This is a genomic window from Streptomyces achromogenes (genome assembly GCF_030816715.1).
In the GTDB taxonomy this organism is placed as follows: Bacteria; Actinomycetota; Actinomycetes; order Streptomycetales; family Streptomycetaceae; genus Streptomyces; species Streptomyces achromogenes_A.
The window spans coordinates 5604317-5718460 of the sequence record NZ_JAUSYH010000001.1 but is presented as its reverse complement, the minus strand read 5'-3'; the positions used below and the strand labels follow the sequence as shown (position 1 = coordinate 5718460).

101 protein-coding genes and 4 pseudogenes (2 of these 105 only partly in view) are annotated in these 114144 nt (G+C 71.4%); 36 read left to right on the top strand and 69 right to left on the bottom strand.

Annotated features, from left to right (window positions below; genetic code table 11):
- Both QF032_RS25865 and QF032_RS25860 read right to left on the bottom strand, forming a co-directional pair.
- A protein-coding gene (locus tag QF032_RS25865; RefSeq protein WP_307045725.1) for a DUF3152 domain-containing protein crosses the window boundary here: on the bottom strand, positions 1 to 719 show its 5' portion. 586 nt of this gene lie to the left of the window's left edge; the window shows 719 of its 1305 coding nt (coding positions 1-719); its start codon is at positions 717 to 719; its stop codon lies off the left edge, out of view.
- A 109-nt stretch (positions 720 to 828) separates the two neighbouring features.
- Positions 829 to 1806, bottom strand: coding sequence for an alpha/beta fold hydrolase (locus QF032_RS25860; RefSeq protein ID WP_307045722.1), 978 nt, complete (start codon positions 1804 to 1806; stop codon positions 829 to 831).
- A 287-nt stretch (positions 1807 to 2093) separates the two neighbouring features.
- Here QF032_RS25860 and QF032_RS25855 point away from each other — a divergent pair, with 287 nt between their 5' ends.
- From QF032_RS25855 to QF032_RS25840, 4 genes are all read left to right on the top strand, one after another.
- Complete coding sequence (locus tag QF032_RS25855; protein WP_307045720.1) at positions 2094 to 2312, top strand: hypothetical protein; 219 nt, start codon at positions 2094 to 2096, stop codon at positions 2310 to 2312.
- Between the two features lie 181 nt (positions 2313 to 2493).
- A complete protein-coding gene (locus QF032_RS25850; protein WP_306949409.1) occupies positions 2494 to 3135 on the top strand; it encodes a TetR/AcrR family transcriptional regulator in 642 nt (213 codons plus the stop codon).
- A gap of 143 nt (positions 3136 to 3278) precedes the next feature.
- The gene (locus tag QF032_RS25845) at positions 3279 to 3506 is read left to right on the top strand and encodes a DUF3107 domain-containing protein (RefSeq protein ID WP_020130831.1); all 228 of its coding nucleotides are present in this window, start codon (positions 3279 to 3281) and stop codon (positions 3504 to 3506) included.
- A 301-nt stretch (positions 3507 to 3807) separates the two neighbouring features.
- Entirely contained in the window at positions 3808 to 4077 is a 270-nt protein-coding gene (locus QF032_RS25840) for a hypothetical protein (RefSeq protein ID WP_307045719.1), read from the top strand.
- A 130-nt stretch (positions 4078 to 4207) separates the two neighbouring features.
- Here the strand turns inward: QF032_RS25840 and QF032_RS25835 are convergent, their stop codons facing one another.
- Positions 4208 to 4945, bottom strand: a complete 738-nt coding sequence (locus QF032_RS25835; RefSeq protein WP_306949411.1) for a ferritin-like fold-containing protein — start codon at positions 4943 to 4945, stop codon at positions 4208 to 4210.
- A 507-nt stretch (positions 4946 to 5452) separates the two neighbouring features.
- Here QF032_RS25835 and QF032_RS25830 point away from each other — a divergent pair.
- The gene (locus QF032_RS25830; protein ID WP_307057660.1) at positions 5453 to 7897 is read left to right on the top strand and encodes a DEAD/DEAH box helicase; all 2445 of its coding nucleotides are present in this window, start codon (positions 5453 to 5455) and stop codon (positions 7895 to 7897) included.
- Between the two features lie 190 nt (positions 7898 to 8087).
- The gene (locus QF032_RS25825; protein ID WP_307050306.1) at positions 8088 to 8963 is read left to right on the top strand and encodes an alpha/beta fold hydrolase; all 876 of its coding nucleotides are present in this window, start codon (positions 8088 to 8090) and stop codon (positions 8961 to 8963) included.
- 64 nt (positions 8964 to 9027) lie between these two features.
- Here QF032_RS25825 and QF032_RS25820 read toward each other — a convergent pair whose 3' ends face one another.
- On the bottom strand, positions 9028 to 9924 hold the full coding sequence (locus QF032_RS25820) for an NYN domain-containing protein (RefSeq protein ID WP_307045716.1): 897 nt from the start codon (positions 9922 to 9924) through the stop codon (positions 9028 to 9030).
- 195 nt (positions 9925 to 10119) lie between these two features.
- On the opposite strand from QF032_RS25820, the gene QF032_RS25815 reads away from it, so the two are divergent.
- Positions 10120 to 10272: a hypothetical protein gene (locus QF032_RS25815; protein ID WP_107105381.1), complete on the top strand. Its 153-nt coding sequence runs from the start codon at positions 10120 to 10122 to the stop codon at positions 10270 to 10272.
- Between the two features lie 78 nt (positions 10273 to 10350).
- Here the strand turns inward: QF032_RS25815 and QF032_RS25810 are convergent, their stop codons facing one another.
- The 3 genes from QF032_RS25810 to QF032_RS25800 all read right to left on the bottom strand — a co-directional run bounded on the left by QF032_RS25810 (position 10351) and on the right by QF032_RS25800 (position 12764).
- Positions 10351 to 10956 (bottom strand): MarC family protein, encoded by a 606-nt coding sequence (locus QF032_RS25810; RefSeq protein WP_307045714.1) that lies wholly within the window; start codon positions 10954 to 10956, stop codon positions 10351 to 10353.
- A 131-nt stretch (positions 10957 to 11087) separates the two neighbouring features.
- Positions 11088 to 11945, bottom strand: a complete 858-nt coding sequence (locus QF032_RS25805; RefSeq protein ID WP_307057658.1) for a PHP domain-containing protein — start codon at positions 11943 to 11945, stop codon at positions 11088 to 11090.
- Between the two features lie 177 nt (positions 11946 to 12122).
- Complete coding sequence (locus tag QF032_RS25800) at positions 12123 to 12764, bottom strand: DUF6758 family protein (protein WP_307045710.1); 642 nt, start codon at positions 12762 to 12764, stop codon at positions 12123 to 12125.
- 170 nt (positions 12765 to 12934) lie between these two features.
- On the opposite strand from QF032_RS25800, the gene QF032_RS25795 reads away from it, so the two are divergent.
- Positions 12935 to 14158, top strand: coding sequence for an MFS transporter (locus QF032_RS25795; RefSeq protein ID WP_307045708.1), 1224 nt, complete (start codon positions 12935 to 12937; stop codon positions 14156 to 14158).
- A 67-nt stretch (positions 14159 to 14225) separates the two neighbouring features.
- On the opposite strand, the gene QF032_RS25790 is transcribed toward QF032_RS25795, so the two are convergent.
- A complete protein-coding gene (locus tag QF032_RS25790) occupies positions 14226 to 14810 on the bottom strand; it encodes a suppressor of fused domain protein (RefSeq protein WP_307045706.1) in 585 nt (194 codons plus the stop codon).
- A gap of 490 nt (positions 14811 to 15300) precedes the next feature.
- On the opposite strand from QF032_RS25790, the gene QF032_RS25785 reads away from it, so the two are divergent.
- Both QF032_RS25785 and QF032_RS25780 read left to right on the top strand, forming a co-directional pair.
- Positions 15301 to 16431: a magnesium and cobalt transport protein CorA gene (locus QF032_RS25785; RefSeq protein WP_307045704.1), complete on the top strand. Its 1131-nt coding sequence runs from the start codon at positions 15301 to 15303 to the stop codon at positions 16429 to 16431.
- Positions 16432 to 16454: 23 nt separating this feature from the next.
- The gene (locus QF032_RS25780) at positions 16455 to 17015 is read left to right on the top strand and encodes a hypothetical protein (RefSeq protein ID WP_307045702.1); all 561 of its coding nucleotides are present in this window, start codon (positions 16455 to 16457) and stop codon (positions 17013 to 17015) included.
- A 36-nt stretch (positions 17016 to 17051) separates the two neighbouring features.
- Here QF032_RS25780 and QF032_RS25775 read toward each other — a convergent pair whose 3' ends face one another.
- Complete coding sequence (locus tag QF032_RS25775; protein WP_306949424.1) at positions 17052 to 17801, bottom strand: hypothetical protein; 750 nt, start codon at positions 17799 to 17801, stop codon at positions 17052 to 17054.
- Positions 17802 to 18062: 261 nt separating this feature from the next.
- On the opposite strand from QF032_RS25775, the gene QF032_RS25770 reads away from it, so the two are divergent.
- From QF032_RS25770 to QF032_RS25760, 3 genes are read left to right on the top strand one after another with little or no spacing between them, the layout of a single operon-like run.
- Positions 18063 to 19358, top strand: coding sequence for a magnesium transporter MgtE N-terminal domain-containing protein (locus QF032_RS25770; protein ID WP_306949425.1), 1296 nt, complete (start codon positions 18063 to 18065; stop codon positions 19356 to 19358).
- Positions 19348 to 19947: a DUF1003 domain-containing protein gene (locus QF032_RS25765; RefSeq protein ID WP_307045699.1), complete on the top strand. Its 600-nt coding sequence runs from the start codon at positions 19348 to 19350 to the stop codon at positions 19945 to 19947. The genes QF032_RS25770 and QF032_RS25765 overlap by 11 nt, the downstream gene beginning before the upstream one ends.
- Positions 19948 to 19990: 43 nt before the next feature.
- Entirely contained in the window at positions 19991 to 21124 is a 1134-nt protein-coding gene (locus QF032_RS25760) for an Mrp/NBP35 family ATP-binding protein (protein ID WP_107442045.1), read from the top strand.
- Positions 21125 to 21191: 67 nt separating this feature from the next.
- Here the strand turns inward: QF032_RS25760 and QF032_RS25755 are convergent, their stop codons facing one another.
- From QF032_RS25755 to sigE, 5 genes are all read right to left on the bottom strand, one after another.
- A complete protein-coding gene (locus tag QF032_RS25755; protein ID WP_306949427.1) occupies positions 21192 to 21851 on the bottom strand; it encodes a hypothetical protein in 660 nt (219 codons plus the stop codon).
- A 171-nt stretch (positions 21852 to 22022) separates the two neighbouring features.
- Positions 22023 to 22484, bottom strand: coding sequence for a sec-independent translocase (locus QF032_RS25750; RefSeq protein ID WP_307045697.1), 462 nt, complete (start codon positions 22482 to 22484; stop codon positions 22023 to 22025).
- A 262-nt stretch (positions 22485 to 22746) separates the two neighbouring features.
- Positions 22747 to 25137, bottom strand: a complete 2391-nt coding sequence (locus tag QF032_RS25745; RefSeq protein ID WP_307057656.1) for a trypsin-like peptidase domain-containing protein — start codon at positions 25135 to 25137, stop codon at positions 22747 to 22749.
- Between the two features lie 102 nt (positions 25138 to 25239).
- Entirely contained in the window at positions 25240 to 26220 is a 981-nt protein-coding gene (locus QF032_RS25740; RefSeq protein ID WP_307045693.1) for an anti-sigma factor family protein, read from the bottom strand.
- The gene (gene sigE, locus QF032_RS25735) at positions 26217 to 26927 is read right to left on the bottom strand and encodes an RNA polymerase sigma factor SigE (protein ID WP_306949431.1); all 711 of its coding nucleotides are present in this window, start codon (positions 26925 to 26927) and stop codon (positions 26217 to 26219) included. The genes QF032_RS25740 and sigE overlap by 4 nt, the downstream gene beginning before the upstream one ends.
- Positions 26928 to 27162: 235 nt before the next feature.
- Between sigE and QF032_RS25730 the strand changes: the two genes are divergently transcribed.
- Entirely contained in the window at positions 27163 to 27861 is a 699-nt protein-coding gene (locus tag QF032_RS25730; protein ID WP_306955947.1) for an O-methyltransferase, read from the top strand.
- Between the two features lie 234 nt (positions 27862 to 28095).
- On the opposite strand, the gene QF032_RS25725 is transcribed toward QF032_RS25730, so the two are convergent.
- Positions 28096 to 28263 carry a DUF3117 domain-containing protein gene (locus QF032_RS25725; RefSeq protein ID WP_003966491.1) on the bottom strand — a complete coding sequence of 56 codons (168 nt, stop codon included), beginning with the start codon at positions 28261 to 28263 and terminating at the stop codon, positions 28096 to 28098.
- A gap of 146 nt (positions 28264 to 28409) precedes the next feature.
- The gene (locus QF032_RS25720; protein ID WP_307045691.1) at positions 28410 to 28655 is read right to left on the bottom strand and encodes a hypothetical protein; all 246 of its coding nucleotides are present in this window, start codon (positions 28653 to 28655) and stop codon (positions 28410 to 28412) included.
- Between QF032_RS25720 and QF032_RS25715 the strand changes: the two genes are divergently transcribed.
- Positions 28654 to 29445, top strand: coding sequence for an enoyl-CoA hydratase/isomerase family protein (locus tag QF032_RS25715; protein ID WP_307045689.1), 792 nt, complete (start codon positions 28654 to 28656; stop codon positions 29443 to 29445). The genes QF032_RS25720 and QF032_RS25715 overlap by 2 nt on opposite strands.
- 24 nt (positions 29446 to 29469) lie before the next feature.
- Here the strand turns inward: QF032_RS25715 and QF032_RS25710 are convergent, their stop codons facing one another.
- Complete coding sequence (locus tag QF032_RS25710; protein WP_306949434.1) at positions 29470 to 30054, bottom strand: DNA-3-methyladenine glycosylase I; 585 nt, start codon at positions 30052 to 30054, stop codon at positions 29470 to 29472.
- A complete protein-coding gene (locus tag QF032_RS25705) occupies positions 30051 to 30404 on the bottom strand; it encodes a DivIVA domain-containing protein (protein ID WP_307050303.1) in 354 nt (117 codons plus the stop codon). Before QF032_RS25705 ends, QF032_RS25710 begins: the two co-directional genes overlap by 4 nt.
- Before the next feature lie 128 nt (positions 30405 to 30532).
- Here QF032_RS25705 and folP point away from each other — a divergent pair, with 128 nt between their 5' ends.
- Positions 30533 to 31393, top strand: coding sequence for a dihydropteroate synthase (folP, locus tag QF032_RS25700; protein WP_307045686.1), 861 nt, complete (start codon positions 30533 to 30535; stop codon positions 31391 to 31393).
- 58 nt (positions 31394 to 31451) lie between these two features.
- Here the strand turns inward: folP and QF032_RS25695 are convergent, their stop codons facing one another.
- Both QF032_RS25695 and dapE read right to left on the bottom strand, forming a co-directional pair.
- Positions 31452 to 32210, bottom strand: a complete 759-nt coding sequence (locus tag QF032_RS25695; RefSeq protein WP_306949436.1) for an LOG family protein — start codon at positions 32208 to 32210, stop codon at positions 31452 to 31454.
- Between the two features lie 110 nt (positions 32211 to 32320).
- Positions 32321 to 33400: a succinyl-diaminopimelate desuccinylase gene (dapE, locus tag QF032_RS25690; RefSeq protein WP_307045684.1), complete on the bottom strand. Its 1080-nt coding sequence runs from the start codon at positions 33398 to 33400 to the stop codon at positions 32321 to 32323.
- A gap of 95 nt (positions 33401 to 33495) precedes the next feature.
- Between dapE and QF032_RS25685 the strand changes: the two genes are divergently transcribed.
- Together QF032_RS25685 and QF032_RS25680 are read left to right on the top strand one after the other, a co-directional pair.
- Positions 33496 to 34530, top strand: a complete 1035-nt coding sequence (locus tag QF032_RS25685) for a heavy metal transporter (RefSeq protein WP_307045682.1) — start codon at positions 33496 to 33498, stop codon at positions 34528 to 34530.
- Between the two features lie 284 nt (positions 34531 to 34814).
- On the top strand, positions 34815 to 35219 hold the full coding sequence (locus tag QF032_RS25680; RefSeq protein WP_307057654.1) for an ATP-binding protein: 405 nt from the start codon (positions 34815 to 34817) through the stop codon (positions 35217 to 35219).
- Between the two features lie 179 nt (positions 35220 to 35398).
- On the opposite strand, the gene QF032_RS25675 is transcribed toward QF032_RS25680, so the two are convergent.
- Both QF032_RS25675 and fdxA read right to left on the bottom strand, forming a co-directional pair.
- Positions 35399 to 36493, bottom strand: coding sequence for a bifunctional succinyldiaminopimelate transaminase/glutamate-prephenate aminotransferase (locus QF032_RS25675; RefSeq protein WP_306949440.1), 1095 nt, complete (start codon positions 36491 to 36493; stop codon positions 35399 to 35401).
- Positions 36494 to 36602: 109 nt separating this feature from the next.
- Positions 36603 to 36923 carry a ferredoxin gene (gene fdxA / locus QF032_RS25670; RefSeq protein ID WP_007495984.1) on the bottom strand — a complete coding sequence of 107 codons (321 nt, stop codon included), beginning with the start codon at positions 36921 to 36923 and terminating at the stop codon, positions 36603 to 36605.
- A gap of 141 nt (positions 36924 to 37064) precedes the next feature.
- Between fdxA and QF032_RS25665 the strand changes: the two genes are divergently transcribed.
- Both QF032_RS25665 and QF032_RS25660 read left to right on the top strand, forming a co-directional pair.
- Positions 37065 to 38144 (top strand): GNAT family N-acetyltransferase, encoded by a 1080-nt coding sequence (locus QF032_RS25665; RefSeq protein ID WP_307060370.1) that lies wholly within the window; start codon positions 37065 to 37067, stop codon positions 38142 to 38144.
- Entirely contained in the window at positions 38141 to 38983 is an 843-nt protein-coding gene (locus QF032_RS25660; RefSeq protein WP_307045679.1) for a transglutaminase-like domain-containing protein, read from the top strand. The genes QF032_RS25665 and QF032_RS25660 overlap by 4 nt, the downstream gene beginning before the upstream one ends.
- Before the next feature lie 317 nt (positions 38984 to 39300).
- Here the strand turns inward: QF032_RS25660 and QF032_RS25655 are convergent, their stop codons facing one another.
- The 10 genes and pseudogenes from QF032_RS25655 to QF032_RS25610 all read right to left on the bottom strand — a co-directional run bounded on the left by QF032_RS25655 (position 39301) and on the right by QF032_RS25610 (position 49031).
- Positions 39301 to 39915, bottom strand: coding sequence for a response regulator transcription factor (locus tag QF032_RS25655; RefSeq protein ID WP_307045677.1), 615 nt, complete (start codon positions 39913 to 39915; stop codon positions 39301 to 39303).
- Entirely contained in the window at positions 39912 to 41129 is a 1218-nt protein-coding gene (locus tag QF032_RS25650) for a sensor histidine kinase (RefSeq protein ID WP_373430380.1), read from the bottom strand. Before QF032_RS25650 ends, QF032_RS25655 begins: the two co-directional genes overlap by 4 nt.
- Positions 41126 to 41866, bottom strand: coding sequence for an ABC transporter permease (locus tag QF032_RS25645; RefSeq protein ID WP_307045674.1), 741 nt, complete (start codon positions 41864 to 41866; stop codon positions 41126 to 41128). Before QF032_RS25645 ends, QF032_RS25650 begins: the two co-directional genes overlap by 4 nt.
- Positions 41863 to 42801, bottom strand: coding sequence for an ABC transporter ATP-binding protein (locus QF032_RS25640; protein ID WP_307045673.1), 939 nt, complete (start codon positions 42799 to 42801; stop codon positions 41863 to 41865). Before QF032_RS25640 ends, QF032_RS25645 begins: the two co-directional genes overlap by 4 nt.
- 115 nt (positions 42802 to 42916) lie before the next feature.
- Positions 42917 to 45367 (bottom strand): hypothetical protein, encoded by a 2451-nt coding sequence (locus tag QF032_RS25635; RefSeq protein WP_307045672.1) that lies wholly within the window; start codon positions 45365 to 45367, stop codon positions 42917 to 42919.
- 153 nt (positions 45368 to 45520) lie between these two features.
- On the bottom strand, positions 45521 to 45931 hold the full coding sequence (locus QF032_RS25630; RefSeq protein ID WP_306949446.1) for a DUF6113 family protein: 411 nt from the start codon (positions 45929 to 45931) through the stop codon (positions 45521 to 45523).
- Entirely contained in the window at positions 45931 to 46815 is an 885-nt protein-coding gene (gene mshB / locus QF032_RS25625; protein ID WP_307045670.1) for an N-acetyl-1-D-myo-inositol-2-amino-2-deoxy-alpha-D-glucopyranoside deacetylase, read from the bottom strand. Before mshB ends, QF032_RS25630 begins: the two co-directional genes overlap by 1 nt.
- Before the next feature lie 54 nt (positions 46816 to 46869).
- Positions 46870 to 47377 (bottom strand): annotated as a pseudogene (locus QF032_RS25620) (hypothetical protein); the annotation flags it as partial.
- Positions 47376 to 48245, bottom strand: a complete 870-nt coding sequence (locus tag QF032_RS25615; RefSeq protein WP_307057652.1) for a helix-turn-helix domain-containing protein — start codon at positions 48243 to 48245, stop codon at positions 47376 to 47378. The pseudogene QF032_RS25620 and the gene QF032_RS25615, both read right to left, overlap by 2 nt.
- Positions 48246 to 48572: 327 nt before the next feature.
- Positions 48573 to 49031, bottom strand: coding sequence for an ATP-binding protein (locus QF032_RS25610; protein ID WP_307045668.1), 459 nt, complete (start codon positions 49029 to 49031; stop codon positions 48573 to 48575).
- Positions 49032 to 49151: 120 nt separating this feature from the next.
- Between QF032_RS25610 and QF032_RS25605 the strand changes: the two genes are divergently transcribed.
- Positions 49152 to 50129 (top strand): Scr1 family TA system antitoxin-like transcriptional regulator, encoded by a 978-nt coding sequence (locus tag QF032_RS25605; RefSeq protein ID WP_307057650.1) that lies wholly within the window; start codon positions 49152 to 49154, stop codon positions 50127 to 50129.
- Between the two features lie 5 nt (positions 50130 to 50134).
- Here the strand turns inward: QF032_RS25605 and QF032_RS25600 are convergent, their stop codons facing one another.
- Positions 50135 to 50329, bottom strand: coding sequence for a hypothetical protein (locus QF032_RS25600; RefSeq protein ID WP_057584374.1), 195 nt, complete (start codon positions 50327 to 50329; stop codon positions 50135 to 50137).
- Positions 50330 to 50509: 180 nt separating this feature from the next.
- Here QF032_RS25600 and QF032_RS25595 point away from each other — a divergent pair, with 180 nt between their 5' ends.
- A complete protein-coding gene (locus tag QF032_RS25595; RefSeq protein ID WP_307057648.1) occupies positions 50510 to 52654 on the top strand; it encodes a S9 family peptidase in 2145 nt (714 codons plus the stop codon).
- A gap of 234 nt (positions 52655 to 52888) precedes the next feature.
- Here the strand turns inward: QF032_RS25595 and QF032_RS25590 are convergent, their stop codons facing one another.
- The 11 genes from QF032_RS25590 to QF032_RS25540 form a co-directional block, all read right to left on the bottom strand.
- The gene (locus QF032_RS25590; RefSeq protein WP_307045662.1) at positions 52889 to 53929 is read right to left on the bottom strand and encodes an ABC transporter ATP-binding protein; all 1041 of its coding nucleotides are present in this window, start codon (positions 53927 to 53929) and stop codon (positions 52889 to 52891) included.
- The gene (locus tag QF032_RS25585; RefSeq protein ID WP_307045660.1) at positions 53922 to 54905 is read right to left on the bottom strand and encodes an ABC transporter ATP-binding protein; all 984 of its coding nucleotides are present in this window, start codon (positions 54903 to 54905) and stop codon (positions 53922 to 53924) included. The genes QF032_RS25590 and QF032_RS25585 overlap by 8 nt, the downstream gene beginning before the upstream one ends.
- Positions 54906 to 54912: 7 nt before the next feature.
- Positions 54913 to 55923, bottom strand: a complete 1011-nt coding sequence (locus tag QF032_RS25580) for an ABC transporter permease (protein ID WP_307045658.1) — start codon at positions 55921 to 55923, stop codon at positions 54913 to 54915.
- A complete protein-coding gene (locus QF032_RS25575; protein WP_306949457.1) occupies positions 55916 to 56839 on the bottom strand; it encodes an ABC transporter permease in 924 nt (307 codons plus the stop codon). Before QF032_RS25575 ends, QF032_RS25580 begins: the two co-directional genes overlap by 8 nt.
- 6 nt (positions 56840 to 56845) lie before the next feature.
- Positions 56846 to 58486: a peptide ABC transporter substrate-binding protein gene (locus tag QF032_RS25570; protein ID WP_306949458.1), complete on the bottom strand. Its 1641-nt coding sequence runs from the start codon at positions 58484 to 58486 to the stop codon at positions 56846 to 56848.
- A gap of 350 nt (positions 58487 to 58836) precedes the next feature.
- Positions 58837 to 59262: a VOC family protein gene (locus QF032_RS25565; RefSeq protein WP_307045656.1), complete on the bottom strand. Its 426-nt coding sequence runs from the start codon at positions 59260 to 59262 to the stop codon at positions 58837 to 58839.
- 152 nt (positions 59263 to 59414) lie between these two features.
- Complete coding sequence (locus tag QF032_RS25560) at positions 59415 to 60563, bottom strand: ABC transporter ATP-binding protein (protein ID WP_307057646.1); 1149 nt, start codon at positions 60561 to 60563, stop codon at positions 59415 to 59417.
- Positions 60556 to 61602 carry an ABC transporter ATP-binding protein gene (locus tag QF032_RS25555; RefSeq protein WP_057584381.1) on the bottom strand — a complete coding sequence of 349 codons (1047 nt, stop codon included), beginning with the start codon at positions 61600 to 61602 and terminating at the stop codon, positions 60556 to 60558. The genes QF032_RS25560 and QF032_RS25555 overlap by 8 nt, the downstream gene beginning before the upstream one ends.
- Before the next feature lie 51 nt (positions 61603 to 61653).
- Positions 61654 to 62577 carry an ABC transporter permease gene (locus QF032_RS25550; RefSeq protein ID WP_307045652.1) on the bottom strand — a complete coding sequence of 308 codons (924 nt, stop codon included), beginning with the start codon at positions 62575 to 62577 and terminating at the stop codon, positions 61654 to 61656.
- A gap of 33 nt (positions 62578 to 62610) precedes the next feature.
- A complete protein-coding gene (locus tag QF032_RS25545) occupies positions 62611 to 63537 on the bottom strand; it encodes an ABC transporter permease (RefSeq protein ID WP_307045650.1) in 927 nt (308 codons plus the stop codon).
- 188 nt (positions 63538 to 63725) lie between these two features.
- Complete coding sequence (locus tag QF032_RS25540; RefSeq protein WP_307045648.1) at positions 63726 to 65378, bottom strand: peptide ABC transporter substrate-binding protein; 1653 nt, start codon at positions 65376 to 65378, stop codon at positions 63726 to 63728.
- A 589-nt stretch (positions 65379 to 65967) separates the two neighbouring features.
- Between QF032_RS25540 and QF032_RS25535 the strand changes: the two genes are divergently transcribed.
- On the top strand, positions 65968 to 66348 hold the full coding sequence (locus QF032_RS25535; RefSeq protein ID WP_307057644.1) for a hypothetical protein: 381 nt from the start codon (positions 65968 to 65970) through the stop codon (positions 66346 to 66348).
- 260 nt (positions 66349 to 66608) lie between these two features.
- Here the strand turns inward: QF032_RS25535 and typA are convergent, their stop codons facing one another.
- Positions 66609 to 68516, bottom strand: a complete 1908-nt coding sequence (gene typA / locus QF032_RS25530; protein WP_057584386.1) for a translational GTPase TypA — start codon at positions 68514 to 68516, stop codon at positions 66609 to 66611.
- Positions 68517 to 68677: 161 nt separating this feature from the next.
- Complete coding sequence (locus tag QF032_RS25525) at positions 68678 to 71116, bottom strand: ABC transporter family substrate-binding protein (RefSeq protein WP_307057642.1); 2439 nt, start codon at positions 71114 to 71116, stop codon at positions 68678 to 68680.
- A gap of 335 nt (positions 71117 to 71451) precedes the next feature.
- On the opposite strand from QF032_RS25525, the gene QF032_RS25520 reads away from it, so the two are divergent.
- The 4 genes from QF032_RS25520 (at position 71452) to QF032_RS25505 (ending at position 75429) form a co-directional block, all read left to right on the top strand.
- Positions 71452 to 71742, top strand: coding sequence for a hypothetical protein (locus QF032_RS25520; protein WP_306949466.1), 291 nt, complete (start codon positions 71452 to 71454; stop codon positions 71740 to 71742).
- A gap of 74 nt (positions 71743 to 71816) precedes the next feature.
- A complete protein-coding gene (locus QF032_RS25515; RefSeq protein WP_307045644.1) occupies positions 71817 to 72650 on the top strand; it encodes a hypothetical protein in 834 nt (277 codons plus the stop codon).
- 32 nt (positions 72651 to 72682) lie between these two features.
- Positions 72683 to 74662 (top strand): fumarate reductase/succinate dehydrogenase flavoprotein subunit, encoded by a 1980-nt coding sequence (locus QF032_RS25510; RefSeq protein ID WP_307057640.1) that lies wholly within the window; start codon positions 72683 to 72685, stop codon positions 74660 to 74662.
- Positions 74659 to 75429 (top strand): succinate dehydrogenase/fumarate reductase iron-sulfur subunit, encoded by a 771-nt coding sequence (locus tag QF032_RS25505; RefSeq protein ID WP_307045642.1) that lies wholly within the window; start codon positions 74659 to 74661, stop codon positions 75427 to 75429. Before QF032_RS25510 ends, QF032_RS25505 begins: the two co-directional genes overlap by 4 nt.
- Here QF032_RS25505 and QF032_RS25500 read toward each other — a convergent pair.
- Entirely contained in the window at positions 75410 to 75751 is a 342-nt protein-coding gene (locus QF032_RS25500; RefSeq protein WP_307045641.1) for a hypothetical protein, read from the bottom strand. The two genes, QF032_RS25505 and QF032_RS25500, sit on opposite strands and share 20 nt — an antisense overlap.
- A gap of 91 nt (positions 75752 to 75842) precedes the next feature.
- Positions 75843 to 76853 (bottom strand): annotated as a pseudogene (locus QF032_RS25495) (hypothetical protein); the annotation flags it as partial.
- 682 nt (positions 76854 to 77535) lie between these two features.
- Between QF032_RS25495 and QF032_RS25490 the strand changes: the two are divergent.
- Positions 77536 to 79107, top strand: coding sequence for a hypothetical protein (locus tag QF032_RS25490; RefSeq protein ID WP_307057638.1), 1572 nt, complete (start codon positions 77536 to 77538; stop codon positions 79105 to 79107).
- Between the two features lie 464 nt (positions 79108 to 79571).
- Here the strand turns inward: QF032_RS25490 and QF032_RS25485 are convergent, their stop codons facing one another.
- The 7 genes and pseudogenes from QF032_RS25485 to QF032_RS25455 all read right to left on the bottom strand — a co-directional run bounded on the left by QF032_RS25485 (position 79572) and on the right by QF032_RS25455 (position 88805).
- Complete coding sequence (locus QF032_RS25485) at positions 79572 to 82190, bottom strand: SpoIIE family protein phosphatase (RefSeq protein WP_307057637.1); 2619 nt, start codon at positions 82188 to 82190, stop codon at positions 79572 to 79574.
- 269 nt (positions 82191 to 82459) lie between these two features.
- Complete coding sequence (locus QF032_RS25480; RefSeq protein ID WP_307057635.1) at positions 82460 to 82867, bottom strand: ATP-binding protein; 408 nt, start codon at positions 82865 to 82867, stop codon at positions 82460 to 82462.
- A 134-nt stretch (positions 82868 to 83001) separates the two neighbouring features.
- Positions 83002 to 83409, bottom strand: a complete 408-nt coding sequence (locus QF032_RS25475; protein ID WP_307045634.1) for a (deoxy)nucleoside triphosphate pyrophosphohydrolase — start codon at positions 83407 to 83409, stop codon at positions 83002 to 83004.
- Between the two features lie 226 nt (positions 83410 to 83635).
- A pseudogene (locus tag QF032_RS25470) lies at positions 83636 to 83824 on the bottom strand (SPOR domain-containing protein); the annotation flags it as partial.
- Positions 83825 to 84207: 383 nt separating this feature from the next.
- A complete protein-coding gene (locus tag QF032_RS25465; RefSeq protein WP_307045632.1) occupies positions 84208 to 84960 on the bottom strand; it encodes a GntR family transcriptional regulator in 753 nt (250 codons plus the stop codon).
- 147 nt (positions 84961 to 85107) lie between these two features.
- The gene (locus tag QF032_RS25460; protein WP_307057633.1) at positions 85108 to 86406 is read right to left on the bottom strand and encodes a DUF4190 domain-containing protein; all 1299 of its coding nucleotides are present in this window, start codon (positions 86404 to 86406) and stop codon (positions 85108 to 85110) included.
- Between the two features lie 245 nt (positions 86407 to 86651).
- Positions 86652 to 88805, bottom strand: a complete 2154-nt coding sequence (locus QF032_RS25455) for a DEAD/DEAH box helicase (protein ID WP_373430379.1) — start codon at positions 88803 to 88805, stop codon at positions 86652 to 86654.
- Between the two features lie 147 nt (positions 88806 to 88952).
- Between QF032_RS25455 and QF032_RS25450 the strand changes: the two genes are divergently transcribed.
- Positions 88953 to 89534, top strand: a complete 582-nt coding sequence (locus tag QF032_RS25450; protein WP_307057632.1) for a Uma2 family endonuclease — start codon at positions 88953 to 88955, stop codon at positions 89532 to 89534.
- Here QF032_RS25450 and QF032_RS25445 read toward each other — a convergent pair whose 3' ends face one another.
- The 6 genes from QF032_RS25445 to QF032_RS25420 form a co-directional block, all read right to left on the bottom strand.
- Positions 89535 to 90017 carry a S26 family signal peptidase gene (locus tag QF032_RS25445; protein WP_307057630.1) on the bottom strand — a complete coding sequence of 161 codons (483 nt, stop codon included), beginning with the start codon at positions 90015 to 90017 and terminating at the stop codon, positions 89535 to 89537.
- Complete coding sequence (locus QF032_RS25440) at positions 90014 to 91846, bottom strand: ABC transporter ATP-binding protein (RefSeq protein WP_307057628.1); 1833 nt, start codon at positions 91844 to 91846, stop codon at positions 90014 to 90016. Before QF032_RS25440 ends, QF032_RS25445 begins: the two co-directional genes overlap by 4 nt.
- Entirely contained in the window at positions 91843 to 92394 is a 552-nt protein-coding gene (locus tag QF032_RS25435) for a TlpA family protein disulfide reductase (protein ID WP_307045623.1), read from the bottom strand. The genes QF032_RS25440 and QF032_RS25435 overlap by 4 nt, the downstream gene beginning before the upstream one ends.
- Before the next feature lie 15 nt (positions 92395 to 92409).
- The gene (locus tag QF032_RS25430) at positions 92410 to 92943 is read right to left on the bottom strand and encodes a MauE/DoxX family redox-associated membrane protein (protein ID WP_306949482.1); all 534 of its coding nucleotides are present in this window, start codon (positions 92941 to 92943) and stop codon (positions 92410 to 92412) included.
- Positions 92944 to 93063: 120 nt separating this feature from the next.
- Positions 93064 to 93243, bottom strand: a complete 180-nt coding sequence (locus QF032_RS25425; RefSeq protein WP_057584405.1) for a hypothetical protein — start codon at positions 93241 to 93243, stop codon at positions 93064 to 93066.
- A gap of 73 nt (positions 93244 to 93316) precedes the next feature.
- Positions 93317 to 93850, bottom strand: coding sequence for a redoxin domain-containing protein (locus QF032_RS25420; RefSeq protein WP_306949483.1), 534 nt, complete (start codon positions 93848 to 93850; stop codon positions 93317 to 93319).
- A gap of 137 nt (positions 93851 to 93987) precedes the next feature.
- Here QF032_RS25420 and QF032_RS25415 point away from each other — a divergent pair, with 137 nt between their 5' ends.
- The 3 genes from QF032_RS25415 to QF032_RS25405 all read left to right on the top strand — a co-directional run bounded on the left by QF032_RS25415 (position 93988) and on the right by QF032_RS25405 (position 96754).
- Entirely contained in the window at positions 93988 to 94758 is a 771-nt protein-coding gene (locus QF032_RS25415; RefSeq protein WP_307057626.1) for an AfsR/SARP family transcriptional regulator, read from the top strand.
- Between the two features lie 269 nt (positions 94759 to 95027).
- The gene (locus tag QF032_RS25410; protein ID WP_307045619.1) at positions 95028 to 96050 is read left to right on the top strand and encodes a DNA-directed RNA polymerase subunit alpha; all 1023 of its coding nucleotides are present in this window, start codon (positions 95028 to 95030) and stop codon (positions 96048 to 96050) included.
- Between the two features lie 455 nt (positions 96051 to 96505).
- Positions 96506 to 96754 carry a hypothetical protein gene (locus tag QF032_RS25405; RefSeq protein WP_307057624.1) on the top strand — a complete coding sequence of 83 codons (249 nt, stop codon included), beginning with the start codon at positions 96506 to 96508 and terminating at the stop codon, positions 96752 to 96754.
- Between the two features lie 162 nt (positions 96755 to 96916).
- On the opposite strand, the gene QF032_RS25400 is transcribed toward QF032_RS25405, so the two are convergent.
- From QF032_RS25400 to QF032_RS25375, 6 genes are all read right to left on the bottom strand, one after another.
- Positions 96917 to 97330 carry a DNA-binding protein gene (locus QF032_RS25400; RefSeq protein WP_306949487.1) on the bottom strand — a complete coding sequence of 138 codons (414 nt, stop codon included), beginning with the start codon at positions 97328 to 97330 and terminating at the stop codon, positions 96917 to 96919.
- Positions 97312 to 97596, bottom strand: coding sequence for a hypothetical protein (locus tag QF032_RS25395; RefSeq protein ID WP_306949488.1), 285 nt, complete (start codon positions 97594 to 97596; stop codon positions 97312 to 97314). Before QF032_RS25395 ends, QF032_RS25400 begins: the two co-directional genes overlap by 19 nt.
- A gap of 437 nt (positions 97597 to 98033) precedes the next feature.
- Positions 98034 to 100178 (bottom strand): DEAD/DEAH box helicase, encoded by a 2145-nt coding sequence (locus QF032_RS25390; protein ID WP_307057623.1) that lies wholly within the window; start codon positions 100176 to 100178, stop codon positions 98034 to 98036.
- Positions 100175 to 101506, bottom strand: a complete 1332-nt coding sequence (gene brxD, locus QF032_RS25385; protein WP_307057620.1) for a BREX system ATP-binding protein BrxD — start codon at positions 101504 to 101506, stop codon at positions 100175 to 100177. Before brxD ends, QF032_RS25390 begins: the two co-directional genes overlap by 4 nt.
- Before the next feature lie 4 nt (positions 101507 to 101510).
- Positions 101511 to 104288, bottom strand: a complete 2778-nt coding sequence (gene pglZ, locus QF032_RS25380) for a BREX-2 system phosphatase PglZ (protein WP_307057618.1) — start codon at positions 104286 to 104288, stop codon at positions 101511 to 101513.
- Positions 104288 to 108217, bottom strand: coding sequence for a PglY protein (locus QF032_RS25375; protein ID WP_307057616.1), 3930 nt, complete (start codon positions 108215 to 108217; stop codon positions 104288 to 104290). Before QF032_RS25375 ends, pglZ begins: the two co-directional genes overlap by 1 nt.
- 420 nt (positions 108218 to 108637) lie before the next feature.
- On the opposite strand from QF032_RS25375, the gene QF032_RS25370 reads away from it, so the two are divergent.
- Together QF032_RS25370 and QF032_RS25365 are read left to right on the top strand one after the other, a co-directional pair.
- On the top strand, positions 108638 to 109360 hold the full coding sequence (locus QF032_RS25370) for a hypothetical protein (RefSeq protein WP_307057614.1): 723 nt from the start codon (positions 108638 to 108640) through the stop codon (positions 109358 to 109360).
- Positions 109357 to 110691, top strand: a complete 1335-nt coding sequence (locus QF032_RS25365; RefSeq protein ID WP_307057612.1) for a 7-cyano-7-deazaguanine synthase — start codon at positions 109357 to 109359, stop codon at positions 110689 to 110691. Before QF032_RS25370 ends, QF032_RS25365 begins: the two co-directional genes overlap by 4 nt.
- Before the next feature lie 24 nt (positions 110692 to 110715).
- On the opposite strand, the pseudogene QF032_RS25360 reads toward QF032_RS25365, so the two are convergent.
- Positions 110716 to 111166: pseudogene (locus tag QF032_RS25360) on the bottom strand (ATP-binding protein).
- Between the two features lie 143 nt (positions 111167 to 111309).
- Between QF032_RS25360 and QF032_RS25355 the strand changes: the two are divergent.
- Together QF032_RS25355 and QF032_RS25350 are read left to right on the top strand one after the other, a co-directional pair.
- Positions 111310 to 112161, top strand: coding sequence for a helix-turn-helix domain-containing protein (locus tag QF032_RS25355; RefSeq protein ID WP_307057610.1), 852 nt, complete (start codon positions 111310 to 111312; stop codon positions 112159 to 112161).
- The gene (locus QF032_RS25350; RefSeq protein WP_307057608.1) at positions 112158 to 112346 is read left to right on the top strand and encodes a DUF397 domain-containing protein; all 189 of its coding nucleotides are present in this window, start codon (positions 112158 to 112160) and stop codon (positions 112344 to 112346) included. Before QF032_RS25355 ends, QF032_RS25350 begins: the two co-directional genes overlap by 4 nt.
- 54 nt (positions 112347 to 112400) lie before the next feature.
- Here QF032_RS25350 and pglX read toward each other — a convergent pair whose 3' ends face one another.
- A protein-coding gene (gene pglX / locus QF032_RS25345) for a BREX-2 system adenine-specific DNA-methyltransferase PglX (protein WP_307057605.1) crosses the window boundary here: on the bottom strand, positions 112401 to 114144 show its final stretch. It continues 2060 nt past the right edge of the window; only the last 1744 of its 3804 coding nucleotides appear in the window; the start codon falls outside the window, past its right edge; its stop codon occupies positions 112401 to 112403.

Here is a 114144-nt window from a genome sequence, read left to right as displayed (position 1 = left end):
TGCGTGTACGTCAGAGCGACGACGCCGGGCGACACCGAGGGGCTCGGCCGGTCGTCCCCGCGTGTGGCGTCGTCGGCGGAGCCCCGTTCGGCCCGCTCGGTCGCGGCCTGCGACCGGACGGCTTCGTCGCCCCGCCCCTCGGCGACCTGTCCGGCCACCACGACGGCCAGCACCGTGGTGACGGCGGCGGCCGCGATGCCGGTGAACGCCCGGCCCTTGCCTCCCTTGGCGGCGGATGCGGACTCGCCGGCGGGCGGCACGCCGTCGCCCCGGTCCGTGGCGGCCGGGGCGCTCTCGCGGGAGACGGCGTCGGCGTCGGGCGCGGGAGCGTGCGGGACGCGCTCCCGGGGGCGCGGCGGCGCGTAGATCGGTCTCGCGCGCGTGAAGACGTCGTCTTCCTCGTCGGCGCCGAAGGCGTCGAGGTAGTCCTGGCGTGGTCCCTGGCGTGTCCCGCGGCCGGAAGGGCGGGGGCCCTGGCCGGGGCCGTTCGGAGGCATGGGTCGCTGACGCGGTATCACGGGCTGCCCGGTACCCGGCTGACGCGCTCTCAAGTCACCCCAGCCGCCTCCGGTCTCACGCTGCTCCGGGTGACCGCCGCGGGCCTGCGGGAACCCATGGGCGGGCGTCCCGTCGGCGAAGTGGGGCACGCCGTGCGCCGGCGTGCCGTCGGGGCCCAGCGGCGGGGCCTGGGTGCGGCCACCGCGTACGTCTCCTTGCACGGGCCCCGCGGGACTCCCCTGAGGGGCCTCCTGTGACGCGCCCCGGGGGGCGGCGTCCCCCGCGCGCTTGGGCGCGGGTCCACGCCGGCTGTGGCGTCCCACGACGGCCTCAGCCTCCCGGGGTCTCGGTCGCGGCCGTGGTGTCGGCCAGGAGTTCCCGGAAGGCTCTCGCCACGGTCTCGGGGTACTCCATCATCGCCACGTGACCGGCGTCCGGCAGCGTCAGCAGACGGGAGCCGCGGAAGGCGCGGGCGGAGCGCTGCGCCATGCGGTAGCCGACGAGCTGGTCGCGGCCACCGTAGACGAGAAGTGTCGGGGCGAGGACGCGCTCGGCCTGGCGCCACAGCCCGTGCTGCCCGCCCAGCGTGTAGGCGCTCAGTAGTCCGCGCGTCGAGCGCGTCAACGCGTCCCAGAAGTACGGCAGTTGCAGTCGGCGCTCCAGCTCGTGCACCGCGTCCCGGAACGCGTCCGGGCTGACCCGCCCGGGATCGCCGTAACAGAGGCCCATGACGCCGCGGACGCGCTGCTCGGCCGTCCACTCACGGGTGAACCGGCTGAAGAGCGCGGCCACGCCGGGCAGGCCGACCAGGCCCGTGGGGACCGCCGTGCGCTGCACCCGCAGCTCCGGGAGGGCGGGCGAGACCAGCGTCAGGGTGCGCACGAGGTCCGGGCGGACCGCGGCGACCCGCGTGGACACCGCGCCGCCGAGGGAGTTGCCGAGGAGATGGACGGGCCCGCGCCCGGCGGCGTCGAGATAACGGATCACGGCACGCGCGTGTGCCGTGACGGAGTAGTCGCCGTCGTCAGGTGGCGGGGAGTCGCCGAAGCCGGGGAGATCGACGGCCTCGCTGGCCACCGACCCGTCGAGCGCGGCCATCAGCGCGGACCAGTTCTGCGAGGAACCACCGAGGCCGTGCACGTACAGCGCCGGCGGGAGTCCCGCGCGCGCGGGGGGCCGGGACCGGACCGTCATCGTGACGCCGGGCAGCCCCACGGACCGCAGCCGCTCGCCCTCCGCGACCCTTACGGCGGCCGCCTTCGGCAGCACGCTGGTGGGCGGCACGGAGGGGAGCTCGGTCGAAGACATGCGGGCAATGTTACGAGACGATCACGCGCGGCCTTGTGTGTTCGCCGTCACACGCATGGACGGTGGGACCGACGAGGCGGTCCGAGAGCCGCCCGCGAGCCGTCAGCGCACGGCTGGCGGGCCGAGGACGGGCAGATCCGCTCCCAGGGGTCATACCTGCGGGAATCAGGGGCACTCCGCACAGCGATCGCATAGCGTCCGAAACGGGTGTCTCCTAGGCTCATATCGAGGGCACCCGCTGGTGGCCCCCGCAGTTAGCAGGGGCGTTCGTAGGAAGGGAGCCCGCCATGACCGTTGACCCCACCGACCCGGAGGCGTTCGACGAGGACGTCGACCTCGAGGAGATCGACGTGGAGGCGCCCGAGGCCGACGCGGCCGAGCAGTACACGGACGTCACACAGGAGCGCGACGACCCCCTGGAGGACGTCGATCCCGCCCGGGCCAACGAGGCCGATCTCGCCGAACAGGCGCGCGTCGTCTCGATCGACGAGGACGACTACCGCTGAAGGGCGCTGAGCCGGCACGGCGGCCGAGTATGCCCGGAACCTACCGTTTCAAAACCATCTCGACCACTTCTGTCCTCGTCCAGTCCGTGAAATTCTGCGCTCGCACCGCGCGCACCTGGGTTACCGAAAAGTACGATGGCGAAGCGGCGCTCACCGCAAGAGGACGACTTTGGGAGGCGGCGTGACAGCCATCGAGCAGACAGAGGCGGCGCGCCCGCGGGGCACACGCCTGCCGCGCCGTGCCCGGCGGAACCAGCTGCTGGGCGCCGCCCAGGAAGTCTTCGTCGCACAGGGCTACCACGCGGCCGCGATGGACGACATCGCCGAGCGGGCCGGCGTCAGCAAGCCGGTGCTCTACCAGCACTTCCCGGGCAAGCTCGACCTCTATCTCGCCCTGCTGGACCAGCACTGCGAGTCGCTGATCCAGGCCGTGCGCGGCGCGCTCGCGTCGACGACCGACAACAAGCAGCGCGTCCGGGCCACCATGGACGCGTACTTCGCGTACGTCGAGGACGAGGGCGGCGCCTTCCGCCTGGTCTTCGAGTCGGACCTGACCAACGAGCCCGCGGTGCGTGAGCGCGTCGACAAGGTGACGGGCGAGTGCGCCGAGGCCATCTGCGAGGTCATCGCCGAGGACACCGGCCTCTCCCGCGCGGAGTCGATGCTGCTCGCCTCCGGCCTCGGCGGCCTTGCTCAGGTGGTGGCCCGGTCCTGGCTGCACAGCGACCGCAGCGTGCCGCGCGACCAGGCGGTACAGCTGCTGGCCTCGCTGGCCTGGCGGGGCATCGCGGGGTTCCCGCTGCACGGCATCGATCAGCACTGAGGGGGCAGGGCGGGCGTTTGTTCCCGCCCGCTGTTCGCTCCTGGCGTGGACGGGCGCGCCGTGTACGTCCCCTCACCGGGCTAATGTGTGCAGCGTACGGCGCGGACGCCCGCGCATCTCATGACCGTCGGAGGGACATAGCCGTGGAGGTCAAGATCGGCGTGCTGCACGCGCCTCGCGAGATCGTTCTGGAGAGCGGTCAGACTCCCGAGGAGGTCGAGCGCGTGGTGGCCGAGGCTCTGGCCGGGAAGTCGCAGCTGCTCAGCCTCGTGGACCAGCACGGCCGCAAGGTCCTGGTCCCGGCCGACCGTCTGGCCTACGTCGAGCTGGGCGAGCCCGCCCCGCGCAAGGTGGGCTTCGGCGCACTGTAGTAGGCGCAGCGATCCGCGGGAGGGGCCCGGCGACCGACACGGCCGCCGGGCCCCTCCCCCTTTGCGCGCCCCTCCCCCTTTGCGCGCCCCTCCCCCTTGCGCGCTCCTCCCCCTGTCGCGCGCCGCCCCGCCCCCGCCGCGGCTCTCCCCCGCCGCTGGATTCTTCCGCCCCGTGGCCGCCGTCCGCCTCTCTCCAGGGGCGGGGCACGACGCGGGCCGCGGGGAGGATTGCATTCCGCAGGTCACGGGTATGACGCGCTACGACGTTGGTGCACAGCCCCGCCGCCTGGGAGGGACCCAAATGATCTTGGAAGCGCTCGGCTCCGCTGTGCTCGGTCTCGTGCTCGCGTGGACGGCGGTCACCCGCCTCTCCCACCGCCTGCCGGTCCGCACGCTGGTCTTCGCGACGGGGATCGCCGGAGCCCTGTTCGGAGACTTCGTCACCCGCAGCGCGCTGGGCCCCGGCAGCTTCCTGGCGAGCCTCCTCGGTGCGGCGATCATCTCCGCCGCCTCGCTCTCCCTGCTGCTGCGCCCCGCCGGCCGACTGCGCCGCCGATCGGCGCCTGCGTAACGCCCCTCGGGGCCGGCGTGACCCGGCACCGGCGAGGCCGCCGAGGAGCGGGGGCAGCGACCCACCGGACGCCGCCGCCCTGCCCGACCCCCCGGCCCGCGCCGACGCCCGGCCCGTCGGCGGCTCCTGGCTAGGCCGCGAGGCCCAGAGCGGCCATCCGCTTGGTGTGCGCCTCGGTGATCCGGGAGAACATCCGGCCCACCTCGGCGAGGTCGAAGCCGTCCGCGACCCCGCCCACCAGCATCGTCGACAGCGCGTCGCGGTCCGCGACCACCCGCTGGGACTGCGACAGGGCCTCGCCCATCAGCCGCCGCGCCCACAGCGCGAGCCGGCCGCCCACCCGCGGCTCCGCGTCGATCGCCGAGCGCACCCGGTCCACGGCGAAACCCGCGTGGCCGGTGTCGTCGAGCACCGCCAGCACCAGAGCGCGGCTGTCGGTGTCCAGCCGCACCGCGACCTCACGGTAGAAGTCGCTCGCGATCGAGTCGCCGACGTACGCCTTGACCAGGCCCTCCAGCCAGTCCGAGGGGGCCGTCTGCCGGTGGAATCCGTCGAGTGCGGCCACGAACGGCTCCATGGCCAGCGTCGGCTCCTCGCCGATCTCCGTGAGCCGGTCCCGCAGCCTCTCGAAGTGGTGGAACTCCGCCGACGCCATCTTCGCCAGCTCCGCCTTGTCCGCCAGGGTGGGCGCCAGCTTGGCGTCCTCCGCGAGCCGCTCGAACGCCGCAAGCTCGCCGTACGCCAACGCGCCCAACAGGTCCACGACCGCGGCACGGTACTGCGGATCGGCGGAGGCCGTCGCCCAGTCCTGGGCCGCGATTCCGGTGGCGGTGATCTCGGGCTTGTCAGAGGTCGTCATGCAGCGCACAATAGCCCGCTCGTCGCGGGGTGGAAGTCCCTGGTCAGTCAGTGTGACGACGAAGACGCAACGGATCGGTCCAGGCACTGTGACAGCCACAACGTGACCGAATCGGCCATCGCATGTGCGCGATTCCAGGGTATGGTGGTAATGCGCCTGCCGAATATTCGACGGGCCGCACGTATGAGGATGCCCGGTCGGTGGCCCGATCGGCTCCGACCCGACAGCCCTCATGGCTCGTACGGCACATCGCGTACGCCGGCCAGAGGGACACCCTCAGCGGTACGAGCGCTAGAGCGTCGGCAGAGGTCCCGTGCCATACGGCTTGCCGTGAGCGGTTCGCCCGTAAGGCATCCGACGTCCCCGGCACGGTCCGTCACGACCCCCGCGCTCGCCTCGCACCGCGTACACAGAAGAGGCAGCACCCTGACTACGTTCCGAGAGCTCGGAATCCTTTCCGAGACCGCCGAAGCCCTCGAGGCCGTCGGCATCACCACCCCCTTCCCCATCCAGGAGATGACGCTCCCGGTCGCCCTGACGGGCACGGACGTCATCGGACAGGCCAAGACGGGTACCGGCAAGACGCTCGGCTTCGGCCTCCCGCTCCTCGAGCGCGTGACCGTCCCCGCCGACGTCGAGGCCGGCCGCGCCCGCCCCGAGGACCTCACCGACGCCCCGCAGGCGCTCATCGTCGTCCCCACACGTGAGCTGTGCACGCAGGTCACCAACGACCTGCTGACCGCGGGCAAGGTGCGCAACGTCCGCGTCCTCGCCATCTACGGCGGCCGCGCCTACGAGCCCCAGGTCGAGGCCCTGAAGAAGGGCGTCGACGTCGTCGTCGGCACGCCGGGCCGTCTGCTGGACCTCGCGGGCCAGAAGAAGCTCGACCTCAAGCACATCCGCTCGCTCGTCCTCGACGAGGCCGACGAGATGCTCGACCTGGGCTTCCTGCCCGACGTCGAGAAGATCATCAACATGCTTCCGGCGAAGCGCCAGACCATGCTGTTCTCGGCGACCATGCCGGGCGCGGTCATCGGCCTCGCACGCCGCTACATGTCGCAGCCCACGCACATCAACGCCACCTCGCCGGACGACGCGGGCCGCACCGTCGCGAACACCAAGCAGCACGTGTACCGCGCGCACAACATGGACAAGCCCGAGATGGTCGCCCGCATCCTGCAGGCCGACGGCCGCGGCCTGGTCATGGTGTTCTGCCGTACCAAGCGCACGGCGGCCGACCTGGCCGACCAGCTCCAGCAGCGCGGTTTCGCCTCCGGCGCGGTCCACGGCGACCTCGGTCAGGGCGCCCGCGAGCAGGCGCTGCGCGCCTTCCGCAACGGCAAGGTCGACGTGCTCGTCTGCACCGACGTCGCCGCCCGCGGCATCGACGTCGAGGGCGTCACGCACGTCATCAACTACCAGTCCCCCGAGGACGAGAAGACGTACCTGCACCGCATCGGCCGTACCGGCCGCGCGGGCGCCAAGGGCATCGCGATCACGCTCGTCGACTGGGACGACATCCCGCGCTGGCAGCTCATCAACAAGGCGCTGGAGCTCGAGTTCAGCGACCCGCCGGAGACGTACTCCACCTCTCCGCACTTCTTCGAGGAACTCGGCATTCCCGCGGGCACCAAGGGCGTCCTGCCGCGCTCGGAGCGCACCCGCGCCGGGCTCGACGCGGAGGAGCTCGAGGACCTGGGCGAGCCGGGCGGCCGCAACGCGCGCGGTCGCGGTGACCGCGGCGGCCGGGGCGGGCGGGGCGAATCCCGTTCCGGTGGACGTTCCTCCGAGCGCTCCGCGGACCGTTCCGACGACCGCGAGGAGGCGGCCCGTACGCCGCGTCGCCGTCGTCGTACCCGCAACGGCTCACCCATCGACGCGGCTGCGGCACCCGCCGGGACCGCACTGGAGCAGGGTCCCGCCGCCGAGCGGACGCCCGTCGCCGAGGAGGCCGCCGGCCCGCGCACCCCGCGCCGTCGCCGCCGTACCCGCAACGGGTCCGCGCCGGAGGCCGTCGCCCCGGTGACAGCCGTCGAGCCCGTCGCGGAGACGGCCGCGGCGACGGCGGAGGGTCCCACCCTCGACACGCCGGAGACCCCGACCGCGACCGAGGCGTCGAAGCCGCGCCGCCGCCGCACCCGCAAGACGGCCGCCGCCGCCGAGACCGCGGTCGACACCGCCGAGGCGACCGAGGCCAAGCCGCGCACCCGCACCGCCCGCAAGGCCACGGCCGACATCCCGGCCCAGGCCACGCAGGAGACGGAAGCCGTCAAGCCGCGCCGCACCCGCAAGACCGCCGCGTCCGCCCCGGTCGAGGCCGAGGCGAGCGCCGCGGTCGACACGGCCGAGGCCACCGAGGCCAAGCCGCGCCGCACCCGCAAGACGGCCGCCAAGTCCACGGCGACGGCCCCGGTCGCGGCGGAGGCCGTCGTGGAAACGGCCGAGGCCACCGAGGCCAAGCCGCGCCGCACCCGCAAGACGGCCGCCAAGTCCACGGCGACGGCCCCGGCCGCGGCGGAGGCCGTCGTGGAGACGGTCGAGGCCACCGAGGCCAAGCCCCGCCGGACGCGCAAGACGGCGGCCGCCAAGACCGCCGCTGCCGCCACCGCCGTCGAGGCCCCGGAGGCTCCCGAGGCCGACGCCAAGCCGCGCCGCACCCGCAAGACGGCGGCCGCCAAGACCGCCGAGGTCGTTGAGGTCGCCGCCGTGGCGGAGCCGGTCGCGGAGGCCGCCGTCGCGAAGCCGCGGCGCACCCGCAAGGTGGCTGCCGCCGCCGCGGCCCCCGTCGAGGTAGCCGTCGAGACGGCCGAAGGCGCGGAGCCCAAGCCCCGCCGCCGTACGACCCGCAAGGCCACGGCCGACATCCCGGCCCAGGCCACGCAGGAGACGGAAGCCGTCAAGCCGCGCCGCACCCGCAAGACGGCGGCCGCCAAGGCCGTCGCGGAGCCGACGGACGGCTGAGCCGACGAGCTCACACGCGAGGGCCCGGTCCACACCCTGTGGACCGGGCCCTCGGCGTTTCCCGGCCCGGCGGTACTCTCCCCCCGTGACCGACCCCAGCGAGCCCGCCCTCTCCGCCGAGCCCCCCGTCAGCCCCGCCGGGCCCGACACCGTCGTGCCCACCCGAGCCGCCGTGTCCGACGGGTCCGCCGTGCCCTCTGTGTTCCCACCGCCCCCCGGGGCCCGCGCGTACCCGCTGCGGACCGCGCGCGGGGCGTTCGCCGTGGTCGACGCGCCCGTGCCCGCCGGTGTGGAGCAGCGAGGTGTCGTGCTGCTGCTGCCGGGGTTCACCGGCAGCAAGGAGGACTTCCACCGGCTGCACGGGCCGCTGGCCGCCCGCGGCTACCGGACCGTCGCCGTGGACGGCCGGGGGCAGAACGAGTCCGACGGCCCCGCGGACGACGAATCGCCCTACGCCCAGGAGGAGTTGGCCCGTGACGTGCTCGCGCAGGCGTCCGCTCTCGGCGCGCCCGTGCATCTCGTCGGCCACTCCCTGGGCGGGCAGATCGCCCGTGCCGCCGTCCTTCTGGACCACTCGCCCTTCGTCTCGCTGACGCTCGTCTCCTCCGGCCCGGCGGAGATCTCGGAGTCCCAGAAGCAGCGCGTGAAGCTGCTGCACGACGCGCTCGCGGTGATGACGATGGCCGAGGTCTGGCAGGCCATCCTGGCGATGGGGGCGCCGGAGGAGGTGGGCGGCCCGGCCCGGGGCTTCGGCAAACCCGCCCAGATGCGGCAGCGCTGGCTGAACCACAAGCCGGCCCAACTCCTGGTCACCGGACGCCGGTTGTGCGTCGAACCGAACCGGGTCGCCGAGCTCGCCGCCGTCCCGCTGCCGTTCCACGTGCTGTCGGGCGCGTCGGACGACACCTGGCCGATCCCCCTCCTCGACGCGATGGCCGGGGAACTGCGGGCGCGCCGGACGATCGTGCCGGACGCCGACCACTCCCCCAACCAGGACCAGCCGCTGCCGACGGCCCACGGTCTCGCCGACTTCTGGGACGGCCTCGCGAACACCCGCCGGAACTAGCCGGGAGCCGGACCGGAGCCGGTCGAGAGCCGGTCCGAAGCCGGCGGCGCTGCCGGTCGAGCGGCTAGTACTGCGTCTGTACGTGCTCCCAGAAGCCGTCCCGCAGCGCGCGTCGCAGGTCCGCCTGGCCGCGCAGCGAGTACTGCAGGATGCCCTCGGCTTCCACGAGGAGGTCCTGGTCGACGGAGCCGGGGAGGTAGGGATGGCCCGGCAGCAGCTCGGCCAGGTTCTCCCTGCCCCGCGCCGCCAGCCACTTCGCCGCGATCTGCGCGCCGGCGAAGCGGACGGCCTCACGGGTGGGCCGGCTCGCGCCGGCCGCCTCGTAGGCCGCGGCGGCGCGCCGGGCGACGTAGGGCTTGAAGAAGTCGAGGTCGAGGGTGCGCTGGCTGTCGACCTCCCAGAGCAGCGGCTCGGCCTGGTTGCGGCCTTCCGGCGCCTCGATGCCCCACAGGTGGACGCGGGCGCCGTACCCCTGCGCGGCCTCCACCGCCGAGACCAGGTCCTCGTCACCGCCCAGCAGGGCCGCGTCGCTGATGGCCCGGTGCCGGGCCAGTGACTCCAGGTCGGTGCGGATCAGCGAATCGACGCCCTTCTGCTGGTTGTTGGCGTTGAGGTTTCCCAACCGCACCTTTACGTCCGGCAGTTCGGCGATGGACTGCTGCTCGGAGGTGTGGATGCGCCGCCGGGCGCCGTCGTACCAGTAGACCCGCAGAAGTCGGCTGTCGGCGAAGATCGAGCGGGCACGGTCGATGAGCGCCTCGATCAGACCCTCGGCGTCGAGGTCGAAGGCCCGGCGGTCCTCCGTCCCGGCCACCAGACGTCCCGCCGCCGCGTACAGGTACCCCGCGTCGACGAAGATCGCGTGGGTCGAGGGCGTCTTGGCCACCTCGACGAGCATGCGGATCAACAGCTCGTTCGTGCGGTCGATGCGGGCGGCGAGTGCCGGGAGGTCGTCGTTCATCGCCTCCATTGTCCCGGTGGTCACGCTGCGAACACAACCGGTCCCGTTCAGTCGACGCAAGCTCCCTTACTCGCTAGTAATTAGTCGTTCGAAAAATTTCTTTAGCGTAGGGAATGTTTGTAACACGCATGCCGTTGACTCCCTACGTAACCAAGTAGTTCTCCTCAGGAGGATGACCAGACGAAGGGAGAAGCCATGCGCTTCGAAATCATGCGACTCGACGACGTCGACGGGACCCCCGTGGACAGCACCGTCGTGGACGCCGCCTCCGTCAACCGGATCGTTCAGCAGGCCGCCGCCATCGGGCAGCGGCTGTGGATCCGTCCGGCCGACCCCACGGCCTCGTAACAGCGCGGGTCCCCCTACAGGTTTGCGAGCCCCCTACGGCACCGCCGTAGGGGGCTCTGCTGTCCGCGTGTGCGCAGGTCAGCTCGACCGGACGACCTCGGTGATCCCGTTGATGATCTGCTGCACCGCGATCGCGGAGAGCATCATGCCCGCCAGCCGGGTCACGAGGACCACGCCGCCGTCCTTGATGACCCGGATGATCAGCAGCGAGTACCGCATCACCAGCCACAGCACGACGTGGATGGCGAGGATGGCCGCCCAGACCGAGGCCTGTGCCGCCGCCCCGTCCGCCTTCTGCACGGCGAGGATGACCGACACGATGGCGCCCGGGCCGGCCAGCAGCGGCATGCCCAGTGGGACGAGCGCGACGTTGACGTCCTTGGTCTGCTTCGGCTCGTCGGTCTTGCCGGTGAGCAGGTCGAGCGCGATCAGCAGGAGCAGCAGCCCGCCCGCGATCATCAGCGCGGGCACGGAGACGTGCAGGTAGTCGAGGATCTGATGCCCGAGGAGCCCGAAGACGGCGATCACTCCGCCCGCCACGCAGACGGCCTGGAAGGCCATCCGCTTCTGCACCTTGCCGGGCCGTCCGGCGGTGAGCGCGAGGAAGATCGGGGTGATCCCGGGAGGATCCATGATGACGAAAAGGGTGAGGAAGAGGGAGCCGAAGACGGTGACGTCGAACATGGTTGGGCCTTGCGGAGAATGGCTACCGCTGTGGGCGGTCGTTCCGTCGGGGCCCCGCTGCCCTATAGGCACTGGGGGAGGAACGGATGGGCACAGCTGCAGCACGGGGGACGTGGAAACGGGGCCGGAACTCAGACTCCGCCGGTCCCCGGGACGGGGAACGCACCCGTCGCCCGCCGGGTGATCTCCCCGTAGACCTCGGGGTCGGTGGTGTACTCGCCGAGCACGCACGTCTTGCGGCTGCCGTGGTAGTCCGAGGAGCCGGTGACCAGCAGCCCCAGGTCACGGGCCAGTCCGCGCAGCCGCGCGCGGGTGTCCGCGTCGTGGTCCATGTGGTCGACCTCGATGCCGTCGAGGCCGGCGGCGGCCAGCTCGGCGATCACGGTCTCCGGCACGGTGTGCCCCCGCTTGCTCGCGCCGGGGTGGGCGAAGACGGTGACTCCGCCCGCGCCCTTGACCAGCCGGATCGCCTCGAAGGGGTCGGTCTCGTGCTTCCCGACGTGGGCCCGGCCGCCGTCGGCCAGCCAGTCCCCGGTGAAGGCGTCGTTCACGGTCGGCACGACGCCGAGCTCGACCAGGGCGGTGGCGACATGCGGCCGCCCCACGGATCCCTCCCCCGCGATCCGGGCCACCTGCTCCCAGGTCACGGGCACGTCGAGGTCGTTCAGCCGGGCGACCATCGCGCGCGCCCGGGGCACCCGGTCGTCCCGCACCAGCTCGCGTTCGGCGAGCAGAGCGGGCTCCTCGGGGTCGAAGAGGTAGGCCAGCATGTGCATGCTGACCCCGTCGACGCGGCAGGACAGCTCCGCGCCGGTGACGAGGGTGAGCCCGGCGGGCAGTGCGGCGACGGCCTCGGCGTGTCCGCGGGTGGTGTCGTGGTCGGTCAGCGCGACGACGTCCAGTCCGGCGGCGGCGGCGCCTCGCACCAGCTCGGCCGGGGTGTCCGTACCGTCCGAGGCCGTGGAGTGGCAGTGCAGATCGATGCGCACGACGCGGACTCCAGTCGGGGACGGGCGGAAGGGGACGCTCCAGCATAGCTGGAAATCAGACCGCCCCTGTCACACCCGAAACCCCCTGGCGCCCCCTACAGGCACCGGCCCCGGCAGAGCGCCCTGCCGTGCGGCGGCCGGACCCCGACCCCGAGGAGCGTCACGAAACGCGGAGCGCTACGGCTCGAGGAGGCGCGGCGACAGCGCCCCGCAGGGCACCAGCTCCACCTCCGCCCCCGCGTCCCGCAGATCCGTCAGCACCAGCTCGTCGTACATCAGCAGTCCGGACTGCTCGGGCCACACCACCGCCCACAGCCACATCCCCCGCGCCTCGCCCGCGAAGACCGCGCGGTCGTCGGGGGTGGCCGAGACATGCCACAGCGGGGTGGGCCGGCCGGCGGCGAGCAGCTTGGCCTGCGGAGGTTTCTCGACGCTCATGTACGGCCCCGGGTCCGGCCCGTCCACGCCGGCGTAGCGCGCGCCCAGACCGACGCCCAGCTCCTCGGCGACCAGGATCAGCTCGCCCATGCCGCCCAGCGGTCCGGGCCCGGAGCACGCCACCGCGGTGGCGCGGCCGCCGCTGCGGTCGTCGCCCGCGTAGGTCACGCCGGTGAAGAGCCAGCCGACCGGCAGCGGCCAGGGCATCCACACCGGCACCTGGGTGCGGTGCACGACAACACTGAGCGCCTCGACGCTGGGCGGGATCACAGGCTGCAGCGGATGGACCGTCCCGTGCACATCGCACTGCCAGGAATCGGCGAAGAGTCCGGGAGCCCTGACCCGGCCACCACACTTCGGGCAACTGGGTTCGCCCCTCATAGAGCCCCACGGTCCTACCCGAGCACGTCCACGTCAAGGACGATCACCCGTCCGGACGGAACCGATTGTGGAACCGGTCACCCTCGAGGGTCTACATGTAACTTGCATTAATTAGCTGCGCTAACTTACTGTGTGTATATACCAACTACCTGCGAGGGGTGAGACACACCATGGACCCGTTCGACGAGGGAGCCGAAAGCATCCTGCGGCAGCCGAAGGCGGTGTGGGCGACGGCCGGCGCGTCCGTCGTCGCCTTCATGGGCATCGGCCTGGTCGACCCGATCCTGCCGTCCATCGCCCAGGGGCTGGACGCCACGGCCGGGCAGGTCTCCCTGCTCTTCACCTCGTACTTCCTGATCACCGCGCTCGCGATGCTGGTCACCGGCTTCGTCTCCAGCCGCATCGGCGGCCGCCGGACGCTGCTCGCCGGCCTCGCCCTGGTCGTCGTCTTCGCGGGCCTCGCCGGCACCTCGGACTCGGTCGCGCAACTGGTCGGCTACCGCGCCGGCTGGGGACTGGGCAACGCCCTCTTCGTCTCCACCGCGCTCGCCGTGATCGTCGGCGCGGCGGCCGGCGGCAGCGCGGCGGCCATCCTGCTGTACGAGTCCGCCCTCGGCCTCGGCATGGCCTGCGGACCGCTGCTCGGCGCACTGCTCGGCGACGCCAGCTGGCGCTACCCGTTCTTCGGCACCGCGTTCCTCATGGCGATCGGCTTCCTGTGCATCACGGTGTTCCTGAGGGAACAGCCGAAGCCGGCCCGCAAGACCTCGCTGCTCGACCCGCTCAAGGCGCTCGGTCACGGCGGTCTCGCCTCCGCCGCCGCCTCGGCCTTCTTCTACAACTACACGTTCTTCACCGTGCTGGCCTTCACACCCTTCGTGCTGAACATGACCCCCTACAAGTCGGGAGCGGTGTTCTTCGCCTGGGGCGTGCTGCTCGCGGTGTCCTCGGTGCTCGTGGCCCCGCGACTGCAGAAGCGGTTCGGCTCGCTGAGGGTGCTCGGCGGCTCGCTGCTGCTGCTCGCCGCCGACGTGCTCCTCCTCGGCTACGGCGACCACACCACGGCGGTCGTGTGCACGATCCTGTCGGGTGCGTTCATCGGCGTGAACAACACCGTCTACACCGAGTTGGCGCTCGGCGTGTCGGACGCCCCGCGCCCGGTGGCGAGCGCCGGGTACAACTTCGTGCGGTGGTTCGCGGCCGCGGCGGCGCCCTACTTCGCGCCGAAGATCGAGGAGTGGACCGACGTCCACGTGCCGTTCGTGGTGGCGGCGGTGACGGCGGTGCTCGGCGCGGCCGTGGTCGTCGTCCGGCGCGGGGCGCTCACCGCGGAGGCACGTGAACTCGAGCCGCGGCACGCGACGGAGGACGGGGTCACGGTCTTCGCCGGCTGATCCCCGCGCTCCCCTGTCGCCAACCGGCTGCCGACGACGCCGCGTTGGTGACGTTCCTCACGAAGCGTCAGTCGAGCGGGACGGACCCGCGGGACGGATCCCGCAGGTCCGTCCCGTTCGTCAGCCAGCGCTCCTGAAGGGCCTGGGCGCCGTGCACGCGCTTCCAGGCGGCCTCGTTCGGGGTCATGGGCAGCAGCGGCAGGAAGCGGACCGGGTCGAGGGGCTCGTCGAGCTCGAGGTCTTCGACCAGACCGCCCGGCTCGGCGACCAGGACCGAGGTGAACGGAGCGCCGGGCCACAGGGGCCCGCCCACGTCGAGGGAGGCCCCCGGCGCCACCACCACACCCTCGACCTGCGGGGACGCGGCGAGCACGGCGAGCGGACGGAGCACCTTGTCCGTGTCGGCGTCACCCGGTCGGACGGACAGGAGCAGTTCGGCTCGCGGGCCCTTCACCGGGTCCGCGAGCACCGCCGTGGGGTCGCTCATCGGCTGCGCGGACATGCCGAGCGTGGCGTAGCGGACGATGTCCCCCTCGCGGAAACGCAGCACCTCGACGCGGTCCGCACCGAGGAAGGTGACCGCCGCGCGGGCGTCCGGCTCGCCCAGCGCCGTGCACAGACGGGCCTCGACCAGAGGAAGAACATCAGCCATGCGGCGAGCATAGAACTCGTCAGTGCGCGGCAAAGCAGCACCTTGACACTTCGGTCGACTGCTACTCTGGCCCGGTGGTTCGGGGCAGCACGCTGAAGCGTCGCGATCTTGCCCCGACGCAGACGAGACTCCCTCACGAGGGACCGGCTGGAGGAGGTGGGGCTGTCATGGATCGAAGTCACCCGTGCAGTACCACTCGCTCTTCCAACCACTGACGCAACTGCTCTGGCCTCTTCGCCTCCGGCTGGTCGCCGACTCTCGCGCTCATCTTCATGCGGAAGAGCACTTCGTTTCGTTTTGCCTGATCTGTCTCAGCTGAATCAGTAGCGAAGCTCGCCACCGCGACGGAGCGGTGCTCCCCGCTTTGTGGACGTGCCAAACCTCTTTCCCCGCCTCGATGGTCGGGGAGACGCCAAGTCAGGACGTCCCCATTCCGGGCAGTTCCACCCGTCGTGGCGGTCTTTCTTTGCTCGTCGCGAAGGAGCCTGCCATGTCGATGATCCGCGACCTCCGTGCCGTCGTCCGCCCCGCCCGCCCCTCCCTGCGCAAGGGGGGCGGGCGTACGGACAACGGCGCCTACGACACCACCCGCGACCCGGCCACGCCGTCGGCCGTCGTCGACTGCGCCGTCTACCGCGACGGCGCCCGTGTCGCGTTCGCCCAGGCGCCGACCCCGCAGGAGGCCATGCGCCAGGTGCGGCGTGACGGGGGCTTCGTGTGGATCGGGCTGCACGAGCCGACCGAGGCCGAATTCGCCGGTATCGCCGCCGAGTTCGGGCTGCACCCGCTGGCCGTGGAGGACGCGGTGCAGGCCCACCAGCGGCCCAAGCTGGAGCGCTACGACGACTCCCTCTTCACCGTCTTCAAGACCATCCACTACATCGAGCACGACCGGCTCACGGCCAACAGCGAGGTCGTCGAGACCGGTGAGGTCATGTGCTTCACCGGCAAGGACTTCTTCATCACCGTCCGGCACGGCGGCCAGGGCTCGCTGCGGGCACTGCGCCACCGCCTCCAGGACGACCCCGAGCTGCTCGCCAAGGGCCCCTCGGCGGTGCTGCACGCCATCGCCGACCACGTGGTCGACGGCTACATCGCGGTCGCGGACGCCGTGCAGGACGACATCGACGAAGTCGAGACGGAGGTGTTCTCGCCCGGCCGCAAAGGCGCCCCGCGCGGCACGGACGCCGGCCGGATCTACCAGCTCAAGCGTGAGGTGCTGGAGTTCAAGCGCGCGGTGTCGCCGCTGCTGCGGCCCATGCAGCTGCTGAGCGAGCGGCCGATGCGGCTGGTCGACCCCGACATCCAGAAGTACTTCCGCGATGTCGCCGACCACCTGGCCCGGGTCCAGGAGCAGGTGATCGGCTTCGACGAACTGCTCAACTCGATCCTCCAGGCCAACCTCGCGCAGGCCTCCGTCGCGCAGAACGAGGACATGCGCAAGATCACCTCCTGGGCCGCCATCATCGCCGTGCCGACGATGGTCTGCGGGGTGTACGGCATGAACTTCGACTACATGCCCGAGCTGCACTGGAAGTACGGGTACCCCGTGGTCATGTCGGCCATGGTGGCCCTGTGTGTGGGCATCCACCGCACCCTGAAGCGCAACGGCTGGCTGTGAGGGCGCCCGGCTAGGCTGGCGGCATGACTAGCGAGCTGATCGGCCGGGCCCACGGGGACGGGGCCCACGGGGACCAGGCCCTCGTCGAGCGGGCACTCGTCGAGGAGGCCACCAAGAAGTCCGGCCTCGTCTGGGTCCGGGGCGCCGGCGAGACGGCCGCGCGTGCGCTGTGGCACGTCTGGCACGAGGGCGCGGCCTGTCTGGTCGGCGACGGGCCGGGCGAGCAGCCGCTGCCGGGGCTCGTCGGGGGCGGCTCGGCCGAGGTCACCGTCCGCAGCAAGGACAAGGGCGGCCGGCTGGTCTCCTGGACGGCCCGGATCGTCGAACTCACGCCCGGCTCCGAGGCGTGGGAGGCGACCGTCGCCGAGCTCAGGGGAAAGCGGCTGAACGCACCCGACGGCGAGGCCATGACGGAGCGTTGGACCCGGGAGTGCCGGGTGCTCCGGCTGGAGCCGACCGGCGGCACCTCGCCGCTGCCCGACGGGGATCTGGCCGCGCCGCCCGTTCCCACGCCGGCCACGACACGCGAGGCGGCGCCGGCCGCGCTCCCGAAGCTGCTGCTGAAAAAGCGCAGACGGAAGTAGGCGCCCGGCGGGCGGCGACGTCCTGACAGGGCACCGCTACGACGTCGGGAGCTGCTTGCCGTAGTCCACCGTCTCGCCCTTCGCCGGTTCCTCGAGAGCGAAGTCCTTGCCCCAGGCCGAGAAGCTCAGCGTGCCCGCCCCGCCGGCGCGTTCCAGGCGCAGCGGGTACGGCTTGCCCTCCAGCGACACGTCCAGCGTGCCGCCGGAGCCGCCGTCACCGGTGATGCGGACCGTGCGGACGCCGGACTGCTCGTGGTGGCCGTCGGTGTCCAGCGAGCCGTGCAGCGTCAGCAGACCGTCGAGCAGGAGATCCTTGTCCGTGAAGCCGCTGAACTTCTTGTACGACGGGTCGCCCGTCGGCACCTTCACATACTTGCCGTCGAGCTTGTCCCCGGCCGCCGCGTCCTTGCCGTCGTCGGACTCGGCGTCCTCGTGCTTCCAGAACGCCGCGTCGGCCTTCAGGAACAGCTGCTCGCCGACCCGCAGCAGGTGGAAGGTGGCCCCCTCGGCGGTGACCGACCCGGTGGCGCCGTCCGCCTTCAGCCGCATGTCGAGCTTGTACGTGCGCCCGCTGGTGACCACGTTCCCCGACAGGCGCACCGCGTCGACCGAGCCCGCGGCCGACTTCGTCTTCGCCTGGATCTCCTGGGCGGGGAGTCTGCCCACCCCGTTCGTGCCCGCGTCCGGATCCTCACTGCATCCCGTCAGTCCCAGACCCACGGCCAGCGCGCACAGCGCGCTCACCAGCGGGACCCGGCGCGCACGGTTCTGGGGAATCGCAGTCACAGGGAGAGTCGCCTTTCTCCGGGGGTGTGCCGAGCGGCGTACGGCAGCGTACCGGGGTCGCGGAGCACCGGCGGAGCCAGTCCGTCCGGACCGCCCACCAGGGCGTATCCGATCGGGACGGGCTAGCCTTAAGCCCGCACGAGCGGGCATTCGGGAGAAGTGCGTCACCCCTGACGACACGGACGGTCGCTCCGTGGAGAAGTCCGTGGAGAGGCCCGTGCGGATGTCCGTGCGCAAGTGTGCAGAGAAGGAGGTGCGGTGATGGCAGCGGGCGCCCCGCGGATCTTCGTCTCGCATCTCTCCGGCATCCCCGTCTTCGATCCGAACGGCGACCAGGTGGGCCGGGTGCGCGACCTCGTCGTCGTGCTGCGCGTCGGCCGGCGGCCGCCCCGGGTGCTCGGGCTGGTCGTCGAGCTGTCCACGCGGCGGCGCATCTTCCTGCCGATGACCCGGGTCACCGGCATCGAGTCCGGACAGGTCATCACCACCGGCGTGCTCAACGTCCGGCGCTTCGAGCAGCGGCCGACCGAGCGGCTGGCCTTCGGGGAGCTGCTCGACCGGCGGGTCACGCTCGTCGAGACCGGTGAGGAGGTCAGCGTCCTCGACGTGTCGGTGCAGCAGCTGCCGGCCCGCCGGGACTGGGAGATCGACCGGGTCTTCGTCCGCAAGGGCAAGAAGGCGAGTGCCTTCCGGCGGGCCAAGGGCGAGACGCTGACCGTGGAGTGGTCGGCGGTCACCGGGTTCTCGCTGGAGGAGCACGGGCAGGGCGCGGAGAGCCTGCTGGCCACCTTCGAGCAGCTGCGCCCCGCCGACCTCGCCAACGTCCTGCACCACCTGTCGCCGAAGCGGCGCGCCGAGGTGGCCGCGGCTCTCGACGACGACCGTCTCGCCGACGTCCTCGAGGAGCTCCCGGAGGACGACCAGATCGAGATCCTCGGCAAGCTGAAGGAGGAGCGCGCCGCGGACGTCCTGGAGGCCATGGACCCCGACGACGCCGCCGACCTGCTGTCCGAGCTCCCGGAGCAGGACCAGGAGCGGCTGCTGAGTCTGATGGAGCCCGCGGACGCGGCCGACATGCGGCGTCTGATGGCCTACGAGGAGCACACCGCGGGCGGCCTGATGACCACCGAGCCGATCGTCCTGCGGCCGGACGCCACCGTCGCCGACGCCCTCGCGCGCGTGCGCAACCGCGACCTCTCCCCCGCGCTCGCCGCGCAGGTCTACGTCTGCCGCCCGCCCGACGAGACGCCGACCGGCAAGTACCTCGGCACGGTCCACTTCCAGCGGCTGCTGCGCGACCCGCCGTACACCCTGGTCAGCTCGATCATCGATGACGACCTCCAGGCCCTGGCGCCGGACGCGGCGCTGCCGGTCGTCGCCGGGTTCTTCGCGACGTACGACATGGTCGCGGCCCCCGTCGTCGACGAGGCGGGCTCGCTGCTGGGCGCGGTGACCGTGGACGACGTCCTGGACCACATGCTGCCCGAGGACTGGCGGGAGACCGAGTTCCACCTCGACGAGGGCGCGACCGAGGCGGTGGGCCCGCATGACTCCTGATCGCGAGAGCGGCGGGCGCGCCGAGCGCACCCCGGTGGGCGCCACGGCGTCCAGCCGGCACCGGGCCCGGCTGGACCAGCCGCGGCCGCCCCGGCACCGGATCCTGCCCGAATGGGACCCGGAGGCCTTCGGACGGCTGTCGGAGCGCATCGCGCGTTTCCTGGGCACCGGGCGGTTCATCGTCTGGATGACGATCGTCATCATCGTCTGGGTCCTGTGGAACATCTTCGCCCCGCGCGACCTGCGCTTCGACAACTACCCCTTCATCTTCCTGACCCTGATGCTCTCGCTCCAGGCCTCCTACGCGGCCCCGCTGATCCTGCTCGCGCAGAACCGGCAGGACGACCGTGACCGGGTCAATCTGGAACAGGACCGCAAACAGAACGAGCGGTCCATCGCCGACACCGAGTATCTGACCCGGGAGATCGCCGCCCTGCGGATCGGTCTCGGCGAGGTCGCCACCCGGGACTGGATCCGTTCCGAGCTCCAGGACATGGTCAAGGAGCTGGAGGAACGGCGGGACGGGCGTCACGAACATGCCGTATTCCCGGCAGAACGGTCGCGGGGACGTGACGTAGACGACCGGTGACGGGCTTACCGGGGCCACCGCGGCGCGCCGTACCATCGTGCTTATGGCTAGCGAAGACGCGGTGCGCGAGGCACTGGCGACGGTGAACGACCCCGAGATCAACCGGCCCATCACCGAGCTCGGGATGGTGAAGTCGGTGGAGATCGGTGCGGACGGGGCGGTCGCGGTCGCCGTGTACCTGACGGTCTCCGGCTGCCCGATGCGCGAGACGATCACGCAACGCGTCACGGACGCGGTCTCCGCCGTGGAGGGCGTGACCCGCGTCGACGTCGTTCTGGACGTGATGAGCGACGAGCAGCGCAAGGAGCTGGCGAACGCCCTGCGCGGCGGCCAGACCGAGCGCGAGGTCCCGTTCGCCAAGCCGGGCTCGCTGACCCGCGTGTACGCGGTGGCGTCGGGCAAGGGCGGCGTCGGCAAGTCGTCGGTGACGGTGAACCTGGCGGCGGCGATGGCGGCCGACGGCCTGAAGGTGGGCGTGGTCGACGCCGACATCTACGGCCACAGCGTGCCGCGCATGCTGGGCGCGGACGGCCGTCCCACGCAGGTCGAGAACATGATCATGCCGCCGTCCGCGAACGGCGTGAAGGTCATCTCCATCGGCATGTTCACCCCGGGCAACGCCCCGGTCGTCTGGCGCGGCCCGATGCTGCACCGCGCGCTCCAGCAGTTCCTGGCGGACGTGTACTGGGGCGACCTGGACGTGCTGCTGCTCGACCTTCCGCCGGGCACCGGCGACATCGCGATCTCGGTGGCCCAGCTGGTCCCGAACGCCGAGATCCTGGTGGTGACGACCCCGCAGCAGGCGGCGGCCGAGGTCGCCGAGCGGGCCGGCTCCATCGCGGTGCAGACCCACCAGAAGATCGTCGGCGTGGTCGAGAACATGTCCGGCCTGCCGTGCCCGCACTGCGGGGAGATGGTCGACGTCTTCGGCACCGGCGGCGGACAGTCGGTGGCCGAGGGCCTCACCCGCACGACCGGCGCCAACGTCCCGGTGCTCGGCTCCATCCCGATCGACGTCCGGCTGCGCGAGGGCGGTGACGAGGGCAAGCCGGTCGTCCTGACCGACCCCGAGTCCCCGGCGGGCTCCGCGCTGCGGGCCATCGCGGGCAAGCTCGGCGGCAGGCAGCGCGGCCTGTCGGGACTGTCGCTGGGAATCACCCCGAGGAACAAGTTCTAGACCGGCACCACGGCGTCGCCCGCCCGTGAGGGTGCCCTCCGCTCGGGGGGCACCCTTTTCGTCGTGCCTAGGCGTACTCGGCGATGTCCTTGATCGCGGAGAAACCGAGGCCGTACGCGCTCATGCCGCGTCCGTACGCCCCCAGGTGCACCCCGCCCTCGGTGGAACCGGCCAGCACCCAGCCGAACTCGGACTCGCGGTAGTGGAACGGGGTCGGCACACCGTCGACCGGCAGCGACAGCGTCGACCAGTCCGGTCCCGCGAGGTCGTCGGCGAGGACCCACGCCGTCTCGGTCTGCTGGTCCAGCCAGTCGTCGCGCAGGCTGTGGTCCATCTGGCCCGGCCAGGTGAAGGACAGCAGGCCCACACCTGCCAGCCAGGCCGCCGAGGACACGGAGGTGGCCTCGAGCAGACCGGTGCCGTCCGGGCTGCGCCGGACGGGGTTCGCGGCGACGGTCACGACGACCGCGAACTTCCCTCGGTCCTCGCCCGCCGTCTCGTGCCGTACGGAGGGCTCGTCGCCGTGTCCGACGCAGCCGTGCTCGACGGCCCCGTCGGCCGCCGTGCCCACCTGCATCAGCCAGCGCGGCCCCGTGAAGGCCTCGTCGAGGCCGTACCAGGGAAAGGGTGCCTCCAGGTAGCCGTCGACCGTACGCCGGACGGAGGGGACCTGTGGTCCGCCCTCCGCGGCCGGCGTCTGCGCGACTGCCCGACTCGTCGTCTCCATGTGCCCGGACGCCTCCTCGTTCTCGACGGAACGACCGGCCCGCCCCCCTTCGGGCGTACTCGTCCGCTCCGCACAACAACCAGGCAGCATAGCCACCCCGCTCCCGGCTGCCGGGAATCCACCCGGCGCGTGCGGCGTGCGCCCCCTCACATCGGGGGGGGCGTGGGTGACTCAGGTGGCGTCCGCGTCGAAGGGCGGACGGTCGTCCTTGCCGGGCTCCTCGGGCTTCTTGGTCATGTCGACACGACCGCCGCCGGACGGGGACGAGGACGGCGAGGAGGACGACGAACCCGAGGCGGCGGTGTCCGTGTCGCGGCTGTGGACCGCGTCCGTGACCTCGGCCATCTCCTTCTTCAGGTCGAAGCCGTTGCGGAGCTCCTTCAGCCCCAGCTCGTCGTTGTCCAGCTGCTTGCGGATGAACGTCTTGGGGTTGAGGTCCTCGAACTCGAAGTCCTTGAACTCCGGCCCCAGCTCGCTGCGGATGTCCGCCTTGGCGCTCTCGGAGAACTCGCGGATCTTCCGGACGGTGCGCATCACGTCCTGGATGACCTTCGGGAGCTTGTCCGGACCGAAGACGAGCACGGCCAGGACGATCAGCGTCACCAGCTCGAGCGGTCCTATGTCATTGAACACCTGAAGCTCCTTGCGATGTCCTCGGTCCTCGGTCCTCGGGCCCTCAGTGGTCAGTTCGGGTCTTCCGTGGTCCGGGCCGGGTCCACGGTACCTGTCGCACCTGTCCGACCGGTACTGTCCCGGACCTCCGTCTGCGTGTACGCGGCCGGTTTTCCGCGTTGTTTGCCATGCCGGACCGACTTTCGCGGTCCGGCCTGTGACGTTTCCGTCAATCGGCGGGCGAACGGAGGTGTGCGGGCCGCGCGGGCCGGGGCGCGGCGTGTCAGCCGCCGCCGGACGAGCCGAGGACCAGCGTGAGGGTGCGCTCGGCGCCGTCGCGCAGGATCGTCAGCCGCAGGCGGTCGCCGGGCCGGTGGGCGCGGGTTCTGACGATCAGCTCCTCGCCGGAGTGGACGCGCTGTCCGTCGACCTGGGTGACGACGTCTCCGGCCCGCAGCCCGGCCCGGGCGCCGGGGCCGCCCGCGGTGACCGGGGGGCCGCCGTCACCGCCCTTCGCGCTGATCCGGGCGCCGTCGCCCGCGTACTGCAGGTCGAGGCTGACGCCGATGACCGGGTGGGTCGCCCTGCCGTTGTTGATCAGCTCCTCGGCGACCCGCTTGCCCTGGTTGATCGGGATGGCGAAGCCGAGGCCGATCGAACCGGACCGCGCGTTGCCGGCGCCCACGCCGTCGTCGGCGGAGCGGATCGCGGAGTTGATGCCGATGACATGGCCCTGCGCGTCGAGGAGCGGCCCGCCCGAGTTGCCGGGGTTGATCGGCGCGTCGGTCTGCAGGGCGTCGACGTACGACACGTCGTCGGCGTCCCCGCCGTCACCGCCGGCCGTGATGGGCCGTTCCTTGGCGCTGATGATGCCTGAGGTGACGGTGCCCTCGAGGTCGAAGGGGGCGCCGATGGCTACGACCGGGTCGCCGACCCGGACGTTGTCGGAGTTGCCGAGGTACAGGGGCTTCAGCCCCTTCACACCGGTCACCCGCACCACGGCGAGGTCGTATCCGCTGTCCCGGCCGACGACCTCGGCCTCGGCTGTCTGGCCGCCGTTGAAGACGACGGTTATCCCGCCGTCGCTCCCGGCCGGCTCGACGACGTGGTTGTTGGTGAGGATGTAACCGAGCGAGTCGAGGACGAATCCGGTGCCCGTACCGCCCTCGTCGCTGCCGCTGACGTGCAGGGTGACGACGCTGGGCAGGGCACGGGCGGCGATCCCGGCCACGCTGTCCGCGGCCCGTCCGGCGGGCTCGGCGGACGCCTGCGGCAGCCGGACCGGGTCGAGCCCGCCGTTGCGCTCGAGATACACGCCCACGGCTCCGCCGAGCACGCCGGACACCAGCGCGACGGCGAGAGCACCGCCCACCAGCTGTCTCCGTACCCTGCGCCGCCGCTCCCCGGCGGCCATGGCCTCGGCCCCGCTGTGCTGCCACGTCCCGCCGCCCGCTTGCGCTTCCAGCCGCGACCCGGCAGCCCACGGGTCGTAGCGCTGCCATGGGTCGAAGCCCCCGTCACGTCCGGACTGGCCGGACTGGCCGGACGGGGCTGACGGGGCTGACGGGGCCGATCCGGATACGGCTGGGGAGGCGAGGAGGTACCCGGGGTCGGCGAGGGCCGCGGGAATTGTGCCGTGAGCGGCATCGGCATCCGGGACGGGTGCCGCAGCCTGATCCGGCCTGGGCACGGCGCCCTGGGCGTCGACGGAGCCGGCCCCGGAAGCGCCGACCGGCACGTCACCGGAGGTGGCGGGGGTGGCGGCGCTGGCGGCGCTGGCGGTGGCGCCGGAGATGGCGGCCGAGCCGGGGCCGGGTGCGTCGGCGCTGCCGGACATGGCCGCCGAGCCGGGGCCGGGGGCTCCGGTGCCGGACGTGGCGGCCGAGGCGGTGCCGGGGGTGGTGCCGATGGCCGGTGCCGGATCGGCGGGCGGCGGGCACGGCCCGGGGACGGGCGGGAGCGGGGCCGCCTGCCGCGGGACCGACGGAGCCGACGGGGCGGGCGGGAGCGGGGCCGCCTGCCGCAGGGCCGACGGGGCCGACGGGGCCGACGGGGGGACGGTCACGCCGGGAGTCGCCGCGCCGCCGGGGGCGGCAGCGATCGCCGGGTGCTGGACGGGGGGTGCGGGCGCCCAGGGGCCCGGTTCGCCGTACGGCGGGGTGCTGTACGGGTCGGGGTCGTGCAACGGCTTGGGGCGCTCGACGGCGACCGGCTCCGGGACAGCGGCCGACTCGACGACGGGAACGACGTCGGCGCGGTCGGCACCGGGGTAGGCGGACGCCTCCTGCGAGCCCGTCCCGCCGAAGACCTCGTCGCTGGGCACGGCGTCGCCGTGAGGGGCGTCGCTGTGGGAGGCGTCGGCCGTACCGGGCGCGTCGGAGGCTCCGTCGGCGAGGCCGTCCTCGCGGCGCGGCGCGGCGTCATGGGCGCGTGTCTCACCGGACGCCGGGCCCGCGGGGCCGTCCATCTGCGTCGAGGGGGCTTCGTCGGAAGCAGGGGCCGCGACGGGGTCCACGGGGCCGGCGGGCCGGGCCAGTTCGAAGTCGCCGTCCGGGGTGGGCGGCGGGGGCGCAGGCGCACTGCCGGCGTCGTCCGCGGTGTGCCGGTCCCCCGTGGGTTCCTGCGGTCGAGGCCGACTCCACCACTTCGCCTTCGTGGGCTTCCCCTCGTCCATGCTCTCCCCACCCGCGCACTCCGCTTTCGCGTCCGGCAGCCTGGCCGAACGCGGTCATCCCTGGATTCAACCAGGTTCGCGGCGGAGTGGCGCGGGCCCGGCTCAGCGAGCGTTGCGCAGGAAGGGGGAGGAGGAGGGAGCGGCGGTGGTGTCGGGGGCGGGTGCGGCGAGCAGATCGATACCGGTGACCTGAGGTGCTGCGCTCCAGGCGGTCAGCGAGGTCGGCGGGGTCGTGCCGAGCGGACGTATCAGCGGGGACATGGCCGCGGCCCCGGCCACCATGGGCGTGGTGAGCCGGTGCAGGACCTGGTCGCCCCGGCCGGCGGCCGGAGCGGGCACGCCGGGCAGCAGCGGAGCGGAGGCCTCGGTCGGGGCCGCCGGGGTGTCGCCGAGCTGGCCGCCCTGGGAGAGCAGGGGGCCCGCGGCGCGACGACGCTGGCTCTCCGATGTCGCCGAGGAGCCCGTGCCCGGAGTGCGGGCCGGCGTCACGTTGCTTCCGGAGCCCGCCCCGGCCCGGCCGTCCGCGGTCGTGTCGATCGGGGCGACGGTGGTCATGCCGCCGAGGGCGATCGCGGCCAGCGACACCGCGCCGGCGGCGACGAACGCGAACCGCATGCCGCGGGACCGCTCGGAGTCATGACGTTCGCCGCCCCGGCCCAGAGGGTGGATGCGAAAGCCCCGGTCCGACGCGGGGGAGAACACGGAGCCGTGATCGCGGGCCGGCACATAGCCGAACTCGAACGGCTCCTCCCGTCGCGTCCCTCTCACTCCGAAGACTCCGTCGGTGAAGCCGCCCCCGCCCGGCCGCGGGCCGCCGGGGTCCGGATCACCTCCCCCGGGAAGCCCCTGGAGACGGGCCAGGAAACTTTCGGAGGGGGTGGGCGGTGCGACCTCCGCGAAGACGTTCTTCAGCCGGCGCTGCGCGTCGACCTCGGACTTGCACTTGGGACAGGTCGCCACGTGCGCCAGCACGCGCTCACGGGTGTCGTGACCGAGCTCGCCGTCCACCAGGGCGGAGAGCCGGTCTCCGAGATGCTGCTCCGCGAGGAGCCTCTCGGCGGCGTTGTGTCGGGATCCACTCACGCGGTCGCGCCCCCTCCTCCCAGAGCGGGCACGCGCGCCATGAGGGGACGGCGTCCGGCGCGCGCCTCGGGCGAGCGGTGCGCGAGGGCCTTGCGCAGCTGGGAACGGCCGCGGTGGATGCGCGAGCGGACGGTGCCCAGCTTGACGCCAAGGGTCGCGGCGATCTCCTCGTAGGAGAGGCCCTCGATGTCGCAGAGGACGACCGCGGCACGGAACTCGGGCGCGAGGGTGTCGAGAGCCTGCTGGACGTCCGCGTCGAAGTGGGCGTCGTTGAAGAGCTGCTGGGGGGTGGGCTCCTTGCTGGGGAGCCGCTCGGCCGCGTCGTCGCCCAGCGCGTCGAAACGGATGCGCTGCTTGCGGCGGACCATGTCGAGGAAGAGGTTGGTCGTGATGCGGTGCAGCCAGCCCTCGAAGGTGCCCGGCGTGTACGTCGACAGGGAGCGGAAGACGCGGACGAAGACCTCCTGGGTGAGGTCCTCGGCGTCGTGCTGGTTGCCGGTCAGCCGGTAGGCGAGCCGGTAGACCCGGCCGCTGTGCATGCTGACGATCTCCTCCCACGTGGGCGGAGTCCACGCCTGCCCGTCCGCGTCGGTGGTGAAGGTCGCGGTCTGGGCTTGTCCGGCGGCGGCGCCGGCGTGGCTGTGGTCAGCAGCGGTGTCGTTCACGGATTTCGGCCTGCCCGCCGACCCGAGAAAGCGCCGCAGCACTCGTCCCCGATCAACGCGTGCGGCCGCACCTCCCCTGTCGGCTCTGGTGGTGTCCAGTGGAGCCCCTACCATAGCCACCTCGCCCGTTAGCTCCGGATAAGCGGTTTTACGAGAGATTGTTGTACGCCGACCGGGGTCGCACGGCCGCGTCAGCGCCTGGTCGGCGCCCGGTCCCCCATCGTGATCCAACTGTGTCCCCCCGTCGTCGTTCCCACCCCTTCAAACGTCCGGTCCCATCTGCGGGTTCCCGGCGGCAACGGATACAGTCACGCCGAGGCAACCACGGGGACAGGAGAGGGTCATTACCGGCAACCGGCAGGCAAGCTGGGCGTTCGCCGACGCCTATGCCGCCGAGGACGAAGCGCTGCGCTGGGCCCGCGACCGCGCCCGTGAGGCAGGGCTGCGCTCGGTGTCGCCCAGCACGGGCGCCGCGCTGCGGATGCTCGCCGCCGCCGTGGACGCGAAGGCGGTCGCCGAGATCGGCACCGGTACCGGCGTCTCCGGGATCCACCTGCTGTACGGGATGCGCCCGGACGGCGTCCTGACGACCGTCGACCCGGAGCCGGAGCATCAGCAGTTCGCCCGGCAGGCCTTCCGCGCCTGCGGCTTCGCCAGCAACCGGGCCCGCTTCATCCCGGGCCGCGCGCTCGACGTGCTGCCCCGCCTCGCGGACGCCGGCTACGACCTCGTCTTCTGCGACGGCGACCGTCTGGAGCTGCAGGAGTATCTCGCTGAATCGTTGCGCCTGCTGCGCCCCGGCGGCATGGTGGCCTTCGAGGGCGTCTTCGCCAACGGGCGCACGGTCGATTCGGGGCCGCAGCCCACGGAGGTCATACGCATCCGGGAGCTGCTGCGGGCGGTGCGCGAGAGCCAGGAGCTCGTGCCCTCACTGCTGCCGGTCGGCGACGGGCTGCTGTGCGCGGTCAAACGCTGACGACGCAGACGCCCCGCGCGCCGCGTCCGGCCCGCTGACGGCGGTCCGGCGGCGGCCGTCGAGTCCCGGACGGCCATTGGCCCCTTGGTCTGTTGGCCTCTTGGGCTCTTGAGCCGTCAGGGCCCGACCCCTCTCCCGGACGTGTGCCGGGGATCGCGAGAGGCGTGCGAACACGACCGCTCCGGCGCCCAGAAGGACGCCGGAGCGGTCGAAGAGAACAGGGTCGCTTGCGCGTCAGCCGACGACCTTCTTCAGGGCGTCGCCGAGCGCGTCGGCCTCGTCAGGGGTCAGCTCGACGACGAGCCGCCCGCCGCCTTCGAGCGGAACGCGCATGACGATGCCCCGCCCCTCCTTGGTCACCTCGAGCGGGCCATCACCCGTTCGCGGCTTCATGGCCGCCATGCTCGTTCCCCTTCCTGAAACCAGCTCATCGCCAAAGCCGACGGCCCGTGGAGGGCAGCCGCGATCCAGCGTGGGACACGCGACACCGGCATCGAACACATTGCTTCCCAGCCATTATCCCGCATCTCAGGACCCGATGACCAACATCAGTCGGCATCGCTTGGGCAACGCGCGCGAGCAAAACCACTCAATTCGGCGATGTGACTGCGATACTGCGCCGCCGCACGGACTTCCGCGCACCGGAAATCGTCCCGAATTCTTTGACGCAGGTCACACGTCGCGTCCGGTCGGCGGACGATGATCTCCGCCATGCTGTCCTCGTACACCGGATGTACTGACGAGTAATACGTCGAGTAATGCGTCGAAGCCGCGACGCGGAGGGGAAACTCCATGACCGACACCGTGCTCTACGAGGTGACCGACGGGCTCGCGACGATCACGCTGAACCGCCCCGAGGCGATGAACGCGCTCAACGTCGCCGCGAAGGTCGCCCTCCGGGAGGCGGTCAGGTCCGCGGCGGCCGACGACGCCGTACGGGCCGTCCTGCTGACCGCCGCCGGCGAGCGGGCCTTCTGCGTGGGGCAGGACCTCAAGGAGCACATCGGGCTGCTGGCCGCCGGCTCGGGGGAGGTCATGAGCACGGTCAAGGAGCACTACAACCCGATCGTGCGGGCCCTGACGGAGGCCCCGAAGCCGGTGGTCGCCGCCGTGAACGGGGTCGCCGCCGGTGCGGGCCTCGGGTTCGCGCTGGCCGCGGACTACCGCATCGTGGCCGACACGGCGTCCTTCAACACCTCGTTCGCCGGGGTGGCGCTGACCGCCGACTCCGGCGTGTCGTGGACCCTGCCCCGGGTCATCGGTCCGGGCCGGGCCGCCGACCTGCTGCTCTTCCCGCGCAGCATCACGGCGAAGGAGGCGCACGAACTGGGCATCGCCAACCGGATCGTCCCGGCGGCCTCGCTGCGCACCGCGGCCGAGCAGCTGGCGCGGATGCTGGCCGAGGGGCCGACGGTGGCGTACGCGGCGATCAAGGAGGCGATGGCCTACGGGTTCTCGCACTCACTGGCCGAGACGCTGGACAAGGAGGACGAACTGCAGACCCGGGCGGGAGCGTCCGAGGACCACACCATCGCGGTGCGGGCGTTCGTCGAGAAGGCAACGCCGAAGTACCTGGGCCGGTGAGCCCGGGGGGCGGCCCCGCCGGCCTCAGCCGACCCTGCTCACGCAGCTGACCAGGTGGTCGTCCACCAGGCCGCACGCCTGCATCAGGGCGTACGCCGTCGTGGGCCCGACGAACCGCAGGCCGCGCTTCTTGAGGGCCTTGGACAGGGCCGTCGACTCGTCGGTGACCGCGGGGACGTCCGCGAGGGTCCTTGGGACCGGGCGGCCGGCCCGGTCCGGGGCGTGGGACCAGATCAGCTCGTCCAGTTCGCCCGGCGCCCAGCCGGCGAGCACGCGCGCGTTGGCGACCGTGGCGTCGATCTTCGCGCGGTTGCGGATGATGCCGGGGTCGGCGAGGAGCCGGGCGCGGTCCTCGTCGGTGAAGACGGCGACCGAGGCGATCTTGAAATCGGCGAAGGCGGTACGGAAGCCCGGGCGGCGGCGCAGAATCGTGATCCAGGACAGGCCGGACTGGAAGGCCTCCAGGCTGAGGCGCTCGAACAGCGCGTCGTCGCCGTGGACCGGGCGGCCCCACTCCTCGTCGTGGTACGTCACGTAGTCCGGCGTGGACAGGGCCCAGGGGCAGCGCAGCGCGCCGTCCGGCCCCGCGAGGGCGACGCCGTCGCTCACCGCTGGTCCTCCGGGGCCTGCTTCTCCATCGAGACGTGGGGCGCGGCCGGGGCCTGCGCGCCGGCCAGCGCGGACTCGAGGTCCGCGATGCGGGCGTCCCGCTCGGCGAGCTCGGCGGCGAGGCGGTTGAGCGCGTCGTCCACGTCCGACATGCGGTAGCCGCGGGCGGCGAGGGGGAAGCGCAGGCGGTCGACGTCGGACCGGTCGAGCGGGCGGTCCGGGGGCAGCGGGTCGTGCAGCCGCTCGGGGGCGACCTCGGGCAGCGGGCCGGTGCCCTCGCCGCCGCCGAGCACGGCGAGGGTCACCGCGGCGACCACCACGGCGAGCGCGATGACCAGGAACAAGAACATAACCATCGGTGGGCCCCCACGCTCGGTGTGCTCGGAGTGGATGTGTGGGTCCGATCGTGCCATGCGGGTGTGGCGGCTAGGGTCGCAGGCGGTGGTTGTGCAGGACGTTCGAGGAGAGGTCACAGGGGATGCTCAGGCTGGGCAGGCGGGAATTCGGCGCGCACGAGCCGGTGGTCATGGCGATCGTGAACCGGACCCCGGACTCCTTCTACGACCAGGGCGCGACCTTCCTGGACGAGCCGGCCCTCGCGCGTGTGGAGCAGGCGGTGGCGGAGGGGGCGGCCATCATCGACGTGGGCGGGGTGAAGGCCGGCCCGGGTGAAGAGGTGACGGCGCGGGAGGAGGTCCGGCGGACCGTCGGTTTCGTGGCCGAGGTGCGGCGGCGCTTCCCGGACGTGGTGATCAGCGTGGACACCTGGCGGGCCGAGGTCGGGGAGGCGGTCTGCGAGGCGGGCGCGGACGTCCTGAACGACGCGTGGGGCGGCGTGGATCCGGGGCTGGCGGAGGTCGCGGCCCGCTACGGGGCGGGGCTGGTGTGCACGCACGCGGGCGGCGCGCAGCCGCGGACGCGTCCGCACCGGGTGACCTACGACGACGTGATGGCCGACATCCTGCGGGTGACGCTGGGGCTGGCGGAGCGGGCCGCGGAGCTGGGGGTGCCGCGGGAGTCGATCATGATCGATCCCGGGCACGACTTCGGGAAGAACACCCGGCACAGCCTGGAGGCGACCCGGCGGCTCGACGAGATGGTGGCGACGGGGTGGCCGGTGCTGGTCTCCCTGTCCAACAAGGACTTCGTCGGGGAGACGCTGGACCGGCCGGTGAAGGAGCGGGTGGTGGGCACCCTGGCGACGACGGCGGTGTCGGCGTGGCTGGGGGCGCAGGTGTACCGGGTGCACGAGGTGGCGGAGACGCGGCAGGTGCTGGACATGGTCGCCGCCATCGCGGGGCATCGGGCGCCGGCGGTGGCGCGGCGGGGGCTCGCGTAGTCGCCCCCGCCCTCGCCGCCCGCCCGGTCCGGGGGCCGATGCCCCGACGGGGCGAACGTCAGCGGCCCGCTTCCTTCGACACCAGTGCCACCGCCTCCTCGACGTCGTCCGTGACGTGGAAGAGGAGGAGGTCCTTCTCGGCGGCCTTGCCCTGGGCGATCAGGGTGTTCTTCAGCCAGTCGATCAGGCCGCCCCAGTACTCCGTGCCGAAGAGGACGATCGGGAAGCGGGTGACCTTCTGGGTCTGGACGAGGGTGAGCGCCTCGAACAGCTCGTCCAGCGTGCCGAGACCGCCGGGCAGCACCACGAAGCCCTGCGCGTACTTCACGAACATCATCTTCCGCACGAAGAAGTAGCGGAAGTTCAGGCCGATGTCGACGTACGGGTTGAGCCCCTGCTCGAACGGCAGCTCGATGCCGAGGCCCACGGAGACGCCGCCCGCCTCGCTCGCGCCCTTGTTGGCGGCCTCCATCGCGCCCGGACCGCCGCCCGTGATCACGGCCCACCCGGCGTCGACGAGGGCGCCGCCCAGCCGTACCCCGACCTCGTACTCCGGTGAGCCCACCGGCGTCCGGGCGGACCCGAACACGCTGATCGCCGCGGGAAGTTCGGCGAGGGTGCCGAAGCCCTCGATGAACTCCGACTGGATGCGCAGGACCCGCCAGGGGTCGGTGTGCACCCAGTCCGAGGGGGCGCGTTCGTCCAGCAGCCGCTGGTCGGTCGTGCTCGACTGCACCTGGTCCCGCCTGCGAAGGACCGGTCCCAGGCGCTGTTCGTCCGGTGGCTGCTTCTTGCCCTCGGGGTTCCCTGTAGCCATGGTGAGCTCCCTCTGCTTGCGTCGGTTCCACCTCAGCGTAGATCCACGCGGGTTACGTACGGGGGACGTCGGCGTGTCCGCCGTACAGCGCCGACGCGCCGGGCCTTCCCTCAGGCCGTCAGCCAGGCCCGCAGCCGCTCCTCGCCCGCCAGGATCTTGGCCGTCTCCACGCGCTCGTCCCGCTTGTGCGCCAAGTGCGGGTTGCCGGGGCCGTAGTTGACGGCGGGCACGCCGAGGGAGGAGAAGCGACTCACGTCCGTCCAGCCGAACTTGGGCAGCGGGGTGCCGCCCACCGCCTCGATGAAGGCCGCGGCGGCCGGATGGGAGAGGCCGGGCAGCGCGGCGGCGCTGTGGTCGTCGACCGTGAACTCCGCGACGCCGCAGTCGGCGAAGACCTCGCGGACGTGGGCGAGTGCCTCCTCCTCGCTGCGGTCCGGCGCGTAGCGGAAGTTGACCGTGACGACGCACTCGTCGGGGATGACGTTGCCGGCCACACCGCCCGTGATGCCGACCGCGTTGAGGCCCTCTCGGTACTCCAGTCCGTCGATGACGGGCCGGCGCGCCTCGTAGGCGGCCAGCCGGGCCAGGATCGGGGCGGCCGCGTGGATCGCGTTGGAGCCCATCCAGCCGCGCGCCGAGTGGGCCCGCTCGCCCCGCGTCCTCAGCAGCACCCGCAAGGTGCCCTGGCAGCCACCCTCGACCTGTCCGTCGGAGGGTTCCAGCAGGACCGCGAAGTCGCCGGCCAGCCACTCCGGGCGGGCCTCGGCGACGTGCTTGAGGCCGTTGAGCTCCGCGGCGACCTCCTCGTTGTCGTAGAAGACGAACGTCAGGTCGCGGTTGGGGGCCGGCACCGTCGCCGCGATGCGCAGCTGGACCGCCACCCCCGACTTCATGTCGCAGGTGCCACAGCCCCAGAGCACCCCGTCCTCGTCCAGCCGCGAGGGCACGTTGCCGGCGATCGGCACCGTGTCGACGTGGCCGGCGAGGACCACGCGCTGCGCGCGGCCGAGGTGCGTGCGGGCGACGATGTTGTTGCCGAGCCGGTCCACCGTCAGGTGGGGCAGCGCGCGCAGCGCGATCTCGATCGCGTCCGCGAGCGGCTTCTCGGCGCCGCTCTCCGAACGGAAGTCGACGAGCCTCGCGGTCAGTGCGGCGGCGTCCAGAGTGAGGTCAAGCGGGGTGTCGGCCATGTCGTCGACCCTAACGCGCCGGTCGGCCGCCCTGCTCTTCCCCACCTCTGCACATCCACCTCCTCCTTTTCACTACTCTCCAGTACCTTGGACGCGTGCCGAAGCAGTCACCCTCCTCCCAGCGTCGCGGCCGCCTGCTCCGTTTCGGGGCGGCCTGCGTGGTCCTGTCCGCCGTCGCGGGCTACGTCGTGGTGCAGTACGTCGCCGGCGGCACCGGCGATCCGGGCTGCAGAGTCGTTTCCGCTGACGGGACGACGACGTATGAGTTCACGCCGGAGCAGGCGGTGAACGCGGCCACGATCGCCGCGGTCGGCACCGACCGGGCCCTGCCCGAGCGGGCCGTGGCCATCGCGCTCGCGACCGCCATCCAGGAGTCCGCGCTGCGCAACCTCGCCCACGGCGACCGGGATTCGCTCGGCCTGTTCCAGCAGCGGCCCTCGCAGGGCTGGGGCACCGAGAAACAGGTCACCGACCCCGCCTACGCGGCGGACATCTTCTACAAGCATCTGGAGAAGGTGCGCGACTACACCGAGTTGCCGCTCACCGTCGCCGCCCAGCGGGTGCAGCGCAGCGGCTACCCGGAGGCGTACGCCAAGCACGAGGGGGACGCCGTGCTGCTCGCCGCCGCCCTCACCGGGACCTCGCAGGCGACGCTGACCTGCGACGGCCGCTCGGTCGACACGACGGCGTCGGCGCCGGGGTCGGCGTCGGCCACGACGGCCACCGGCCCGGCGGCGGTCCGGGCGGCGCTGCAGCGCGACTTCGGGCGGGGCTCGCACCGGCAGAAGGGCGGGAAGGGCACGGCGTCGTCCTCGTCGGCCTCTTCGTCGTCGCCGTCCGGCGAGGTGCCGGCCGTCGAGAGCGGGGAGCGGACCGTGATGCTGCCGGTGTCCGAGGACACCGCCGCCGACGGGCGCAGCGTCGACGAGCGCGGCTGGCAGCTGGCGCACTGGGCGGTGGCCAACGCCTCGGCGCTGCGTATCGAGCGCGTCTCGTACGCGGGCCGGGAGTGGGTCTCGGGGACCTCCGACACGCGGTGGCGGAAGAGCGGTTCGACCAGCGCGGAGGGCGTCGGGGCCTCGGCGGCGGGCGGCGGCGCCGGCGACGTGCGGATCGTCACCGCTCAGTAGTGCGGGACGTCACCCGGCCGGGTCATGTGGCGACCCCCCGTTCGGCAGGGTGCTCAGGTTTTCGCGCCGTCACCCCTCCGCACACGGAAACCCTTGCGGACAAAGGGGCCCGGGGTTCGCCGCACTTTCAGCCGGGGCGGTATTTGCCCGTTTTTATACGCAACCGATAATGCGACGCATTGCCAACTCTTTACGTCGGCTGTGCGCAACCTTCGTGGATCTCGAGCGGTAGTCACTGCGTCCGGGCCCGGACAGTCCTTGTTCACTCCCGTCGAAGGAGCAACATGTCTCTCCCCCTGACCCGCCGGATCGCCCGTGCCGCGCTGCTCGTCGCTGCGGGAGCGGCCGCCGGAGTCGGTGCGGCCGGCTCCGCCAGCGCGGCTCCCGCCCTTCCCGCCACCCCGAGCCTCGGCGGACTGACCGCCCTGGACACGGCGAACGTCGGCAGCACCGTCGACGGCGCGACGCACCACGTCACCGGGCTCGCGGACAAGGCCGGCGGCAAGACCGTCCAGAAGGCGGCGCCGGTGGCGCAGAAGACGGCCGGCGAGGCGGCGGGCTCCGCCAGCGGCCTCCTCGGGGACACCGCGTCGACCGCCACCAAGGGCGGACTGCCGACGGACTCCCTCACCAAGGGCGGACTGCCCGGCGCCCAGACCCTGCCGGTGAAGAGCCTGCCGATCGGCTGACACCGGCCGCCGCACGGTCCGACCACTCGGGCCGGCCACTCGGTCCGACTGATCGAGCGACCGATCGAGCCCACGACGGGGTCCTGGGAGCCTGCTGCTCCCCGGGCCCCGTCGCGCTGTGCGTCAGCCTGGCCCCGTCGCGTTGTGCGCCGGCCGGGCGTGGCGCCGCGAGGACGCCGTCACAGGCGCTCCACCGCCGCGCGCACGCGTTCGTCCGTCGCCGTCAGCGCCACGCGGACGAACTTCTCGCCCGCCTCGCCGTAGAAGTCGCCGGGGGCCACCAGGATGCCCCGGTCGGCCAGATGGGCGACCGTGCTCCAGCAGGACTCGTCGCGGGTGGCCCAGAGGTAGAGGCTGGCCTCGCTGTGCTCGATGCGGAAGCCGTGCGACAGCAGCGCCTCGCGCAGCAGGGCGCGCCGGGCGGCGTAGCGTTCGCGCTGCTCACGGACGTGGGCGTCGTCGCCGAGGGCGGCCACGACGGCCGCCTGGGTGGGCGCCGAGGTCATCATGCCGCCGTGCTTGCGGATCTCCAGCAGGGGGCCGAGGACGGCCGGGTCGCCCGCCAGGAAGGCCGCCCGGTACCCGGCCAGGTTCGACCGCTTGGAGAGCGAGTGGACCGAGACGATGCCCTCGTACGAGCCGCCGTTGACGTCCGGGTGCAGGACCGAGACCGGGTCGGCCTCCCAGCCCAGCTCCAGGTAGCACTCGTCGGAGAAGACCAGCACCCCGTGCCGCCTCGCCCAGGCCACCACACGGGTGAGCTCGGCCTGGGACAGCACCCGGCCGGTGGGGTTGGACGGGGAGTTCAGCCAGAGCAGTTTGAGGTTCGCGGGGTCGAGCTCCGTCGGGTCGTCGTAGACCTCGTACCGCGCGCGGGCCAGGCGCGCGCCCACCTCGTACGTCGGGTAGGCCAGCCGCGGGTAGGCCACCTTGTCGCCGGGGCCGAGGCCCAGCTGGGTCGGCAGCCAGGCCACGAGCTCCTTGGAGCCGACGATAGGCAGCACGTGCCGGTGGGTGACCTCGCGGGCGCCCAGGCGGCGCTCCAGCCAGCCGGTGATCGCGTCGCGCAGGGCCGGGGTGCCCCACACCGTCGGGTAGCCCGGGGAGTCCGCCGCGTCGATCAGGGCCTTCTGGACCAGGTCGGGGACCGGGTCGACCGGGGTGCCGACCGAGAGGTCGACGATGCCGTCCGGGTGGGCTGCGGCCGTCTTCTTGTACGGCTCCAGCTTGTCCCAGGGGAAGGTGGGAAGTCGGTCGGAGACTGCGGAGGACACGGTGACTGGCTCACTTTCGTACGTACGGCAAACGCCTCGGCCCCGTACGGCGATCAGACCTGATCAGGCCGTACGGGACCGAGGCGGCACGGTTGCGGGCCGCTGCGGACTACTCGGCCTGCGGCGGCAGCGCGGCGACGAAGGGGTGGTCGCGCTCGATCAGCCCCAGCTTGCTGGCGCCACCGGGCGAGCCGAGCTCGTCGAAGAACTCGACATTCGCCTTGTAGTAGTCCTTCCACTCCTCCGGAGTGTCGTCCTCGTAGAAGATCGCCTCGACCGGGCAGACCGGCTCACAGGCGCCGCAGTCGACGCATTCGTCCGGGTGGATGTACAAGGACCGCTGGCCCTCGTAGATGCAGTCGACCGGGCACTCTTCGATGCACGCCTTGTCCTTGACGTCGACACAAGGCTGCGCGATGACGTAGGTCACGCTGTCGTTCCTCCTCGATTGGGCGCTGGCGGGCCTCCTCAGGCTCCGCCGCCTGGCGCGCGGGAGCGCGGCGTCGTCGATGCCCGCCACCTAGTATCTCCGTTCTTGGGCATGATCCGAACAGGAGGGGTGAACCGACCTGTGGAAATCTCGGCCGCCGGACGTCTCGAGGTCCGCATCACCGCTGCTGACGTGGGAAAACGCGTCTCCGTGCGGTGCTTGACCCCCGCTGGAGCCGCCGATGGGAAATTCACCGACACGGTCGGGGTTCTCACATCATGGGACGACGGTGTGCTCGCGATCACACGGAAGGGCGGGGAGAGCGTCCGTGTTGACGCGTCCTCGCTGGTCGCGGGGAAGGTCGTGCCCGCCGCTCCGGCCCGCCGCCGGGGGCCGGCCGCCGGCTACCGGGAGCTGGCCGGCGTCGCCGCGCGGGCCTGGCGGCCGCTGGAGAGCGCACGGCTCGGCGCGTGGGAGCTGCGGGCGGCCGCCGGGTTCACCCGCCGGGCCAACTCGGTGCTGCCGCTCGGCGACCCCGGCATGCCCCTCGACACGGTCCTGGACGCCGTACGGGCCTGGTACGGCGCACGCGGGCTGCCCGCCTACGTGCAGACGGCGACGGGTGCCGAGGGGACCGAGGAGCCGCTCTGCGCGGAGCTGGAGCGGCGCGGGTGGGTGCGTGAGGTGACGGCGGAGCTGTGGGTCGGGGCCCTGGCGCCGGTCGCCGACCGGGCGGAGCCCGAGGGCGTGGTCCTGTCCCGGGCTGCCGACGAGGCGTGGCTTGCGCGCTACGGGCGCAAGGGGGTGAGCGAGGTGGCCCTGCGGGTGCTGGCCGGGGGCTCCACCCGCCCGGGCGAAGCCGGGAGCGGGGCAGGGCCGTCGGTGTGGTTCGCGTCGGTGCCCGCGCCGGAGGGCGGGGCCCCGGCCGCGATCGGACGGTGTGTCGTGGACGGCCGCTGGGCCGGCTTCGCCGCCGTCGAGGTGGCTCCGGCGCACCGCCGCCGGGGACTCGCCACGACGGTGATGGCCGCGCTGGCCCGCCGGGCGCTCGACGAGGGTGCGTCGGCGGCCTGGCTGCAGGTGGAGGAGGAGAACGCGGGAGCGCGGGCGCTCTACGCCGGGTTGGGCTTCGCGGCCCACCACGCGTACCACCACTACCGGGAGCCGGCCGAAGAACCGGCCGAGGAGCGCTCGCGCGGCCGGTCGTCGGAGGCGTCGTGAGCGGATTCGAGTGGGCGCAGGTACGGGAGCGGTTCGCGGCCGAGGCGCGGTCCGAGCGGCCCGATCTGGCGTTGCTGTGCCTGCTGGTCGGAGCGGCGGCGGACCCGGCCGGGGGCGAGGACGGTCTGGACGCCGGGCAGATCGAGCTGGACCGGCTGGCCGGGCAGGTCCCGTACCGGCCCGGCGGGCCCGCGGCGTGGGCGGAGGCGCTGCGGGAGCTGCTCGGCGAGCGGTACGGGTTCCGCGGTTCCGCGGCGGACTACGACCGGCTGGACTCGTCGCTGCTGGACCGGGTGCTGGTGCGGCGGCGGGGGCTGCCGATCCTGCTGTCCGTGGTGTGGGTGGAGGTGGCGCGGCGGGCCGGGGCGCCGGTGTACGGGGTGGCGCTGCCGGGGCATTTCGTGGCGGGCTTCGGACCGCCCGAGGACATCGGGCGGCAGGTGCTGGTCGACCCCTTCGACGGGGGACGGCTGCTGACCGGTGAGGACGCCGACCTGCTCGTCACCGGTGCGACGGGCGCGCCGCTGGAGCCGTCGATGCTGACGCCGGCGGAGCCGCTGGACGTGGTGATGCGGATTCTGAACAACATCCGGTCGTGGGCCGCGGCCCGGCCCGAGCGGTCGGACGTCGCCCTGTGGGCCGTGGAGCTGGCGCTGGCGGTGCCCTCGCATCCGGCCCGGCTGCGGTACGAGCGCGGGCAGTTGCTGGTGCGCCGGGGGGACTTCCTCGGCGGGGCCGCCGAGCTGGAGGAGTACGCGGGGCTGGTGGAGGTCGTGGACGAGGGCACGGCGGAGCGGGTACGCGGCGAGGCGTTCGCCGCCCGGTCCCTGCTGAACTGAGCACCCGGGCCGCGGTCGCCTCCCCGGCAAGTGCGGGTTGCGGCTGCGGTCGTGCCCGGGGGTACGGACCGCGGTCGGGTCCGGGGAGCACGCGGCCCACGGCCGAGTGCGGGGAACGCGCGGGTCGCGTCGCGTTCATGGAACGCGCGGGTCGCGGCCGCGTTCATGGCACGCGCCGGCCGCGGTCACGCCCGGGCGAGCGCGAGCCCGCGGTCGACTACGGGGAGCGCGCGGGTCGCGGTCGCGTCCGGAGAGTGCGTCGGCGCGGTGTCAGGGGCGGAGTGGGACGGCGCGACCTCGGCCGTGCGGCCCGTTCGTCACAGCCAGCCCTTCTCCCGTGCGATCCGCACCGCTTCCGCGCGGTTGCGTACCGCCAGTTTCTGTATGGCCGTCGACAGGTAGTTGCGGACCGTTCCCTGGGACAGGTGCAGGGCCACCGCCAGTTCGGCGTTGGTCGAGCCGTCGGCCGCCGCCCGCAGGACCTCGCGTTCCCGGTCGGTGAGCGGGTTGGCGCCGCCCGCCAGTGCCGCCGCCGCCAGCGTGGGGTCGATGACCCGCTCGCCCGCCAGCACCTTGCGCACCGCTTCCGCGAGTTGCGCCGCGGGCGCGTCCTTGACGAGGAAGGCGTCGGCGCCGGCCTCCATGGCGCTGCGCAGATAGCCGGGGCGGCCGAAGGTCGTCAGCACGACCAACTTCAACCCCGGGAGTTCCTTGTGGAGTTGTGCGGCCGCCTCGATGCCCGTCGCGCCCGGCATCTCGATGTCGAGGAGGGCGACGTCGACGTCGTGGGCGCGGGCGGCGGCGAGGACCTCGTCGCCGCGCGCCACCTGGGCGACCACCTCGATGTCGTCCTCGAGGCCGAGCAGGGCCGCCAGGGCCTCGCGGACCATCGACTGGTCCTCCGCCAGCAGAACCTTGATCGTGCCACTCATGAGCGGGATCCTACGTCCGGCACGTCGCCCGCCGGGACCCGGGCGACCAGGCGGAAGCCGCGCTTGAGGCGCTCCGCCTCCAGCACGCCGCCCGCCTTCTCCAGACGCTCCGTCAGGCCGGTCAGGCCGTTGCCGGGGCCCTTGCCGGAGCCGCCGGACCCGTCGTCCTCGACCGAGAGTTCGAGGACGGGGCCGTCGAGGGTCTGGCGGCGCACGACGTCCACCGTGCAGCGGTCGGCGCCGCTGTGCCGGACGACGTTGGTGATCGCCTCGCGCAGCGCCCAGGCGAGGGCGGCCTCGCTGTCCTCGGGGACGCCGTCGAGGTCCGGTTCGGCGGGCAGTCCGGCGATGACGCCGGCCGCCGTCAACGCGACCTGCGCACCGGCGAGTTCGGCGGCCAGCCGGGGGCGGCGGTAGCCGGTGACCGCCTCGCGGACGTCGACCAGGGCCTGCCGGCTGACCTGTTCGATGTCGGCGACCTGCCGGGCCGCCTTGTCGGGGTGGTCGGGGAGCATCCGGCCGGCCAGCTCGCTCTTGAGCGTGATCAGGGACAGCGAGTGTCCCAGCAGGTCGTGCAGGTCCCTCGCCAGACGCAACCGCTCCTCGTTCGCGGCCAGTTGGGCGACCGTCGCCCGCGCCTTGCGCAACTCGATCGTAGTGCGGACGAGTTGGCTCACGCCCGTCATCGCGAAACCGATGAGCAGAACCAGCAGGAGCAGGTTCAGGGCCTCCTCCTCGGCGGTGCGCAGCCCGACGAGGAGGAGCACGGCTCCCGTGCCCGGGATCGCCCAGAGCGCCTGCCGCATCGGCAGCACGCTTCCGCAGGCGACGGAGACGTAGCAGTACAGGCCGAGCCAGGCGGAGCCGAGGGTCAGGGAGAGGACGGTGGCCAGCACGGCCATGGACCCGATGAGGGAGTGGACGACCTTCGCCGGGTAGGGCGTGTCCCCCATGTTCCGGAACAGCAGCGCGAGGTAGAGCGCGACGAACACCGCGAGTCCGAGCCAGCCTGCCGCCGTGCCGGACGTGGTGTGCTGCCCGGAGACCAGGTCGTGCACGGGCGAGCTGAGGAAGACCAGCCAGACCCCGATCCAGAGCAGCTTGCGCCGCCACAGTTCCCGCCGGTTGCGGGCGGGCCCGCCCGGCAGGATCCGGTTGCCCTCGATGTCCTCCAGGCCGTCCCGGTATCGCGGGTCGTCCGTCATGGCGCTCACGCCTTCAGGGTGTCCTTCCGGTACAGCCAGGCCGCGCCGCCCGTGAACAGGGCGAAGAAGACGGCCAGGATCACGATGTCCTCGGCATGCGGGGCCCGGTTCTGTTCGATCGCCTGCCCCAGGGCAGCGTACGCGTGGGTCGGCACCCACCTGGCGATGTCCTGCAGCCAGCCCGGGAAGGTCGTCGTGGGCATCCACAGACCGCCGAGGATCGACAGGCCGAAGTAGGTGATCATCGTGATGGGGCGGACGGCGTCCCCGGTCGCGAGGTAGCCGATCGCCACGCCCAGGGCGGCGAAGACGAGGCTGCCGGCCCAGATCGCGCCGGTGAGCGCGGCCCACTGCCAGGCGTCCAGCCGTACGTCCTTCACGACCGCGGCGACGGCGAAGACGACGACGATGGAGGGCAGGCTGACCACGGCGGCGCTCGCGGTCTTGGCGAGGACGTAGCCGCGTCCCGGGAGGGTGGTCAGCCGCAGCTGCCGCACCCAGCCGCTCTGCCGTTCCTTGGCGATGCGCTCGCTGTTGCCCATCAGGACGGCCGTGAGGGCGCCGAAGGATGCCATCGAGACCATCATGTACGTCGGCAGCGTGAGGCCCGTGCCGTCGATCTTCTCCTTGCTGTCGGAGCTGCCCGCGATCAGCAGGAACAGCACGGAGGGGTAGATCACCGAGAAGAACAGGAACTTGCGGTTGCGCAGGGCGCGGGTGAGTTCCAGCTTGATCAGGCCGTTCACCGGGTCTTCGCCTCCTCGGCGGTGGTGAGGGCGACGAAGGCCTGTTCCAGGCCGAGCCCTGCGACTTCGAGGTTGTGCGGGTAGAGGCCGAGTCCGTACACCGCGTGGACGGTGGCGTCGGCGTCGGCGGACTGGATGCGCACGGTCCGGCCGGACCCGGCGGCGGAGCCGCTGTGGGACACGGTCAGCGAGGTGAGGAACGGCAGGGCGCGCAGGGCCGCCTCGTCTATCTCGCCCTCCAGGTCGAAGGCGATGCGGCGGGCGCCGGCCTTCGCCTTGATCTCGGCCGCCGTGCCGTCGGCGAGCAGCCGGCCCCGGTGCAGGACCAGCACCCGGTCGGCGATGGCGTCGGCCTCTTCGAGGTAGTGGGTGGCGAACAGGACCGTGCGGCCCTGGTCCGCCTGTTCGCGCATGGTGGCCCAGAACGCCTGCCGGGTGGTGACGTCCATGCCGGTGGTGGGCTCGTCCAGGACGATGAGATCGCTGTCGCCGGCCGTGGCGAGGGCGAACCGCACCCGCTGGGCCTGGCCGCCGGAGAGCTTGTCGACCTTGCGGTCGGCGATCTGGGCGACGCCGGCGCGAGCCAGCACGTCGGCGGGCCGGTACGGCTTGGGGTGCAGCCGGCAGGCGAGGCCGACCAGCTCGGCGACCGTCACCTCGTCCATCAGGCCGCCGCTCTGCAGCATCGCGCCGACCCGCCCGGCGACGATCGCCTCGCGCGGGGTGGCGCCGAAGAGCCGGACGGCGCCGCTGTCGGGGTGTTTGAGGCCGAGCAGCAGGTCGAGGGAGGTGGACTTGCCGGCGCCGTTGGGGCCGAGGAGCGCCACGGTCTCCCCCGGCCGGAGGTCGAGCGTCAGGCCGTCCACGGCCCGCACGTCGCCGAAGCTCTTGGTCACCCGGTCGAATCCGACCACCGGTGCTGTCTGCGTCGTCATGACGGCAATCGTCACCGGGCGGGCCCACCGGGCGGCAGTGTCGGACGTCCGGGGTGGCGCATGACAGATGTCATGCGCCACCCGGGTCGAACGCCGGTCGAACGCCGGACGCGCGTCAGCTGGGGTCGGTGTCGATGATCCCGACGCGGTCCGTCCTGCTGATCAGGGCCGGGCGCAGGGCGCTGATCACGTCCTCCACGGTGACCGGCGTCTTCTGGCCGGTGCCGCGGGTGATCAGCACGCCGTCGAACGCGCCGCCGTAGAGCTCCTTCAGCGCGGCCTTGTCGTAGCTCTCCACCAGCTTGCCGTCGATGGCCTTGACGCCGAGGAACTTCCACAGCGAGTTCTTCGGACTCATCGGGACGGCGTGCGCCGCGTCGGTCTGCACGGTGACCTTGCCGGACATGGCCGGTTCGGCGAACGCCTTCATCATGCGGTCGACCTCGGCGTTCGAGACGGTCGGCTGCCTGGTGGTGGTCGGCACCGTGACCGCGGCGGCGGTGCCGGTCTCCACCTGGCTGCGGTAGGCGTCCACCACCGCCGACTCGGCCTTGGCCGCGTCGATGCCCTTGCCCGCCTTGCCGTAGACGGGAACGGCCTTGCCCGACGTGAACTTGATGGTGCCGTCCTGGGCCGAGCCGGAGCCGCCCGCGGCGGTCTTCAGGGCCGCCTGGAGCTTCTCCTCGTCCACCGGCATCACGGGCTCGACCTCACGGTGCTGCCCGAACAGCGAGCCGATCACGGAGACCGGGTTGTAGTCGCTCGTCGCGGCGTCGTCGACGGTGGCCTGCATGTCGAACTGCAGGCCCGCCTGGTCCGGCTTGAGGGTGACGGTGTCGCCGCCGACGGACAGCTTCAGCGCCTGCGCGGCCCGCTTGTCGAACGCCTCGTCGAGCTTCTTGACGGCGTCGTCGCGGGTGCCGCCGCCGATGTCGACGCCGAGCACGGTGGTGCCCTTGGGCACGTCGGAGTGGTTCATCAGCAGGCCCGCGCCGTAGACGCCGACGCCCGCCACGACCACCAGGCCGCCCAGCAGCGGGAGTTTGCTGCGGCCCTTCTTCTTTTTCTTCTTCTTGGCGTCGCCGGCGGACGTGCTCTGCGCACCCTGCCCCGGACCCTTGGGCGGGGTGTGCGGCAGCGGCCCCTCGGACGGCGCGCCGCCCGTGAAGGGGGCTCCCGATCCGCCCGGACCGCCGCCGGCGGGCACGACGGGGATGCCGCTGGTGACGGTGTGCCCGGAGACGTTGTCGGCCGGACGGCCGCCGTACCCGCCCGGGGCCGGGGCCGGGGCGGGCTTCTGCGGGGTGAGGATGGCGGTGTCGTCGCTCAGGCCGCCGCCGGGGAGCCGGCCGGTTCCGGCGCCGGTTCCGACGCCGACTCCCACGCCGGGGGCGGCGGAACGCGGTCCGCCGGGACCACCGGGGCCGGACGGCGCGCCGGGGGCGCCGGAGTGCATCGGGGGCACGATCGGCCCGTCGCCGGTGACCGGGCCGCCGGTCGGGCCCGCGGGACCGCCCCTGCCGTCGGGACCGCCCGGTCCGTCGGGGCCGTTGAAGTCGTAGGGGCCGCCGGGCCCGCCGGGTCCGGCCGGGAGGCCGGCCTGACCGCCGGCGCCGTTCACGCCGGTCGGGGCCGGGAGACCGTTCTGGCCGGTGCCGGAGAAGTACGGCAGGTCGTCACGGCGCGACTCGGCGCCGCCCTGCGCCGGCCCCTGCGCCGGCCCCTGCCCCGGGCCCTGCGCCTTGCCCTGCGGCTGTCCCTGGCCCTGACCCTGGCCCTGCGTCCGGCCCTGGCCCGTGCGCGGGCCGTTGCCGAGCGGACCGGCGGCCAGCGCCTCGGTCACGTCGAAGGAACCCGTGCCGCCGCCGTGTCCCGGAGCGACGGGACCGCCGGTCGCACCGGAGAGCCCCGCGCCGTTGGTGCCGCCGGAACGGGCGCCGCCCGGCACGCTCATGGAGCCGACCACCCCGCCGGGACGCCCCGCGCCGGGCCGCGCGCCGCCGGGCGCAGCGGCACCGGCACCGGGGTTCGGGCCTGCGGCTGCGGGGGCGTTCGCGGAAGCGTCGGCCCCGGCGGCCGAACCGCCCGGCAGACCGGCTCCGTTGGTGCCGCCGCCGCCCTGAGCGGGCTTGCCCGGCGCGGACTTGCGTGGCGCGAACCAGTCGCTCGTCTTGTCCTCGGCGCCGGACGCGGGGTCGCCGGGCAGCTCGAACGAGCCGGTGTCGGACGAGGTCGAGCCGACGGCGCCCATGGCGGCCGTCTGCTGCGCGTCGACGCCGGTGTCGGCCCTGCCGCCCGGACTGCTGTCGTCGCCCGCGCTCTCGGCGTCGGCGACGGGGGTACGCACGACGACCGGCGGAATGGGCCGCGATCCCGGGATGTTGATACGGATCCGGGTGGTCAGCGTGGTCTCGGTCTTGCGTTCCTCCGGCTGCGCGGCCGAACGGCCCGCGTCCGCAGCGCCGTCGGACACCACGGGGGTGCCGTACGGCGGCGTACCCGAGGGGTATGCGGCTCCGCCGCGCCCGTTGGGCCCGGAGGACGGACTGTCAGTTTCACGACTCAAGGCAGGTTCTCCAGGTTGGCTCCGCCGCTCGCCACGACCTCACGGGCTGCTCGGCGGCGCGCACCACCATACTGGCCACTTCTGGCCCGTATCCCACGACCGCCGGAAGACCCACACGGGACTCCCACGGTCACGCCGGGGTGAAGTGGTACGTCACTTGCCAAGTCGGACGTCGTCACCGCCCGGTTGCCGCCCTCCGCCAAGGGTGGCGCAGATCACAGCAAGGGCCATGCCGCCGAGCAGGAACAGATACGAGCCACCGCCCGCGCCGAACAGGAAGTCGCCCTCCGGGCGGCCGGCGGTGGAGAGGACGACAGAGATCATCCAGCCGGCGGCGGGTGCGACGGCCCCGGCGCGGCTGCCGACGGCCCGCGCGCCGCCGACGAACAGCCCGGCGGCGCCCACGAGCGCGAGGAGCAGTCCGCCCGGGAACCAGCCGGCCTGGACGAGCGCTCCGGCGAGTCCGGTGAGCGCGCCGAGCAGCAGCAGCCCGGCGTAGGCGGCGGCCCGCCCGGCGGGCGGCATCCGCAGCGGCTGGGCGAGCATCGAACCCCGGTCGGACATCAGGCCGCCTCCGCCGCGTCGGTCGTTCCGGCGAACAGGTCGGTCTCCCTGTTCCCGCCGTGCCCGGCCGCCTCGCCGCGGACGAGCTCGTAGTACTCGGTCGTGAAGAGGGGCTGGGCGAGGTCGTTGGAGAGGGCGAAGCACCTCTCCCCCGGGGCGACGGCGATCTGGGTGGCGTGCGCCCGCATCGCGGCGGCCTTGGCGGCGGCGTGTCCGGCGCCTCCGTCGATCTCGGCGGTGACGCGGTCGTCGTCCACGACCCCCGGCACGTCGGACACGGCGGCGGCGCTCGGGAAGGGGAGGCCCGGCAGCTCCTCCCGGAGCCTCGCGAAGGCGTCCTCGGCGACGGAGCGCGGGACGCGGTTCCAGTACACCTTCGGGATGCGCCAGCCGGCGGCCCCGGCCAGCTCGGCGGCGCGCATGGCGACCCGGTGGGCCTGGATGTGGTCGGGGTGGCCGTAGCCGCCGTCCTCGTCGTAGGTGACGAGGACCTGGGGGCGCACCTCGAGGATCACCTCGGCGAGGGACGCGGCCGCCTCGTCGACGTCGGCCTGCCAGAAGCATGCCGGGTCGTCGTTGTCGGGGAGGCCCATCATCCCCGAGTCGCCGTACCGGCCCGGGCCGCCGAGCAGCCGGACGTCGTGCACGCCGAGCTCGGCCATGGCCGCCGCGAGCTCCGCCTTGCGGTGCTCGCCCAGCGCGGCGCCGGTCAGGTGCCGCAGCTCCGGCGGGATGACCTCGCCGCGTTCACCGAGGGTGCAGGTGACCAGGGTCACGTGGGCGCCCTCGGCCGCGTACCTGGCCATGGTCGCGCCGTTGTTGATCGACTCGTCGTCCGGGTGCGCGTGCACCAGCAACAGACGCCGGGAGGGCAGTTCCGTCATGGGGCCAACCCTACGAGGCGTCCCGTCTCCCCCCGCCACCTCCCCGCCGGTCCGTCACTCCTGCTCGGCGAAGATCGCTGTGGCGGACGACACGGTGACGGCCCGGGTGAGCCAGTCCCGCAGGAGATCGGGGTCGTCGCAGCCGGTGATGCGCTCGCGAACCTGGTCGGTGACGTCGAGGCCACGGGTCTCCAGAACGAGAAGAACGTCCTCGGCACCTCGCTGAGCACGGCCCTCGTCGCGGATCTCCTCGGAGATGGATGACTTGTAGAAGGAAAGGTCCACGGCCACCAGGTTCCTCCAGAAATCTGCGGCCCGGCGCATGCTGTCCAGGCCTCGTGCGGTGAGTTCGATGACGGGGTCGGCGACGGTCGGGCACGTCCAGCTTCGCGTGGGTGATGGCGGACAGCGCGGCCAGCGCCAGGTCGGCACGCGCGTCCTCCGGGTCGGTGATGACGGGCATGTTGTGCGGGCCGGCGACGAGCGGGCGCAGTGTCAGCGCGGCCCACCATTCGGGCCCGATGGCCACGGGCCGGGCAGCCCACTCGGCCGTGGCCCGATCAGAGAGCCGCCGCCGACGACTCCCGGCAGTCGCGGCAGCGGGCTCCCGGCTCGGGTGAGCGGATGCCGCGGTCGCAGCCGTCGCAGTTCTCCATGCCGTACTGGACGGCCTGAGGCGGGGCGTCGGGCGCGCGGAACGGGGGTGGTGGTGGCAGCAGGACCGTGAGGCGATGGGCCAGGAGGGCGGCGGGGCGGCGGACGCCCTCCGGCGGAAGGTCGGCGGTGAGGGCCTGACGTACGGCGGCGGGGCTGACGTCCCGCTCCAGCCAGGCGGCGACACCGGGGGCGAGATGGGCCGTGTCGCAGGCGGAGAGGAGGAGGCCGGGGTCGTGGCGGCGCAGGCCCGCGAGAAGGTCGGTGGCTGCCTGGAGAAGAGCCGGGGCGGGGTACCCGGGGCGCGGGACGGCGGGGAGCGGCTTGCGAGGTCCGCGCTTCTTCGGCTGGGCGGGGGCAGCCGTGCCAGGGGCGCGGTCGGCGGCTGACGGACGGCGGTCGCGGTGGCCGGGCTGGTTGCAGGAGACCGTGCGGGTGACGATCCGGCCGCCGGGGATGCGGGAGCGTTCGCGGCGCAGGTAGCCGTGGGACTCCAGCTCGCGCAGGGCTGCGGCGATCCGCGTGGCGCCTTCGGGGAAGCGTGCGGTGAGGGACTTGATGTCGACGCGGGCGCCCTTGGGCAGCGACTGGAGGTGCACCCCGAGCCCGATCGCCAGGAGCGACAGCTCCCGGTGCTGGGCGAGGTGGTTGCCGATCACCGTGAAGCGGGTGGTGTGCCGGGCGTTGTCGTGGGTGAGTCCGCCCGCACGGGGGTGGTTTTTGCCCGCGTTACGGGACTCGGCGCACGGAGGCGCGCTAGGGTTTTCGGTGTCCATCGGGAAGTGGCCTTCCTCGGTGGTCAGGCCCTCGCACTGGGATTGCCGTCCCGGCGGGGGCCGTCGCATGTCTGGGGTGGTGGTGCAGCGCTGTGGCTCTGTGCTGCGTTGCGCTGAGCGTAAGGCAGGCAACCCGTCACGAATCCAGTCGAGTTGGGCATATTCACTCGCGGGAGTGAGTTTGCCCGGCGGGCGGGAGGGGTGGGGCTTGGTCGGGTTCTTTCTCCGCCGTCGTGGTCCTTTGGAGAGAGCGCCCCTGGCACCGAAGCGCGAGGATGCGGGTTCCGGCGGCGGACGGACTTCGGCTCGCCCGTCGTCCTCCGTCCGTCACGAGGTGTGGTGGCGAGCCGCATCCGGTGGGAGAGCGACCTCGGCCCACACCGTCTTGCGCGGGCGCAGCTCCGGAGCCCAGCCCCAGCGGTCGGCGAGCGCCTCGACCAGGAGCAGTCCGCGGCCGGACTCGGATTCGGTGTCGGGGCCGGGCTGCGGCGGCCGGGGCGGGCGGTCCCCCGCCGTGTCGGTGACCTCGATGCGCAGCGTGTCCGCGATGACGTAGAGCGTGAGTCGGAAGTCCCGGCCCGGTACGCGTCCGTGGGTCACCGCGTTCGCCGCGAGTTCGGCGACGATCTGGCAGGCCGGGTCCACCGGCACGCCCCAGAAGCGCAGTTGCTCGACGGCGAGCAGACGGGCGAGGCGCGCTCCGCGAGGCGTGGGAGACAACCGCACGCTGAAGTTGCGGAAGTGCTGGCCGGGTCGAGTCCCGGAGGAGACGGAATCCTGGATCACGTCACTCAGAGTGGCCGTCCCCGCTTACCGTGAACAGTGATGGAGCAGTTGCGTACGGTGACTGTCCGGGCGTTGTCCGGTCGTGTCGGAACTGTCGGTTCGGGTGACGGAGGGGTGCGAATGACCCAGGTGAACGGCAAGCCGGTGCAGCTCAAGGAGGAGGCGGACGAGCCGGGTTGGGAGGTGGATCCGGACGACGACTGGGGCGTCGCCGTCGTGGAGACGGTGGGGCGGCAGCTGAAGCTGCGGCGCGAGGCCGTGGGGATGCGCGCGGCCGACTTCGGGCTGGCGGTCGGCTACGGCGAGGACCTCGTCTACAAGATCGAGGGGGGCAAGCGGATCCCCCGCCCCGAGTACCTGGACAAGGCCGACAGGGTGTTGGGAGCGGACGGGCTGCTCTCGGCGATGAAGGAGGACGTGAAGAAGGTCCGGTACCCGAAAAAGGTGCGGGATCTGGCGGCGATGGAAGCGAGGGCTGTCGAGATCGGGGTGTACGAGTGCAACAACATTCATGGGCTGTTGCAGACTCCCGAGCATGCGCGCGCCTTGCTGGAATCTTGGCAGCCTGCCTACACGCCGGAAGATGTGGAACGGCTGGTGGCGGCTCGCATGGCACGGCAAGCCGTCTTCGAACGGTCGCCTGCGCCCGCGCTGGGGTTCGTCCTGGAAGAGTCGACGCTGCGCCGCAAGGTTGGGGGCACAATGGTGAGGCGACAACAGTTCGAACGCCTGCTACAGGTGGGGCGGTTGAACAACGTGACGCTTCAGGTGATGCCGATGGACAGTGGTGCCCATCCTGGCCTCAGCGGCAGGATCGAGCTGCTGAAGTTCGAGGACGGCACCGGAGTAGGCCGTTCCGACGGGGCGTTCAGTGCTGCTGGGAGAGACATGATCCGCGAGCACGCCGCCGGGGGCCCATCCGAACCGACGTGGTTCAAGAGCAGCTACAGCAGCGGGCCTGACGGTGAGTCCTGCGTGGAGATCGCCGTCACCACCGCCACCGTCCACGTCCGCGACTCCAAGCACGCCGAGGGCCCCCGCCTCCGGCTCTCGCCGGAAGCCTGGGCCGACTTCGTGCCGTACGCGTCGGAGAGCTGACGGCGTCAGAACTTGATGCTGCCGATCATGCTCGCCACGCTCGTCGTCAGGTCGCTGATGGTGGGAGCGATCGTCGAGGAGGCCAGATAGAAGCCGAGCAGGATGCAGACGACAGCGTGACCGCCCTTCAGTCCCGACTTCTTGATCAACAAGAAGACGACGATCGCCAGCAGCACCACCGCCGAAATCGAGAGTGCCACGGCGGCTCACCTCCAAGGACCCGGGAAACGTGGGGGAAAACAGAGCGAGGGAACACGTAAATCCATACGACTGCCAGCAGGTTCATACCCACTCAGCGCTAGTGATCATAACTACGTGTGGGCGCGCATCTCTCGGCGCACAGCCGCACAAGGGGGTCGCATGGCCAATATGGTCGGGGGATGACGACCGAGTCCGACTCCTTCCCCCGCAGGCACGCCCGCACCCAGCGTTTCACTCTCGGCGCGCCGCGTTCGTTCACGGTGGCCCCCGACGGCTCCCGCGTGGTGTTCCTGCGCTCCGGCTCCGGCACGGACCGCGCGGGCGCGCTCTGGGTCCTCGATCCGGCGGACGGCACGGAACGCCTGGCCGCCGACCCGCGCGCCCTCCTCGGGGGCGCCTCGGAGGACCTCTCGACCGAGGAGCGGGCGCGCCGTGAACGCAGCCGCGAGGCCGGTGCCGGCATCGTCGGCTACGCCACCGACGCGGGCGTGGAGCTGGCGTCTTTCGCCTTGTCAGGGCGGCTTTTCACGGCCGAGCTGAGGGCCGGGACGGCCACCGAGCTGCCGGTCGCCGGCCCGGTGATCGACCCCCGTCCGTCCCCTGACGGGCGACTCGTCGCCTATGTCGCAGGGGGCGCGCTGCGGGTGGTGGGCGCGGAGGGCGGGGACGACCGGGCGGTCGCGGAGCCGGAATCGGACCCGGTTTCCTATGGATTGGCCGAGTTCATCGCGGCCGAGGAGATGGACCGTTCGCGCGGGTTCTGGTGGGCTCCGGAGTCGGACCGGCTGCTGGTCGCCCGGGTGGACGACACGCCGGTGGAGCAGTGGTGGATCTCCGATCCGGCCCAGCCGAAACGTGACCCACGCCACGTGCGTTATCCGGCGGCCGGGACGCCCAATGCTGACGTACGGCTGTTCGTGTTCGGTCTCGACGGGGTGCGCACGGAGGTCGTCTGGGATCGTGCGCGCTATCCGTATCTGGCGCGAGTGCACTGGTCAGGGGCGGGGGCGCCGTTGCTGCTCGTACAGGCGCGCGACCAGCGAAGTCAGCTGTTCCTGGCGGTGGACACCGACTCCGGAGCGACCCGGATGGTGCATGCCGACGAAGATCGGATTTGGCTGGAACTTTTCCCTGGAGTGCCCTGTTGGAGCCCCTCGGGGCAGCTGGTCCGGATCGCCGACGAGGGCGGCGCACGGGTCCTCACGGTCGGCGAACGCCCGCTGACCGGCGACCATTTGCAGGTGCGGGCGGTGCTGGACGTCACGTCCGACGACGTGCTGGTCGCCGCCTCAGCCGGGGCCGGCGCGGCGGCGCCCGAGGTCGGCGAGGTGCACGTCTACCGGGTGAACGAGCTCGGCGTCGAGCGTTGCTCCCAGGAGCCCGGCGTGCACGGGGCGGTCCGCGCCGGGAACGTGACCGTGCTGACGTCGGCGGTGCTGGACCGGCCGGGCACCGTGGCGCGGGTGCTGCGGGACGGGAAGCCCGTCGCGTCCGTCGGGTCCTGTGCGGCGGATCCGGGCCTGACCCCGCGCGTGAAGCTCGTAGAGGGGGGCGCACGGCATATTCCGTGCGCCGTTCTGTTGCCCTCGAACCACCGCGGCGACGCCCCTCTGCCCGTGCTCATGGACCCCTACGGCGGTCCGCACGGGCAGCGGGTGGTGGCCGCGCGCAACGCGCACCTCACCTCCCAGTGGTTCGCCGACCAGGGCTTCGCGGTGATCGTCGCCGACGGCCGGGGCACGCCCGGCTGGGAGAAGGCGATCCACCACGACTTCACGGTCGCCCTCGACGACCAGATCGAGGCGCTGGAGGATCTGGCGAAGAACCACCCCCTCGACCTCTCCCGGGTGGCGATCCGCGGCTGGTCCTTCGGCGGCTGGCTCGCCGCCCTCGCGGTGCTGCGCCGCCCCGACGTCTTCCACGCGGGCATCGCCGGCGCCCCGGTGACCGACTGGCGGCTCTACGACACCCACTACACCGAGCGCTACCTCGGCGACCCGGCCACGTCACCGGCGGCGTACGCAAAGAGTTCGCTGGTCACCGACGGGGGGCTGGCCGAGCCCGCCGAACCGCACCGGCCGCTGATGATCGTCCACGGCCTGGCCGACGACAACGTGGTCGTCGCGCACGCCCTGCGGCTGTCCTCGGCCCTGCTGGCCGCCGGCCGCCCGCACGAGGTGCTCCCCCTGTCGGGCGTCACCCACATGACCCCGCAGGAACAGGTCGCGGAGAACCTGCTCCTGCTCCAGGTCGACTTCCTCCGGCGTGCCCTTGGACTGAGCAGCGACAGCGACACACCACAGGACAGCGCAACCATCGGTTGAGGAACCACGACGAGACACCAGCCGGCTCCGCGAGAGCGGCGCCGGCTCAGGCGCGGAAAAGCGGGCCGGGGCGACATGCGCCCCGGCCCGTTTACGGCACCCGCACGGCCGTACGCTGTTCAGCCTGACGCGTCCGTATATCGGAATCGGGTCGGCCAAGTTGCCTGCGTGTTAACGCGGTTGCTGCGCAAATGTGCGGTTGCGTCGACCCGTGCGGTCTCGGACCGGTCTGCGTCAGGCCTGTGGTTCCTCCGGCGGGACGACCTGCTTCAGCTCGGCGAAGTGGCACGCCGAGTCGTGCGCCTCGGGCCCCGTGGCGTGGCGGAACTCCGCCGGGACGGCCAGCGCGGGCACCTCCAGCGCGCAGCGCTCCCGCGCCTTCCAGCAGCGGGTGCGGAAGCGGCAGCCGGAGGGGATGTTCGTCGGCGACGGCACGTCGCCCACCAGGATGATCCGCTCCCGGTGCTCGCGCGCCTCCGGGTCCGGCAGGGGCACCGCGGACAGCAGGGCCTGGGTGTACGGGTGCGTGGGATGGTCGTAGATCTCGGCGTCGCGGCCGATCTCCACGATCCGCCCGAGGTACATGACCCCGACGCGGTCGGAGATGTGCCGGACGATCGACAGGTCGTGGGCGATGAACAGGTAGGACAGGTCGAACTCGCTCTGCAGCCGGTCCAGCAGGTTGATCACCTGCGCCTGCACCGACACGTCCAGCGCGGACACCGGCTCGTCGGCGACGATCACCTCGGGGCGCAGGGCCAGCCCCCGCGCGATGCCGATGCGCTGGCGCTGGCCTCCGGAGAACTGGTGCGGGTACCGGTTGATGTACTCCGGGTTGAGCCCGACGACGTCCAGCAGATCCTGGACCTTGCGCCGCCGGTCGCCCTTCGGGGCCACTTCCGGGTGGATCTCGTACGGCTCCCCGATGATGTCGCCCACCGTCATCCGGGGGTTGAGGGAGGTGTACGGGTCCTGGAACACCATCTGGATGTTGCGCCGGACCGCCTTGAGGGCCCGCCCGGACAGCTTGGTGATGTCCTCGCCCTTGTACCGGATCTCGCCGGCCGTCGGCTTCTCCAGGTTGACCAGCATCTTGGCGACGGTCGACTTGCCGCAGCCCGACTCGCCGACGATGCCGAGGGTCTCGCCACGGTGCAGGGTCAGGTCGACCCCGTCGACGGCCTTCACCGCGCCGACCTGCTTCTTGAAGAGGATGCCCCGGGTGAGCGGATAGTGCTTGACCAGCCCGCTGACCTCCAGAATCGGCTCAGTCATGCAGGCACTCCCTCCAGAAGTGGCAGGCGCTGGTGCGGTCCGCGTCGGAGTCCTCGACGTCGTACAGCGGCGGGACGTCCCGGCGGCACACCTCCCGGGCCATCGGGCAGCGCGGGTTGAAGGCGCAGCCGGGCGGGATGTGCATGAGGTTGGGCGGCAGGCCCTTGATGGCGTAGAGCTCCTGGCCCTTCTGGTCGAGCCGCGGGATGGAGTCGAGCAGGCCTCGGGTGTAGGGGTGGGCCGGCGCCTTGTAGATGTCGTGCACGGGGGCCGACTCGACGATCCGGCCCGCGTACATGACGGCGATGCGGTCGGCGACGTCCGCGACCACGCCGAGGTCGTGGGTGATGAGGATGAGGCCCATGTGGTACTCGCGCTGCAGATCCGCGAGCAGGTCCATGACCTGGGCCTGGACCGTGACGTCGAGGGCGGTGGTCGGCTCGTCGGCGATGATCAGCGCCGGCTCCAGGGCCATCGCCATCGCGATCATGATGCGCTGGCGCATGCCGCCGGAGAACTGGTGCGGGTAGTCCTTGACCCGTTCCCGGGCACCGGGGATGCGGACGCGGTCCATCAGCTCGACGGCCTTGGCGCGCGCGTCCTTCCGTGACATCCCCCGGTGCACGACGAACATCTCGCCGAGCTGGTCGCCGACCGACAGCACGGGGTTCAGGGACGACAGGGCGTCCTGGAAGATCATGGCCATCTCGGCCCCCCGCACCTTGCGGCGCTCGTCCTCCTTGAGCTTCAGCAGGTCCCTGCCCTGGAAGAGGATCTCGCCGGAGGTGATGCGGCCGGGCGGAATGTCGAGGATGCCCATGATCGCCTGGGCGGTGACGGACTTGCCGGACCCGGACTCGCCGAGTACCGCGAGCGTCTCGCCGGCGTCCACGCCGTAGCTGACGCCGTTGACGGCCCGGGCGACACCGTCCCGGGTGCGGAACTCCACGTGCAGGTCGCGCACTTCGAGCAGCATCCGCCCGTCACCTCAGCTTCGGGTCGAGGGCGTCGCGGACCGCGTCGCCGAGCATGATGAAGGCCAGGACCGTGAGGGCCAGGGCGCCCGAGGGCCACAGCAGGGCGTGCGGGGCGTTGCGGATGTACGGGGAGGCGGCGGAGATGTCGATGCCCCAGGAGACGGTCGGCGGCTTCAGACCGACGCCGAGGTAGGAGAGGGTCGCCTCCAGCGCGATGTACGTGCCGAGCGCGATGGTCGCCACGACGATCACCGGGGCGACCGCGTTGGGCGTGATGTGCCGCAGCAGCAGCCGGGAGTGGGAGGCGCCCAGGGCACGGGCCGCCTGGACGTAGTCGTTCTGCTTGGCCGTGATCACCGAGCCGCGGGCGATGCGGGAGATCTGCGGCCAGCCGAGCAGCACCATGAACCCGATGACGGGCCAGACGGTGTTGCTGGTCACCACGGAGAGCAGGACGAGGCCGCCGAGGACGACGGGGATGGCGAAGAAGACGTCGGTGATCCGGGACAGGATCGCGTCCCCCGACCCGCCGAAGAACCCGGCCAGCCCGCCGAGCACACTGCCGAAGAGCGCGACGCCGAGCGTGGCGAGGACGCCCACCGTGACGGACGTACGGGCGCCGTAGACGACGCGTGTGTAGACGTCACAGCCCTGGCCGTCGAAGCCGAAGGGGTGGCCGGGCTGAGAGCCCTCCTGGGCCTTGGACAGGTCGCACTTGAGGGGGCTCAGCCAGGTGATGGACCCGGGCCACAGGGAGATGAACACCAGGAACAGGATGACCAGGGCGGAGACGATGAAGACGGGGTTGCGGCGCAGGTCCCGCCAGGCGTCGGACCACAGGGAGCGGGCCTTCTCGGGCGGACCGGAGCCCTGCGGGCCGCCCGGGGCCTTCTCCAGCGTCTCCCCCTCCGCCGTGGCGAGGTCCATCGCCCCGCCCATGCCGGTGTCGGCGATGGCTCCCTCCTCCGGTGTGCGGCCCGCGCCCGGCAGATGATGCTCCGGCGTCGGCTCAGGCATAGCGGATCCTCGGGTCGAGTACGGCGTACAGGAGATCGACGAGCAGATTGGCCACCAGGAACACCAGGACGAGGACGGTCACGAAGCCGACGACGGTCTGGGTGTTCTGGCGGAGGATCCCCTGGTAGAGCTGGAAGCCGACGCCGTGGATGTTGAAGATGCGCTCGGTGACGATCGCGCCGCCCATCAGGGCCCCGATGTCGGTGCCGATGAAGGTGACCACCGGGATGAGGGAGTTGCGCAGCAGATGCCGGGTGACGACCCGGCGGCGCGGCAGCCCCTTGGCGATCGCCGTGCGGACGTAGTCGGACCGCTTGTTCTCCGCGATCGAGGTGCGGGTCAGCCGGGTGACGTACGCCAGCGACACGGACGCCAGCACCAGCCCCGGCACGATCAGTTCGCCGAACTCGGCGTCCGAGGAGACGGACGGTTTGATCCAGCCCCACTCCACGCCGAGCAGCAGTTGCAGCAGCAGGCCGGTGACGAAGGTGGGGACGGAGATCACCACGAGGGTCAGCAGCAGGACCCCGGTGTCGACGGGCCGGCCCCGGCGCAGGCCCGTCACGACGCCCAGGGTGATGCCGATGACGATCTCGAAGACGATCGCCACGACGGTCAGCCGGATGGTGACCGGGAACGCCGTCGACATCAGCTCGGTGACCGGCTGGCCGTTGAACGCCGTACCGAAGTCTCCGGTGAAGACGTTCCCCATGTAGGTCAGGTACTGCTGCCACACCGGCTTGTCGAGGCCGAACTCCTTCTTCAGCTGGGTGGCGGTGGCCGGGTCGCACTGCCGGTCACCGCACAGGCCGGCGATGGGGTCGCCCATCACGTTCACCATCAGGAAGATGAGCAGCGTCGCCCCGATGAACACGGGGATCATCTGGAGCAGACGCCGGATCACATACCGGCCCACGGCGGGTCAGCTGACCTTGATCTCGTTGTACACCGGGACGGAGAACGGGTTGAGCTTGACGTTGGAGAGCCGCTCCGAGTAGCCGGCGCTCCCGTTCTGGTACCAGAGCGGGATGGCGGCCATGTTGTCGCGGACGACCTCCTCGGCCTTCTGGAACGTCTCCACGGCCTTGGCGGTGTCGGTCTCGGCGTTCGCCTGGTTGACGAGCGTGTCGAAGTCCTTGTTCGACCACTTGCCGTCGTTGGAGGAGGCGTTCGTGTAGTAGAGCGGCTGGAGGAAGTTCTGGATGAGGGGGTAGTCCATCTGCCACCCCGCCCGGAACGGGCCGCTCATCTTCCGGTCGGTGATCTGGTTGCGGAAGTCGGCGAAGGTGCCGACCGGGTTGCCGACGCACGCCTTGTCGTTGTCCAGGGCGTTGTTGATCGAGTTGCAGACCGCGTCGACCCACTGCTTGTGGGACCCGGTGTCCGCGTTGTAGCTGATCTTCACCTGGCCGCCCGGCAGTCCGCCGCCCTCCTTGATGAGCTTCTTCGCGGCCGCGGGGTCGTAGTCGCAGGCGTCCCCGCACAGGCCCTCCTTGAAGCCGCCCTCCGCGCCGAGCACCGGGGAGGTCCAGTCGGTGGCGGGGGTGCGGGTCTTCTGGAAGATCGTGTCGGTGATCTGCTCGCGGTCGATCGCGCGGGACAGGCCGGTGCGGACCTTTTCCGAGCCGGTGGTGTTCCACTTCTTGTCGTAGAACGGGAACGCCAGCGTCTGGATGATGCCGGCCGGGGTGTTGAGGTAGCGGTCGCCCAGGTCGGCCTTGACGTTCTTGAGCTGGGCCGCGGGCACGTCGTCGACCAGGTCGAGGTTGCCGGCCATCAGGTCGGTGTAGGCGGTGTTGTTGTCGGTGTAGACCTTGAGGGTCACCCCGCCGTTCTGCGCCTTGTCCTCGCCGGGGTAGTCCGCCCACTTCTTCAGCTCCATCTGGGAGCCCTTGGTGTAGGACGCGATCGTGTAGGGCCCGTTGCCGACCGGCTTCTTCAGCCAGCCGGCGTGGTCGCTGAAGAAGGACTGCGGCAGCGGGGCGAAGGCGGGGTAGCCCAGCGTGTCGGGGAAGGTGGAGAACTTCTGCGTGAGCTTGACGGTGAAGGTCTTGTCGTTGACGACCTTGAGCCCGGAGAGGGTGTCGGCGGTCTGCTTGCCGCCCTCGGCGGGGTGGGTGGCCGCGTAGCCGTCGATGTACTCGAAGAAGTACGCGTTCTTCTGGTTGTTCTTCAGGCTCGCGCCGTAGTTCCAGGCGTCGACGAACGACTTCGCCGTCACCTTCTCGCCGTTGCTGAACGTCCAGCCGTCCTTGACGGTGATGGTGAAGTTCTGCGAGTCCGAGGTGTCGATCTTCTCGGCCAGCATGTCCTCGGCCGCGCCGGTCTCCGGGTTGTACCGCTTCAGGCTCCGGAAGATCATGTCGAGGACCTTGCCGCCCTGCACCTCGTTGGTGTTGGCGGGCTCCAGCGGGTTCTGCGGGTCACCCCAGGAGGAACTGAGGACCGCGCCACCGTCGCCGCTGCCGCTCCCGCTGTCGCTCCCCCCGCTGCCGCAGGCCGTCGCCGTGAGCGCTGCCGCGGCCGCGCATGCGACCCACTTGGCGTGCGTGGCTCCACGCATGGGATGCCTCCTCGTTGACTGCGCGCCTGTCGCCCTGTCACCTGATCCTTTACCAGGCGATATCAGTACATAAGCGATTCGACGCACTTTCACCCGTCCGTACGGGTGCAACGAATGCACCCGTGGCACCACACCCGAACGGGCGCACGGATACGGCCGCACGAAGGGGAGCGGGCGGTGGTGAGGCGTCGGGCGAGGCGCGGGCGAGAGCCCCGGCCGCAGGACGAGGCACGCGCGGGGCGCGGGCGGGCAAGACGCGGGCCGACGGAGGCAGCGCGGGCCTGCGGGCGAGACGTGGACGCGCGGGAGGGGCGCGGGACGGCGGGTGGGCGCAGGTCGGTGGGGCGCGGTTACGGAGGGTTCGGGCTGTGCTTGTCGGGTCCTGCGGGCGACGGGACCACCAGCTCGACCTCGAAGCCGTCGGAGTTCTCCAGATAGGCCGCGTAGTGCTCCGGGCCGCCCGCGTGCGGATACCGCTCGGCGAACAGGGGCGTCCAGCCGTGCGCGGGCGCCCGCGCCACCAGCGCGTCGAGTTCGGACCGGCTCGCGGCGTGGAACGCGAGGTGGTTGAGGCCGGGGCGCAGCCGGTCGTGGCCGCCGCCGTCGTCCCGCATCGCCGGGGACTGCTCGACGACGAGGTAGGTCGGGCCGTGCCGCCAGCTGCGGCCCCGGTCCCAGTCCTGGTACGGCTCGTACCCGAGGCCGCCCAGCAGCCAGCCCCACTCCCTCGCCGCCCGGGGCAGATCCGGGACCCACAGCTCGACGTGGTGCAGCATCGTGTCGTCCTCGGCTTTACGGGCGCCCGCCCGCTCGGCGCGGGCGCAGATCGGCGCGGGGAAACGGGTGGGGAGCGTGCGCCGACGTTCGCGGCCTCCGGCAGCACGGGGCTGCCGGAGGCCGCGAACGGGTGTGAGCGCTCGGCTCGACGTCAGGCCGCGTGGACGACGTCCTTCTCCTCGGCGAAGTGACAGGCCGACTCATGGGCGGCCGGCGTGTCGGAGCCCTTGAACCGCTCCGGGATCGCGAGCAGGGGGACCTCCTGCGCGCACTTGTCCTCGGCCTTCCAGCAGCGGGTGCGGAAGCGGCAGCCCGAGGGCGGGTTGGCCGGGGAGGGGACGTCACCGGCCAGGATGATCCGCTCGCGGTGCTCGCGGGCCGCCGGGTCGGGCACCGGCACGGCCGACAGCAGCGCCTGGGTGTAGGGGTGCGTCGGGTGATCGTAGATCTGCTCGTCGGAGCCGATCTCGGCGAGCTTGCCGAGGTACATCACGCCGACCCGGTCGGAGATGTGCCGGACGATCGACAGGTCGTGCGCGATGAAGAGGTAGGAGAGGTTGAACTCCTCCTGCAGTCGTTCCATCAGGTTGATGACCTGCGCCTGGACCGACACGTCCAGGGCCGAGACCGGCTCGTCGCAGATGATGATCTCCGGGTTGAGCGCGAGGCCGCGCGCGATGCCGATGCGCTGGCGCTGGCCGCCGGAGAACTGGTGCGGGTACCGGTTGATGTACTCCGGGTTGAGCCCGACGACGTCCAGCAGTTCCTGGACCTTGCGCCGCCGGTCGCCCTTCGGGGCCACCTCGGGGTGGATGTCGTACGGCTCCCCGATGATGTCGCCCACCGTCATCCGGGGGTTGAGGGAGGTGTACGGGTCCTGGAACACCATCTGGATGTTGCGCCGGACCGCCTTGAGGGCCCGCCCGGACAGCTTGGTGATGTCCTGGCCCTTGTAGAAGATCTCGCCGGCGGTGGCCTGCTCCAGGTTCATCAGGAGCTTGGCCACGGTCGACTTGCCGCAGCCCGACTCGCCGACGATGCCCAGGGTCTCGCCCTGGTGGAGGTCGAACGAGACGCCGTCGACGGCCTTGACCGCGCCGACCTGCCGCTTGAACAGGATGCCCTGGGTCAGCGGGAAGTGCTTGACCAGGTTGCGGACCTGGAGGATGGGCTCACCGCGCTCGACGGGGGCGTCGATCGCGGCGACGGCCTCCGTCTCCGACTGCACCTCGACGGCCTCCACCTCGGAGACGTTCGGTGTGGCGTCCTGCCGCTCGTCGTTCTTGCTGAGCTCAGCCATGGATCGTCTCCTTCCAGAAGTGGCATGCCGAACCTCGGCCGACCAGCTCGGTGCCGTCCTGCTCGGTCACCGGAAGCAGCGCCGGGACCTCCGTACGGCAGATGTCCTGTGCCTTGGGGCAGCGCGGGTTGAAGGCGCAACCGGCGGGGATGTTCAGCAGGTTGGGCGGCAGACCCTTGATCGCGTACAGCTCCTGGCCCTTCTGGTCCAGGCGCGGGATCGAGTCCAGCAGGCCGCGGGTGTACGGGTGCGCGGGGCGCTTGTACAGCTCGTGCACCGGCGCGGTCTCGACGATGCGGCCGGCGTACATGACCGCGATCTTGTCGGCCACGTCCGCGACCACGCCGAGGTCGTGGGTGATGAGGATGAGGCCCATCTGGTACTCGCGCTGCAACTCCGCGAGCAGGTCCATGACCTGGGCCTGGACCGTCACGTCGAGCGCGGTGGTCGGCTCGTCGGCGATGATCAGGTCCGGTTCCATCGCCAGCGCCATGGCGATCATGATGCGCTGGCGCATACCGCCGGAGAACTGGTGCGGGTAGTCGCCGACGCGCTGACGCGCGGCGGGTATGCGCACCCGGTCCATCAGGTCGATGGCCTTGGCCTTGGCGTCCTTGCGGGACAGCCCCTGGTGGGCCCGGAACATCTCGCCCAGCTGGAAGCCGACGGACAGCACGGGGTTGAGGGACGACAGCGCGTCCTGGAAGATCATCGCCATCTTGGCGCCGCGCAGCTTGCGCCGCTCGCTCTCCGGCAGGCTCAGGATGTCCTGGCCCTGGAAGAAGATCTCGCCCTTGCTGATCCGCCCGGGAGGGCTGTCCAGGATGCCCATGATGGCCTGCGCCGTGACGGACTTGCCGGAGCCCGACTCGCCCAGCACGGCGAGCGTCTCGCCCGCGTTGACGCTGTAGTTGACACCGTTGACCGCCTTGGTCACGGAGTCACGGATCTTGAACTCCACGTGCAGGTCGCGGACTTCGAGAAGGGGCGCGGACCCGTCCGGCCCGGCGTTCGAGGGAGCCTGCTCCAGGCTGGTCATGCCATCACCTTCGTCTTGCTTGCTCAGGGGGGTTCGACTCATGGCTGCGGATCACCGGAGCTTCGGGTCGAGCGCGTCGCGAAGGCCGTTGCCCAGCAGGATGAAGCCCAGCGCGGTGATGACGATCGCGATGCTGGGGTAGGTCCACATGAAGTCCTTGACTCCCATGAACCCGCGGCCCGCGGCGATCATGTTGCCCCACTCCGCGACCTCGGGGTCGACGCCGACGCCCAGGTAGGACAGCGACGCCTCGGCCACGATCGCGATGCCGACGTTGCTGGTGCCGTACACCAGGACCGAGGTCAGCGAGTTGGGCAGGATGTGCTTGCGGATGATCCGGCCCTGGCTCGCGCCGAGCGCCTTCGCCGCGTGCACGTAGTCCATCTCACGCACCGACAGGATCTGACTGCGCAGCAGCCGGGCGAACGTCGCCCAGGAGAAGATGCCCAGCGACAGGACCACCGGCATCACGCCGCGGCCCATGAGCAGGATGATGACGATGGCGCCGATCAGCAGCGGGAAGGCGAAGAAGATGTCCGCCACGCGCATGATCACGGTGTCCAGCCAGCGGCCGTAGTAACCGGCCAGCGCGCCGAAGAGGATGCCGAGGGTCATCGCGACGAGGATCGAGGCGAGGCCGACGATCATGGCGATGCGGCTGCCGTAGATGAGACGGGAGAGCTGGTCGCGGCCGAGCGAGTCGGTGCCGAGCCAGTGCCCCGCGCCCGGGGACTGCAGGGTCGCGTTCAGGTCCTGCTCGAGGGGGTCGTGCGGCGCGAGCAGGGGCGCGAATATCGCGGCGAGGATGAGGACGACGATGATGGCCAGGCCGAGCACGGCGAGCTTGTTCTGCACGAAGCGGTGCCGGATGTCGGACCACTGGCTGACCCTGACGACGCTGGGTTCGGCGTCCTTGGAGGCCGAGACGGGGTCGGCCGTCTTCGGCTCGCCCGCGCCTGTGGCGAGTTCGGTCATGGTGTGACTCCTAGATGGGGGCGGCCCTACGGGTCAGGCCAGTCGGATACGCGGGTCCAGAGCGGCGTACAGCAGGTCGACGACCAGGTTCAGCACGACGAAGACCGCCACGCTGATGGTCACCACGCCCACGATGACGGGGTTGTTGTTCTGCTGGATCGCCTGGATCAGCGCGAGACCGATGCCGTTCCAGTTGAAGATCGTCTCGGTGATGATCGCGCCCCCGAGGAGACCACCGAAGGAGATGCCCAGATAGGTGATCACGGGGATGACCGAGTTGCGCAGGATGTGCCGCGTGAGCACCGTGCGCCGCGGAAGTCCCTTGGCCACGGCCGTCTTGACGTAGTCGGCGCCCAGGACTTCGAGCATCGTGCTGCGGGCGAGCTGGGCGACGAGTGCCGCGTCGATGATCGCCAGCGTCACGGCCGGCAGGACGATCGAGTTGAAGCTGTCGTCGGCGATCAACGGGAACCAGCCCAGCTCGATGACGAAGACGCGCTGCATGATCATGCCGAGCACGATCGAGGGGACACCGATCGCCAGCGTGGTGACGAAGGTCGCCGACACGTCCCAGATCGAGTACCTGCGCATCGCCGCCAGCACACCGACCGAGATGCCGATGATGATGTCGAGCACGATCGCGGCGGTGGCCAGCTTGGCCGTGTTGGCCAGCTTCGGACCGAGGATCTCGGAGACCGGCCGGCTCTGCGTGTAGTCCTCGCCGAGGTCTCCCTGGACGAGCTTGCCCACGTAGTTGCCGTACTGCACGATCAGCGGGTCGTCGAGTCCGTACTGCTTGTGCAGCTGCGCGATCACCGCGGGGTCGCGTGCCTTGTCGCTGCCCGCGATCTGCCCGACCGGGTCACCCGGGAGCACGAACAGGCAGGCGAACAGGATCATCGTCGCGCCGAGCACGACGACGACCAACTGGCCCAGCCTGCGGACCACATACCTTCCCATGACTTGCCTCTCTGCCTCGCTGCCGCTCTCGTGGCAGCTCCCTCCCCCCAGGTTGGTGGGGCGGTAGGGGTAAGGGGCGGGAGAGTGGATCACACCGCTCCCGACGGTCGTCGAGGGCCGTGGCATCCGAGAGTGCGTCTCGGTTCCCACGGCCCCCGTCTCCAGACGCCGCGTCGCGCGGCGCCCGGTTACTTCAGGCTGATCTCGGCGAGGTTCGGGTCCTCGTGGAAGTCCATCTTGATGTCGGCGAACTTCTTGGTGTTGGCGAGACGCAGCTGGGTGCGGTTCCACAGCGGGATCAGGGCCATGTCGTCCATGGCGAGCTTCTCCGCCTGCTTGTACAGGTCGTTGCGACCGGCCTCGGCCTCGGTGGCGCGGGCCTTGGCCAGCAGGGCGTCGAACGCCGGGTTGCTGTAACGACCGCGGTTGTCACCGGTGACCTTGCCCGACGCGTCCTTGTTGATGGACGCGGTGTCGAGCAGCGGGTAGAGGAAGTTGTCCGGCGTCGGGTAGTCCGCGCCCCACGCGAAGCGGTACATGCCCGTGGCGCCCGGCTTCTGCTGGTCGGCGAGCAGCTCGGCGAACGGCTTGCCGGTCGCCTTCACCTTCACGCCGAGGACCTTCTCCACCTGCTGCTTGACGGCCTGGATCCACTCCTCGTGGCCGGCGCCCGTGTTGTAGCCGAGCTCGATCGTGGTGCCGGGGGTGAGGCCGGCCTCCTTCGCGAGCTGCTTGGCCTTCGCCGGGTCCGACTTGATGCAGGACTGGCACAGGTCCTTCTGGTACACGCTGGTGAAGGCGGGCGGCAGGATCGTCGTCGACTTGGTCTGCATGCCCTGGAAGACGCCCTTGATGATGGCGTCCCGGTCGATCGCGTACGAGATGGCCTCGCGGGCCTTCTTGTCCTTGAGCGGACCGTTGTCGGTGATCGGGAGAAGGTAGTTCATCCCGTTCGTGTTCTCGTCGATCCACTCACCCTGCGCGTCGTACTTGGCCTTGGCGGCCGGCAGCTGCGGGGTGGGCATACGGGCCCAGTCGAAGGTGCCCGCCTCGAAGCCCTGGTACTCCAGCGTGACGCCGTTGTTGGAGTTGAGGATCTCGATCTTGACCTCGTCGAGCTTGGCCTTGGTCAGACCGTAGCTGTCGTTGCGGACCAGCGTGATCGACTTGTTGTGCTGCCAGGAGCCCTGCATCTTGAAGGGGCCGTTGCCGATCGGCGCCTCGTTGTACGTCTTGTTCTTCGCGTCACCGGCGACCTTGGGCACCGGGCTGAAGACCGTGTGCGTGGTCTTGACGTAGAACTCGAAGTCCGGGGCGGAGAGCTTCACCTGGAGGGTGTTGGCGTCCGGGGCGCTCAGGCCGGACATGGTGGTCGCCTTGCCCGCCTGGACGTCGTCGAAGCCCGCGATGCCGGCCAGGTGGTAGGCGACGTCGGAGGCCGCCGTCTTCTGCGCGACGCGGTTCCAGCCGCGGATGAACGACTCGGCGTCCACCGCTTCGCCGTTGGAGAACTTGGTGCCCGGCTTGATCTTGAAGGTCCAGGTCTTGCCGTCCGCGCTGACCTCCTTGGAGGTGGCGAGGGCCGGGATGACCTTGCCGTCCGCGGTCGGCTCGTACAGCCCCGTGAAGAGGTTGTCCGTGACCAGGATGCCCTCGGACTCCTGGGAGTTGTACGGGTCGATGGCGACCGGCTCCGTGATGCCCAGCCGGAAGGTGCCGCCGGCCTTGCCCGCGCCCTTGCCGCTGCTGCTGCTGTCGTCGTCACTGCCACCACAGGCAGTCGCGGCGAGAGCAATGACGATCGCCCCCGCCACCCACTTGGCGCTGTTGGCACCACGCATGGGGTTCCTCCTCGTGAGTCCTGGTTTTCACCGCAAAAGGGAGCACACAGCACTCACCCGGTCGACAAGGACGGAGAAGGTGGAGTACCCCCGCAGGCTCGTGAGTCGCCGCCCCCTGCAGCGCATGACCCGTCAACCCCGAGCTCTACGCGCCTAACTATCTGGCATGGAATCTGACCGAACCACACCCACGAGGTCTCGGTTCGATCACACCTGGCGTGTACTTCTTCCAAAATCCGGACAAACAGTTAGCAGAAAGATCCCTGCGAAACGGACTTGTTACACATCTATCGGGGATCACTGTCCGTATATCGGACGCCACAGAGGGAAAATCACTTGCGCCCGTATGCCCGGGCGTACCGGCCGGCTCGGGGTGCCCCTCATGGAGCGCCCGGCGGCTCACGGAGGCGCGCCGATGCCGCGCGGACTCTCCGTTCACACAGCAGGTTAGTAGGGAAAGTCGCTCGAAGCGGACTCCGGGCCCAGAACGAAGGGTTTTCCCTACGTGTTCCTTAACACCGGCCGCACAAGCCCCTGCCGGTCCCGGCGGCCTTCCGGCCGTCGCACACCCTCTCCCATCAATGGCCGCGTGAGCTCGCCCGGTTCGGCAGCCGGGGCGGCCTGGTTCGCCGTCCACGTGCGGCTGGACGACGCCGAGCCGGTGCTCGCGGGTCACCACCGGGGCGCCGCCCGGGGCGCGCAGGCAGCGGTCGCGGCCGCCGAGGCGGTACGGCGGATCGCGGCGCTCGAAGACCCGCGCGGGCACGAGGTGTTCGTGCCCCGGGCGATCGCGCCGCGCGAGGTGCACCGGATTCCGCGGGGCCCCGCAGACGGTCGGCCGGCGGTATCTCCCGGACGCGTGGTGTGGGCCGTGGCCGGCTGGACCACCCCCGCGGTCGCCGGGCTGCCGGACCGCCTCGCCGCGGACCCGGACGTCCGGGAAGCGGTGCTCGCGGTCCGCGAACCCTGACGACGGCCGTACGGCCACGGCCGCCGCGACCCCCGGGGCCCCGTCCTCCCGTCCGTCCCGCCTGTCCGCCCCGACCCGCCCGGCAGCCCGCCCGCCGCCGTTCGCACAGAACCCGGGCGCCCCCGTGACGGGGGCACCCGGGCTGCGGAACGTGCCGGAGCGCTGAACTGCCCGCGGTACAGCCGTGCTTGGCGCTGATCAGCCTGTGCCCGGCGCTGGTCGGCCGCGCTGGGAGCGGATCAGCCCGTGCCCGGCGCTGGTCAGCCGTGCTTGGCGCGGCTGGCGGTGCGGGCGCGGTCGCGCTGGTCGAGCACGACCTTGCGGATGCGCACCGCCTCCGGGGTCACCTCGACGCACTCGTCGTCGCGGCAGAACTCCAGCGACTGCTCGAGCGAGAGCTTGCGCGGCGGCACGATCGCCTCGAACGAGTCGGCCGACGAGGACCGCATGTTCGTGAGCTTCTTCTCCTTGGTGATGTTCACGTCCATGTCGTCGGAGCGCGAGTTCTCGCCGACGATCATGCCCTCGTACACCTCGGTGCCGGGGTCGGTGAACAGCACGCCGCGCTCCTGGAGGTTCGTCATCGCGAACGCGGTGACGGCGCCTGCGCGGTCGGCGACGAGCGAGCCGTTGTTACGGGTGGTCAGCGTGCCGAACCACGGCTCGTGGCCCTCGTGGATGGAGTGCGCGATGCCCGTGCCGCGCGTACCGGTCAGGAACTCGGTACGGAAGCCGATGAGACCGCGGGACGGCACGACGAACTCCATGCGGACCCAGCCCGAGCCGTGGTTGGACATGTTGTCCATGCGGCCCTTGCGGACGCCCATGAGCTGCGTGACCGCGCCCATGTGCTCCTCGGGCACGTCGATCGTCATGCGCTCGACGGGCTCGTAGACCTTGCCGTCGACGTCCTTGGTGACGACCTGCGGCTTGCCGATGGTCAGTTCGAAGCCCTCGCGGCGCATCTGCTCGACCAGGATGGCCAGCGCCAGCTCGCCGCGGCCCTGCACCTCCCAGGCGTCGGGACGCTCGGTGTCCAGGACCCGGAGGCTGACGTTACCGACCAGCTCGCGGTCGAGGCGGTCCTTGACCTGACGGGCGGTGACCTTGCGGTCCTTGACCGCGGCCTTGTTGTCGGCGCCCTTGCCGGTGCCGCCCCGGCCGACCAGCGGCGAGGTGTTGGTGCCGATGGTCATGGAGATCGCCGGCTCGTCGACCGTGATGAGCGGCAGCGCGATCGGGTTCTCCGGGTCGGCGAGGGTCTCGCCGATCATGATCTCCGGGATGCCGGCGACGGCGCAGATGTCGCCCGGGCCGGCCTTCTCGGCGGGCTTGCGGGTGAGCGCCTCGGTCATCAGCAGTTCGGTGATGCGCACGTTGGACATGGAGCCGTCACGCTTGATCCACGTGACGGTCTGGCCCTTGCGCAGCTCGCCCTCCTCGACGCGCAGCAGCGCGATACGACCGAGGAAGTTGTCGGCGTCCAGGTTGGTGACGTGTGCCTGGAGCGGGGCCTCCTCGTCGTACTCGGGAGCCGGGACGTGCGACAGGATCGTGGAGAAGAAGGGCTCCAGGCTGTCACTGTCCTTCGGGACCGTGCCGTCCTCCGGCTTGGTCAGCGAGGCGACGCCGTCGCGGGCGCAGGCGTAGACGATCGGGAACTCGATCTGGTCCTCGTCGGCGTCGAGGTCGAGGAAGAGGTCGTAGGCCTCGTTGACGACCTCGTCGATGCGCGAGTCCGGGCGGTCCGTCTTGTTGATGCACAGGATGACGGGCAGGCGGGCCTGAAGCGCCTTGCGCAGCACGAAGCGGGTCTGCGGCAGCGGACCTTCGGAGGCGTCCACCAGCAGCACGACGGCGTCCACCATCGACAGGCCGCGCTCGACCTCACCGCCGAAGTCGGCGTGGCCGGGGGTGTCGATGATGTTGATGGTGACGACGTCCCCCCCGTCCTTGGGGTGGTACTTCACCGCCGTGTTCTTGGCGAGGATCGTGATGCCCTTCTCACGCTCCAGGTCGTTCGAGTCCATCATGCGGTCGTCGAGCGACTCGGCGGCGTGCGCGGCGAAGGCGCCCGCCTGCTTGAGCATGGCATCGACCAGAGTCGTCTTGCCGTGGTCGACGTGGGCGACGATGGCTACGTTGCGAATGTCGTGGCGCGTGGCCATAAAGCGGCGTTCTCCCGGAGTGTGAGGGCGACCCTGCTGCGTACGTCTGTTTACGCGGGCCCTGCCGGGCTTGACACGCCACGGCCTCACCCCATGGTACGTGGCCCTGCGGGGGACGGCCTCCGCAGGGCCACCGGGGTCACCGGCCGCTCACCTGCCGATCACTTGCGGGAGGCACTCGCGGAGGGGCTCCCTGCCTGGCCGGAGGGGGTCTTGACACTCTTCTTCAGGAAGCCCATGTCCTCATAGACGGGGGTCTGGAATCCGAAGGCGCCCACGTTCACCACGTTCTTGCGCACCGCCGTGAGCTGGGGACGCTGGTAGAGAGGAATCGATCCGGCAGCCGCCCAGATCCGCGAGTCCGCCTTGCGGAGGAGGGAGCGGCTGCGGCCCTCGTCCAGGGTCGAGAGCGCCTGGTCGAACAGCTGGTCGACCTGGTCGGTGCCGACCCGTGTGTAGTTCTGCTCGACGCTGAGCGAGCCGTCGGCGGCCGGCTGGGGCTTGGCGTAGATCGGCCGGGCGTCGGTGGCGGGGAAGGCGGACGCCGGCCAGGAGTACAGGGCGAGGTCGTACTGGCCGGACGCGATGTGGTCCTTGAAGTAGCTCTCGTCCGGGACCTTGGTGATCTCCGTGCGGATGCCGACCTTCGCCAGCATCTTCGTGATCCGCTCGGCGACCGTCTCCAGGGACTCCGATCCGGGCCCCGACGGCAGCACGAACCGCAGGCTGAGCGCCTTGCCGTCCTTGGCCAGCGCCTTGCCCGCGGTGCCGGCCGGTGCGGCGGTGCCCTTGGGGGCGGCGGTGCCCTTCGGGGCGTAGGCGCCGGGGAAGCCGCCGCGGTGCGCCTGCCGGTACTGCGTGCCGTCCTGGGCGAGCCGGTGGCCGCCGTCCGCGCCCCTGGCGCTGTTCCTCGCGTTCTCGCTGCCCGCCGCGCGGGTCGTCTCTCCGCGGCCGGTCGTGCCGGGCGCCTTGTCGTCCTCGCCGACGACGTGGGCGCCGTCGTCGTCCTCGGAGCCGTCCTCCTTCTTCCCCGCGGAGCCGGCCGCCTTCTTCCCCGCGGATCCGGCCGCCTTCTCGCCCTTCTCCTTGACCGGGCCGCCGAGCACCCAGCCGGCGTCCGCGAGCAGGGCCCGCGCCTCGGCGGCGTCCTGGTCGCCGAGCGCTCCGCTGTTGTCGGCGTAGACGTCCTGTCCGGCGAGGGCGAGGTGGCTGCCCACGGGCTCCGCGGGCAGCCTCAGCGGCTTCAGCACGATCTCGGCCAGTTCCGTGCGGTCCAGGGCCCGGGCCACGGCCCGCCGCACCCGCTCGTCCGCCAGCGGGCCGGTCTCGCCGTTCAGGGCCAGCTGGGTGTAGGCGGGCTCCAGCGATCTGCGCACCTCGACGGCGCGCAGCGCCTTCTGCTGTTGCTCGAATCGCGCGACCGCCTTGCGCAGATCGGTGAGGGCCATCGTGTCGTCCTCGGCCGAGTCCTCCGCCGAGTCCTTGCCCTTGCTCTCGTCCTTGCCCTCGTCCTTGTCCTCGGCCTTCGCCTTGTCCCCGGTCTTGTCCTTGGCCTTGGCCTTGTCCGCGGCCTTGTCCTTGGCCTTGTCCGCGGCCTTGCTCTCGTCCGTGTCCTCGGCCACGGACAGGCCGTGGGCGCGGGCCCATGCCCGCAGGGCCTGCTCGGCGGCCCGCCCGGAGCCGGTGACGGCGTCGGCCGGCGGTCCGGCCGCGCCGCCCGCCGCGCCGTCGACGCGCTGCGCCGTGGCCGGGTCCACCTCGGCCAGGTCGATCTTCCCGGCGGCCAGCGCGGAGGCCCGTTCGTCGCGCTTGACGGCCGTCAGCGTGATCTCGGAGAGTTTGGCCGGCTTGCCCCACCAGCGCGGGTTGCGGGCGAGGTGCACCTGGTGGTTCTTGGTGTCGACCTTCTGGACGAGGAACGGTCCGGCGCTCACCTTCAGCTTGCGCCGCGCCCCGTCGTTGAAGGCGTCCGGCGTGCCCATGACGTCCTTCGGGTACAGCGGGGAGAAGAGCGAGCGCCAGTCGGAGTAGGGGCGGCTGAAGGTGACCCTGACCTCCAGGTCGTCGTCGCCGCGCTCGATCTTCTCGATGCGCTCGTAGCCGGCGTTGCGGGCGGTCCAGTAGGCGCTGTCCTTACCGGACAGGGCGCGCCACTGGGCGGCGAAGTCGGCGGCGCCGATCTCCCGGCCGTCGCTCCAGACGGCCTGCTGGCTGAGCTTGTACAGAACGACCTGCTTGGGCTCGGTGTCGACGACCTTCGCGGACTCCAGATAGTCCGCGTCGCGCTGTGGCCGGCCCTGCGCGTCGATCCGGAACATCGACGGCAGCACGGCCTGGGCGACCCGGGTCGTGGCGGCGTCGGCGTCCGCCTGGAAGGTGTTGAGGGTCTCGGGCACCGCGTCCACGGCCCAGCGCAGCGTCCCGCCGTCGGCGACCTGGGCGCGGGCGGTCCGGGCGATGTCCTGGCGGGCCAGCGGACGGCTCGCCTCGTCCGTGGACCCGCATCCGGTCAGCAGGGGCGCCGCGAGCACGCCCGCGGACAGGAAGGCGACCGAGCGCATGACCGAACGCAGGCCGACGCTGTCGCAGGACTTCGACATCTCTGGTACCTCCGGGGAGCCGCTGGCAGTGCGTTCTGATCACATTTGGCGGTATTTTGGAGTTGATCAGATCTACGGCCCACTGAAGAGGAAAGGGTTCGCCTGCCGGGAGCGACACGGCGGCAGGGACCCGCAACCCCACTCGTGCGGAGCAACGCACCCCCGTCCGCACCCTGCCCAACCCACCCCGCCCGCGCCCGCTCCACGCCTCTCCGCACCCCCGCGTATCCGCCAATCACTGCACACGCCTTCACATCCACCGGTGTGACGCGCAACACTCGCAGGCGCATGAGCGTTGCCGTCCCTGGCCCGGCCCACGGAAGCGAGGTCATGTCATGTCCGTGCACGACGACCTGACAACCGTCCAGCGTTGCCTCGACGACCTCTCCCGGTCCGTCGGCCGCCTGGAACAGCAGATCGGCAGCGGCGGCCTGGAGATGCGCCGCGTCCGCACCGACGCGGACCACCTGCGGGAGAGCGTCGCGCTGCTGCGCGAGGCGGCCGCCCATCCCGGCGCACCAGGCAAGCCCGAGCTGGTCACCATCCCCGACACCCCCTACGACGACTCCCTGTGGATCGACACGGACGACGAGGGACTCGGCGCCCGGGACCGACACGCACCCTGACCCGAGCGACCGAACGGACCCGACCTCCCGAACCGACCCGAACCGAGCCTCCTGACCCGAACCGGAGTCCTGCGTTGGCCACTGGTACGGAACCCGCCCCCACCGACCCCCATCCCCCGAGCGGCGTACGCGGCGCCGGCCGCGCCGCGATCGCCGCGCCCCATCTGCGGACCGACCGCTGGTGGCTGGCCCCCGCCGCCACCGCCGCCGGTCTGCTGGCGTTCGTCGTCTACTCGACCTGGCGGGCCTTCGCGAACGCCGACTACTACGCGGCCCCCTACGTCTCGCCGTTCTACTCCCCGTGCCTGGCGGAGAACTGCGACACGATGCGGCACGGCCCCAACGCGGATCTGTTCGGCGCCTGGTGGGGGATCTCCCCCGCGATCATCATCCTGATCTTCCCGCTCGGCTTCCGGCTGACCTGCTACTACTACCGCAAGGCCTACTACCGGGGCTTCTGGGCCTCGCCCCCGGCCTGCGCGGTGGCCGAGCCGCACACGAAGTACACCGGCGAGACCCGTTTCCCGCTGATCCTGCAGAACGTCCACCGGTACTTCTTCTACGCCGCGATCGTCGTCGCCGGGATCCTCACCTACGACACCGTGCTCGCCTTCCGCGACGAGCACTACGCGTGGGGTCACATGGGGCTCGGCACCCTCGTCTTCCTGCTCAACATCACGCTGATCTGGGCGTACACGATCTCCTGCCATTCCTGCCGCCACATCGTCGGCGGCAAGCTGAAGCACTTCTCCAGGCACCCCGTGCGCTACCGGGCGTGGCAGTTCGTCGGCAGGCTCAACGCCCGTCACATGCAGCTGGCCTGGGCGTCGCTGGTGAGCGTGGCGCTCGCCGACTTCTACGTCTATCTCGTCGCGTCCGGTGTCTTCGACGATCCGAGGTTTTTCTAGATGCTGCCGAACCTGATGAGTGGGGCCTGCTGATGTCCGTGGTCGACCGCCAGGAGTGGGACGTCGTCGTGGTCGGCGCGGGAGGCGCCGGACTGCGGGCCGCCATCGAGGCCCGCGAGCGGGGCGCCCGCACCGCCGTCATCTGCAAGTCGCTGTTCGGCAAGGCGCACACCGTGATGGCCGAGGGCGGCATCGCGGCGGCGATGGCCAACGCCAACGAGCACGACAACTGGCAGGTCCACTTCCGTGACACCCTGCGCGGCGGCAAGTTCCTCAATCAGTGGCGGATGGCCGAACTGCACGCCCAGGAGGCCCCGGACCGGGTCTGGGAGCTGGAGACCTGGGGCGCCCTCTTCGACCGCACCGCCGACGGCCGGATCTCCCAGCGCAACTTCGGCGGCCACGAGTACCCGCGCCTCGCCCACGTCGGCGACCGGACGGGACTGGAGCTGATCCGCACCCTCCAGCAGAAGATCGTCTCGCTCCAGCAGGAGGACCACAAGGAGACCGGCGACTACGAGTCACGGCTGAAGGTCTTCCAGGAGTGCACGGTCACCCGCATCCTCAAGGACGGGTCGCGGGTGAGCGGTGTCTTCGCCTACGAACGCGAGACCGGCCGCTTCTTCGTCCTGCAGGCGCCCGCCGTGGTCATCGCGACCGGCGGCATCGGCAAGTCCTTCAAGGTGACGTCGAACTCGTGGGAGTACACCGGCGACGGCCACGCGCTGGCCCTGCTCGCCGGGGCGCCGCTGCTCAACATGGAGTTCGTGCAGTTCCACCCGACGGGCATGGTCTGGCCGCCCTCGGTCAAGGGCATCCTCGTCACCGAGTCGGTGCGCGGCGACGGCGGGGTGCTGCGCAACTCCGAGGGCAAGCGGTTCATGTTCGACTACGTCCCCGACGTCTTCAAGGAGAAGTACGCCGAGTCGGAGGAGGAGGGCGACCGCTGGTACGAGGACCCGGACCACAACCGCCGTCCGCCGGAACTGCTCCCCCGTGACGAGGTGGCCCGCGCCATCAACTCCGAGGTGAAGGCGGGTCGCGGCTCCCCGCACGGCGGGGTCTTCCTGGACGTGTCGACGCGGATGCCCGCCGACGTCATCAAGCGCCGGCTGCCCTCCATGTACCACCAGTTCAAGGAGCTCGCCGACGTCGACATCACCGCCGAGGCCATGGAGGTCGGGCCGACCTGCCACTACGTGATGGGCGGCATCGCGGTCGACTCCGACACGGCCGCCGCGCGCGGGGTGCCGGGACTGTTCGCGTCCGGCGAGGTGGCCGGCGGCATGCACGGCTCCAACCGGCTCGGCGGCAACTCCCTCTCCGACCTGCTGGTGTTCGGCCGGCGGGCGGGCCTGCACGCGGCCGAGTACGCGGCGGCGACGGCGTACGAGCGCCCGCCGGTGGACGAGGCGCAGGTGGACGCGGCGGCCGCCGAGGCGCTGCGCCCCTTCTCCGCCGAGACGGCCGGTGAGGGGCCCGCGAGCGGCGGCCCCGCGACCGGCACCGGGACCGGCACCTCCACCGGTTATGCGGAGAACCCGTACACCCTCCACCAGGAACTCCAGCAGACCATGAACGACCTGGTCGGCATCATCCGCCGGGAGGGCGAGATGGAGGAGGCCCTGAACCGGCTGGCGCAGCTGCGGGTACGGGCCCGGCGGGCCGGCGTCGAGGGCCACCGCCAGTTCAACCCCGGCTGGCACCTGGCGCTCGACCTGCGCAACATGCTGCTGGTCAGCGAGTGCGTGGCGCGGGCGGCGCTGGAGCGCACCGAGTCGCGCGGCGGCCACACCCGCGAGGACTGTCCGGCGATGGAGCGGACGTGGCGCAACGTCAACCTGCTCTGCCGGCTCGCCGATCCGGCCGAGGGCCCGGCGGCCGACGACCCGCGGCGCGGCCGGATCCAGCTCGTCCACGAGACCACCGAACCCGTCCGCCCCGACCTGCTCGCCCTCTTCGAGAAGGAGGAGCTGGTCAAGTACCTCACCGAAGAGGAGCTGTGCGAATGAGCGGCTACGAGGCCCGCTTCCGGGTCTGGCGCGGTGACACGGAGGGCGGCGGTCTGGAGGACTTCGCGGTCGAGGTCAACGACGGCGAGGTGGTGCTGGACATCATCCACCGGCTGCAGTCCACCCAGGCGCCCGACCTCGCCGTGCGCTGGAACTGCAAGGCGGGCAAGTGCGGTTCCTGCTCGGCGGAGATCAACGGGCGGCCCCGGCTGATGTGCATGACGCGCATGTCGGTGTTCACCCCCGACGAGACGATCACCGTGACCCCGCTGCGCGCCTTCCCGGTCATCCGCGACCTGGTCACGGACGTCGGGTTCAACTACCGCAAGGCGAGGGAGGTGCCCTCGTTCGTGCCGCCCGAGGGGGTCGGGCCCGGTGAGTACCGGATGTTCCAGGAGGACGTGGACCGTTCGCAGGAGTTCCGCAAGTGCATCGAGTGCTTCCTGTGCCAGGACACCTGCCATGTCGTGCGCGACCACGAGGAGAACAAGGCGTCGTTCGCCGGCCCCCGCTTCCTCATGCGGGTCGCCGAACTGGACATGCACCCGCTGGACGGGGCCGAGGCGAGCGGCCTGGACCGCAAGCGCACGGCCCAGGACGAACACGGCCTCGGCTACTGCAACATCACCAAGTGCTGCACGGAGGTCTGCCCGGAGGGCATCAAGATCACCGACAACGCGCTGATCCCGCTGAAGGAACGCGCGGTCGACCGCAAGTACGACCCGCTGGTGTGGCTGGGCTCGAAGATCAGGAGACGGCCGTCGTAGACGCCGGGGGCAGCCGGGGGGTGCGACCGGGGCGCCGGGCACGGAGCTGGATCACCAGTCCCGCCATCAACACGCCCCAGCCGGCCCAGGCGACGTAGGCCGACGCGCCGTGCGGCGGACCGTTCAGCGGGCCCACGAACATCCACACCGTCGCTCCGGCGCCGGTGACCAGCGAGCCCCAGCCCCACAGCCGCGGCCTGAGCACCCTGGACCGGGCCCACGGCGGGACCCGGCCGGTCGCGACTCCGGCCGCACCGCCCACGACCAGAACCGTGACGGCGAGCGCGGCCACCCCCACCAGAATCCCGTGCATGGCGCTCATGCTCGCAGGATCTCCGGCGCCCGCGAGAGCCTTGACCCGATGAAGGGCCGCCCGAGGCCCGGGCTTGGGATATCGCCGCCCCGCACAGCGTCTACCGGACCCAGCCCTCCTGGTACGACGTCCAGTCGGTCTCCGTCGCCGCGAAGTCCACGTACGCCGCCACGCCGAAGTTCTCACGGTCGGCGTCGGTGCGGGACAGGCCCAGCCGGACGCCCCTGACGGCGGCGGCGACCGTCTCCGCGTGCGCCCAGTGGCCGAAGCGGTTCTCCCGGTAGAAGGGCAGGCCCATCAGCAGGTCGGTGGAGCGCGGGGTGACCTCCAGGGCGAGGGACGTCTGCTGGGCGACGTAACCGCCGTAGGTGCTCTGCAGCGGCTGCATGGTGTCGTACGACATCACGGCGATCTGGTCGACGCGGCGGGCGACCTGGCCGAAGAACTTCTGCGACCACCACTTCGGGTGCCCGGTGGTCGCGCCCCAGAAGGAGTGGAACCCGGGCACCGGGTCGATCTGGTGGGCCGCGACGGAGAGCTGGGCGTGCTGCGCGCGGGTGACGGCGCGCAGGGAGTCGAGCAGCGTGAGGTAGTCGGCGTCGTCGGAGTGGAGGGGTTCGAGGTCGAAGTGGGCTCCCTCGAAACCGGCCGCCAGGATCTCGCGGGTGGATCGCACGACGGCGGCGCGGGTCTCCGGCCGCTCCAGCCGCATGCCGTCCGGGGTCTCCGTGGCGAGCACGTCGCCGAGCCAGGCCTGGACGCGCAGCTTCGGCGCCTCCCGGTGAACGGCGGCTATGAACCACCGCGCGTTCGCGTAGGCGGACTTCGGCAGCGTGCCGTCGTGTTCCAGGGGCCCGGCGTGCACATAGAGGTCCCGCATGCCGGTGTCGGCGAGGCGTCGGGCCAGGGTCTCGACGTCGGCGTCGGTCTTGCGGCCGTCCACCCAGGCGTGGCCCAGCCAGATGGCGTCCTTGCCGCGGGTGTACGTGCCGTCGGCCGGATCGCCCAGGTAGTTCACGCGCAGTGCGGCCTCGGCGGCGAGGATCGGCGCCAGGAGCAGCAGCACGAGGACGAGGGCGGCGCGGCGGACCCGGCGCAGGCGACGTCGGGCCGGCCGGGGGCCCCCGACGGCCCCGGCACCGCCACCGGGCTCCCCGGAACCTCCGTCGCCGTCGGCACCACCCTCGCGGCCGTCCTCGGCGCCGTCCTCGGCGTCGGACGCGGGCGGCTCGGGCGGAGCGTCACCGGTCTCGGCGGCGGGGACGGGGGCCGGGGCGGGAGCGGGGGCCGGAACGGTGGCCTCCGTGGCGAGGGCCTCGGGGGCGACGCGGACCGTCTCGGCGTCCGTGCCGGGTGCGTCGGCGGCGGCGACGCCCGTGCGTGGGGCGGCGTCCGGTGCGACGGCGGCAGAGTCAGTGCCGGAGACGGTGTCGGAAACGGAGACGGAGCCGGTGTCCGAGTCCGTGCCCGTGTCCGTGTCCGTGCCCGTGTCCGTGTCCGTGTCGACGGGGGCGGGACCGGGCCGTTGCCTGGGCGTCGGTTCAGCCCGCAGGACCCCGCCCTCCGTCGACTCCGGCTTCAGCTTCGACTCCGGCTCCGGCTCCGGCTCCGGCTCCGGCTTCAGGCTCGACTCCGGCTCCGGCTTCGGCTCCGGCTTCAGTTGCGGCTTCGGGTCCGTGCGTTCCGGCGATCGGTCCATCCCGGTCATCCCTCCCGTGTCGTTGCGCCCCACCGCCCCCACCTCGGGTGTATCCCGCTCGCGTGACCGGATTCGCGGCCATACGCTCCCAAATGTGACCTCTTCCCTGCATCGAGGCCGACCGCGGCGTCCCGGGCCGCACATATCCGTGCGGGTGGCGCACGCCGTGCTGGGCTGTGCGATCGGGCTCGTGTGGCTGGTGTTGCCAGGGATGACGTCGGGCGACGGCGCGCCGGTTGCGATCAAGGAGCCGGCGTCCGCACCGAGCTCCGTCGCGGCGGCCGCGGAGGAAGAGGACGAGACGTCCACCGCCGACCTGGTGCTGCCGCTCGTGGCGGTCGCCGCGGTCGGCGCGGTCGCCGGTTACGGGTACGTGCGCCGGGTCCGGCGGGCCCGCAGCCGGACCACCCCCGGCGGGTCGGGCGGTCCCCCGCCGCCGGGGTCCGCGCCGCCTCTCACGGCCCTCGACGGGCGGGCCCGCGCCGCGCTGGTCGAGGCGGACGACCGTATCCGCACGACCCGCACCGAACTCGACCACGCCGAGCCCCTGTTCGGCAGTGACCCCGTGGCGCCCCTGCGCCGGACCGTCCAGGAGGCCGGGACCGAACTCGCCGCCGCGTTCCGGATGCGCCGGCGCTACGACGAGGGCACGCCGGCCGAGGATGCGGCCCGGGCGCACGCGCTCGCGGGGATCGTCGGACGGTGCGAGGAGACGACACGGCGGCTGGACTCGGTGGCCGACGCGCTGGCACGGCTGCGAGGCCCCGACGACGGGCCGGGGGCGGCACTGGGCGTCGCCGAGGGCCGGTTCCGGGAGCTGACCGGGCTCGTGGCGGGCTCGGAGACCGTCCTCGCGGGCCTGCGCACGCGGTACGCGCCCACCGCCACCGCCTCCGTCATCGGGAACGTCGAACAGGCCAAGGACCGGCTGCTGTTCGCCACCGTCCGGCTGAACGAGGCCCGTCAGGCCGCCGATACGGGACGGGCCGGCACGGCGGCGACGCATCTGCGGGCCGCCGAGGCCGCCGTCGCCCAGGCGGCGGTCCTGCTCGGCGGGGTCGGCCGGCTCGCCGCGCTGCTGGAGGCGGCCGAGCGGACCGTGCCGGCCGCCCTGACCGGTGCGGAGGCGGAGCTGTCCGCGGCACGGGCGGACGAGGCGGCCATGGGCCCCGGCACGTCGCACGCCCTGTTGCGGCACGCGGACGTCGTCCTGGCCTCCGTGCGGCAGGAGCTGACGGCCGGCCGGCCCGGCGACCCGGTCGGCATGCTGCGCCGGATCGTGCGGGCCACGGAGCCGTTCGCCCCGGGCCGGGCCGGGGTGCTGCCGGCCGCCGCCCTGATCGTCGCCCGCACCTCCACGGGCGCGGCGGCGGACTTCGTCGAGACCCACCGCGGAGCGGTCGGAGCCGCCGCGCGCACCGGGCTGGCCGAGGCGGAACGTCTCCTCGCCACGAACGATCCGGCCGACCGCCGGGCCGCCGACGACCTCGCCCTGGAAGCCCTGGAGCTGGCCGAGCAGGACGTGCGGACGCACGGCAACCCCGGCCCCGCGCCGGAGGGGACGGCCGATGAGATCGGCGCGGCCGGCGCCGTGCTCGGCGGCATCGTCCCGCCCGGGACCACCGCCGACGGCCCACCCGCCGACCCACCGCCCGGCAAGGCGTAGTCACACGCCGGCCAGGGAGCACGGCTGGGCGCGCAGGCCGCGCGGAGCCGTCCCCGGCCACCCGGCACCAGATGCCCGGCACCAGATGCCCGGCACCAGGTACGGGGCACCCGGCAGTCGTCCTGCCGCCCGCCGTTCGGCGGCGCGTGAGCATGTGGGCGGCAAGCCCCGCGCGGGCAGGCCGCGCAGGACCGACGGCAGGCCGACAGGCCCCGCCGTCCCTCAGACGGGCCCGCCTGTCCACCGCCCGGCGAGGCGTGGCCCCGCGGCGGCAGGAAAGCCCGGCTGAGCGCGGGCCGCGCGGGACCCACGACACGTCCGCCGATCCACAGACCGCGCGGAGCCGTCCCCGGCGGCGGCCCCGGCTGTCCGGCACCAGGTATGCGGCGCCCGGCAGTCGTTCCGCCCGCCCGGTCGTCCTGCCGCCCGCCGCCCGTCGTCCCGCCGCCGTGCCTGAGCGTGGGTCAGAACAGGCTCAGCAATGCCTCCGCCGGGTCGGTCAGGCCCGTCTCGCCGTCCGGCAGCGGCAGTTCGAACCACACCGTCTTCCCGCGGGGTGTCCGGCGGGAGCCCCAGGCCGCCGCCAGGAGGCCGACGAGCTGGAGGCCGCGGCCGCCCTCGTCGGTGTCCCGGGCGCGGCGTCGGCGCGGCTGGACGAGGCCGGCGTCCCAGACCTCGCACACCAGGGTGCGGTCCAGCAGCAGCCGCAGTCGGATCTCGCCCTCGCCGTACCGCAGCGCGTTGGTGACGAGTTCGCTGACCAGCAGTTCCGTCGTGTCGACGAGGGGTTCGAGGCCCCAGGCGAGCAGCCGGCCGCGCGCGTGCTCCCGCGCCCGGCCCACGCTGCGCGGCTCGCGCGGGAGGGTCCAGTCGCCGACCGAGTCGGCGGGCAGACCCTGCACCCGGGCCATCAGCAGCGCGATGTCGTCCTCGCCGTGGTGCGAGTCGAGGGTGCTGAGGACGTGGTCGCAGACGTCCTCGAGGGGAGCGGAGGGATCGGTGAGAGCTCCCACGAACGCGTTGAGGCCCTCGTCCAGCGGATGGTCGCGGGATTCGACCAGGCCGTCCGTGTACAGCGCCAGCAGCGCGCCCTCGGGGAGTTCGACCTCGACCTCCTCGAAGGGCTCGCCGCCCACGCCGAGCGGCATGCCGGGCGGCACGTCGAGCATCAGCGCCGGCTCGCCGGGTTCGACGAGCACCGGAGGCAGATGGCCGGCGTTGGCGAAGGTGCAGCGGCGGGTCACCGAGTCGTAGACCGCGTAGACGCAGGTCGCGAGGTACACCTCGGACAGGTCGGCCTCGCGGGGGCGGCGGGCGGCCCGGGTCGCCTGCTGGACGCCTCCGGGGGTGCCGAGGCCGCGGGCGATCTCGTCCAGCGCGGAGAGCACCTCCGCCGGTTCGAGGTCCAACAGGGCCAGCGTGCGGACGGCCGTGCGCAGTTCGCCCATCGCGACCGCGGCCCGCAGTCCGCGGCCCATCACGTCCCCCACGACCAACGCGGTGCGGTGGCCGGGCAGTTCGATGACGTCGAACCAGTCGCCGCCGACCTCGCTGGGGCGGCCGGTGGAGACGTTGCCGGGCAGGTAGCGGCAGGCGATGTCCAGGCCGGACGCCACCGGGTCGCCGGGCGGCAGCAGCGACCGCTGCAGTATCAGCGCCCGTTCGTGCTCGCGCCGGTACAGACGGGCGTTGTCGATGCAGACCGCCGCCCGTGCCGCGAGCTCCACCGCCAGATCGCGGTCCCGGTCCCCGAACGGCTCGCTGCCCTTCGTCCGCGAGAACTGCGCGAGGCCGACGACGGTGTCGTGGGCGACCATCGGGACGGCGAGCGTGCCCTGCACGAGGCCGCCCTCGTCGCCGGGGATGCTCTGCGGGCGGGCGGTGCGCAGGGCGTCGGCGCAGGGCGAGTTGAACGGGAAGTGGTGGACCGCGCCGACGGCGACGGGCGCGCCCGCACCGGGGAAGGGGGCGTCGGAGACGGCGGACGAGAAGGCGACCCTGCGCAGTTCCGCGCTGCCGTCGGCGAGGCCGGGCGGGGTCTCGTCGCCCGCCAGGAGCCCCTGGTAGAGGTCGACGGTGGCGAGGTCGCAGAAACCGGGCACGACGACGTCGAGGAGCTCGCGCGCGGTCGTCTCCAGGTCGAGGGAGTTCCCGATGCGGGCTCCCGCGTCGTTCAGCAGGGCGAGATTGCGCCGCGCGGCGGCGGCCTCGCGGGCCGCGGCACGGCGGGCGGTGATGTCGGTGCCGAGCCAGGCGACGCCGATCGGGCGGCCGCTGCCGCTGTGCACGCGGTAGAGGTTGATCGACCAGTGGCGGCGCTCCTCGGAGCCCGGTACGAAGCCGGTGACGTGCATGTCCGTGATGGAGTCGCCGGTCTGCAGCACCCGGCGCAGGGTCGCGCTGACCCGGTCGGCCTCGGACCGGGGCAGGTAGTCGTGGACGCCCTTGCCGCGGTGGTCGTCGGGGGTGCCGCCGAAGACGGAGGCGAAGCGCTCGTTGGCGCGGCGGACCCGCAGGTCGGGGTCGATCAGCAGGAACCCGAACGGGGATTGGCCGAAAATGGCCTGCGAGGCGGCGAGGTCCGTCTCGATGCTGCGGAGCGTGCGGACGTCGACGACGATGCACACGGCGGCCTTCTCGCCGTCCAGGCTGCGCGTCGGCATGACGTACACCTCGGCGAGGCCCTGTTCGCCGCGCCCGCCGCCGGGCACCGGGTCCGGCATCCGGAAGGGGACCACACCGGTCCACTCGCGTCCGTCCAGGATTTCGGCCATCTTGCGCTGGCCGCGCTCGCGCAGGTCCGGGTCGATGAACGCGTCGATGGGGTCCATGCCCACGGCCCGGTCGGCGGGGATGCCGAAGATCTGCTCGGCGCGCAGGCTCCACTGGTCGACGAGACCGTCGGGGCCGATGGAGAACGAGGCGACCTTGATGTAGTCGTAGATCGAGCCGGGCGGGCTGCTCTGCCAGATGGCGTCGCCGAGTGCCTCGCCGTCCGGGAGAGCGCCGGGCACGGCGGCCTCGGCCCTCGCGCCGCCCGACGGGTCCTCGGACTCCGTGGCCTTCGCTGGTATCTCGCTCACGCGAACCGTCCCCTCCAGCTCACCGCGCCCGGCACCGGTCACCGGCGGCGGCTGCCCGCAGTATCCAGCACTACGGGGCCGCACGACACGGTGTTCACGATCACAGCACGGTCCAGGCTTTTTCCGGCCCGTCCTGCGACGACACTTCCCGTCTTCTAACCAGCGGACACGTCGTCGAACCACACCTTCCGGCACCTGTCCGCGACCGGAACCCGACGGCGACAGCGCCGCCCCCGCTGTACACCGGCTCATCCCCGCGCCGGCGCGCGTCAATCCGGCACGGCGAGTTCGAACCACACCGTCTTGCCGGTGTCCCCCGGACGGGTACCCCAGCGGCGCGAGGAGGAGGCGACCAGTTGCAGTCCGCGCCCGCTCTCGTCCTCGGGCCGGGCGATCCGCTCGCGGGGCGGGTCCGGCAGCGGGTCGGAGACCTCGACCAGGAGGACGCCCTCCAGATGGGCGGGGCGGACCAGGCGGACGCCGATGGGACCGGTGGCGTGCCGCAGGGCGTTGGTGACCAGTTCGCTGACCAACAGCGCGGCGAGGTCGCCCACGCTGTCCAGGCCCCAGGCGCGCAGCTGCTCGCGCACGGCACGGCGCGCGGTGCGCACCGCGCCGGGGTCCGCGGGGAACGTCCACTCGGCGCGGTCGCCTTCGCTGTCGATCACGCCGATCACATCCCGGGCCAGCGAGTACGCCCCTGTCCGATTTCACGGGGTTAATGGGCACATACCCGATATACGGGAGGCAGTACCGCCGCGTGAGGCGTGCTGTGGCACGAACGGCGTACGGAGGGCGACCCGGCCGCCGGTCAGCGGACCCCCAAAACCCTCGTGAGCGTCTCGCGGACCGCGGGAACGTCCTGGTCGAGCCAGTCGACGTGCCAGATCTCGTCCGGGGCGAGCCAGCGCAGCTCGTCGTGGTCCTGGAGGGGCCGGGGGGCGGCGGAAGCGGGGCGCAGCCGGGCGCTCCACACCTGCAGGACATAGGGCGGCTTCAGGGGCCACTCCCCCGGGACGCGCTCGACGACCTCCGCGGCGACGCCGAGTTCCTCGCGCAGTTCGCGCGCGAGGGCCGCCTCGGGCGTCTCGCCCTCCTCGACCTTGCCGCCGGGCAGCTCCCAGCGCCCGGCGAGCTCCGGCGGCGCGCTGCGGCGGGCGGCGAGCAGACGACCGCCGTCGAACAGGGCGGCTCCCACCACCACGATCCGTTGCGTCATGCGTCGGAGCCTACGGGAGTCCGGTCAACTCGACCGGAGGGCGCTTCACTTCCGCAGGACGCTTCTGCGCCGGGGGGGGCGGTTCGGCGTCGGGGGCACTTCCGCGGCAGGGGACTCAGTTCCGGGTGCCGTCTCCGTTGCGCGCCTGCACCTGTGCCTGCACCTGGCCCGGCCCCGGGGGCTGCGCCGATACCTGACCCTGGCTCTGACCCTGGCTCTGCCCGTGACCTTGCCCGTGGCTCTGCGTCTGGCCGACGCGCTCGACCCAGTACAGCTGCTTGTGGCCGCGACCGTCGAGGCTGTCCGCGATCTTCTGGGCCTCGGCCCGGGTCGCGTACCGGCCCACGCGGTAGCGGTTGCCGTTGTCGTCCTGCCGTATCACGTGCCAAGGCAGAGAGATGGTGCTGTCGTTCATCGCGCCGCACGCCCCCTTCCCGCCCCCGACCGCCCGGATCCCGTCCACGGCACGCCGCGCGCGCCGCCTTCCAAGGAAACCGCAATCCGCATATGCCCGAGCGTACGCCTTACCTTCACGCAGCGAACATGGCTTTACACAAAGAGGTACGCAACCAGCCAGGACGCAGGGGGCGCACGAGGCCGGACGCGCCCTGCGCGCGCTGCGATGTGTCCGGTCGGCGGGGGTCTGGACACGTAGGGGGCGACCTGCGGGAACGTCCGGAAACGACCGGATTCCGACGCGGCGCGAGCGGGGCCGGACCGTGGGGTTTCCGGAGGCAACTGCCACAAGGGCGTGCGCCGTCGGCGGGCATGCGCCACCGCACCGCCTCGCGGGGGCGGCTACTTCACCGGCAGGTGATAGGCGACCCGGTACCGGTCGGCGGGGATCACCACGTCGGCCGTCTCGACCGGGCGGCCCGAGGCGTAGTACGTGCGCTGCACGACCAGGACGACATGCCCGGGGACACCGCCGAGGGCGAGCAGCTCCTCGGCGAGACCGGGGCGCGCGCCCACCTCCTCCGTGACGTTGTCGACGATGACGTCGATCGCACGCATCCGCTCCACGACGCCCATGCCGCCGAGCGGCCCCTCCTCGGGCAGCATGACCGGCGTGCGGCCGGTGAGCGCGAGGGGCTCCCACGAGGTGGAGAGCATCATCGCCTCGCCGGCCTCGCGGAAGACGTACCGGGTGCGCATCACGCGGTCGCCGGACTGGATGCCGAGCCGCTCCGCGACCGCGACGCCCGCCTCGGTCTGCTCGCTGCTGGACTCCCACGTGCCGCGCGTGTGCGCCTCGGCCTGCTCCTGCCGGAAGGGCGTCGCGCCGCTGACCGGCCGGTAGCCGGAGCGGGCGATCCGGCGGGGCACCGGCCGCTCACGCACGTAGGTGCCCGAACCGGAACGGCCCTCGACCAGCCCCTCGGCCATCAGCACCTTCCGGGCCTCGAGGGCGACCGTGTCGGAGACGCCGTACTCCTCGCGGATTCTCGCCTGGGAGGGAAGCCGGGTGTGCGGTGGCAGCGACCCGTCGGTGATCTTCTTGCGAAGGTCACCCGCGACACGCAGATACGCCGGCTGCTCACCGAATGTCACTGGCCACTCCCATCAGGTTGTACAGACAGCTACAGCCTGGCAACCGTGGGTTGAGCCGTGCAAGTAAAGGCCAGAGAATCACTCGATGTGATGACATCTGTCGGCGAAACGCTTCACCCAGGCACTTTCTCCCCGCTCAGGACGTGATCACACATCGAGGCCGCCGTCGCCGTCGCCCCCGCCCGTGCCGTCGCCCGCGTCGCCGGAGTCGTCGTCGTAGTCGGGCGGCGTGGTGGCCAGGCCCAGAGCCTCGCGGGCGGTGACGGTCGTGTCGCCGTCCACGACCTCGTAGGCGATCTCGTAGTGCCGGTAGAAGGCGTCCGCGTCGGAGGCCTTCTCCGCCGCCGCCCACTCCTTGCTCGACCGCTGCATGTCCTTCACCAGAGCGGCCATCGGCGCCCGGACCGTCGCGGACCAGGTGTGGCCTCCCAGCACGGCGGCCTGCGCGCCGGTGACGTCCCCGGTGTCGCCGGCCCAGGCCCGGTTGCCCGCCAGATCGTCCTCGGGGAGATCCTCCGGCTCGTCGAAGAGCGTCTCGTCGACGGCGGCCATGGCCTTCAGGAAGGCCAGTTGGTCGGCGTCGAGGGTGCTCTCGTCGGCGCGCAGCGAGCCGGTGAGGGTGCCCTCCTCGTCCACGTTGCCGAAGACGCAGGTGATCTCGCGGTCGCCCCAGCTCCAGCTCTCGGAGGTGGGCGTGAGGTAGTAGACGTCGACCTCCTCTGTCAGCGCCCAGGGATCCATCGCGTAGGCGTGCCGGAGCGTGAAGCACTTGTCGTCGGCCACGTCCACGACCTTGTCCTCGCCCGGGTAGACGCTGCCGGACAACGGGATCGTGGCGAACACCTCGGCGTCGTGCTCGCCGGAGCAGGGCACCTCGTCGACGTCGTAGACGTCCGTGCCGAAGCTGTCACCGGGCACGTCGAAGCAGTCGCCCTTGGCGAGCGAGAAACTGGAGCCCGCGCCTCCGCTCGCGCCCTCCTTGAACCCCTGCCAGAAGTCGGAGGCTCCGCCGGTGGCCAGCATCAGGGTCCACAGCGCGAGTCCGACGCAGGACAGGACGGCGCCGGCGATCGCCATTCCCCTGCCGCGCTCCCCGCGCCTCCTGATCTGCGCCAGCGCGACGATCCCGAGCACCAGACCCACGCCCGGCAGGAAACAGAGGATGCCGAGCACGAGGGAGGCGATGGCCACGCCGTTGATGACCGAGGACCGCCCGTAGGGGCTGTATCCCTGCCCCCACACCGGGTAGGGCGCCGCCCCGTAGGGGGCCTGCGGGTACGGCCCCTGGGCGTACGGGTCGTGCGGGTGCGGCTGCCGGGGCGCGGCGAACGGGTCCTGGGGAGACGGGCCCTGCGGGTACGGGCCTTGCGGGTAGGGGCCCGGCTGGGGCGGAGGCTGGTACGGGTCCTGGGGCTGGTGGGGCCCCGGGGGCGGAGGTATGGACACGGGTACCGTGCTCCTGGTTCAGACGGGTCGGGCGATGGGGCGGGGTGTCGGGCGGTCGGGCGATGGGGCGGGGTGTCGGGCGATGGGGCAGGCGGGGTCGCGGTCGCCGGGGGACGGCCGCCGAGAGCGGAACGCGTGCGACCGACCGACAGCGGCCGACTGCGACCGACCGGCTGCGGGCCGGCTGCGACCGACCGCGACCGGCATACGGGCTGGGCGCATCGTAAGCCCGGGGCGGGGCCGCGCTACCCGGCGTCCTGCGGCCGGCCGGCGAGCCTGCGCTGCTCCTCCTCCACGATCCGGCGGGCGAGGTTGTCGTCGGAGACGTCGACCGCGTCCGGCGTCGCCTCCGCCGTGTCGCTGCGGCGGGCGTAGGCGTCGAACAGCCGCGTCTTGTTCTCGAGGATGCGCAGCAGCCGGCCGTCCACGCTGTCGGTGGCCAGCAGGCGGTGCACCTGGACCGCCCGGACCTGGCCCATGCGGTGCGCCCGGGCCACGGCCTGGTGCTCCAGGGTCGGCTTGGTCTGCGGCTCGCACAGGACGACGACCGACGCGGCCTGGAGGTTGAGCCCCACGCCTCCCGACTCGATCTGGCAGAGCAGCACCGCGGGCCCCTCGGCGGCCGTGAAGTCGTCCACGAACCGCTGCCGTTGGACGACCGGGACGTCGCCGGCGATGGGCCCGAACACGGTGTCGCCCAGCACGCCCCGGACCGCGGTGAGGACGTCGCGGAAGTAGGAGAACACGACGGTCTTCAGGCCGTTGTCCGCGGCCTCCCCGACCAGTTCGCGCAGCCGCTGGAGCTTGGCGGACTTCGCGGGGTCGGCGTACGCGGCCCGGCGCATCGCCATGAAGTTCCCCGCCGCGACCGCCGCCCGGTACGCGTCCTCGTCGGCGGTGCTGAACTCCTCCCACTCGTCGACGTGGATCAGCGCGGGCAGCTCGGTGAGCACGTCCTTCTGGTTGCGGCGCAGGTAGGCGGGGGCGACCGCCTTGCGGAAGACCTGCGGGCCGGCGACCGCGTAGCTGTCGTGGATCGAGGGGACGAGGTCGGGCTGGAGGCAGCGCACCAGGGCGCGGAACTCCTCGACACGGTTCTCCATCGGCGTGCCGGTGAGGAACAGGACGCGGTCGCACAGCCCGGTCCACACCGCGACCGAGCGGGCGCGCCGGGTCTCGGGGTTCTTGACGTAGTGCGCCTCGTCGACGACGAGGAGTCCGGGCGGCGGTCCGCCGTCAGGTTCGGGCAGGGTGTGCAGCACGTCGAAGGTCGTGACGGCGACGCCGCCGCGCTCGCGCCACTCGGCGTAGGCGTCCCGCCGGTCCGGTCCGTGCACCGGCACCGCCCTGAGCGTGCTGCGGGCGCGGATCTCCCGGGTCCAGTTGATGAGCACGCCGGCCGGGCACACCACCAGGAAGTGGGCGTGGCCCTCGGCCGCCAGGTGGGCGAGCACGGCGATCGCCTGGACCGTCTTGCCGAGCCCCATCTCGTCCCCGAGGACGACCCGGCGCCGGGCCAGCGCGAACCGCGCGCCGAACGCCTGGTAGCCGCGCAGGGAGACCCGGCGGTGGGTGTCGTCGAGCGGCTGCGCGTGCACCTGTTCGGCCACGTCCGACGGCACGAAACCCTCGGCGGCCGCGGTGTCCGACGGGTGGGCGCAGATCTCCGCCAGCAGGCTGTAGTACTCCGCCGAGCGCACCTCGAAGTCGACCCACGGCTCGATCTCGGAGGCCGGTTCGCGCAGCAGGTCGGCGGTGGCCTGCGCGAGGTGCAGCGCCACGCCGGCCTCGGCGGCCTCGGCCGTCAGCGCGGTCAACTCGGTGACCGCCGTGCGCGCGGCCTCCCGGCGGGCCCGTCCGGCGAGGGCCAGCCGCAGCCGGCCGGTGGCCGGGCGGACCGCGGGCAGCAGTTCGCCGAGCCGCTTCTCGTACCGCTCGGCGGCGGCCACCGCGCGGGGCAGTTCGGGGCCGGCCTCGACGAGCCGGTACAACGCGCCGACCAGGGCGGCGGTAGCGGGCTCGGGGTGGTCGACGTCGATCCGCACGGAGACGGTCTCCCCGACCGCGCGGGCGATCTGCCGCGCGGCGGCGAGGACCTGGTCGGCGGTCTGCGCGCCGACGCCGGGGATCAGCCGGAGCTGGTGACGGCCGGCCTCGTACACCTCCCGGACCGAGCCGAAGCCGGCCCCCTCGACCGCCGCGAGCCGCAGCCGCCCCTCGGTGACGTCCTTCAGGCGGGTGAGCGCGATGGACCCGAGCTCCGCGGCGACGAGCGCGTCCCTGAGCGGCGCGTGAGCGGCACGGACGGCGCCCACGGCAAGGGCGTGGTCGGTCCGCAACGCGAAAGCGGCGTCGTACAACCGCGTACCGTCCGCGTACAGCTCCCCCACCCGTGTCACGCCGCCCCCTCACCCGCGCACCCGAACACCGCCCATGCTCGCATCGAACGGGACGTCCTGGACTCGGCGGGGGTACGGCGGACGGCACGCGCCTCCGCACCCGATCGTCTCGTGGCCCGCGCCTCACCGAGTCGCTACCGTTGAGCCATGACCGCACTGCCCGACTGGATGCGCCCACCGCGTGCGGAAGGCTGGTTCGCGGAGGACCTGGACCGCCTCCCCGAGGCGCCACGCCACACCGAGCTCATCGACGGAGCCCTCGTCTTCATGATGTCGCCGCAGCGATGGTGGCACGGTCACCTCGTCACCATGCTCACCATCGCCCTCATGGAGCAAGCGCCGGCCGATGTCAGGGTCGGCCGCGAGATGACCATAAAGCTCGACCAACGCAACCGTCCCGAACCGGACCTGTTGCTGACGACGGCCGACTACGACGGAGACCGCACCTGGTTCACACCGGACGAGGTACGGCTCGTCATCGAGGTCGTCTCACCCGAGTCCGCGCACCGGGATCGCACGGTCAAGCTCCGCAAGTACGCGGAAGCGGGCATCCCGCACTACTGGTGCGTCGAGGACGAGGACGGGGATCCCGTCGTCCACGTCTACGAACTCGACGAGCCGACCCGCTCCTACGCGCCGGCGGGCATCTTCCGAGGGGAACTCCGGCGCCCTGTGCCCTTCGAGATCAGCCTGGACCTCGACAAGCTGACCCCGCCCCGGCGCGCCTGACTAGGGCGTGTACGAAGCCGCGGGCACGGCTGCCCGCAGGCGGAACAGGACGGTCCCGATGAGCTTGTCCTCGGGGCAGTAACCCAGCTGCTTGGAGTCCCTGGAGCCCGGCTGCTCGCCCAGGAGGACGAGCATCCCCGGCGGCACGTGCGTGCCGGGGCACCGGCCGGCCCAGCGCGGCACGGGCTCTCCGGCGACGGCCACGATGCGTTTGACGTACCACCCGTCGCACAGGTCGGGCGCCGGGCCCGTGACGGTGTGCCAGCCGTGCTCGGGATGGGGAGCGACGACGACGGCCACCCGGCCCGTGGCGACCCGGCGTCTGCCGCGGAGGAGCAGGAGTCGGTCGCCGGGCATGAGGGTCGGCGACATGCTGTACCCGCGGACGGTCACGGCAACCAGCCGCCCGCGCGCCAGCAGCAGGGCCGCGGCGAGGACGAGGAGTGCCGCCAGGGTGAGGAGCAGCGGGCCCGCGGCCGTCACCGGACGGTCTCCTCGTAGCCCTGGGCCTGTGTGGTGAAGAGCTCGGCATAGGCGCCGTCGGCGGTCATGAGCTGTTCGTGGGTGCCGGCCTCCCGCACGGTTCCGTCGGCGATGACCACGATGGCGTCCGCGGCACGCACGGTGCCCAGGCGGTGGGAGACGAGGATGCTCGTCGTGCCCCGGCGGAGCGAGGTGAGCCGGTCGTGGACATGGCGTTCGGCGACCGCGTCGAGGCCGGTGCCGGGTTCGTCGAGGATCATGAGATCGCGTTCGGAACGCATCAGGGCCCGGGCGAGCGCGAGACGCTGCCACTGGCCGCCCGACAACTGGACGCCGGGGCTGCTGTCTTCCGTGTCGTCGGGGAAGAACATCCGGCTGAGCATGGTGTCGTACCCCTGCGGGAGGCGGGTGAGGGCGGTGTGGATGTCCGCGTCGTCGGCGGCGGCACGGATGCGGCCGTGGTCGTGGAGGGAGCCGAGGTCGCCGAGGCCGATGTTCTCCCCGGCGGTGAGGTCGTACTCCATCGGGTCCTGGAAGACGACGCTGACCCGCTCGCGCAGCTGGTCCGCCGGGAAGTCCCGGATGTCGATGCCGTCCCAGTGGATGCTGCCGCGCTGCGGGTCGTAGAGGCGGCACAGCAGTTTGACGAGGGTGCTCTTGCCGGCCCCGTTGAGACCGACGACGGCCAGGCTGGTGCCGTGCGGGACGAACAGGCTGATTCCGCGGAGGATCCACGGTCCGTCGTCGCTGTAGCGGAACCAGACGTCCCGGAGTTCGAGGCCCTGACGCAGAGGCGGCGGGGCGATCGGGGCGGCCGGGGCGGGGAGGTCGTCCCCGACCTGGACGACGTGCAGGTAGTGGCTGAACATCAGGGCCGTCTGGTGGCTCTGGGCGATGCATCCCACCAGGCCGACGAGGGCCGTCTGCATGCCTGCGAGGGCGGCGACGAGGAGGGACACGTCACCGGCGGTGAGGACGTGGGCTGCTGCCTGGTGCACGCCCCAGACGAGTGCGCCGGTGGAGACGCCGGCGCCGAGGACGGCGAGCGCCGTCTCGTAGGCGACGAGTCGGCGGTCGAGGCGTTCCTCCTGGCCGTTGATGCTGTCGAGGTCGGTGCGCATGCGCTGCGCGAAGTACCCGCCCAGGCCGTAGAGGCGGATCTCCTTCGCCGCCTGGCTGTCCGTGAGGAGCCCTCGGTAGAAGATCTGGCGGCGGGCGAGGTTGCTGGTGCGCCAGAACAGGTCCGCGCGGTGCCGGCTGTTGGCCAGGTGCGCGAAGAGGGCCGGAACGGCCGCGACGACGAGGACGGCGGCCAGCGTGGGGCTGACGAGCAGAAGGCTCGTCAGGAATCCCGCCAGCGTGAGGACGCTCTGGGCGCCCTGGAGGACCGCGCCGACCAGCCGCTCGGCCCCCTGCGCACTCTGGACGGCGAGTTGGACGCGGTCGTGGAAGGCGGGCTGCTCGAGCTTGGACAGACCGCTGAGCCGGTTGACGGCCGTGAGCAGCTCGCTCTGGGCCCGGGTCGAGGTGGCGCGGCGGATGCGGCCGTCTGCGTAGGACGAGACGGCCGAGGCGGCGGCGAGGAGGATGGTGAGCAGACCGATGCCTGCGGCGGCCCAGTTGAGGTCCGAGGCACGGAAGCCCTCCGCGGCGAGGCTGTCGACCACGTACTTGAGCAGCCAGGAGGCCGCCACGGGGGCGGTGCCCGCGATGACGACGGTGGCGACGCGGGCGGCGAGGGCCCCGGGGCAGGACCGCCCCGTGAGGGCGAGTACGGCGCTGAGGCCCCGCAGGACTGCGGCCGGGCCGGAGGTGGAGGACCCGCTCATGCGGTGAGGAGGTCGAGCGCGGGCAGGGAGCCTTGGCCGATGCCCGTCCCGGCGACGGTCCCGTCGGCGTCGAGAAGGACGAACGAGGGGTGGTGGCGGACGCCGAAGACGCCGGCGACGGGACCGTCCGGCGGTTCGGCGGCGGTGAGTTCGGTGAGCGGGCCGACCGCTTCGAGCAGCGGGCCGGCCTCGGCGGGCTGTCCGCTGATGACGGCCACGAGCCGGCCGCCTGACGGAGCGTTCGCCTCGGCCCACCGCTGGATCCCGGGGAGGCTTTCCCTGGTGGGACCGCAGTCGGGGCGGAGGAAGCAGATGAGGGCGGGGCGCCCGGCCAGGGTGGACGCGCTGACCTCGCCCACGGGGGTGTGCAGCGTGAACGCGGGGGCGCGGTCGCCTTCCTGGACGGCGAGGGCCGGCGGCCCCGGGGCGGCGGCGGCCGGGGCGGGGGCCATCATGGTCCGCCAGCGTCTGCTGACCGCGACGGTGAGGAGCGCGTTGACGAGGGTGACCGCGGCGAGAAGGGCGAGGCCGGCGATGGCGTAGCTCACTCTGTGATCGTCCTTTCAGCGTTGGCCGGTGCGGGCGGAGAAGAAGAAGGCGAGGTCGTCGGTGAAGACGGCGAGCGTGGTGAGGTAGCCGGCGACCGCGACGGCGAGCACGAGTGCCGGGGCGTCGAGGGGGGCGGTGGTGCCGTGGGAGAGGGCGATGACTCCGCCGAGGAGCGCGAGCGCCGTCAGGACGGCGTTGCGTGCGACATGCCAGGGGCCCATCGGCACGGTGGTCCTGCTGCCGAAACAGGGGCAGCCGGCGGAGCTGCCACGCCGCATGGTGGTGACCGCGACGACGCTGAACGCCGCGCACAGAGCGGCGGCGACGGCCAGCCCCGCGGTGAGCGTCCGGGGCACGGCGAGGAGCACGGCGGCCAGGAGCTCGGCCGCGGGCACCAGGACGGCGAGCGCCGGCCGGGCGGCGGCGGGCAGCCGGGTGAGGTCGCCGAGTGCCGCGGTGAACCGGCGGCGGTCGCGCAGCTTGGCGAGGCCGGCCACGGCCAGCACGCAGATCAGGGTCAGGCGGCAGACGAGCAGCAGGTCGGACAAGGGTGACTCCGGAGGGAGGGATGCTGGGCCGGCGTGGGCGCGGGGTGGGGGCGGGGCGGGCACGGTGGGCACTTGATGAGCCGCACGGGGCGGGCCGCACGCGGCCCGCCCCGAGGTGGTTCAGCAGTAGTCCCAGCTTCCGCAGCTGATCTTGCACGCGCCGGTGTAGCAGCAGCGACGGCAGCGCTGGGCGCTGGTGCTCCACTCGGTGTAGCAGTCCGGCGGGCAGCCCGCGTCCGCCACGGCCTTGGGCAGAATCCGCTCGATCAGACGGCCCGCACCGGCCTTCAGTGTGCGCATGGTTCTCCTCTTCCTGTGGGGATGGGATGTGCGTACTCCGCGGTGCGGCCGCGGTCCGCGGCCGCACCGGGGCTCAGGAGGCCGCCGGTACCGGTTCGCGGTCGGCGGCGGAGGGGGCGGCGACGACGCCGTCCCGGTAGCTGAGAATCGTGGGGAAGGCGGGGACCCGCAGGGCGCCGAACAACGGTGCCGCCTCGGGCCCGGGCACCACCTCGTCCGCCGGCCCGACGAGTCGGGCGGTCAGGCTGCTCTCGCCGGCCTCGGCGCCGATCACCAGGGCCAGGACCCGGCCGCCCGCCGCCCGTGCCCGGTCGGCCCGTGCGGCGAAGTCGGGGAGGGCGTCGGTGCAGGACGGGCAGTCGTGGGAGAAGACGCCCAGCAGCAGTTCCCCGGAGCGGAAGTCGTCCTGGGTCAGCGTCCGCCCGCTGAGCGCGGTGGCGGTGAAGTCCGGTAGCCCGTCCCCGGGTTGGGGCCCCTGGGCCGCGAAGTCGGCGCGTCGGCGTACGGCTTCGAGCTCCTGCCAGCGGCGCAGGACGACCATGAGCAGGACGAGGTTCAGCACGGCGACGGCTCCGACGAGCACCAGACCGGCTATGACGTATGGCACGTTTCTACCCCCTGGGCGCGGTGGCACTTGGGAGCAGTGTGAGTGGTGGGGCCTGCCAGGAGGATGCCAACACCTTGCCAGGAGCATGACGCGCTGAGCACCATGACGGCATGCTTGCCACGGGGTCATATTTTCGAGTGCTCGGCAGAGTTGAATGGACCGTCGACGGACACCCCAGGACCATCGGGCGCCGCCGCGAACGTCTGCTGCTGGGCTTGCTCCTGCTGGAGATGGGCCGGCCGCTGCCGATGGACCGGCTGATCGATCTGCTGTCGGACGAGGACGAACGACCGAGGTCCCGGGCCGACCTGTATGTGAACGTCTGCCGACTGCGGGCGAGCCTTCGCCGCGGCGGGGCCGACGGGTCGGTGCGGCTGGTGCGGAGCGGTTCGACGTACATGCTGACCGGCGATCCGCAGCTGGTGGACCTGCACCGCTTCACCCAGCTGGTCGACCGGGCCCAGCGGGGCACCGAGCCCCAGGAGGTGTCACGGCTCGCCTCGGCCGCCCTGGCCGAGTGGCGGGGGGCGGTACTGGAGGACGTCGCCTCCGAGCGGACCCGCCGAGGTGTCGCCGCCGCCTTCGACGAGCTGCTGATCTCGGCGCAACTGCTGCGTGTCGCGGCGGAGTTCAAGCTGCGCAACTACTCGTCGCTCGCCGCGGAGCTCGCGCGGCTCACCGCGGAGCATCCCGAGCACGAGATGCTCCTGGCCTTCCGTGCCGCCACGCTCTACGAATGCGGCCGCCGCGCGGACGCGTTGCGTGTGCTGTCCTCGGCGCGGGCCCGCATGACGGCGCGGCTGGGGCTGGACCTGAGCCGCGAGCTACAGGATCTGCGCGGGGCGATCCTGCGGGACGATCCCGTGGACCGCCACATCTTCCGCTGCGGCGCCCTCGGCGCCGCCTGACACACCGCACCCGGCGCTCCCGACATGTCAGGCCGTCCCGGGCACATCGACGTACGCCGGCGGACGGCCACGCCCGGGGGACGGCGTCGACTCCCGCTTCCCACGACGCACCCGTCGGAGCACGGCTCCTCGACGGTCCGATACAGCGCCGTCGGCCCGGTGACGGGGAAGACGGTGTCGACGGCCGTCTCACCACCCGCACGGCCCGTACCCTTCATAAGGTCTACGGCGTCACACAGCGGGCGCAATACCACTGGAGGCAACACCCCGTGCTGATTGCTCAGCGTCCGTCCCTGACCGAAGAGGTCGTCGACGAGTTCCGCTCCCGGTTCGTGATCGAGCCGCTGGAGCCGGGCTTCGGCTACACCCTCGGCAACTCCCTCCGTCGGACCCTCCTGTCGTCGATCCCCGGTGCGGCGGTCACCGGCATCCGCATCGACGGCGTCCTGCACGAGTTCACCACCGTGCCGGGCGTCAAGGAGGACGTCACCGACCTGATCCTCAACATCAAGCAGCTGGTCGTGAGCAGTGAGCAGGACGAGCCCGTGGTGATGTACCTGCGCAAGCAGGGCCCGGGCCTGGTCACCGCCGCCGACATCGCGCCTCCGGCCGGTGTCGAGGTGCACAACCCCGACCTCGTCCTCGCCACGCTCAACGGCAAGGGCAAGCTGGAGATGGAGCTGACCGTCGAGCGCGGTCGCGGCTACGTCTCCGCCGTGCAGAACAAGCAGGTGGGCCAGGAGATCGGCCGTATCCCGGTCGACTCGATCTACTCGCCGGTCCTCAAGGTCACGTACAAGGTCGAGGCCACGCGTGTCGAGCAGCGCACCGACTTCGACAAGCTGATCGTCGACGTCGAGACCAAGCAGGCGATGCGTCCCCGTGACGCCATGGCCTCCGCGGGCAAGACGCTGGTCGAGCTGTTCGGTCTCGCCCGCGAGCTGAACATCGACGCCGAGGGCATCGACATGGGCCCGTCCCCGACGGACGCCGCCCTCGCCGCCGACCTCGCGCTGCCGATCGAGGAGCTCGAGCTCACCGTCCGGTCGTACAACTGCCTCAAGCGCGAGGGCGTCCACTCCGTGGGCGAGCTCCTGGCACGCTCCGAGGCCGACCTCATGGACATCCGCAACTTCGGCGCGAAGTCCATCGACGAGGTCAAGGCGAAGCTGGCCGGCCTGGGCCTCGGCCTGAAGGACAGCCCGCCCGGATTCGACCCGACCGCCGCCGCCGACGCCTTCGGCGCGGGCAACGACTCGGACGCCGGATTCGTGGAGACAGAGCAGTACTGAACACCGCACCACACCGCGGGCAGGGAACCTCCACACAGTTCCCTGCCCGCACCCCCGAAGGGGTCGGACCCGCAAGAGCCGGCCCCCTTCTTCACTGCACGTCCGATCGACCGATCGACCGATCGATGTCAGAGGTCAGAGGGCGCTGTTACGTTCCGTCCCATGACCGCGTCAGACGATCTGCTCCGCCGAATCGAGCAGGAGCCCGCCCTTGCCACCGCGCTCGCCTGGCCCGGCGATTTCGACGTCGAGCGCCGGGATCCCGTCGAGGAACTCGCTCTTCCCACCGGGATCCCCCTGCTCCCGATCGCCGGTTGCGGCGCCGGCGGCACGTACTTTCTGTGCGGGGAGGCCGGTGCCGAGGAGAGGCCCGTCCTGTACGCCGACTCGGAGGGCCAGGCCACGTTGATCGGCGCCGACCTCGTCGAGGCGATCACCCTCATCGCCGTACTGCCTTGTGGCGCGACCTGGCGAAGGGCTTCGCGATCAGCGAGCTCGACTCGGACCTTCGGGCCGACCATCCGGAGTTCGACGCCGAGCGCGACCGTCTTCTGCACGCCCTCGGGCTCGCCTCCCTCTCCGAGGAGGAGGCTGCCGCTCGCCTGCTGTCCGTGGCCGCACGCACGGCCCCGGACTACGTGCCGCGCGTGCCGGACGACGATCACCTGCCGTACGAGCTTCTGTTTCCGAGCGGCCCCGCATAGCGAAGCCGGTGCTTGGGGCGACCTGCCCGGGCCAGCACAGCATCAGCACGGTTCGAACAGGCCGGCAGCCGAGGGGTCAGCAGTGGTAACGAGCGGCAAGGACGACGATCTCTTTGTCGGTGACCAGGTAGACGAGACCCGGACCACCCCCGACCGCAGAAATCAGACCGCCACGAGCCGGACCCGATCGCCGCACAGCTTGACCATGTCGTCGATATCGGAGGTCAACATGACCACCGGGCGGTGCTGTCGCAGCGCGGCTTCGGCAACCGCCGCATCAATCGCGTACTCATGCCCGTGCAGACCAGCATCCATCAGCAACTTCGAAGCCGTCCTCGCCTCCTCGTCGCCCACCGGCACCACACGCAGTCCGGAGAGCACCCAGTTCAGGCGGGGCATATTCGTACGAGCGTGAACGGCCTCGATGATGGTTAGCGCGCTGATCACGACCTCCATACCGCGCGAGCGCGCCTCGGCGACTAGGGCCACCACCTGCTCGTCATCGGCGAGCATCTTCGAAAGACCTTCGCTGTCGACGACCAGCGTCCCCTCGTGACTCAGCCTGCGGCGGGCCACTCGGCCTCCTCGGCGAACACCTCGTCGAAGACCTGGCGCGCCCGCTGCCGGGCCTGCTCAGAGACCGGCCCCTTGCGGCTCTCGTGGTCCGCCAAGTACTCGTCAAGTACCTGGCCACGCAGCTCACGCTCGACCGCCTCGGCGATGAACGCGGAGAACTCCCGCTTGCCCACCCGCGCCCGGATCGCCTCCGCGGTCCCTTCGGGCAGCGACAGGCTCACCCGCGTCGCCGGCCCTTCCCCAATGCTGTACGTCGTCTCACCCATACCCCCGAGTGTGTCAAACGAGTAGGAAAAGCGCCACGATCTGCGCGGATCCCTGGAGTCGTGACGAAGGCATGTGGACGGAGCCTCTCCCGCCACCCCTCGCATCGGGCAGCGCAACGTCCGAAACCCAGCACGGGCGTTCCCATCCCATCCCGGCACGATCCCAGCACGGTACGGATGACCAGGATGACGACAGGTGACGAGGGGTCAGCTATCCCGGCACCATCCCGGCACGGGAAAAACCAAGGGCCCGACTCCAAAGAGTCGGACCCTCCCTGACCTGCATGTTTGCCAGATCAGCGACGTGGTGACACGTCTGCCGCTACACGTTGAAGCGGAATCCGCAGGGCAAGGCTCCCACCTGCGGAAACGTGGTTCTGGAGGGGGTCATCCCAGCACGATCCCAGCACGGGAGCTTCATCCCAGCACCATGCAGTTCAGACGCCCCCTCCGGTGAAGCGCACCTGCTCGGACAGCACAGCAGCCGCAGATTCGAGGTCTGCGAGTCTGATCGCCAGTGTCGCCTCGGCCAGTCGCGGGGGGAGGGCATCCCCGAATTTCAGACCGCGGACAGCCTTCTCGTCGATATCCGGCAAGGCCAGGCGCTCCGTCACATCCTGTCGGACCAGTCTCCAATCCGTCGGAGTGAGGTCGTCCCGTAGGCGCACCCAGTGATCATTGAGACGCTGTCCTGGCACCGCGACGCCACCGAGGGTGGCGGCCAGAGTGGCATTCGCCCTGTGTCCGGCCCATGTCCACCAGCGCAGCTGGTCTGCTCTTCCTTGTTCCCGCACGATCAGAGTTCCTCCTGGATGCACTTGTTCCATGAAGTGCTCCCGTGTTTCCTCCAGGCAGCCCTGAGCTCTCCGGGTCAGATTCACCGGGGGGTCGGTGCCGAGGAGTACTTCACGCACCGCGCGGACGAGCCGGAAGGACGCACCCTGGCCGAACCCAGCCCCGCTCCACTTAGCTTTGCCACCCCCGTCGACCGGCTCGACGAAACACCGCTTCCGTTTCCAGTCGATATAGGTGACCTGCCAGTTCCGCCCGGCAAGCAGGAGCCGACGGGGGCCGGCGATCTGTTCGGTGAGCAGGCTGGGGTCGGTACGGCCGATCTCGGTCCGGCCTTGCAGGACGGTGAACTGAGGCGGGGCGGTGAATACCGCGGTGAGGTTCATGAAATGCCGGTGCCCGAAGCGGCGTTCGGCCTCCGGGCCGATGAAGAGCAGCCCGTCGTCTTGATCGAGATACCCCTCTGCCACCAGGTGTTTGACGATCGGCTGCGCGGACGGGCCGAACGGCCCGAGGCCGTTCCACTCTTCATGCCACAGATTGTTTCCGACGCCGCCCTCCTGGAGGCAGAGGGCGAGCAATTGCTGAGCCACGATGTGCCGCGGCTCGGGAGGTGCGACCACCGGCTCGACCCAGCCTCGCGACCACTGCAACAGGAGCCCTGCCGCACTCAGCAGGCCGGCGCGGTCGAGGGTGAGGAAGAGACAGTTCCGTGAGCTCCCGGGGCGACGTCCGGTACGGCCGATCCGTTGCAGGAAGGACGCGACCGAGGCCGGGGCATCGATCTGGACGACCCGGTCCAGGTCACCGACATCGATGCCGAGTTCGAGCGTACTGGTCGACACGATCACGCAGTCCCGCGCTTCGGCGAAAGCCGCTTCCGCCCGCCTGCGTTCGTCGAGCGAGAGCGATGCGTGAGAGAGGAACGTGGTCACTCCTCGTGCTCGTAGCGCTGATCCCAGTTCTTCGACCAGGCGCCGTGACTCGCAGAAGACCAGGCGTTTTTCGCCGCGGTGCAAGGTGCTGATGACGGTCGCCGCGTTCTCGAGCGATCCCACAAAGTCGAGCTGGATGTCCCCGGGCGGTACGGACCCAGGGGTTGCACCACTCGCTGCGCCCGTCGGCGCGTCCAGGTGCGGGGCGACGACCTGTCCGGGGCGTGAGCCCGCCCCCGATCCCTGGAGCCAGGTGAGGAGTTCGCCGGGGTTGCCGACCGTCGCCGAGAGTCCGACACGCTGGAGTGGGCGTCCCACCACGCGCTGCAGTCGCTCCAGTACGGCCAGCAGGTGCCAGCCCCTGTCGTCGCCGGCGAAGGCGTGCACTTCGTCGACCACTACTGCTCGGAGCCCCGAGAAGAACGACGCATGATCGACATTGACGCTCACCAGCATCGCTTCCAGCGACTCAGGGGTGGTGAGCAGGACGTCCGGCCGACCCGCCAGGATGTGCCTGCGGGTTCCGGAGGTGGTGTCGCCGTGCCAGAGTGCGGCACCGCGTCCGAGCCAGGAGGTGTACGTCTCGACTCTGGGCAGCAGGTTGTTCAACAGCGCCTTGAGGGGGCAGAGGTACAGCACCGACGTGCCGGACCACCGGGAGCGGTGCATCCGGGACAGCAGTGGGAAGCACGCCGCTTCGGTCTTCCCGCCGGCGGTAGGGGCGAGGAGGAGGGCGTCCTCGCCCCGGGACAGCGGCTCCACCGCTGCTTCCTGGAGTGGGCGCAGGCCTTTCCAGCCAAGGGTGTTGACGATGTGGTGGACGAGCGCCGGTTCCAGTTCACCGACCGCGCTCATGGCAGTTCCAGCGCGATGTCGTCGGCGTCCCCGGCCGCGGCGTTTCGCTCGACGCTGTTGAGTTCGGCCTCCGCGATCGTGATCGCATAGTGCTCGCGCGGGTCGAAGTCCTCGAACTCGTCGACCCTGTCCAGGACGTCGGCGACGAGTTTACGCAGGAAGACGCGCGGTGCGACGCCGACTTTGCCGCCGAGTCCACCGGTCACAGCTGTGGCCAGCTCGTCGACGTAACGGTCGTCGACGCGTGCGGCCACCCGGTCGGGATGGGTCGCTGCCGCCTGGTAGAGGTCGCGGACGTTCCGGCCGAGTTCGCCGAGCCTGGGCAAGTCGAAGCCCGGCAGGCGGAGTTGCACCGCGCGCGGCGAGTCGAAGCGCGGGTCGGTGGTGAAGTCGGTGGCCAGACGCTGGGCCAGCGGAGGCAGCCGCTGCGCGCCCTGTTGACCGTCGTAGAAAGCAGGGGTGCCGGTGATGACGAGAAAAAGCCCGGGGAACCGGCCCGCGTCGATCTCGTCGAGGAGTTGCCGTAGTGCGTTGAGGCCCTTCTCCCGGACATCGCCGCGGACCCGCTGAAGCGTCTCGATCTCGTCGAGTACGAGGAGAAGACCAGGGTGGCCGCAGTCCCGCAACACGGTGAGCAGGCCCTGGAGAAAGCCTAGGGCTGCGAAGTGGTCGAGGTCTCCGCGCACTCCTGCCGAGCGGCGTGCCGACGCCGCGACGGACTTCTGTCCGCCGAGCCAGGCGATCAGCGCTTCCGCGGTGGCCCCGTCCCCCTCCGTGACCGCTCGGCGGTAGCCGCGCAGGGCCGCAGCGAACGCGGGGGTGGTGCGCGCGACATCGGAGAGCCGTCGCTCCATCAGTGCGGTCACGGCCTCGGAGAGCGCCGCCTCGTCCTCCTCGTCGAGGTCCTCGCCGTCGAGGACCTCCTCCTCCAGCGTGTAGAACCAGGAGTCGATCACCGCTCGCAGTGCGCTGGGTTGGTGCGTGGCGGTGGCCAGGCGTTCGGTGAGCCTTCGGTAGACCGTCTCCAGACGGTGCAGGGGTGTTTCCGTCTCGGAGATCTGCACTTCCGCGGTGGCCAGGCCGGCCCGCTTGGCGCGCTCGGTCAGCCAGCGTGCGAAAAAAGTCTTGCCGGACCCGTAGTCGCCTCGGATCGCGTGGAAGGCGGCACCGCCGCGGGTGACCGTGGCAAGGTCGTCGTCGAGGGCGCTTTCGAACCGGCCGAGCCCCACGGCGAACAGATCGAGGCCGGCCTGCGGTACGGTGCCGCGTCGCAGCGCGTCGATGACCTCGCGGCGTCTGGCCACGCTCACCGGGGCGGAGAGCGACATCTCGTTACTCCTTCAGCTTCGGGCGCGGCAGGAACTGCTCCATCAGCAGCGGGACATCGAGTTTCACCGCGTGTCCGGCGTCGACGAATCCGAGGACGGGATAGCCCTCGACGTTCAGCAATCGCTGAACGGTTGCGACGAAACCCTCGATGTTGCGCCGGACACGTCCGGTCGCGGAGATCGCCGCCGCGAGCGCCGCCGGAGACATGGTGCCGCCTGCGGCGACGAGAGCGTCGATGACCGCGGCGACGACCTTCGCCTCCGGCGCTTTGCGGACATATTCCTTCTGCGCTGCATAGACCTCACTCGCCACCACCTCGCTGCCCAGGCCGACGGCGGTTCGGGGGACGGCCGAAGAACTCATGCGGGCCTCGGTGCCGGTCGTGTCCTGACGCGACTCTGTCTCCACCGCGACTCCCGCGCTCCCGGCTGCGGGAAGGGCCGCCCGTGCGGGCTCGGTTCCCGGCAGGGGTTCGCTCCACCATGCGGGGGTCGACCGCTCCCGCGGCAGCCCGTCCCAGCCCTTGGGCGTCTGTGCGGCGACGGCGACAAGGGTGAGCACGGGGACGGTCACCTCCGCGAGAGACGCGCCTCCGTGGTAGCCGGCCTTGCGTCCGGTGTACCGGATGTCCTCACGCCATGGCAGGACGACACTGCCGCCTCCTTCGAGGACCCGGTCTCCCCGGATCTCGATCTCTCCGTCCTGGGCCGGTCCGCCGGTCCGCCATCGCGGCGAGGCCGCTCCGGCTGCGGGCACCTCCGTGCTGCCGCTGCGGCTGCCCCGCTCCAGGACGTGGCCATGGTCGGCGACCAGCACGACCGGGCGCCCGTAGCCCTTGGCCGCTGACAGCAGGTCCCGCAGGTGGGTGATGTCGTCGAGGCCCCAGGTCGTTCCGCGTCCCTGTTGTCCCTTGTCGAGCGCGTCGTCGATGGTGTTCAGGACCACGCCGACGACCGCCTCGGAAGCGAGTGCACCCATGAGCTCGTGGGCAAGAGCGTGGCCCGTCTCGCCACCGATGTCCGCCTTGTGGAAGAGGGCGGCTTCCTTGCGGTGCCGCTTCCAGAAGTCGCGGAAGCCTGCGGCCTCCACGGACTGCCCACCCTGGACTGCTTCTCCGGTGAGAAGCGAGGCACGGCTCGTCCGGGTGACGGAGGGCAGCATGGATACCGCGGCCATCCGGCCTGCCGACTGTCCGTCGGCTGGGCGCGGCACGACCTCCCGCCAGCCTTCGCGCTCCGTCTCCTCACCGAGCTGTATGGCGACCGCGCAGCTCATCCCGTCGAGTACGACGACCAGGGGCGCTCCCGCACCGACCAGTGGACGTACGGCCGTCTCCAGTACGTTCTCGATGACCAGGGCGCCGTTCGGCTGGTGCGCCGTAGCGTGCGCGGACCAGGCCGCGAGGTGGCGGGCGAACTGCTCGTCGAGGCGTTCTCTGCGCGCCCGGCCCTGCTCGTAGAGGCCCTGCAGTTCGCGACCTGTGGCCAGATCGCCGCCGGGGTCCCCTGCCCACAGGAGGGTGAGCGCGCGGTCGGCCCAGCCCCAGTCGGTGATCTGGGAGCGGATGCCGCGCTCCACCGTGGACACGGCCGGTTCGGGCTGTTCCAGCCAGCGGGCGATGCGCACCGCCATCTCCGCCACCTGCACCCGGTCCGGGTAGAGCGCGGCAAGGCCGTGTCCTGCCAGGTCGGCGAGCGCCGTCTCTCCTGCCGTGGAGGAACGGCGTGCTTCGGCGACGGTCCTGCCGAGTTGCGCGGCGAATCCGGTGGGCAGGAACCGGCTCCTGGTGAGGGTCTCGGTCAGGCCCGCTGTTTCGGCCAGCTGGTCGGCACGGTCCAGTACGGCGAAGACCTGTCGCCGGGTGGTCGGGCTGGTCCTGGCTTGGACGATCCAGCGGGTCAGCGTCCCTTCCACTGCGTCGGTGAAGGCGCTGAGGGCTGCCCGGCGGGGCATAACCTGCCCGAAGAGGCTGCCGATCGTGAGGGCGGTGTCGGGAGCCACAGCAGGGTCCCTCAAGACTGCCGCGAGGACGCCGAGCGCCATGGCGTCGTGGCTGAGTCCGGCTTCCGCGAGGGAGAGAAGCACCGGTGCCGCGGGGCCCGCCGTGTCGCCGAGCCACTTCTTCAGTTCGGTGCGTTCGATGACGGGGAGTTCGGCGAAGCGGAGTGGGCCCGCCGGCGTACGCGACCAGGCGAGCAGGGTGTCGGTGTCGAGCGTGGGCGGCTGCGCCTGGGGACCGGCCCCGGTTCCGCCCTCGCCGGAGCCGAGGCCGAGCCGCTGTACGGCCAGGACACGCAGTGCCGTGTCAAGGGTGAGCAGTCCCCCGACGCGCGGCCAACCGGTGTCGGAGGGTTCGGCTTCCAGGAGCGCTTCGAGGAGCCACTCCATGCCGTACATACGGACATCGAGGCCGGTGGCGCCGAATCGCTGGGTGACGACCTCCGCGTTCTCGACGGTGAGCGTGCGGCGAAGAATGGCCTGCCCGCGCAGGTCCCAGCCGAGCTGCTCGTCGTCGACCCCGGTGGTGACCACGAGGACGTCGCCCGGTCCGGCCGTGTCCCGGTGATCGTGCCAGGCGGCTGTCACGCCGAGGACGGAGGATTCGTCCCGGACTTGCACGCGGCGGGGCTCATCCTCGACGGCCGTCGTGAACCGGGTGGGCGCTCCTGGGAGGTAACGGCCGTGGATCAGGACCAGGCTGCGTTCGCGCAGGCTGTCCTTGTGCGCGGTCAGGAGCGCTTCGACGGTGCGTCGCCCGACCCGCGGCGCGGAAGGGGCCATCAGTCTCCGGTCCCTTCACTGTCGCTGCCCTCGGCGGCGATCGGCTTCCAGGTGACCTGGACCCGGCTGTCGGGATGGGCTACCAGAAAGGTACGGATCTCATCCTCGATGCGGGTGACCGTGGCGGCCAGAGTCGCTTCGAGCCGCCTGGGTTCCACCACATGCACAGGGTGGGAGGTATCCGAGAGGCCCGGGTGCGCGGGCGCGGACCCGGTGCCCGCGCCGTCGGCGGGAGGTGCCGTGACGGGAGGCGTGGGGACACGCGGATTCCCGTGCTCGGTGAGACTGACGTCCTGGGCGGTGCGCTCCGATGACACCGCGGGCTCCGGAGGCATGACGGGCGGGGCTGCCTGTGCGAGCCGGGCCACCTCGCGCATCAGCGCCTTCGTGCTGTCCCGCAGCCCGTCCAGTACGGGAACGAGCGAGGACTCTTCCTCGTGCTCGTTTGCGGTCCGGGACACCTGGTCGAGGAGCCGGGCGGCTCGCTCACCGACGCTGTCGCCCCGGTTCGTGAGGGAGCGGACCGTGTCGAGGTCCTCCGTCCAGTCGGGCGAGCGCAGCGCGGTGAGCACTTCAGGGGCCTGAACAAGCGCTGCCCCGATCTCCCCGTCTGTGACGTCATACGCCGCGGCAGCCAGCTCCCTTACCAGGGCGGCAGGGGAATCGGCGCGCAGCAAGCGCGCGACGAGATCGGCCGCCGCCTTCATGGACTTGATACGCGGGGCGTCCGCGCCCCCCGGCCCTGCCAGGCCGAGACGTGCCGCGTTGTCCTGCAGCAGGGTGCGAGCATCGCCGACCGCCCGCTGATTGTCCTCGGCGACCTTACGGACCTTCTCCGCGAGACTGGCGACGTTACGGGCGAACAGCACCCGCGAGACGGTCTTGCCGAAGATCTTACCCGCGCGTCCCAGGGCGGTGGTGAACTCGTCCTCACTTGGGAGTTCCACCGCCCGGAGCCCGTACCCCTGGCCGATTCGTTCGAGGTCGGGGGCCTCGGTCAGTGGCGAGGTCTGGTAGACCCAGGTGCGGTCGTCGAGCAGGGCATAGGTCGCGATGATCAGGTTGCTGACGTTGCGGTCCAGGCCGGTGTAGCCGAGCTCCTCGATCCAGGTACGGATGTCCTCCACCGACAGGTCAGGGCCGACGTCGGGGTTCTCCGCAGCCTTCTTGTTGATCCGCAACCGCCAGTCGTTGGTGACGTTGAGCGGTCCGTCGTGCACCTCGCCGAGACCAAGGGCGTGGACGATCTTCCGTACGCTGGCCAGCTGGTGTCCGTCGACGACGACGCGGCGACTGCCGTCCGCCATGGCCCGGTTGATCCACGTCAGCGTGGTCTTCAGCTCTGCTTTGGTGATGGCCTTGCGGGTGAGGCGCGGGTCGAAGTCCGGGTGCTTGGGGTGGCGTGCCGCGAGGATGTCGTCCGCGACAAAGTAGAGGTTCTCCTCGAAGCTGACGGCTGCCTCGGGGTTGGTGCGGGTGAAACCGGGCTGGAGGGTGAGCAGGTGCTTCCCTTCGGGGACCTCGGCTCCTGTGGTGCCGGGCTCGGCCCGGGCGATGCCGTACACCTGCTGGAGCGCTTCGGTGAGCTGACCGGTGAGATTGTCCCTGGACGCCTTGAGCTGGTTACGGATCTGGGCGCGTTCGTCGGCAGGGCGCGTGGCGGTGTGCTCCTCGAGCCGGTCCCGCTCAAGCAGGTAGTTGATCTTGAGGAGGCGTCCGAGGTTGCGGCTCTTCTGCTCGGAGAGGAAGTCGGACAGCCAGACGACGGTAGGGGCGGACTTTCCTGCCCGCTTCATCCGGTCGACCCGCTGTACGTCGTCCATCGGCGAGTGGTCGCCGTCGTCGAAGGGGTAGTCGATGACGATCCTCAGGTCGCTGCCCAGCTGCGGCCTGAACTGCTCGTCGGGCAGATGGGGGTCGCGGACATTCCCGAAGACGAACTCGGCTGTGCGCTTCGTCCCGCGCCACACGACCTCCCGTATGCAGACGAACGCCTGGGTGTCGGGGACTCCGAGCGCAGCCCACAGCTGGTCCTTGATCCACTGGCGCCGGTAGCCGAGCTGATCGGCGACACCCTGCACTTCTTCGAGGAGCGGTTCGACGTCGAGGTCGGACAGGTGGAGATGGAACACCGGGTCGGTGCTGTCGCCCTCGCTGCGCAGTTCACCGTCGAAGCCCTCGGACTGCAGCTCAAGGAGTCGCTTGACCGCGACCGCGCCCGCGTCCCCGACCCGAGTCCGGATGGTTCCGTGGTTCAGGGCTGAGAGCTTGCCGCCGGTGAGTCGGGACAGCGCGGGCACGTGCGGGGCGAGGGCGGCGAGAAGCAGCGTCTTGATGAGCCGGTCGTCGGTCTGGAATCGCTTGTCGTCGGCCGATCCGTACTTCGTCATGAGGTGGTCGCGTACCCGCTCGTGGAAGCGCCGGGCAGTCTCCGCCTCCGCCTTCAGCTTGGCCGTGAACGCCTCGCCGGTGCGCTGTGCGATGACGTCCCACAGGTCCCCTATCGGGATGAGTTCGCCGAGCTTGAGGTCGTCGAGGCGGCGCCCGAGGAGTTCCTGTACGAGCTTGAGGCCGGTCCGCTCTCGCTGCAGCGCCCCGGAGAGGTCGACCAGGACGTTGAGCAGGGCGGGCGACAAGGGGTAGAGCGTGCGGAAGTCGTCCCAGTTCGCCTCGGTGCGGCCTTGTGCGTCGAGAAGGACCTGCCGCACCTCGTCCCGGGACGACTCGACGAGCTTGAACGCGTCGTCGCGGGCCTGCTCCATACCGGGACGCGGGGCGAGGACCCGGTGCTTGATGATCTCGACGAGGTTGCTGTCCTCCAACTCGACGACGTCGATCCGCCCCGCGAGGTAGTCGATCTGCTGCTCGAGGTTCTGTACTTCGGCGCCCGCGACGTCCGCACCGATCAGCTGGGACAGGTCACGCTGGCGGGAGATGAACGACACGATCGGCACCGGCCGATCCCCGTCGCCGGACTCGATCAGCTTGACCAGCCGCTGCACCTGGTCCCGGACGAAGTCCTGCTCCCCCATGTGCGCCTGGAGCCAGAGAATCAGCTCGTCGAGGAAGAGTACGACGCCGTCGTAGCCGCGGTCCTTAGCATGTCGTGAGATGACCTTCAGTCCGTTCTCCAGCGGAATGAAGGAGTCCTTGTCACCGCGGGCCGCGCGGGCGTATGCCGCCATCGGGCCGCTGACCAACGCGGACACCAAACGGTCGCGTTCTGGATCGCCGGCCTTCGCCGCGAAGGCCTCGTCCAGCTCGGCGGTGCTCCAGTCGACCGGGACGGCGATGTCGCCCGTGCCCGCGTCGATCAGTGGCACATCGTCGGCATCGTCCTCGTTCGCCACGGCGGCCTGCGCCGTCGGCGCTCCGACTCCGAGCCACTGCCGGAACTTGTCGTCATCGGCGAGGAACTCGCGCTGCCGCTGCGCATCGGCGAGCAGCGCATCGGCCCGGTAGACGGCAGGCGTCGGCGCCTCGGGGTGGAGCTGACGCACGGTGTGCACGTACCCGCCGAGCAGCGCGGAGTCCAGGTCCGCGGAGCCGACCAGGTGGTAGGGCACCATCAGGAAGCGGCTGCTCGGCAGCCAGTCCTGGTGCTCGGCCATCACCTCGGCGAGGCGGGGCTTGGCCTGCGCCGCCGGGTGGTTGTTGAGCGCCGCATGCAGCACGGTCAGGAAGTGGCTCTTACCGGCGCCGAACGAACCGTGCAGATAGGCGGCGTGCGAGTCGCCCGTGCGCACGGCGTCGGCGACCAAACCGAGCGCCTTGCGGAACTGCTTCTGCAGCTGCTCGGTGACGACGTACTCGCCCACCCGCTCATCGGTCTCGTTGAAGCCCTGAGAGAGGTCGACCTTGAAGTTTCCGGCGTGGACGTCTTCCTTGACGGCGATGACGTCACGCAGGACGAGCTCTCTGGTCGACATCAGACGATCATTCCCTCACTCGGCTGGACCCCGGCTGCACCGGTGACACGCTGCTGCTGCGCGCCCCCGCCAATCTTGCCAGGCCATACGTGTGCGCAACCGGCCCTTCGTACCCTTCACGCACGGGTCGATCACTCTGCGCAACCTCTCACACCCCAGAGGCCCCTCTACCTCACCCAGCGTTGCACCCGGGTGCTAGGACCCGCTCACCAGTCATGGCCGAGTCGCGCCCTACCTGGCGCTCCATCTTGCTGCTCCCCTGGAGAAAGGGCTGTCGGCGCCCTACGAGGGGGAGTGCTGATGGGTACGTCGTCACGGTGGCCGGGGCCGAGAGGGAACCCCGGTACGCCGGCCGGCGAGTGGAGCCGTGTCGGAAGGCGTCTCTCGGCGTGGCGTTCTGGCCGCCTTGAGGACCTTGAGGTGATAGCCGAGGACTGCTTGGGCGTCCTGCATCGCACTCTGCGAGCGGACCCGTCCGCCTTCGGTCTGTGGGACGCCGCCTACGCGGCCGGCGAACGGCTGACGACCGTCATGGACACCCTCGCAGCGGGCCGCGACACCTCTGCAGGCGGTCCGCCTGATCCGGACGGGAGTGACGCCCGTACAGACTTCGCGGCCCGGTTCGTCCGAGCCGTGGGCGGTGAGGGCGGCACGGTCGCTGACGCGGCTGTACGGCGGGCGGCCGCGGCGACCGCGGAGCGGCTGGCCGCACAGCATCCAGAGGCGCTCGCCGCAGACGGCAAGGGTTGGTCCGGCGACCTGCTCTGCCTGATCTACCAGTGGTTCTTCGCGGACGTCGTGGCCGAGTTCCTGCGCGGCGTCATCGCCGAGAAGATCAAAATCGTGGTCCCGGTGCTGCCGCTGGCCGATCCCGAGGACCACGTCGCGGACTGGGTCGCCGAACAGGTGCTGCACCTGGTGCCAAATCCGTGCGAGGAGGCCGAACGTCTCAAGAGCGCGGTGGAGCAGGTCGAGGACGCGATCACCGCCTTCGAGGATCCGACGGTTGGCGCGCTCGCGCAGGTCGCGCGGGGCCTCGTCCCACGTGCAGTGGGCGCCGCGCTCGGCCTGCTGACCCCGTCCGGCTCCGCCCTGGAAGAGGGTCCGGACGCTGCACCGAGCGAGGGGACACCTGCCGCATGACCGAGACACCGGCCTTCCACTTCTGGCTCCCCCACCCGGGTGCTCCGGCGCCCGCGCCCGGCCCTGGCTGGCAGCCGCTGAGCGACGCCCTGTACTGGGAATCCCCGGCCCGGGCACCCGACCGCCGCCACCTCCTCGCTCCCGCCCCGGACTGGGCGGACGACCTCCAGCGGGTGGCCCGTGCCGTCTTCGCCGCGGACCGCTGCACCTCGCGGGAGGAGACGTTCGACCGCTGGACCCGGCACATCCGCCTCTCCGTGCCGGTCACCGCTCCCGACGCGTGGACTCGCGCCCTCCCGCACCTCACCGCCCTGCTCACCACGGTGACGGGTGACCGCTGGGAGGTCGAGTTCCGCCCCTACGACGCCGACGCACGGCCCCGATCCCGCCCGCTCCCCTTCGGCCCCGAGGAATACGCCCACGAGGTGGCACTGTTCTCCGGCGGCCTCGACTCCCTCGGGTGGGCGGCCCAGCGCGCCACGGTACGCAGCCCGCGCGCCCTGCTTCTGGTCATGTTCGAGGAGCGGAACTTCGAGGCGCTCCAGGACACCGTGTTCGAAGCCGTGTCCCGTCGGAGCGAGCGCGACCTGCGCCGCCTGGAGCAGAGCCAAACCGTACGCAGGCCGAAGGACGCCACCTTCGCTCTCGAACGCTCCACCCGCTCACGCGGTCTGCTGTACGCCGCCACGGCCGTACATGCGGCAGCGGCCGAGCGCGTGCCCATCGTCCACATCCCGGAGAACGGCCAGCTCGCCCTCAACCCGCCTCTTTCCGCCGCTCGTTGGGGCGCCTGTTCCACCCGCTCGGTGCATCCGTGGACACTGCACCATCTCAACCGGATCATCGAGACGATCGCGGGCCGGCCGGAGCGGGCGGTCCGGGTCGTCAACCCCTTCGCGGCACTCACCAAGGGTCAGGTGTGCGAAGCGGCCCGGGACGCCGGCCTGCCGCAGGAAGCCCTGGAGGCGACGCTGAGTTGCGGCACGTCTCCCGTTCGGCAACACGGGCGGTCCCGGCTGCGCCGCCTGCCGCACTGCGGCCTCTGCTTCCCTTGCCTGGTCCGCCGCTCCGGCCTGCTGCACGCATACGGCGAGGACCACACTCCGTACGCGGCCGACCCTTGGGACCCGTCCTTGGACGCGGACCTGGCCGAGCACTGGCTGGCCCTGAGGCGCTGGCTGGACACGCCGTGCACGGTGCTCGACCTGGTGGCCGATGTCCCGTTGCCGCCGGAGGTCCGCCCCGCGGAACTCCTGGCCGTCGTCGAGAGCGGGCGGGAAGAACTGCGGGCGCTGGTCGCACAGGCTCCTGCGGTGCGGCGATCTGCCTGAACCGCCCCTTGCCGCTGTCGCTCTTCATGACCCGCCGACCGGCTCGGTTTCGGCCCATACGGTCTTGCCCGGCCCGGTGCGATCGTCGACACCCCAGCGGTGGGCGACGGCCTCGACGAGGGCGAGCCCCCGGCCGGCGTCGGCATCCAGGTCGGCCATGCCGACGGCCGACGGGTCGGGCCGCCGCTGGTGAGTGCCGGAGACCTCGATCCTTACGACGGCGGTCTCGTGCTCGTACAGCAGGCGCAGCTCGAAGTTCCGCCCCGGCACCCGCCCGTGGCGGGCGGCGCTTGGCCGCGAGCTCGGCGACGAGCAGGGCGACGGTGTCGCGGAGCGGAGCGCCGGGCGGGATACCCCAGTCGTCGAGCTGCGCCAGGGCGAACCGGCGCGCGAGGTTCGCGCCGAGGGAAGTCGCGGGGAACGCTTGGGTGAACACACGTACGGTTACAGGCGGTTGAGCCTGCGCAGCTGTCATGGGCCCAGCCTTCCGGGCACTGCACCGCAGGTGACAGGAACGCCACTGGTACAGATCCAACTGTATGGGTTCACGCACTGGACTGGCCGGGTAACTCCCCGTAACCACGGACAGGTTGACCGGGCGCGAAAGGCGGGGCGGCGATGACGGCGGACCACGACAGCGGCACATCGGCAGGCGGTGGACCCAAACTGTCCGACGGCCTCAAGACGTTCGGGGCCGCGCTGAAGGCCCTCCGAGAGGCCGGGGGCCTCACCCAGGAGGAGTTCGCACCCCGCGTGGGGTACTCGGCGGCGTACATCGCCAAGTTCGAGCAGGGCAAGCGGTTCCCGCCGGAGAACCTGCCATGCCGGGCCGGCGAGGTGCTGGGACCGGTCGCGGAGAAGGTCCTGACGGCGACGGCGAGGAGCCTGCGGAGGAAGGCCGGGCTGGCGTCGTGGTTCCTGCAGTGGGCGGGGATCGAGGAAGAGGCGATCACGCTGTACGCGTACGAGTGCCGGGGGATTCCGGGGTTGTTACAGCCGGAGGGGTATATCCGGGCGATCTTCGACCGCAGGCTGCCACCTGTGACCGAGGAGCAGCTTGAACGCGAGGTCGCCGCTCGGCTGGACCGTCAGCAGCTCCTCGCTCAGCGGCCGAACACTGCTTTCAGTTTCGTCATCGAACAAGCGCTCCTCGAACGCCACTTGGGAGGAGTCGAGGTCACACGCAATGTCATCGACCACCTGCTCAACGTTGGCAGCCAACGCAACGTGGAGATCCAGGTGATGCCGCTTCGTCAGGAAGACCACACCGGCGTCGACGGTCAGATGTACCTGGCGGAGCGGCCTGGCCACCAGTGGATCGGCTACGTCGAAGGCCAGCGCTCTAGCAGCCTGATCACTGCTCCGGACGACGTGAGCGTGCTGCTCCAACGCTATGGCAAGCTGCGTTCCCAGGCCCTGGATTGTCGGGCTACGGTGAGCCTGCTGGAACAGATGCGAGGAGCGCTATGAGCACTACTGAAGACCTTGACTGGTTCAAGAGCAGCTACAGCGGAAGCGAAGGCGACAACTGCATCGAGATCGCCGTCCGCTCGGACGTGGTCCACGTCCGCGACTCCAAGGACACCGCCCTCCGCCCCTTCACCGTGACACCCGATGCCTGGTCGGCCTTCACTACGTACGCGTCCGGATCCTGACGCCTGGGCAGGTGAGGCGGCAGATTCCTGCCGCCTCATGGGGCTCCTGCTCCCCTACTCCTCGCCCAACTCGACCTGCTCGACGGGCTCCTTCTTCGGCGCGGCAGCCTTCCGTCCGCGCGGCTTCTTCACCGGCCGCCACGCCTCCAACTGCGCCTCACCGACACCGTGCCTGCGCAACAGCGCCTCGTAGTCGGCTTCAAGCACCTCGGCCGGCACCTCGTCATCCCACTCCGGGTCCGGCTTCCCATGCCACTGCTTCACCCACGGCATGACCTCCCGCAGCCCCGCGAGCAGCGGAACGATTCGCTCAGCGCCCCAGCCGTCCTTCTTGGTCCGGGCATCGATCAACTGCGACAGCACCTGCGCCTGATCCTTGTGATCCCACCCGGCCCACCCGAGCATCAGCGTCGGATCCCCGTCCGGGCTCGCATCGGGGTACGAGATGAAGCGTTCCTTGGGCACATCTAGCTTGCCGCGGTTCGCCCAGTACGAGGGCCGCAGAAAGTCAGAGGACTTGTACTTGGTTGGCGGGTCGATGTCGAGCCGCGCTCTGTCCTTGTCCTCCTTGCGCTGCTTTTCCCAGACGTCTTCCCACTGGTCGCGGACGCGCAGCCCGGAGTCCTTGTAGCGCAGGGCTGCGAGATACGGCACATGCTCATCGGCAATGACTTCAGTTAGCACCTTGGCCAGTGGGAGATCCGGCATACCGAGATGATCTGAGGCGTACAGTGCCGCGACAGACACGAAGTCCGCATTCGAACTCAACCGGTCAGCAAGATAGTTGACCGTCATCGACCGCGGCTGCTTCATCCCGTCCCGCAGCTCGTACCACAACTCGCTACTCTCGCACCGATTGAGCAACCAGGTCCGCAGCGCGGCCCGCTCCTTCTTCTCCCACGCTTCAGCGGACCAACGTCGCTTGCACTCAGGTCGCTCGATCAGGCCGATGCCCTTGGGGCGTGCGGCGATGATGCCGATCCGCGCCTGAACGGTCTTGCGGTACCACTCGGGCCACTGCGCGGGAATCTCCGTCACGGGCGTGGAATCGTGACGCCGGAACCACTGCTCCACGGCCTCGTCCGTGGCAGCTTGCGGAGCGATCGCCAGCTCAAATGCCCTCTCTCCGAGGGAAACTTCAGGAATCTCAGAGCCCGCTCCCCTCGTAGTCGTAAGCGCCAGTTCGGATTCGCTGAGCAATCCGTACAGACCGTAGACCTGCCAGTCCAACTCTTCCTGGAGAGCAATCATCTGCCGCCAAATACGAGCATGCTTGGACCGAGCTTCGGAGAGGAGCGACCGGTCAGGGGCAGCGTTCGAGCAAATAGCGGACGGCTCTTGCTCGGAAAGCTCACGAGCCAATGTGTCCAGCTGACGTCCCAACTCCAGCGGCAGCTCGCCGGGAAGCGGAAACTCTTGCAGCTTCGTTCCAGTGAACTCGTAGAAACTCTCCCATGCATACCGACCGGTCGAGCGCTCCCCTCCCCTGTTTCCCTTGTCCTGGCTGACCTGCTTCAACCAGAAGCAAGCCGTCGACGAATTCAGCACCCCCAGCAACTCCAGGTGCGCATCCTCATCCGCCCCCTCCGGCAGCTTGATTACAGGCGCAGTTCGATTGAAGAGTCGGCCATCTCGGTCGTACGAGAAGTGATTATGCGTGGCCACGAACGCGAACCCGATACCATCAGTCACATTCAGCTTGCTCGAATAGTTCTCCAGATGCACGTACCAAGGCGAATCATTCTCGGCCATGGTCTTACCAAAGATAACTCGACGCTCAAGCAAGGCGCGATACGGC

Excerpts from the sequence above, each read along its gene's own strand:
- QF032_RS25820 (WP_307045716.1), bottom strand. The coding sequence starts at position 9,924 with ATGAACGACGACCTCCCGGCACTCGCCGCCCGCATCGACCGCACGAAC.
- QF032_RS25355 (WP_307057610.1), top strand. The coding sequence starts at position 111,310 with ATGACGGCGGACCACGACAGCGGCACATCGGCAGGCGGTGGACCCAAA.
- QF032_RS25505 (WP_307045642.1), top strand. The coding sequence starts at position 74,659 with ATGAGCGGCTACGAGGCCCGCTTCCGGGTCTGGCGCGGTGACACGGAG.
- QF032_RS25785 (WP_307045704.1), top strand. The coding sequence starts at position 15,301 with ATGTCGATGATCCGCGACCTCCGTGCCGTCGTCCGCCCCGCCCGCCCC.
- QF032_RS25395 (WP_306949488.1), bottom strand. The coding sequence starts at position 97,596 with ATGGGTGAGACGACGTACAGCATTGGGGAAGGGCCGGCGACGCGGGTG.
- QF032_RS25475 (WP_307045634.1), bottom strand. The coding sequence starts at position 83,409 with ATGACGCAACGGATCGTGGTGGTGGGAGCCGCCCTGTTCGACGGCGGT.
- QF032_RS25560 (WP_307057646.1), bottom strand. The coding sequence starts at position 60,563 with ATGGCTGAGCTCAGCAAGAACGACGAGCGGCAGGACGCCACACCGAAC.
- QF032_RS25595 (WP_307057648.1), top strand. The coding sequence starts at position 50,510 with ATGACGACCGAGTCCGACTCCTTCCCCCGCAGGCACGCCCGCACCCAG.
- QF032_RS25550 (WP_307045652.1), bottom strand. The coding sequence starts at position 62,577 with ATGACCGAACTCGCCACAGGCGCGGGCGAGCCGAAGACGGCCGACCCC.
- QF032_RS25755 (WP_306949427.1), bottom strand. The coding sequence starts at position 21,851 with ATGGAGACGACGAGTCGGGCAGTCGCGCAGACGCCGGCCGCGGAGGGC.
- QF032_RS25440 (WP_307057628.1), bottom strand. The coding sequence starts at position 91,846 with ATGAGCGGGTCCTCCACCTCCGGCCCGGCCGCAGTCCTGCGGGGCCTC.
- QF032_RS25770 (WP_306949425.1), top strand. The coding sequence starts at position 18,063 with ATGGCAGCGGGCGCCCCGCGGATCTTCGTCTCGCATCTCTCCGGCATC.
- QF032_RS25390 (WP_307057623.1), bottom strand. The coding sequence starts at position 100,178 with ATGAGCGCGGTCGGTGAACTGGAACCGGCGCTCGTCCACCACATCGTC.
- QF032_RS25585 (WP_307045660.1), bottom strand. The coding sequence starts at position 54,905 with ATGCTGCTCGAAGTGCGCGACCTGCACGTGGAGTTCCGCACCCGGGAC.
- QF032_RS25780 (WP_307045702.1), top strand. The coding sequence starts at position 16,455 with ATGACTAGCGAGCTGATCGGCCGGGCCCACGGGGACGGGGCCCACGGG.
- dapE (WP_307045684.1), bottom strand. The coding sequence starts at position 33,400 with ATGGCCGACACCCCGCTTGACCTCACTCTGGACGCCGCCGCACTGACC.
- QF032_RS25365 (WP_307057612.1), top strand. The coding sequence starts at position 109,357 with ATGACCGAGACACCGGCCTTCCACTTCTGGCTCCCCCACCCGGGTGCT.
- QF032_RS25760 (WP_107442045.1), top strand. The coding sequence starts at position 19,991 with ATGGCTAGCGAAGACGCGGTGCGCGAGGCACTGGCGACGGTGAACGAC.
- QF032_RS25640 (WP_307045673.1), bottom strand. The coding sequence starts at position 42,801 with ATGACGACGCAGACAGCACCGGTGGTCGGATTCGACCGGGTGACCAAG.
- QF032_RS25855 (WP_307045720.1), top strand. The coding sequence starts at position 2,094 with ATGACCGTTGACCCCACCGACCCGGAGGCGTTCGACGAGGACGTCGAC.
- QF032_RS25810 (WP_307045714.1), bottom strand. The coding sequence starts at position 10,956 with ATGTTCGACGTCACCGTCTTCGGCTCCCTCTTCCTCACCCTTTTCGTC.
- folP (WP_307045686.1), top strand. The coding sequence starts at position 30,533 with ATGCTCAGGCTGGGCAGGCGGGAATTCGGCGCGCACGAGCCGGTGGTC.
- QF032_RS25555 (WP_057584381.1), bottom strand. The coding sequence starts at position 61,602 with ATGACCAGCCTGGAGCAGGCTCCCTCGAACGCCGGGCCGGACGGGTCC.
- QF032_RS25655 (WP_307045677.1), bottom strand. The coding sequence starts at position 39,915 with ATGAGTGGCACGATCAAGGTTCTGCTGGCGGAGGACCAGTCGATGGTC.
- QF032_RS25715 (WP_307045689.1), top strand. The coding sequence starts at position 28,654 with ATGACCGACACCGTGCTCTACGAGGTGACCGACGGGCTCGCGACGATC.
- QF032_RS25350 (WP_307057608.1), top strand. The coding sequence starts at position 112,158 with ATGAGCACTACTGAAGACCTTGACTGGTTCAAGAGCAGCTACAGCGGA.
- QF032_RS25425 (WP_057584405.1), bottom strand. The coding sequence starts at position 93,243 with ATGCGCACACTGAAGGCCGGTGCGGGCCGTCTGATCGAGCGGATTCTG.
- QF032_RS25795 (WP_307045708.1), top strand. The coding sequence starts at position 12,935 with ATGGACCCGTTCGACGAGGGAGCCGAAAGCATCCTGCGGCAGCCGAAG.
- QF032_RS25840 (WP_307045719.1), top strand. The coding sequence starts at position 3,808 with ATGATCTTGGAAGCGCTCGGCTCCGCTGTGCTCGGTCTCGTGCTCGCG.
- QF032_RS25375 (WP_307057616.1), bottom strand. The coding sequence starts at position 108,217 with ATGTCGACCAGAGAGCTCGTCCTGCGTGACGTCATCGCCGTCAAGGAA.
- QF032_RS25450 (WP_307057632.1), top strand. The coding sequence starts at position 88,953 with ATGACCGCACTGCCCGACTGGATGCGCCCACCGCGTGCGGAAGGCTGG.
- QF032_RS25790 (WP_307045706.1), bottom strand. The coding sequence starts at position 14,810 with ATGGCTGATGTTCTTCCTCTGGTCGAGGCCCGTCTGTGCACGGCGCTG.
- QF032_RS25580 (WP_307045658.1), bottom strand. The coding sequence starts at position 55,923 with ATGCCTGAGCCGACGCCGGAGCATCATCTGCCGGGCGCGGGCCGCACA.
- pglZ (WP_307057618.1), bottom strand. The coding sequence starts at position 104,288 with ATGGCCCCTTCCGCGCCGCGGGTCGGGCGACGCACCGTCGAAGCGCTC.
- QF032_RS25630 (WP_306949446.1), bottom strand. The coding sequence starts at position 45,931 with ATGTCCGACCGGGGTTCGATGCTCGCCCAGCCGCTGCGGATGCCGCCC.
- brxD (WP_307057620.1), bottom strand. The coding sequence starts at position 101,506 with ATGTCGCTCTCCGCCCCGGTGAGCGTGGCCAGACGCCGCGAGGTCATC.
- QF032_RS25800 (WP_307045710.1), bottom strand. The coding sequence starts at position 12,764 with ATGAGGGGCGAACCCAGTTGCCCGAAGTGTGGTGGCCGGGTCAGGGCT.
- QF032_RS25695 (WP_306949436.1), bottom strand. The coding sequence starts at position 32,210 with ATGGCTACAGGGAACCCCGAGGGCAAGAAGCAGCCACCGGACGAACAG.
- QF032_RS25705 (WP_307050303.1), bottom strand. The coding sequence starts at position 30,404 with ATGTTCTTGTTCCTGGTCATCGCGCTCGCCGTGGTGGTCGCCGCGGTG.
- QF032_RS25860 (WP_307045722.1), bottom strand. The coding sequence starts at position 1,806 with ATGTCTTCGACCGAGCTCCCCTCCGTGCCGCCCACCAGCGTGCTGCCG.
- QF032_RS25590 (WP_307045662.1), bottom strand. The coding sequence starts at position 53,929 with ATGACTGAGCCGATTCTGGAGGTCAGCGGGCTGGTCAAGCACTATCCG.
- QF032_RS25615 (WP_307057652.1), bottom strand. The coding sequence starts at position 48,245 with ATGGACACCGAAAACCCTAGCGCGCCTCCGTGCGCCGAGTCCCGTAAC.
- QF032_RS25565 (WP_307045656.1), bottom strand. The coding sequence starts at position 59,262 with ATGCTGCACCACGTCGAGCTGTGGGTCCCGGATCTGCCCCGGGCGGCG.
- QF032_RS25765 (WP_307045699.1), top strand. The coding sequence starts at position 19,348 with ATGACTCCTGATCGCGAGAGCGGCGGGCGCGCCGAGCGCACCCCGGTG.
- QF032_RS25680 (WP_307057654.1), top strand. The coding sequence starts at position 34,815 with ATGTCTCTCCCCCTGACCCGCCGGATCGCCCGTGCCGCGCTGCTCGTC.
- mshB (WP_307045670.1), bottom strand. The coding sequence starts at position 46,815 with ATGACGGAACTGCCCTCCCGGCGTCTGTTGCTGGTGCACGCGCACCCG.
- QF032_RS25570 (WP_306949458.1), bottom strand. The coding sequence starts at position 58,486 with ATGCGTGGAGCCACGCACGCCAAGTGGGTCGCATGCGCGGCCGCGGCA.
- QF032_RS25720 (WP_307045691.1), bottom strand. The coding sequence starts at position 28,655 with ATGGAGTTTCCCCTCCGCGTCGCGGCTTCGACGCATTACTCGACGTAT.
- QF032_RS25525 (WP_307057642.1), bottom strand. The coding sequence starts at position 71,116 with ATGTCGAAGTCCTGCGACAGCGTCGGCCTGCGTTCGGTCATGCGCTCG.
- typA (WP_057584386.1), bottom strand. The coding sequence starts at position 68,516 with ATGGCCACGCGCCACGACATTCGCAACGTAGCCATCGTCGCCCACGTC.
- QF032_RS25510 (WP_307057640.1), top strand. The coding sequence starts at position 72,683 with ATGTCCGTGGTCGACCGCCAGGAGTGGGACGTCGTCGTGGTCGGCGCG.
- QF032_RS25725 (WP_003966491.1), bottom strand. The coding sequence starts at position 28,263 with ATGGCGGCCATGAAGCCGCGAACGGGTGATGGCCCGCTCGAGGTGACC.
- QF032_RS25745 (WP_307057656.1), bottom strand. The coding sequence starts at position 25,137 with ATGGACGAGGGGAAGCCCACGAAGGCGAAGTGGTGGAGTCGGCCTCGA.
- QF032_RS25540 (WP_307045648.1), bottom strand. The coding sequence starts at position 65,378 with ATGCGTGGTGCCAACAGCGCCAAGTGGGTGGCGGGGGCGATCGTCATT.
- QF032_RS25830 (WP_307057660.1), top strand. The coding sequence starts at position 5,453 with ATGACGCTCCCGGTCGCCCTGACGGGCACGGACGTCATCGGACAGGCC.
- QF032_RS25815 (WP_107105381.1), top strand. The coding sequence starts at position 10,120 with ATGCGCTTCGAAATCATGCGACTCGACGACGTCGACGGGACCCCCGTG.
- QF032_RS25605 (WP_307057650.1), top strand. The coding sequence starts at position 49,152 with ATGACCCAGGTGAACGGCAAGCCGGTGCAGCTCAAGGAGGAGGCGGAC.
- QF032_RS25500 (WP_307045641.1), bottom strand. The coding sequence starts at position 75,751 with ATGAGCGCCATGCACGGGATTCTGGTGGGGGTGGCCGCGCTCGCCGTC.
- QF032_RS25545 (WP_307045650.1), bottom strand. The coding sequence starts at position 63,537 with ATGGGAAGGTATGTGGTCCGCAGGCTGGGCCAGTTGGTCGTCGTCGTG.
- QF032_RS25520 (WP_306949466.1), top strand. The coding sequence starts at position 71,452 with ATGTCCGTGCACGACGACCTGACAACCGTCCAGCGTTGCCTCGACGAC.